Below are 115,343 nucleotides of genomic sequence, written 5' to 3' on the forward strand. Positions count from 1 at the left end.
ATTGGTAACATCAGGGACAGCGCCAATAGGTATCTGGGTTAAGGAATATAGTCCAAAACCTATAATAAATAATGTGAGCAAAAGAACAATAAGTTTGTTCTTTATACTGAAATGTATAATATTGGATAACATAATTCATAGATAATAAGATGGCAAGCTATTGTAAAACAACTTGTTAAATAATGATATTAATCAGTAATGAATTATGCAGTCTTGGGGGGTTGAAAAATATCGGATTTTTCTATTTGGCAATAAGACTCTTGATAAAAAAAGTTTGAACTAGTATCCGCCACTTGAGGCGTTTTAGGTAGCATAAAATCCGCTCCGTTCAGTACAAACGCGGAGGAATAATGGGAGCAGGTTTGATGATTGAAGGGCAGTTCTTCGTGATCCTTCTTTTCTTCCCTATGTTCCAAATCGTGCTGGGCCTTCAGTTCCCCGTAATGTTTGGATATAAAAACGAGGAGGTTGTCCCCGTATTTCTGTTTATGGAATTCGGCATGGGTCAAAAAATCATCCAACTGGGCAACATCTACCATATCCAAGTTAAAACTTTGGAAAAGTAATAAAATTGATAGTGTTATGGAAAATAATTTGCTCATCTATCGAGCAAATATATTAAAAAAAAAACTCGGCAATATTGTCTACTACCCAACTTTTTGGCAAATCCTATTCAATTATCACCAAAGCCTGGATCAGGGCCTCTTTTTTATGCCTACTTAAAGGAATTGTCTGTTCGTTTATTTCTACCGTGGAACCGTTAAAATTTTCAATTTTTTCCAGATTAACAGTAAAGGATTTATGGATCCTAAGAAATTTATCCTTGGGCAATTGTTTGGCAAATGCCTTCATTGTAGACAGGATTAAGGTCTTTTTTTCATATGAAACTACTTTTACATAATCCCCATAAGCTTCTACCCATAAAATCTCGTTCAGGAATAATTTGGTTTTCTTAAGGTTACTATTAACATATATGTATTCCAACTCGACCTTTTCAGAATTTTGAATTTCAAATTTGTTGATTGCCTTTCTAATGGAAACATCAAATCTCCTTTTGTCCAATGGCTTCTGCAAATAATCGGTTACATCATAATCAAAGGCTTTCATGGCATAATTGGGACTACCGGAAACAAGTATGACCTGGGGCTTGTACTCCATAGAATCCAAAAATTCGAATCCGTTAAAGCCTGGCATTTCAATGTCCAGAAAAATTAAATCAACAGTATTGCCAACAAGGCCGTTTTTGGCATCTAAACCATTGTCGTATTCATTTATTAGATCAAGCTTGGAATGTTCCTTTATAATTTTGGCCACTGCACGGCGTTGTACGGTAGAATCGTCTATTAAAATACATTTTAATTTAATGTTCCTCATGGTCGAAATTTAAACTAACTACCATAATGTATTAAAGTCGACCTACACCCTTGGTAAAGGAATAGCATAAATTACCCTAACACCGTTGGCGATAGGGACAGCAACAACTTTAATGCCCAGGGTTAGTGTTTGGCATCTTATAAAAAACAAATATACGGCATGTTAAATTAATAATAATTCCAAACCGATATAAATTGTCCAATACGAAAATAATAAGACCCAACCTAATGATAAGTTTAAAAATATTGGTCTAAAAATTACATTTTGAAATAGTTCAAAAGAAATATCAATCCAAAAACCGTCATTTTTATTGGCCAAAAGGCCAATCAATAGTATCTTGCTTAACTATGAAAAAGAGGAATCCGAACTTGATATTTATTTACATGGTTTGGAGTTCCAAACACACCATTTATACTGAAACACACAAGTAACTGTAAATCAAAATAATAATGAAGTTATATTAATCTTTTACCTCACTAAGTGAGATTCAAAATGCTCAGAAGCTTGCCCGTATCCGTTCAGGCGGCCGTCAAAATGTTTTTCAGGTTTTCCTCCCTGATGCCTCGTGGGCCTGCCTTTGTCGGCAGACAGGCTTGCCTCGAGGTTGTTCACTAAATAAAATACAATATGCCAAATATTAATTTTAATGGTCCAGATAAAGATGTTACTGAATACATTGCCAATTGCCCGGTAATGGTACAGAAAGTTTTAGAAAAATTGCGAAATACCATTCGAGAAGCAGCTCCAGAGGCAGAAGAAATGATCAGCTACAAGATGCCAGCCTACAAATACCACGGAATGTTGGTGTACTTCGCTGCGTACAAAAATCATATTGGATTCTACGCTACGCCCACTGGTCATAAAGAATTTGAAAAAGAATTGGCCTCTTATAAACAGGGGAAAGGCTCAGTTCAATTTCCATTAAACCAACCCTTGCCCTTACCGTTAATAGCCAAAATTGTAAAATATAGGGTACAAGAAAATCTGGCCAACTTTAGAAATAAGAAGAACGGTAAAAAGTAAATTTATAAGTATAGGATGAATACCATAAATGTAAGAATCCATAAAAAATGGAATTTAAAATGTAAGAAAAGGGTTAACCCCAAAATTTCAACCCACCTCAATTTTTATTAAATTATACACTTTTCCAACCTTTACAGTCTCCCAATAACCAAGTTTAAATGTGGAATCCAAAATTATAGAAAGGAACATATTAGGGCATAGCCCAATGCCACGGATTTGTTATTTTCCATTTTGTTTTTATTATGACTTTTTAAGACTAATTTTGGCATATGATAAAAAACTACCCCATACATTTTCTTTTAAGTATTTCCCTTATCCTGGGCGTTGCCTTCCCCATGGAGCTGTCTTGCCAAGAAATAAAGGTGTTTTCAGTGGAAGATTTTGATTTGAGCGGACCGGTAAAATCTTGCATGGTGGCGACCGATTATGGCAAGGAAGAATATACCTTTAATGAGGAAGGACTACTTACAAAGGCTGTTACACGTTATAACGATACCGATTATGACATAACAACCTACAAATTGGACGGAGCGGTTTTATTGGAGAAAAGGCTGGAAAATTATAGGGACGGTATTTTCGTCAAGAGTACCTCCATTGCCAACTTTTATGAATTGGATACCACAGATGGTAAAAAAATTACCGAGAAAATAATCTCTTACAATAAGGAGTTTTTGGACCAATATGAATACAATTATGGAGAAGATGGCAAGCTATCTACCATAAAACGGACCAATGATAGTGGTATTGATGAAACTTCCCTTAAATATGAAGAGTACAAGGGTGAGCTTACCAAAACCTATTATTTGAACGATATTTTATTCAAATCCATAAGAACCTCCAAAGTAAAGGGGAAAGACAATACGGTCCACAAGTTAATCCTGACCAAGGAATTTTTGGATGGACTGCCACAAAAAGCGTTGGAGGAGACTTATAATGGCCATAATAAACTGATATCCGAAAAAAAATTTGTTTACGACGATGTACAAAAAACATTTATTCCCACTGAAAGTTTCCTGTATTCCTACAACGACAAGGGAATACTTGCTTCATTAAAAACCGTAAAAGGCAAGTCGACAACCATCCAAGAATATATTTACCAATACGATAGCCATGAATCCGGCAACTGGATAAAACAGATCGTTACCCCGGACAACACCTATAAGACCAGAAAGATTAAATATTATGAAAAACAACCGATAAAGGAAGTGAAACCATAGATTTTCTTATAAAACTCATTTAAACTTTTCTCAATTGACTAAAAAATCAGCACCATTCCTCCTTTAAAATGCCATAGCAGCATGTATTTCTTTTATACCCATCCAACAGGTAAATGTTTTTACGCAATATACCTTCCAGTTTGGCTCCCAATTTTTCAACAGCCTTACGGGATCGAACATTGCGTTCGTCAATTCTGAATTCAACTTTTTCGAACATCATTCCATTAAACGCGTACTGGAGCATAAGCCCTTTTACCTGGCCATTAAGGCCTGTGCCCTGAAATTCCCTTCCTATCCATGTGGAACCTATTTCAAGAACCTTATTTTTTTTGTCGATATTCATAAATTGGGTACTTCCTGCATACTTTTTACTATTTTTATCATAGATAATAAAGGGCATGCCCAAACAAACACTTTCCTTTTCAAGAGCTTGTTCCACATACTTTCTTAGAGCTTCTGCAGTCGCAATGTCGGATGGGGAATACTGGACAAGTTTTTCCTCAACGGCAATATGCAGCAGGAAATGGTAGTTGCTTAAGGTCAATGGAGCCAGTTTTACATAATTATTTTCCAGAATAGGGGTATAGTTATTCATTCCATTAGATTTATTAAAACATCCTTTTTTATTTCATGTCCGCCATCAAATTTAATCCATTGGGCAATTCCGTTAAACAGGGAGTCCATCCTTTCCTTCTCTTTTTCCAAACGGGCCCCGGTTATAAATTCATCCTTATTGCCCAACACCATTTTCACCTTGGCATTTCTTGCAACTAAAAATTTAAAATCCTCAGAAGTTAGTTCCTCGGGAATACCCCCAGCATATAGAATCAGCTGATCCAAGTTTATTTTACTCTTCGCGGTCCAACGTGTTGCGATGGATACCCCTTGGGAAAATCCCAATACGATCAACTGGCAATGGGCGGGTATTTTTTCCGATACAAACAGCTTATCCATATAATTTAGAACGTTTATCGTATCCAAAACCGTGTTTTCCTTTGTAAGCCAACTGGCCCCCACATGTCTAAAATCTTTTTTTAAGTAATACTTTGAAGGTGCTTGGGGAGCAATAATATAATTTTCATCTTTGGGCAATCCCTCAAAATACCTAATGAAATACCTGCTCAAAAATCCAATCCCATGAAATATGATCCAAACATTCTTGGTCCTTTCATTCAGCCTATTCATAGTACTATAGGTGTTGGAGCTGGTATATGAAATTTGTTTTTCCTTGGGTTCCATAAATTTTGGGATAAGATATAAAGTAATTTAATTGTTGAATTTCTAATGCTTAATTTTACAAAAAAATAATTCATGAACGAATACAAAGAAAAAATTCTAAAAATTTGTAATGAGTCCAATAAGGCTACCTTGATGGAAACCTTGAATATAGAATATATTGATGTAGGAGAGAATTATTTGTTGGCCAAAATGCCTGTTTCCCAAGAAGTGCACCAGCCAGATGGAGTCCTACATGGTGGGGCAACGGTTGCATTGGCCGAAAGTGTAGGAAGTATGGCTTCCCACATTTTTTTGGATACCAAAAAATTTTTTGTTCGTGGATTGGAAATTTCGGCCAATCATGTCAAGAGTATCAGGGAAGGGGATGTTTACGCTAGGGCAGAGGTGGTACATAAAGGCCGAACAACGCAAATCTGGGATATAAAAGTAACGGACAAGGACGGGAACCTAATTTCAATTTGCAAACTTACCACCATTGCCCTATTAAAAAAATAATATGTCCCAAGATTTTTTGGATCAAATTAAGGTACAGTTTAGTAAGGGTCTGCCATTTGTAGCCTACAGGAAACCCAATGAGGCCGAGGTAAAGGTGATTTTTCAAAATGATCAGGAATTATATAAGGTAACCGACTATACCGAGAGCGGCTTCGTTTTTGCTCCCTTTGATGGGGAAGCAGCTTCGGTATTGATCAAAAAGGATAGAACTATTGCCGAAGCCGTAACATTGGGAGCCGAATCTATTGGAAACCCAATTTATCCTTCCTTGAACCTGGACTCCGATAAAAGTTTTTACCTCAAGTTAATCCAACGGGCAATCAACACCATTGATTCGGGAGAATTAAAAAAGGTAGTTCTTTCCAGAAGTATAGAGGTAGCGGTCTCCAAGACAACTTTTGTAATGTTCAGTGACCTTCTGATACACTACCCTAAGGCTTTTTGTTATATCTGGTTCCACCCAAAAATCGGCATGTGGTTGGGAGCCACTCCAGAAATATTTTTAGAAACAGAAAATAATAAGTTTAGGACTATGTCCTTGGCAGGCACCCAATTGTACAGGGCCGGTGAGATGCCAATTTGGAAGGAAAAAGAAAAGGAGGAGCAGGCGATGGTGACCCAATTTATCCATAACTCCCTAAAAAACAAGGTATCTTCCCTCGTAGTATCAGAGCCCATGTCATTTAAGGCCGGGAATCTATGGCATATAAAAACATCCGTAACCGGGAGTATGGATAATACCTGCCTAAAAGAAATTATAGATGCCCTGCACCCAACCCCGGCCGTATGTGGGTTGCCCAAAAATACTGCTAAAGAGTTCATTCTGCAAAATGAGGGTTACGAACGGCAATTCTATACCGGGTTCTTAGGGGAACTAAATTTAAAGGAAGATATAAGAAGACCTTCAACAAGAAAGAATCAGGAAAACAAGGCCTATAGGACCATAAAGAACAAAACCTCACTATTTGTGAACCTTAGATGTATGCAGCAATTGGAAAATACGGTAAAAGTGTATGTTGGTGGAGGTATAACCAATAGGTCCGTTCCTGAAAAGGAATGGCAGGAGACCCTGGATAAAAGTAGTACTATGTTAAATATTATTCTAAAGTAAACCAAAATTGAATGGGTTTAAGAAATACCATAGCTGTAACTTTGCAAATATGAAATATTCCAATATTCCCACCGCACAGTCCCTTGTTCTACATTGCAAGGCAAGGGACATCAAAAATATAATTATTTCCCCGGGATCAAGAAATGCCCCCTTGACCATAAGTTTTTCGGAAGATCCATTTTTTAAGTGTTACAGTATCGTTGACGAGCGCTGCGCTGCATTTTTTGCCCTGGGCATGGCACAGCAACTAAAACAACCTACGGTAATTTTATGCACCTCGGGCAGTGCATTGTTAAATTATTACCCCGCCATTGCGGAAGCCTTTTACAGCGATGTTCCCATTATTGTCATATCTGCGGATAGGCCATCTTATAAAGTGGATATCGGGGACGGACAAACCATAAGGCAGGAAAATGTTTTTGAGAGGCATATTGGTTATTCCGCAAACCTGAAACAGGATGTAAGTCACGCCACCCAAAAAGTTTGGAAATACAGTCCCGATCAATTTGCCAACAGCACGGTAGACCAATCCCAATCCATGGTGCAAAAGTATAATGACAAAGTGCTTAACGAGGCCCTAAATATTGCCTTTGCCGACAATGCACCCGTGCATATCAATATTCCGTTCGAAGAGCCCTTGTACGAAACCGTGGAGAAACTTTCAGTTTTGCCTCAAATAAAACCCTTGAACAACCACAGCGAAAAAGATCCTGAAGAATGGAAGGACTATGTTCATAAATGGCAAAAAGCTTGTCGAAAATTGGTATTGGTAGGTGTAAATTCTCCAGATACCATAGATCGGAGGTATTTGGAAATCCTGGCCAAGGACCCCACGGTTTTGGTAATGACGGAATGCACCTCCAATTTATTCCATTCCAACTTCTTCCCCAGTATAGATAGTATTATAGCCCCCATAGAGAAATCTGCCGACAGGGATGAATTGTTTAAAATGCTACGTCCTGAAATTGTGCTAACCATAGGTGGACTCATAGTTTCCAAAAAAATAAAAGCCTTTTTAAGGGAATACGCCCCATTGATGCATTGGCATGTAAATACCAAAAAGGCATACAATACTTTTTTTTGCTTGACCAAACACTTTAAAACGAATCCCAACGAACTATTCAAACACCTTTTGGCCAACACCCCCGTCCAAGAAGGCAATTACTACGGTTTTTGGGCAATAAGAAAAAATCATTACAGGTCGAGAAGGGAAAAATACTTGCAGGAAATACCATTTTCGGACATGTGGGTCTTCCATAAGGCCCTGGAGAACATTCCAAGTAATTATCAACTACAACTGTCCAATAGTTCTACGGTGAGATATGCCCAATTATTCGATCTGGAGCCCTCCATCCGTGTTTTCTGCAATAGGGGCACCAGTGGTATAGACGGAAGCACTTCTACGGCCATAGGGGCTTCTATCCAAGATTCCAATCCAACACTACTGCTTACGGGCGATTTAAGTTTTCTCTATGACAGCAATGGTCTCTGGAATAATTACATTAAGCCCAATTTTAGGATAATAGTAATCAATAACGATGGGGGCGGTATTTTCAGGATTTTGCCGGGGAAAGAGGATACCGACAATTTTAATACCTTCTTTGAGACAACACATGAGCTTCAGATCCAATCCCTTGCAGAATTGTATAGCTTTGAATTTGAATCAGTTTCAAATAAAACCGACTTAAACAAGGCCTTGGGCAATTTTTATAACGAATCCAAAAAACCAAAAATTCTGGAAATAAAAACCCCAAGAATATTGAATAACAATATTTTGCTCAGTTATTTTGATTTCATATCTTAGAAGGGTATTAAATATTAACCTAATCATTAAGAATAACAACTATGAGCAAAAGAGATGAATTGATCGAAAAATATGCTGCCGACATCAAGGATAAATTTGGTGAAACCCCAAATATGGATTTATTAAAGAAAGTCACCATAGGATTAGGGCCTTCCATATATAATATGGATGCCTCTAAAGTTTCCGGAACGGATGATAAAGAATTGCAAACGGTTAAAAATAACTTCCTGATTAAAAAACTTGGATTAAAGGATAGCCCCCAATTAGAGGAGGCCATTAAAAGCGTAACGGATAAATACGGTAGTTCCGTGAAGAGTAAGCACAGGGCGGTAGTATATTATATGTTGGCCAAACACTTTAAAAAGGAGTCCGTCTATAAATAATAATAAATAGCAATTATAGTATATACATATGAGCCGCCTTTAAAAAGAGCGGCTTTTTTTTATCGGGATTCTTTTTAAATGTATTTTTGCCCAATGATAGCACTTGGAAAATATAATAATTTAGAAATACTGAGGGACACCACAGTGGGTCTCTTTTTGGGCGATGATGAAGGCAATGATGTACTATTGCCCAATAAGTATGTCCCAGAGGAATTTGGGATAGGGGAACATTTGGAAGTATTTTGTTATCTGGATCACGAAGAGCGCATTGTGGCCACTACCTTGGTTCCTTTTGTCACTGTAGATCAGTTTCAATTGCTCCAAGTTGCAGAAGTAAACGAATTTGGTGCGTTTATGGACTGGGGATTGGAGAAGCATTTGTTAGTTCCTTTTAGGGAACAACGCAATAAAATGCAGGAAGGGCAATGGTATGTGGTATATTGCTATTTGGATGAAAAAACAGATAGATTGGTCGCTTCCAACAAGTTGGATAAGTTTTTGTCCAATGACAACTTAAGCGTGCAAGCGCTGGACCAAGTAGACCTTGTGGTTACCAGACAGACAGATTTGGGCTGGGAGGTGATTATCAACAATAAGCACAAAGGACTGGTATACGCCAATGAAATCTTCAAAAAAGTGGCCGTCGGGGATAAGTTGAAAGGATACATTAAAAATATTAGGCCCGATAACAAGATAGATGTTAGCTTACAACCAATTGGATACGAAAGTTTGGAGCCTGCAGCAAATCTTATTTATGAAAAACTTGTTTCCAATGGTGGAGTCTTGAATTTACATGACAGATCCGATCCAGAGGATATAAAAAGAATGCTGCAGATGAGCAAGAAGACCTTTAAAAAGGGAATCGGAGCTTTGTACAAAGAAAGAAAAATAGAAATTGGACCGGAAAGTATAAAATTGTTATAAGCTTTAAATAACAGACTTCAAGTTGATGATGTCCAATTATTTAAGGTTTTTAGATTTAATTATTTGCCGTTTTGCAACAAAATCCATTACTTTTGCAACAAGCATGTTCAAAAACATAAATAGTCGGTTTATTTTCACTAATTTTAGAACCCATCCCCTAAACAATTTAAGACTATGCCATTTATAGAGGAAAGCGATTTATTGGAATTGCATAAAGATATAGACAAGGCCCAAATTATAAATGAGCGTCTACTGGATCAAATAAAATACAAGAACAAGGAATTAAAGCGCAGTAAGATACAGCGTAATCTATTTGGAAGTATTACCGTGCTTTTTTTAATCGGAACTCTGGCCATTTTCTCCTACAATGCAGGATTTATAAGATCGTCCAACTATGAAAATAGGAACAACTTGAACAATAACCTCTTGGTGTCCATAGATAGTTTGGAGGTCATAAAGGCAAGAATAGATAATCTTAAGGAGCAGAACGAAGAACTTAGCTTGGTGAAAGAGTTCTATTTGGCCAAAAAGTTTCTGGATAAAGAAAAAATTTATTCCGTACAGGTTAAATCGTTTATAGACAACAATATAACCCTTACATCGGAATCCCTTAACAATACCATTTTTGTAAAAACCAATCCCTTTTATTCCTACTCCTTGGGAAATTTTGAAACCTTGGAGGAAGCCAGATCTTTTAGGTTCCAATTGGTAAAAATGGGATTTGAGGATGCATTTGTTGCTTCTTACAAAGAAGGAAAGCGTTTAGAAATAGAAGATCCCTATTAAATTGCTGAAAGTTAAAGCGTGGATCAATGCAGCCCGTTTGAGGACACTTCCTCTTTCATTGTCCGGAATAGTCGTGGGTACTGCACTTGGAAGCTTGTACGGCCAATTTCGTTTGGATATTTTTGTATTTGCCCTTTTAACCACGATCGGATACCAGATCACTTCAAATTTTGCCAATGATTATGGCGATGGGGTTAAAGGCACCGATAACGAAAATAGGGTAGGGCCCAAGCGTGCCCTGCAAAGCGGGAAATTGTCCCGGTACGAACTTAAAATTGGTATTTTATTTTCAATTTTTTTATGCACCCTTTTAACTGTCGCCCTTTTACTAGTCTCCTTTGGAACTAGGAACCTGCTTTTTACCCTAATTTTTGGAATACTTGGAATACTAAGTATATGGGCGGCCATAAAATATACTATTGGTTCTTCGGCCTACGGATATAAAGGTCTGGGAGATTTATTCGTATTTCTCTTTTTTGGTCTGCTAGGCGTAATGGGATCCATGTTCCTTTATACCAAAACACTTTATACAATGGCCATCTTGCCGGCAATGGCAATAGGCCTTTTGAGTACTGGGGTACTAAATCTTAATAATTTAAGGGACTATGAGTCGGACAAGGCTTCCAATAAAAACACCCTGATAGTAAAGATGGGAATCAAAAATGGGAAAATATACCATGCCCTCCTAATCACAATCAGTTTTATATGTATGTTGGTCTTTACCGGTATGCAATACCATCATTGGAAAAATACCATTCATTTAGTGGCATATGTACCTATATTTATGCATTTAAACAAAATGTGGAAACTGAAGAATACGGTACAGCTGGATCCTGAATTGAAAAAGTTGGCGCTAAGCACTTTTTTATTGTCGATTCTGTTTTATTTTAGTTTTAATAATTTTTCGTAATTTTGAGACAATAACCAATCAAACAAAACAGCTTTGGAACAACCGATTAGAATTCTTATTGTAGAGGACAATGTGATTATTGCAGATGATATGCAATCCATGTTGGAAGAGATTGGATACGAAATCGTAGATAATGTTATTGTTTACGAACAGGCCGTTGAGGTCTTAAAAAACAAAGAAGTTGATCTGGTATTGATCGACATTATATTGGCCTCCGATAAAACAGGGATAGATTTGGGCAAGCATATTAGGGAAAACTATAATATCCCCTTTATATTCGTAACCTCCAATTCCGATCGGGCCACGGTTGAAAATGCCAAGACGGTTAAGCCCAATGGCTATTTGGTAAAACCATTTGAACAACAGGATCTATATACCTCTATTGAAATTGCCCTATCCAATTTTACTTCTGTTAAAAATACTGGAGCATCCTCGGAAAGTCAGGAAGAGGAAGATGACAGACTAATGTCCAACAAAGTATTAAAGGATTCCATTTTCGTTAAAAAGCAACATTTGTATTACAGAATCCAATTTGGGGATATCCAGTTTATTAAAGCGGATAACGTTTATTTGGAAGTAAATACAGTAGATAAAAAGTTTTTGGTCAGATCTCCCCTTAAAGATTATTTGGAGAAACTGCCCCAACATAAGTTTTACAGGGCACATAAATCCTATATTGTTAATGTGGACCATATCGATGCCATCAACTCCAAAGATATATTGATCAATAATACCCTGATTCCTATTTCAAAGGAATTCAAGGAATTTATAATTTCGGCAATGAATTCTTAACTTTCTTGAGATTAAATTAATTGGGCAGCATATTCCATTTCCCTCAATTTGCTCAGAGCCTCCGATTTTGAGTTTACATTTAACTTTAGATAAATATTCTGAATATGGAAATTTACCGTACTTGGGGTAACAAATAAATTTTCTGCAATTGTCTTATAGGTAGCTCCCTGACATAGATGCTCTATGATCTGATTTTCCCTTTCCGAAAAAGAAGCAAGGGGTTTTCTTTGGAACATAGAAATTATTTTCTTGGCTATATCATTGCTTATCGTAGCTCCTTCGTACCTGATCTCATTTAGGGCATGATGCATACTCTCAAGGCCAATAGGCTTCGAAAGATAACCGTTCGCCATATTTTTAAAGGCCCTTTTTATAATATCAAAATCAATTTGACCACTAATCATAATAATATTAACTTCAGGATCTTTCTTACGAAATAGTCCAATACCTTCAATACCGCAACTATCCGGCATGGTTACTTCAGACACTATAATATTGGGCAATACCTTGTCGTAATCCAACAGTGCTTCATGTACGGAAACATATATTCCCTCAAGTGAATATTCTTTATAAGTTTCAAAATAATGGTGGTAGGCTTGGTGTAAAGACAGCTCATGGTCTATTACGATAACTTTTAAAACGTTGGATTTCATAAAATTTGGGGTTTGGGGGATTCCTTTAAGCTTATACATCAATAATAACAATCAAGGGCAATACTTGGTACTGGCAATTATCCTTGATCCAAATGATGTACTATTGCCCGAAGAAGCGGAAAAGAAATATTTTGCTGGCTGAAATGCAGTTAAACGTCTTTTGTTTTCTTAATTGGTAGGGGTAGGTTTTCATGATTTGGGGATTTGGAGATTGGGGATCAATTATTTACACTATTTCTGTTTTACTCTTATGTTAAATAATAAGGAAAATACTGCTTTCATAATAAGACCGTAGGTAAATCTTAAACGATATGCGCTGTCTTCCTATAATTATTCTTAAACCTTAAAATTATGTTAATAAAATTTAAAGGTAGGAATTATATTTAGAATTACCATAAAAAATAGATGTATTTTCTTACAAAATAAAATTATAAGGACAATTATGAATTATTATTAAAAATTATTCTATTTTCCTGAATTATTTCCATTCGACAATTGTGTATTATGAACCTTGGCCCCCCTGCCAACTGCCACTGCCAACTGAAGGCCATTCAATCTCAATACTATGTACTGAATACCAAGCCGAAACTTGAACCGGAACACTAGATAAAAGTATTTAGAGCTATTCAAAACCGTCAATTGGCGCATCCCCGTCTTCATATAAATTCTCTACGGTAGCAGGGTTGTTATTTACCTTCATAATCCATTTTTCATTTAGATATTTACCTTCCAAATCCGTGGTATACGCCATTTCGGCCTCATCCCTCTTTTTATAATCTGCCAAATACACATAATACAGGCCTTTTTCCTTATTATAAAAATGTTTGGCACTAATTCCCTTGTGTTTAAGATCGCTTATAAAGGAGTCCACATTTTCCTTATTCTTATAAACGTTGGCTATCAAATAATAACCTGTCTTTAACCCGGCAATACCCGCTTGTTGCTCCATCCTAATCGGTAATTTGGGGTAATCCTTATTCTCCGCGTTATTTATTCGGTAAATGGTCTTTTCCTGAATATCGGCAACAGCAGTTTCGTATTGTTCATTATCCAATTTCTGAAGATCGGTTTTCATGTACTGCTTTATTTCGTTCTTTAGGATTCGTACCAGCATATCGAACCTTTTGTCGATCTCCTTTTTGTTTGCAGATTCCAACGAATCCTGTCTTAGGATAAGTCCATCCAAAATCAACCGATTTTCATAGGCAAGGGTATTTTGACAATCATCATTTTTGTTGACCTTGTCTGCATTGGCAGTATTAATGGTAAGGTTTATTATATGGTCTTTGGAATCGTCATTTTTGGCGTATTGATTTTTAAGTAACTCCTTTAAAATCAAATGATTTTCGTACGCCAATGTATTTTGGCATTCGCAATTACTGTCATTGCCGGAACCCAACCTTAACATTTGATTCGCGGAACCATCGTTAACGGTATAATCCTCAATTTTCTCTGTGGAATTTTGATCGCCCGATGGTATGACCTGATCCCTTCGTTGTATTTCGGCCTTCAGTTTTTTAATCTCCTTTTCGTAATTTTTTACAAGGGGGTCCGATTTTTTTTTCTTGGACGGAGTAGGCTTTCTATAGGTTGAATTTACAATTGGTTTCCTGGTATTGGGGAAGTCATTTTTAAATGTGTAAGCCAGGGATAGTTCATGGTTCCAACCAAGGCTGGCTCCGTATTTTAGAAAATTCTTTTCAAATACATATCCCAAGGTCATTTTTTTCCCTAGATTAAATCCTAGCCCCACTGATAAACCATATCTATCATCCAGGGTAGACTGTAGCCATCCATAATCCGGCAAGTCCAACAATACCGATCCGGCTATGGAAAAATTATCTTCCTCATCCCTATGGACCTGTAGCAACGGCATCACCCTACCATTGGTGAACAACCCCCTCCTAGCGTTGAGTTCATGCGTATATTGAACAGAGGCCTTTAGGGATTTGTCGCTAAAATTGGTGATAACACTATTGGTCGTTTGATTATAACTGATAAGATCTTGGGCATATAGACCAAAATCTAATGCACCTACGGAGTATACCATACCGGGTTGAAGGGCCAATCTGGTTTCTTTTCTGGCATCCAAGATTTCCGGGTCGTTTTCCGAAGCTATAATCCTGTTTTTATCGATTCCAGAATTAAGATAAGTAACATTGGTTCCGAAGCTTAGACTACTTTTCCTACCCAATTGTACGGAAGTGGCATAGTTGGCGTTTAATCCAAATTCCTGTACAACGCCCGCCCGATGGGAATAGATACCCAATCCCATGGCAGTGTTATCATTTAGTTTATTGCCAAATCCCAGAAAATAATTCTGGTTGTTATCGTTAAAAGTGGCATATTGATTTTGATGAAGAATATTTACATAGGATTTGTTTTCCCTTACCAAGGAAAACGCAGGGTGAACTAAGAACCTATTATAAACCAATTGGTTGTGATAGGAGGTAGAGGAATTAAAATTGGAATTGGCTTCTTGAGAAAATACGGCACCATTGCAGAGTACAATGCAAAATAACACTAGGAGCAATACCTTCTTAAATATGGCATCTCTGCAGTTCATCCAAGGGGGAAAATTTATTTATTCAGATCATAATTTGTTCTTTATAATCATATATGCGTGTCTCTCGCCTAACTTGGATCATTCATTTTAAGTTGACCATCAACCTGGTCGGGGCTTTAGGAAAATTGAATTGAAATGGTCCAAAAAAATAGAGGACCAAATTACAAAATAGTAAGTAAATTCTTACTGTTAATTTATCATAGTATTTATATTCTACTTTACCCAATACCGATCAATATATAGGTAAGCCTTACTCCTCAAAAACAGTATTGGAAAAATTAATTTGCGCCTTGTCATCCATACTTTCCAAGATATTGAATTTCTTTTTCTCCAATAATATGTCCCTTTTCTCTTTGGAATAGGTAAATGCCACCCTTTGGGGATTACTTTCCCTTTCACCCCTATTGGACATTACGTACCCCATTCCATTATTACCGGTCAGCAAAATTGAAAATTCATCTTCCGTACTATTGATGTCGGTTCCAAGGTTAACGGAAGTCCCCACTTTCCTTTGATCTACCTGAACCATAAAGACGTCCAATCCGCCAAAACCTTTTCTACCTTCCGAAGCAAAGACCAAGGAAGATCCACCTATAATTTTCGGATAAAGATCGTTATCGTCCGTGTTTACTTTCAGACCTAAATTTTTAGCAACACTAAAGGAACCATCGTTGTCGATATCTGCTACGTAGATATCATATTTCCCAAAAGTACCGGGCATATTGGAGGCGAAGAACAATCGCTTTCCGTCTGGCGAAACGGTAGGGTGAATGGCCGAATAATGTTTTGGGACCAAGGTCACTTCTTTTATGTCCTGCCATTCCCCATTAATTTTAATGGCCTTGAATATCCTGTGTACCAATTCTTTTTTAGATAAGAGCCCGACCAAGGGCTTAGTATATACGGCCTTGCTAAAATAGGCGGTACGGCCATCTTCGGTAATCGCAATGGGGGCATTATAGGCAAATTTATACTTTTCCTTGTTCCCAAGATCCGATATCCCCTCATTTTCCAAACCCAGATCTTCCAGGGTCAATTCCCTGGACACCACTGGTTCTTGTGGCTGTTGAAAGTTAAAATCCTTGTATTTGCCTACTTTTTCAGGATGAGTATTATTTTCTTCCGGGCCGGTATTTACTTGATAGTCCCCTTTAATTTGGGCCAGCCAATCCTTATCTTTCGCAGTAGTTTCCACTACGGTAGATCCCATTTTATCTAAAGCGAAAAGATAGCGCTCATAATAACTTGCTTTGGGCGTAGAACCGATATTCGTATCCATTAATTTTTTATACCAAAATATGGCTTCCCCATAATTCCCTGCCAAAAAGTGGGCATTGCCCAGATCCTCGAATATTTCGTTTTCCTTAAACCCCAGTCTTAGAAGTTCATGATATTTGTGGGCTCTTTTGCTGTTTTCATAACCATCGGACTTACTTAAGCCGGCCATCTTGGATTCCTGGGCGGAAATAGAACAAAAGAATAACGTAATAATGCATCCTAGTATCCCTTTTAAAGTATTGGATAGGTTCATATTATTAGATATTGGGGTGTTAAACTAGACAAAGGTCCAATAATTTGTAGGAATAGTTATTAGTAAAATTTCATAGTTTTTTGTTCTATTTTGAAATCCTTCCATGTCAAAAACAGATATGTATGGATAGGGTTGTACTATAACCTTCCACCATACATCCTAATTATATATTACCTTAGGAATCATTAATTAAAGTGATTTAAGTTTTTTGGATTGAAGCGAAAATTAGCAATTATGTACCCAATTGAATACTTTTTTAAGTTGCGTGGCAGGGCTACGGAATGAAAACCTGCCTACTGGCAGGAAAGTCAAAAAAAGTGGGTTCAAAAGGGCAATTCCTGCCCGTACCGGATCGGGCAGGTTTTAGCCAATTGAAAAAGTTTAAATCACTTCATAGCTAAGATGTGGCCACCCCTAAAGTATAGAGCTGTTCCAAATTAGGGGATTCACTACCCCCGGCAGGTTCCAAGGTAATGCCGAATGCTTCGGATTCATTGGGATTGGCCAAGGCAAATACTTTATTGTCATCATCAACAAAATCCTCCAACAGTCCCATACTGGTTGGTGTCAACGGATTTAATGTCAGGGACCATACTTGGTAAACAAATCCATTTGGAGGGTCGGGCAGGCCTTGCGCATCAATAAAAACTTTCTTTTCCCCCTTGTTCCAATAGGCTTTTGCATAGGAAGTAGGGGAGACGGTCTGTCCGTTCAGTACCACTACCGTAATATTCTTATCACGAATGGTTTTCAATAAATCCTCGGTTTTGGCCAAGGAATTGTTGGAATCGGCAATCTGCTGTTCCATGGCATCCTTTTCCCTGGAAACTATTTCCAGGTCTAATTTCAATTGATCGTTCTGTTGATAAAGCCAAAGTAAACCTACCATAAATACTAAGGATGCGGCCCAGCCCAAATAGGCCGTCCAACTTACTTTATTCCCAATTGTCCCGGTTTTAGCGATATTTGCCCCATCCATTCTATTCAATAGATCACCATATCCCTTTATTCCCGGGGAAACGGATTTGGTAATTGACAAAACGGAAGCCTCAATCTCTTCGATTTCCTTCTTTATCTCTGGGTATTTTTCCGAATTTAGATACACCTCCAAATTTTCCAGTTCGGAAAGGGTCCCTGCAACATAAAGTTCCAATATACCGGATGCTATGTATTCCTTTGTATCCATATTATAATGTAATGTTCGTCCTTATCTGGGAAATACAGCTTCTATTTCTTGTCTTTACCGTTCCCAATGGAATATCCAATTCTTCTGATACTTCTTTTTGTGTAAGTCCCTTAAAGTAAAGTAATTCTATGATCTTGATACACTTTTCCTTTAAATCTACCAATAGTTTTTTTAACCCAATTATATCTTCCTTGCCATCTTCATTATCTGTTACACTTTCCAAAATACCTACGAAGTAATCGGCGGAAAGGTTCTTTTTATTGTTTTTATACGACTTACTGCGTATTTCATCGATAGCGGCATTCCTAGCAATGTTGAGTATCCATGTAAAGAACCTTCCTTTGGAGGCATTATAGCTTTCCGCATTGTTCCATGCCTTCATAAAAACATCTTGACAAATCTCTTCGGCAACTTCCGTATTCTTTACAATAGTATTTATTACGCCACAAATATTTTCGGAATACATATTATAAAGCTTTTGAAAAGCGATAGCATCCTTTTTTTGAAATTGTTCAACAATTATTTCTAATTCCATTCAAGAATTTTTTCTTAAAGATAAAAAAAGCTGCCCAAAAAGCAGCTTAATATTTTTTTCCAAATTGGTGTTTATTCTATGATACCGGCACAACTTATTCTTCCCCCCGCATCACCAGTGGGCTGGGTAACATAATCATCCACTCCTTGATGGACTATTACTCCTTTTCCTATTAAATTTTTGGTATCGTCCGCACATCCCAAACACCATTCGTCAGTAGAAAATTCCACAGTGGCATTGCCCTGTGAATCTGCCACAAAATTCCCAATATCTCCTCGGTGATAACCTTCTGTAGAACCCCATTTGCCATGTGTGGCAAAGGTCGGATTCCAATGTCCTCCGGTAGATTTTCCGTCGGCCGAAGAGCAGTCCGCTTTTTCATGGATATGAATCGCATGCTCACCCGGCGTCAATCCGGTCAAGCTGGCTTTCATGCTAACGGTTCCATTTTCTTCCGTAAAGCTTACCTCTCCTTCAACATTACTATCACTTTTTGGTTCCATGGAAAACTTTAGGGTTTTAACTTCAGTCCCGTTGTTTGTTTCCTCTATCGTTGCTTCAACATTTTCCATAATGCCTTTGGTTTCTTTCTTGGCCTGCTTACAACTGTAGGTACCCAGAAAAAGTACCGTTAAGAATAATAATTTAATATTTTTCATCTCTTCTCATTTTTTAAGGTGTTTCTAAAATTACCAATTTTGGCAAAGGATGTCAAGCCAATAGGGGATATGGGTTATTTTATAACTTAATGGAGTTAAAAATTGGTTATTTTAAATTATAATCCCCTTATTACAAGATCGAATAAGGGGATTATAACCACAGTCCTTATAATTAAAAGAAAAATGAATTGGTACAATGCACTTTCCCAATTACTTAAGCACTATTTTTTTTGCAAAAGAACATCGGCATGAACGGCAACTTCGCTCCAAGTCATACTAACGCCGTCCTTACCAGTATGTAACACTTCACAGGCCTTATTTATGGATTCCACCGCATTCAATGCGTCCCAATTCTCCAAATTCATAATACCCTTAAAGGAATGCCCATTATCGCCAAACATTTCATGTTCAAGGGGAATATTCGCCGTTTTTCCGTTCAATGTAACGTCTATAGAACATTTATCCCCGCCTGAAACTTTAAATACCCCTGAAATAAGTTCTGTATTATCCATTACCCCGAAAAAGAATTCCAAAATTTTTGGATCCCTGGTTCCTGTGGCGTCATTGGTAAACAAACTGCTTACGGGAATACTAAAAGTGGTACCGCTAAGGGCTTCCATGGCCGTACTGCCTTCCTTGGAATTTGTAATATTTATTTTGGTAAACTTGCCACCGACCGGCAATTTTTCGGTAGTTTTATAAGCGGTAAAACTTACTTTGGTAGAATCCTTGACCAAGCTAAATTTTTCCGAAGGGGCGGCCTCCAATTCTACGGTTCCACCATCCTGTCCTTTTTTGGCATCCTTACAGTTTATCCCGGTTATTAAGAGGACACTTAAGCATGCAAAAGCAATTTTTTTCATGATATTTTATTTGAAATATTAGGCATAAAGTTAAGCATAAAAAATATTGTCGACCAATTCTTTAAAATGAAATGATCATAGTTTCTCCATTCCCATTATTAAAACTTACTTTTTGATGGTTCATAATCCTATTTTTTCTTCTTCAGTACACCCCTTAAATCGGGGTTATAAGTAACAGCTACCTGCAGACGATCATAATGGGCCTCCGAAAAATGATTTTTCAGGTATCCCAATTGGAGGTTCAAATTTTCTGTTACGTTTATTCCCAAAGCGGCGTAAAGTCGGTTTTGACCAAAAATATCCTCTTGAAGATTGATAAAGATCTCATCGTAGAAATTAAGAAAAAAGGTATTGGTCAAAGGAACTGTCATTTGTAAACGATACCGCATCCTATGTTGTACATCGGTCCTATCCCTAAAATCCAAAAAGCGTTGTTCCAAGGTATATCTGTGTTCAAAGTTAAACTCCCATACCTTATTTTTTAAGAAAAACCGTTCAAAAATGCGGTGTTCAATAGAATTCGTTTCCTCTGGAAATTCCTCGAAGCTGCCGTCGGTAACAATATAGCCATATCCAAAAGTGGTCCATGCATTGGCGTCGATATGATAGTTTAAACCCGCTCTTAACAGCAATTGGTTAAAATTTTTGGCCTGTTCATAATAGCGGAGCTGTGCTTCGGAATGGATACTGAATTTGTTGCTGATCCTATTGGTGCCAAAATACATATGCCATGATCCCAACCTGTCTTCCCCATTTACCTGTGCCTCAACTGTAATCGCTGAAATAAGCATCAGCACGCCTAAAACTTTCCTCATAATGTTAATTCGTTTATTTTTTCAAAATTCCATGTTCCTCTCCGCACAAAAATATACTTTTTACGGAAATCCCTATTTTAAGGGAAATTCGATCAATTAAATCCAATAAAGTCGTTCTCCCTGATCCGATGCGAGCATTCAAATCATAGATCCGTCCCAAAACTCCAAGTAATGGTCAGTGGATAAATTATCGAAGATTAATTATTTTTGGCATTATTGGCTATCTGCCCCAACTTCTCTGCTATGGCCTCCTTGGATAACCATTTGCCCCGGACCACAACGCCGGAAATATCTTTTAGCGCCGTAATATCCGACAAGGGATTGGCATTTAATAATACTAAATCTGCATCAAGACCTTCTTTTATGTTTCCGAACGTATCTTCCATTTCAAAGAAAATGGCCGGATTAATGGTACCGGACTGCAAAATCTCCAAAGGGGTGAGTCCCGCGTCTAGAAGCCCTTCTATCTCATGATGTATGGAAAAGCCGGGTACGTTGAACAATTGGGGCGCATCCGAACCCAATAACATACCATGTCCGTTCTCCTGTAGTTTTTGGATCAACTGTCTTCTTATGTCCGTAAACTTATTCCATTGCTCTGCGTTAAATCCAGTTTCAGGTCCTGTGGACTCATCCTTTCTTCTCTTCCAATCCTCCAAGGTAGAAACGGGCATATACTTCATTTCCGGTTGTTTCAACAATTCATCGGAGCTAACAGGGGCAAACCACCTCTCGAACAAACTTTGGGTAGGTACGATCCATACTTGGTTCTTTTTGGACAATGTCACCAATTCATCAATTTTGGAAGTATCCGCCATATTGGTAAAGGAGTAGCCAAAAAATCCATTCGCGGAAGGATCAACATCTTCAGATTCCGGCACTAATCCTTCCAAATAGCCATCTACATGGTCTATGGAAGCATATTTGCTTTCCAAGGCGTGACGTATACCTACCATTACCGGCACATGGCCTGCAAATGGTATATTCAACTCATTGGCGGTTGCTACCATTTGATCAAAAACTTCCAACTGCATCCCTGGATGTATTTTTAAAAAATCGTACCCCTCATTTTTATATGCGGTAACTTTCTCTACGGCCTCTTCCTTGGTAGTAACGGAATTGCCATTAAAGGAAGGGCTGGAGGTGAAAATCCGGGGGCTCAGCACTTCCCCTTTCAACGCCTTTTCCCTTAAAACCAGATGGGTTGGATGGCCCAACATTCCCCTAATGGTGGTAATGCCATTAGAAAGGTATAAAAACAAGGTTTCCTCTATACGGGTGTCACTGGTTGGGGGCTGGGGAATATGGGCATGCATTTCCGCCAGTCCTGGAATAAGGTATTTGTCCTTACCGTCAATTTTGTTGGGGTAATCATCGGCGTTCCCGACAGACCCAACTATTTTTTTTATTTTTCCGGAGTCGATTACTACCTGCCTATTTTTTAGGATATTCCCATTGCCCACATCAACAATATTGACATCAGTTATCAATATGGCGGTTGAACCAATACTTTCCTTTTTAGGGGAACAGCAAAGAAAAGTTACAAAACAAATGAGTATACTAATTTTTTTCATTTCGATATAGGTTTAAAGTTAATACACCTTGTCCTTGGTTGGCAGTGGGGGGGAATCTACCAATTGGGACATGCCTTTTTCAAATGACCTCACCTAAAAATCAGGGATTTACCTGTTTCTAACATAAATTAATTTAAACCGTCCCTTGACATTTTCGCGTTGGTCTATTTCAAAATTTTTAATGGATTTTATCAATGGGGTCAATTTTTGAAAACCATAATTACGTGAATCAAAATTGGGCTGCTTCTTTTGAAGGAGGCTACCCACATCTCCCAAGAATGCCCATCCATCCTCATCGGCAAGATCCGAAATAGTGGAGGCTATAAGCTTAATCTCCTTTTGGGTGATCTTATCCACATTGTCCTTCTTACCCTTCTTATTGTCCTGGGTTTCAGAGGAACTTTCCTCTAATTGATTTTTAAGAATTTCAATATAGATAAACTTATCACAGGCCACGATAAAGGGGTTTGGGGTTTTCTTTTCCCCAATACCGATTACATTCATACCTGCCTCCCTTAACCTTGTGGCCAAACGGGTAAAATCGCTGTCACTGGAAACAATACAAAAACCGCTAACCTTATTGGAATACAGGATATCCATGGCATCGATGATCATAGCGGAGTCGGTAGCATTTTTACCAGTGGTATACGCATATTGCTGAATAGGTGTAATGGCGTTTTCCAACAACAAATTCTTCCATTTGGACAATTTGGGATTGGTCCAATCGCCATATATTCTTTTTATGGTAGGGTTGCCGTATTTGGCAATTTCCTCCATCATCTCCTTTACATAGGCAGAGGGAATATTGTCGCCATCTATCAATACTGCTAGGTTTATGTCCATTTTAATTTATTGTTTGGATTTAGATTGTACGAAGCTAACCATTTTTAAAGGTCCCGCGCCTTTTTATTTTCTTTGCAAAGCCATATTATCTCCTTTATCCGCTTCTGCCTTGTTTCCTCCCGTTTGGCCTGATTAAGCCAATAAAGATAGCTTTTTCGATAACTAACTGCAAAACCTTGATAGTTTGCATATGCCTTTGGCTCCGAGTTGAAAGCCAGTTGCAAATCCTCAGGGACAATACCCTTTTCAACCTCGTCCAGGGCATTCCAGGAACCATTCATTTTGGCTTCCTTGATTTTCTCCAAACCCCTAGGATGCATTTCCCCCCTGATCTTAAGTTCCTTTACATAGGCCTTGTTCAATTTGCTCCAAGCACTTTTAGGCTTTCTAGGACAAAAATATTGTTGTCGTTTGCCCTCCCCAAGACTTTTAACGGTACTGTCTATCCAACCAAAGCACAAAGCCACCTTTACGGCATCTTCCCATCGCATGCTATCCTTTTCGTGGGTTACCTTATAAAAAATAAGATGTACCCCGGTACTGCTGGCGTGATTGTCCTCTAACCAGACGCGCCATTCCATGTTGGTTCTAAAATAATATTGTTTGATTGCTTTCAATTATTAAATTTTCCTTTGTCCAACATAAAAGTTATTATCCACTTTTACCGATAGTATTTCCTTTTTAAAAGATTTCGATTTCCAACTGGCGTTGGGATAAAACCAATCTACGGTACCGTTTACATTAATTTTTAGGGGCATATCAAAGCCATCTACAATGTTGGTGTACCTATAGTGCAGTTGTTTGTCTTTTACCTCGTATTCCAGGATAGGTATTTTAACGGTTCGCAGATATTGGTCAAAAAATTGGGCAAGGTCTTTTCCCGAAGAGTAACCAATAAAATCTTCTATTTGGTTTGTGGTAACGGTCTGGTGGTAGAACTCTTTATTGAGTCCCCGTAAAATAGACCGCCATTTTTCATCATCATCCACCAATTGCCTTAGGGTATGCAGCATATTGGCCCCCTTGTAGTACATGTCCCCCGAACCTTTTTGGTTAACGTCATAGATACCAATGATAGGTTTATCGTTTTGTATATTGTTCCTGGTACCTATTACATATTCCGATGCTGCTTTTTTGCCAAAGTGGTAGTCCAAATACAAATTTTCGGAATAGGCCGTAAAGCTTTCATGGATCCACATATCGGCTATATCCCTGTAAGTTATATTATTGGCAAACCATTCATGGCCCGATTCGTGGATAAGGATAAAATCGAATTTTAGTCCCCAACCGGTTTTTGAAAGATCATTGCCCAAATAGCCGTTGCCAAATTGATTCCCGTAAGTAACCGAACTCTGGTGTTCCATCCCTAGGTAAGGTACTTCCACCAATTTATAACCATCTTTGTAAAAAGGGTAGGGGCCAAACCAATGTTCAAAGGCTTCCATCATCATGGGCGCCTGCCTAAATTGTTCCTTTGCCTTTTCCTCGTTATCGCGAAGTACATAATAGTCCAGGGTCAATTCTCCTTTTTCCCCATTATAGGTTTCTCCAAAATAAACATAATCGCCCAAATTGATATTTACCCCATAATTGTTTATAGGATTGGCCACATACCAATGATAGGTTTTACTATCCTTATTTTCCTCAACTTTTAAAAGTCTACCATTGGAGACATCCATCAAGTCTTTAGGGGTTGTAATACTTATGGCCATGCTATCTACTTCGTCGTACATATGATCCTTATTTGGCCACCAGACACTGGCACCCAAACCCTGACAGGAAGTCGCTACAAAATGTTTTCCACTGTTGTCTTTTTTCCAGGAAAAACCTCCGTCCCATGGGGCTTGGACCGCCTCCTTTGGATGGCCGGAGTAATACACTTTTATCTCATTTACATCCCCTTTTCGTTGAGGCTTCCTTAGGCTCACAAAATGGGCGTTTCCCTTTGATTCCCATTGCAAGGTTATCCCGTCCTGGGTGACCTTTTCAATAATTAAGGGGGGTTGAAGATCTACTTGAAGCAGCTGCCGTTCTTGCAAAACGGTATAACGAATTATATTGCTGCCGGAGATGAATTTCTCCCCGGGTTTTACCTCAACGTTCAAATTATAGAAATTAAGGTCCCACCAAGAGCGTTCCGGGGTTATACTGCCCCGGAGGGAATCCTGTTCTGTAAAATGCTTTTGTTGCGAATAGGAGGTAAGTCCAATGGCAAACATCAATGCTATTGTAATTTTTTTCACATGTTTACATTTTAATAATTCACGGTAAAGCAATTGGCCACAATCAAGCTTCTAATTTCAATACCCCTTACTTTTTGCCTAGTGCCTATAGCTTATGGCTTATTGCCCATTAAAAGCGCTATTAATTTTTTCCATGACTTTTCGTAGGCCATGGTATTGGGCCCATAGGCCTCTTGGACGCCCCTACTCATAAAAGCATGTCCCGCACCTTCATAAATATCAAAAGTATATAGGATATCGTATTCCTTCATTGTACTTTCCGTATCCGGAATCGTCCCGTTTACCCTAGTGTCTGCGGCACCATAAAAACCGTATACCGGACACTTAATATTTTTTAAAATAGTTAAATCCTTGGGGGGTGTGCCGTAATACACCATTAGATTTTCCAGATCCTGATTTTGGGCCGCAAAGATAAAACCTTGTGATCCGCCCCAACCGAATCCGACCACTGAAATTTTCCCATTGACCATTGGCCCATTTTTTACATAATTATAGATTAGGTTCAAATCTTTGGTTATCTGTTCCTGGTCCAGGGCTATAATAGCTTGCCTTGCTTTATCCGTATTTTCAAAATCGGATGTTTTTTCAATACCCCCAATGCTGTTGGATATCAGATCCGGGGCTATTGTTAAAAACCCTTGGGTTGCCAATTTCTCCGAGAAGGCCACAATCCATTCATTCAACCCAAAATTTTCGTGAATAATAAGGACCGCTTTGGCAACCGCCCTACTTTCAGGGTAAGTTACCAATGCCTTTAATACGCTACCGTTATCCCTTTCCAAGTCTACCCATTCGTTATGAACGGGAGTTTCTGAAAATTGCTTTGATTCCTGGGCCCTTAAAATCCCTATAAAACCCAATGCGAGGACAAATAATTGCCAATATAATTTCATATGTTTTTTTCTAATCCTGTCCTACCTTAAAACTGCATTGGGAAACACTATTACACTTTCAAAACCGTACTTGCCAACAGCGGACACCCCAAAGAAAAAATTGTCCAATACCACGCCTTCCAAGGTAAATTCCGAAACGTCACCAACAAATCTACTATGGTCCCAAGTTGGGGAGGTGGTATCCCTCCAATATATTTTATATCCGAGGGCACCTGTAACCTTGCTCCACTGTAATTTTGCCGACGGCTCCACAATTCCTCCAATACTTACCTCTTTGGGGGCAGGGGGCGCCCAGGCCAACGAAGCCAGATTGATAGCGTTCACCGAAGTTAGCTTTTTGGCATAGTCGAAATTTACATGTTCCAAAACATCACCATAGGCTATTCCATTTTCTACCCGAACATCCTGATGCTGTTGGGTGTAATTTTCATGGGCCTCCATTATCCTTATTCCGGCATAGCCGGCATCATTAAAAGGGCGGTGGTGGCCACCACGTCCAAACCTATCCAACCTATAGATCATCAAGGGGTTCATCTCCGGCATATAGGTTTTCACGTTTGCGTAAACATATCGGGCCAATTGTCTGGAAATGCCGTCAACTTCCCCTCCATAAAACCTGCGCATATTTCTTTCCCTTTCCGTCTCGGTCGGGGGAACAGGTTCGGAAAAAATCCTAAAATCCGTATTACTTATTATTCCGTCGCCCCCTTTAATATTACCGATCATATCGTTATTGAATATGCCAATGATATCCCATCCCTTATCCTTTGCCATTTTTACTAGGCCCTGGCCCCCAAAAAGACCTTGTTCCTCACCTGAAAGCCCTAGGTATACTATGCTGTTTTCAAATTTGTAATTGGAGAGGACCCTTGCCGCCTCTATAGTCCCCGCCATACCGCTGGCATTATCATTGGCGCCGGGAGAATCCAAAGTATAATTATTGGCATCACTGACTCGTGAATCAATATCCCCGCTCATAATGATATAGCGATTCGGATTTGTCGTACCCCTTTGGATCGCCATAACATTGACCACCCAAACATCATTGGGAATCCGATTGTTTTCTTCCTTTTTAACAAGATCCCTTTGATAGCTTACTTCCAGACAATTATTACAACTACCGGAAATTCTGTCGAACTCACTTTTTATCCATCGTCTTGCCGCTCCTATTCCCCTGGTATCGGAAATGGTATCGCTCAAGGTGTGCCGCGTACCAAAGTTCGCCAAAGTGGTGATATCCCTTTTAATTCTTTCGGCAGAAACCTCTTTGATTATATCGTAAATACGTTGGTCCGTTTGCCCCATTAGGCAGAAAGAAAATAGAAAGATACAGGCAGTGGTAAATTTGTGCATTCGTCCTGGGTTTTAGTTTGGTAATTTACGCCTATCCGTAAAATTAGTTTCTTAATTATTTGTTAAGTCCATAATCCCAGTGAAAGAACAAATGCGATCTAAAATAAGTGTAAAAACCTACCATATAATATGAAGGACCCTTCTATTTTAATCTATAAAATGTTCCAATAATCCACGGACATTTTTAATACTGTCCACATAATAGCGGGCCTGGGTTTTTTGTCTGCCCACCTTTACAGTAAAAGCGCTTTCCGGTAATTCTTGGAACATAAACTCATCTGTCCAATCATCCCCTATGGCAAATACAAAATCATATTCCTTTTGCGAAAATACACGCATAGCCGCCCTACCTTTATTAACGTTGCTGCTCTTGATCTCTATGACCTTATTTCCGTTCAGGATACTCAAATCGTCATTGGCTATTAGACTTGTTAGCACGGTTTGGAGTTCAGTGGCCCGTTTTTGCCCAAAATCCGGATCGGTCTTTCGGTAATGCCAAGCCAGGGAATAGTTCTTCTCCTCAATAAAGCTTCCAGGCGTTCTATCTACAAAGGATTCCAGCACTGGATGAATTTTTTCCATCCAGTCCTTTTTTACGTTCTCCAGCATTCTAAAAGCCTCCCCGTTTTCGGAAATCCATACCCCATGTTCCACAATCATATTATACTTCTTTGGCAAAAACCATTTGGTAAAGGTATCCTTATCGCGACCACTAATTAAATAGACATCCGTGTTTTCCAATGCCGAAATACGGTCCAACAAATCAAATAAGGCTTCATCCGGATTCGCCTTTTGGGGATCGCCGTGAAATACTGCCAGGGTTCCGTCATAGTCCAGGAACATCAATCTTTTTTTCGCCCTAACATAATCCTTTTTAATATCGCCCAAAATCTCGTTGGACAATCTGCGCGATTTATAGCTATGGTCTATTCGTTTTTGGTTTTTCAAAGAGGTCATAAAATCATTGGCCCATTTTTCAACGTTATACCTTTCCAATCTCTTTTGCAAAATTGCATTTCTCGATTGCTGCTCCTTAGCGGGCATATTGATGGCTTCATATAGCGTATCTGCGATTTCTTCAAAATTATTTGGATTTATGAGCAGGGCTTCATTCATTTCGTTGGCGGAACCGGCCATTTCACTTAGGATAAGAACACCGGTCTTATCGGTTCTGGTGGCAATATATTCTTTGGCTACAAGGTTCATTCCATCCCTGATTGGGGTCAGCCAAGCAATGTCGCTGGAGGTATAAAGATCAATTAGGCTCTCGAAGGGCATGGAGCGGTAAAAATACCATATTGGCGTCCAGCTTACCGTGGAGAATTCACCATTGATCCTCCCCACCAATTCGTCTATTTCTTTTTTCAGTAATTGATATTGCGGTACATTGGATCGTGATGGCACCGCCAGTACAATGAGTCTTACCTTTTCCTTATATTGTGGGTATTTGTTCAAAAAATATTCGAACGCATTAAGTCGCTTGGCTATACCCTTGGAGTAATCCAATCTATCTATAGATAAAAAGAACTTGGCATCCGGATCCAATTCTTTGTGCAGATCCAACCTGCGCTGCAATTCCGATCTTTGGCCGGTCTTGTTTTTATCATGCTTTTTTGCGGCATCGCTAAATTTCCTGTAATCGATTCCCATAGGAAAAGAATCCACTTTAATTACCCGATCCTCCAAATAGATATCGTTAAAACTAACCTCCAGCCCCAATAATCGGCGCACAGAACTTAGAAAATGCCGTTCGTAATCATAGGTATGGAAACCTATCAAATCCGATCCCAGCAACCCCATTAAAATTTCCTTACGCCAAGGCAAGGTCCGAAATATCTCATAGGACGGAAATGGGATGTGCAAAAAGAAGCCAATGGAAATATTGGGGCGCTTTTCCCTTACCATTTGTGGTACCAGCATTAGTTGATAGTCATGTACCCATATAGTATCGTTGTCCCCGGCCATTTCCAAGATGGCATCCGCAAATTTTTGATTAACGGCTTTATAGATATCCCAGCTTTCAAGCTCAAATTCGGAATATTCCAAAAAATAATGAAAAAGTGGCCAAATGGTACGGTTGCTAAATCCATAATAAAAACCATCTACTTCCTGCGAAGTTAGATTTACTTTGGACGACCCGTGCTTTGCCAATGCCTTGTCTATCTCGGGAGCTAGTCCGTCCGGAATCTCTTCCTCCGTTAATCCACTCCAGCCGATCCATAAACTATCCCCTCCTGTATGAACAGATTTCATCCCCGTTGCCAAACCGCCCACACTTGGAATGGCCGTGATGGCTCCATTATCAATTTGTAATTGTACGGGTAGTCTATTTGAGATTATGATAGTTTTATCCATAATTTGCTTTTTTTAAAGGTTATTCGCATTAAATTTCCTTAAATTTCGGTAAAATGATGTGTAAAACCTACTAATTAGGGTTATTTAAAGAATAAAATAATATATGGATAATTTAGATTACGGTATAATAGGAAATTGTAGAAGTGCAGCTTTGATTTCTAAGAAAGGCTCATTGGATTGGTGTTGTTTACCTGAGTTTGATTCTTCTTCCATATTTGCAAAAATCCTTGATGATGAAATAGGTGGCAGCTTTGAAATACTTGTGGATGATACCTACACCATAGAACAAAGATACATCCCCCTCACCGCAATCCTGGTCACAAAATTCACCGATGGGGCAAATAGTTTTGAGTTACAGGATTTTATGCCCCGCTACCACAAGCAAAATGGTGGCCATAATGCACCCCCGGAAATTATCCGGTACATAAAACACAATTCAGGCAAACCCGTTTTCCGGGTATTGTACAATCCCAAATTGGAATACGCCATGGGGAAAACAAATACCTATATCAAAGAAAATTTTATTGCCAGTTTGACCCATGAAATAAAATTCGACACCTTTTTTCTTTACACCTCCTTCAACAAGGAAAATATAATTGCCCAAAGTGAGATAGTTTTGGAGAGCGACGGCTATTTTCTGCTGGGATACAATGAAAAGATATTCGAACCCACTTTGGAGAGGGTGTATCTGGAACTGGAGCGCACCAAGGTCTATTGGTTAAATTGGTCGAGCAAGACACCTACCTACAAGAAATATGATGCCGAGATCAAGAGAAGTGCCCTGACCTTAAAAATGTTGAGTTATGACAAGTCCGGGGCGGTTCTCGCCGCTGCAACAACCTCACTACCGGAAACTATTGGGGAGGTTAGAAATTGGGATTATCGCTTTTGTTGGATTAGGGATGCCTCCATGGTAATAAAGGTAGTAGGTAAACTAGGGCATAAGAATATAGCTAAACGCTATCTGCAATTCATCATTGACCTTATTCCCGATAAGGATGAGAAATTGCAGATTATGTACGGTATCAACAAAGAAAAAATGTTGACGGAAGAAACTTTGGACCATTTGCAAGGGTACAAGGGTTCAAAACCCGTAAGAATAGGGAATGCGGCCTACAAACAGCGTCAGAACGATATTTATGGGATCCTGATGGACGTTATACATACCCAATTGGAAAAATTTGATACGGAAATAGAGAACGGGGAAGAGCTATGGGGAATTACCAAGGGTATCGTTTGGATCGTAAATAAGCATTGGCAAGAAGCCGATAAGGGGATATGGGAATTCCGTACGGAAGATAGACATTTTACGTTTTCAAAAATCCTTTGCTGGACGGCTATCGACAGGGCCATTAAAGTGGCCGAACTTTTTGGAAAGCAACGAAAATTGGATAAATGGCGTACTCTGGAAAAACAGATCAGGGAAGATATCCATAATCACGCATGGAACGAAGAAAAACAGGCCTTTACACAATCCTATGGGTCACCACATTTGGATGCCTCCGTCCTACTCATGGAATCCTACGGCTTTATTGATCCCAAAGACCCTAAATACGTAAGCACGGTATTGGCCATTGAAAGGGAATTGTGCAATGACGGATTGTTATACCGGTATAAAAATGAGGATGACTTTGGATTGCCCTCCTCATCGTTTACCATTTGTACCTTTTGGTTTATAAATAGTCTATTCAAGATAGGCCACGAAAAAAAGGCTATGGAACACTTTGATCAATTGTTGGGCTACAGCAACCATTTGGGGCTGTTCAGCGAGGATATCGACTTTAAGACCAAGAGGTTACTGGGGAACTTCCCTCAGGCCTATTCCCATTTGGCTTTGATAGAATGTGCCATGAACTTCTCCAAAAAACACAGTGAAATGGAAATTTTGGAGTCCCTGCAGGACCAGGACAAGTGATGCCTTGCTCCATAGAAGGGCAAAAGGCAATTTCTAGGGATCGGTTAAATGATGATCAAGAGTTGAATGGAGATAATTAACAATCAAGATATCCACCTTTGTAAATGATATTGCTTAAGTATGGTTAGACCTTACTTTACTTATTGCAATAAGAATAATAGAAATTGAAAAAATAATTAGACAGTAGTTTAGATTATCAAAAAGAGGCTATTATAGCCTTATGAACATATAAGGGTAAAAAATTAGAATCCTTCAAAAACACCCAGACCAAATAAGGCAAAATCGTACTTTACCGGGTCTGAAGGATCCAATTTTCTAAGATTGGCATCCAATTCCGCCAAGGCCTTAGCGTCATTCTGTCTGCGCTGGATCAGGCCAAGTTTACGGGCCACATTGCCCGAGTGGACATCCAAGGGACATGACAGTTGTGAAGGCAAAACCCGATCCCAGATTCCAAAATCTACCCCGTTACCATCATTTCTTACCATCCAGCGCAAGAACATATTGATCCGTTTGGCCGCAGAACCCTTCTGTGGGTCGGAAACATGCTTAGTGGTTCTTGGTTGGTGGTCCAGTTCAAAGAATATCCTCTTAAAGTTGGAGATGGACATTGGCATGGAATTTATATCCCCTCTTAAAGCAAATGTATTCTCCAATCCCCCATGCCGGTTGTAGATATTGTTCAAACTGCGTATAAAATATGTAAGGTCCGCCCCGTTAAAAGTTCTATGTACAAATTCCTGCAGTATTTCCAGGTCATTTGCCCCATGGTTCATTACAAAGTCGAAAGGGGAATTCTCCAAGAGTTCCATCATTCGTCCAGCATTGTTGATGATACTTTTTCTATTGCCCCATGCAATGGTAGCGGTCAAGAACCCACTGATCTCAATATCTTCCTTTTTGGTAAATCCATGTGGTATTTGAAGGGGGTCTGTAGACAAAAAATCCGGCCGATTGTATTGTGCTACCTTGGCATCCAAAAATTCTTTCAGTTCTTCCTGCGTCATTCAAAAGTAAAATCAAAAAAATATAATCATCGAGTAATGGAGCCATCCACCATGGTCAGTTTTCTATCGGCCATATCGGCAAGTTCCCCGTTATGGGTTACAATGACAAAAGTTTGTCCAAAGGTATCCCGAAGATCGAAGAACAATTTATGGAGGTTATCGGCGCTCTCGGAATCCAAATTACCACTGGGTTCGTCCGCAAAAATAACGGAAGGCTTGTTCACCAAGGCCCTTGCGACCGCCACCCGTTGTTGCTCGCCTCCGGAAAGTTCATTGGGCTTGTGCTGCAACCTATGGGAAAGCCCCAGAAACTCCAGAAGTTCCGTGGCCCTTAATTCTGCCTTCTCCTTTTTTGTCCCCTTAATAAATGCCGGGATACAAACGTTTTCCAAGGCCGTAAACTCTGGTAGCAACTGATGGAATTGAAAAATGAAACCAATATGGCTATTTCTAAATTTGGCCATGGCCCTGTCCGATAATTTGGTTACGTCCACATCATTGATAAACAAGGTACTGTCATTCTTATTGCTTAGGGTATCCAAAGTACCCAGGATTTGTAGGAGCGTGGTTTTACCAGCTCCGGAAGGGCCAACGATACTTACCACTTCTCCTTTTTTAATATGCAGATCAACCGCCTTTAGTACTTGGAGATTGCCGTAAAACTTATTGATATTTGTAGCCTTGATCATCATTTTAAATTATGGGTTGAAAGTAAACATTACCAAGAAGAATACAAAATAGTTATTTGCCATACGGCCATTTATTACCCAACTTAAAGGTAACATTTAAACCCTGTTCCTATTGAAATAAATCTTATTGGATATTCTTTTTAAAGTAATAGGGTAATGATTATATTGTGAGGGCGACAAAATGATACATAAATTGGAATAGGCTTTTATGACACAATATAGAAATTTGGAAGAATACAATCTGGAAATTACCGATGAGGTCAAATCCAGATACTCATCTATTATCAATGAAATAGGGGAGGACCTCAATAGGGACGGACTCTTAAAGACTCCGGAAAGAGCGGCGAAGGCCATGCTTTTTTTAACCCAAGGATACAAACAGGATGCCGTAGAAATTCTGAAAGGAGCTATGTTTAAGGAGTCCTACAATGAAATGGTAATTATTAAGGACATTGAAGTGTATTCCTTATGCGAGCACCATATGCTACCTTTTTTCGGCAAGGCCCACATAGCCTATATTCCGAACGGCCATATTGTTGGTCTGAGCAAAATACCCCGGGTGGTAGATGTTTTTGCAAGACGGTTACAGGTTCAGGAGCGACTTACCAATGATATTCTGGAGTGCATTAACAGTACTTTAAAACCTCAAGGTGTGGCTGTGGTCATAGAAGCCTCACATATGTGTATGATGATGAGGGGAGTACAAAAACAAAATTCGGTAACCACTACTTCGGGCTTTAGAGGTCAGTTTGAGAAAATAGAAACAAGGAACGAGTTTTTGAAATTGATAAGTTCAAAATTATCTTAGGCCCCTATGCGATGAATGGGGCAATACTTAGGCATCTTATTTGATTTAAAAACAGTTGTAAATTATTTTGAAGATATGTCCACCTTGAAAGAACATAAATTAAGAAATCTATTTTTAGGATTGCTTTTTGACGGAATAGGAATGCTCTCTTTTGTTATTCCCGGGATCGGCGAATTTTCCGATGTGATCTGGGCTCCCGTTGCAGGTTGGTTAATGACGAGAATGTACAAGGGCAAGATTGGGCGGGCCGCTGGGGTAATTACCTTTATAGAGGAAATGGTACCTGGCCTGGACATTGTTCCAACCTTTACCATAATGTGGTTTTATACCTATCTTTTTAAGTCCGCCAAAAATGAACAGGTAATATCGGCCAAGTAAATTGATAGTCCTGTTTTCATAGATACTGCAGATCCTTTAAAATCTATTAAGCAACCAATGTTACTTAAGTTTTCGGATATCTTTCTTAGATTTATCCAGTGTAATAATTTTAAGTAAATGAGAAGAAGAAATTTTGTCAAAAAAACCAGCTTGGGTTCTTTGGCAGGAATACTTGGTTTGGATATCGTATTTGGTGCTAAAATCCCGGAAAACTATACGCTGTTGGGACTTCAGGATCCGGATCCATTCACTATGTTCCACAAGGATAAGGAAATGGTAGTCTTAAATAGCAAACCATGGAATATGGAGGCGGTGGCCCATGTGTTGGACGATAGGATTACGCCAAATAAATATATGTTTATCCGAAACAATGGACTGGTTCCTGAAAATATTGATGCCAAAACATGGTCCATAACTTTTGATGGGGAATCCGTTAAGGAAAGTAAAACGTTCACCTTGGAAGAACTAAAATCTAAATTCCCCCATCACACCTATCAACTTACTTTAGAATGTGGGGGCAATGGGAGGAGCGAATTTGACCCACCTGCCAAGGGAAACCAATGGACAATAGGAGCCGTGGGCTGTGCCAATTGGACAGGGGTCCGTTTAAAAGATGTACTTAAAGATGTTGGCATTAAGGACGATGCCGTATATATAGGCTATCATGCGGCAGACCTGCACTTGAGCAGGGATCCCAACAAAGAGCCTATATCCAGGGGAGTGCCCATATCCAAGGCCCTACAGGACGAAACCTTATTGGCCTTTAAAATGAACGGCGAAGATATTCCTATGGTACACGGGCATCCCTTGCGCCTGGTCTGTGGCGGATGGCCTGCTTCAACTTCGGGGAAATGGATCAATAGGATCAGTGTGCGAAATATTGTCCATGATGGAGAAAAGATGACAGGTTCCTCCTATAAAGTTCCCTGTAATCCAGTTGCTCCAGGGGAAAAAGTGAAGGAGGAGGACATGTGTATTATAGAATCCATGCCCGTTAAATCCCTAATTACCTACCCCAAATCCGGGGCCATGATTCCCAAGGGAAAAAGTTTAAATATCAGGGGACATGCCTGGGCCGGGGAATTGGAAATTTCCAAGGTGTCCTATTCCATCGACTTCGGAGCTACCTGGTCCGAATGTGCCTTGGAAAAACCTGTGAACCGCCTTGCATGGCAGCATTTTAAAACAAGTATAAATTTTCCAAAATCCGGATATTACGAGGTTTGGGCCCGGGCTACAGATGCCAATGGGGTAAGCCAACCCATGCTCTTGCCGGGATGGAACCCAAAGGGATACCTAAACAACGCATGCCACAGGATTGCCATAAAAGTAAGTTAAATGAGCAAGCAGGATAATTTCAGAAAACAGGTCAAATCTATCTATAGCATTTTGGTAGTATCATTTATTATGGTTCTCCTAATAGGGGCGTTGGGGGTTATGTATATGATAGACCCGTCCGTATTTTCATATAAAAAGGATACTCCAGATTCAAAAGTCGTTAATGTAAGTCCCGAAAATGATGACCGGGACAAAATAGAAAATGGTATCCACCTAAGGACAGGGCTTAAGGATGGAGAGGGTTTAATGACGGTGGTCAACAATTGCACCAATTGTCATTCCGCCCAATTGGTCATACAAAATAGAATGAACCAAGAGCGATGGGTAGAGACCATTCGCTGGATGCAAAAAACGCAGAATTTGTGGGATTTGGGTCCCAATGAAAAAGTCATAGTCAATTATTTGGTCACCAATTATCCTCCCAAGAGCAAGGGAAGGAGGGAAGCATTGACCAATATAGAGTGGTATCCTTTAAACGAGTAATAAATAAGGGTATAACCAAAAGGAAATAGGTCTTGGAAAAATATTTTGAAGGTTTTGTAAATGCCCTTATCGGCACAGCGAATTGGACATGGAAATCCATAATGTTCGAGGTGCCTTGGTATACCAATTATTTTTGGGGACTTATACTAATTTCCCTAATGGTGTGGATGCTGGAAATTTTGTTTCCTTGGCGCAGGGATCAATCCATTTTTAGACGGGATTTTTGGTTGGACGGCTTTTATATGTTCTTTAACTTTTTCCTTTTTGCCATTGCTATAAGCGGCTTTTACAAGTTATTGGGCCTTCTTTTTAAGGATTTGGGAATAAGGCAAGATACCCTTGCCCTTATGGATATGTCCCTATTTCCCGGTTGGGTTCAATTATTGGTCTTTTTCCTTGTTTTGGATTTTGTACAGTGGTTCACCCATATTTTGCTCCATAAATATCCGTTTTTATGGAGGTTCCATCAAATCCACCACAGTGTCAAGGAAATGGGATTTGCGGCACATCTCAGGTACCATTGGATGGAAAATGTATTCTATAAACCCTTGAAAACCTTTGGGGTACTGATCTTGGGCGGGTTTGAACCCGAACAGGCCTATATTGTCCATTTCTTTGCCATAGCCATAGGCCACTTCAACCACGCCAATATTAAAATTACCTGGGGGCCACTAAAATACCTCTTAAACAACCCTGTAATGCATTTATATCATCATGCCCATGATCTGCCGGCAGGGAAGTTTGGGGTGAATTTTGGAATAAGCCTCAGTCTATGGGATTATATTTTTAGGACCAATTATATCCCCGAAGATAGTGGCACCATAGAACTTGGCTTTGAAGGGGATGAAAAAATTCCAAATTCCTTTTGGAAACAAATAACCTACGGCCTAAAAAAAATCTAGGCCATAGGTATTTGACTAAGTAATAAATGTTACTCCCTATTTGAAATTAAGCCTATCCTATAATAGAATGTTCAGCCCTACAACAACCGATCTTCCCATATTTGGAATATTGTCACTTTTTAAACGGGATAGATGGGCAATGTATCTTTTGTTCAAGAGGTTATTGGCACTGAATGTAATATTCATCGCCTTTTTTAGGAATTTAATGTCCCCCCCGAATCCTGCATTTAAAAGGGAATAACCAGGGGATATGGTTTCAAAAGTACCTACTTTCCCTTGCTTAAAGGTGCTGTTTAAGGTAACAAAGGCATTGGACCTTGGCCACCATCCCCTTACATTGTTAAATTCTACCCTAAAGGTATTGGTCAACTTATTGGCAGGTATAAGGGGTAAGGGATCACCGGTCCGTAATTCCCCGAACACCGTTTGATAACTACTTTCTATATGTAACCAATCGTACGGATGGGGGTGCAAATGAAATCCAATTTCCCCTCCGTATAGTGTAGCATCCTGTTGTAGGTAGTTGTATACAGGGGTTTCATCCATAAAGGTTCCAGTGGGTGCAATAAAGATATAATCCCTAATACTGTTATGAAAACCATTTAGAAAAAACTCATAGTGCTCATTCTGAAATTCCATGGCCAGATCTATCTGAAGATTTTGTTCGTTCTTGAGGTTTGCATTTCCAACTTCAAACCTATTGGTCCCCTCATGGCTCCCATAGGAGGTCAGTTCTGCCAAATTGGGGGCCCGAAACCCAGTAGCCAAATTGATTCTAGCTGTAAACTGCTCTGAAATATTGTTCTTATATCCCAAGGCGCCATTAAAACTATTAAAATTTCGTTTTAATGTGGCAATATATCCTTCTTCCCCGCTAATACCATAGGCCTGTCCGTCTATTTGCCTATGGTCATAGCGCAATCCCACTTGAAAATCGTTATTTTGATCAAGGTGAAAATGTGTGGTTCCCAAAAACCCTATATCCTGGGTGGTTGCATCCGGTATTAAAATCTCTTCCCCGAAATTTTTGTTGGTTTGATGGATTCCCTGCACTCCTATTACGGTTTCAAACCTATTCCATTCAGGTAAGTGGTATTGTAGGTTGTAATTATAGGTGTTGAGTTCCATATCCAAGGCGGCTCCCTCATGTTCCCCAAGTTCTTCCCCATGTTCTTCTTCACCTTCCCCATGGTCATGGTGGTGCTCTTCAAATTCTTTGCGATTATTTGCAATATACCCTAAGGTGATGTCCAAATTTGAATTGTTAAAGAATATTTTGGTATTGGAACTCAAAATATGATTGTCCAGTTTTTGATAGGGCAAATCAGGTATCCTAGTGGTGGTCTGCAATCCTACCTCTTCCGGAATCCCTAAATTGGATTGGTTATAATTATACCTGATCTCACTCTTAAAGGAGGTTGCCTGATACCCTAAACCTGCTTTTAAATCTTTTTCGTTGAATCTGGAATTGGTCGCCCTGTTGCCATCCCCACCTAAATAATCTACATGATTGTTAGTGGCCAATCTTAAAAGATATTTAAATCTTTCCCCTGAAGTCCTAATGCCAACTCCACTATTTATGCCCTGTGTATTGGTATTGTAATTAAGGTTTATATCTCCTTCGGTTCTTTTAGGGGCCGCAAATTTTTCAGGGTTTAAATAAAGTACTCCCCCCATAGCGTCAGATCCGTACAATAGGGAGGCTGGACCCTTGATTACCTCTACACTTTCTATTCCCGCTTCGTTTACACCTAGTCCGTGTTCTGCCCCAAACTGCTGGTTTTCCAACCGGATACCCTGGGTGTATACCAATACACGGTTGGAAGTGAGCCCCCTGATTACAGGTTTCCCTATTCCTACCCCGGTGGAGACTACATCCACCCCGGGAATGGCCACTATACCTTCCGCAAGGGTAGGGGCTCCCTGGCTCTTAAGATCGGAAAGCTTTGCAAACTCCACCTTCATAACGTTTTCGCGTTGTAGTTTATGAAAGGGTGTGGAAACAATAACTTCCTCCATTTCAATAGCACTTGGAGACAATGAAATATCCAAGGTATTGTTGCCGTTTCGTATGTTGATATTGCCTGAAAATGACTGAAAGCCGATGTAGGAGGCCACTACCTTATAGGTCCCGGTCGGTAAAGCTTCAATAAGGTACTCCCCATTACTATTGGTTATACCTCCCTTTTCCATTTGTGGAAAATATATCGTGACCTGTTCCAAGCCTTCCCGATCCTCTTTATTCACTATTTTCCCGGATAGTGTATTTTGTGAATTTACGGTTATATACGTCAATACGCAGAGCATTGACAGAATTACATTTCTCATTATTTTTTTATGGTAAAGAAGGGATTACTACCTAATGGCAATTTACCTCCAAAGTTGTTTTAACAATTGTTCGGCTCTTGTACAGTGAGCCTTAAAACCTATAGAAGGCATAAATAAATTACTGAATATTAAGGGACACGGCCAATCTACAGCATCATATGTCTTGGCCACATGTTTGGAAGTATGGTGTTCATTAGTACACCGTTGTCGTATCCATGATAAAGTTCAGTGAAAAGCATTAGGCAGCGGTCGGAGGACCCCTTCTGGAGAAATGAAGTTTTTGATGTTTACTTAAAAAACTATAAAAATCTATAATTTTTGCTGATCTTGTAATGACCGTAAAAGTGGCGATTTCCTGTTGAAAATGCGTGTAATAGTGCGTAAGGTTGAATTTATGGTAATCACAATCCAATTCAACCTCATGTATGTGCAACTTGCCTTTTTCTTTACAAACAAAGGTATGGTGCTCAAAAATGGCATGTTTTAGTTTTAAAACGGATGGAAGGGTTATTAAACCGACCAGGAGGACGGCAATAAAAGAAAAAATTATATTTCTAAAATAAATCTTCACCCTTCAAATCTAGCAGTATCCCAACACAATAATAGTTAATAAAAATATAAATTATGCATTTGCCACTAGTATCGTGTCAATGCTAATGTTTCGTTTATGTCGACGTTATTTTTTATGGGGCCAAGGCAAAAAAATGTTATATAGCTATAGCTATGGAACTATTATTTAAGAATGAACCCCAAGCCCATACGGCCCAACATCTTTTTTTCGAATTCCCAAAAAAATCTGAACTGTCCGAACAACCAGCCGTAAATGACCAGGAGGAATTGATAAATGGGAAAAATCAGCAATATTCTAAAGGTCAAATAAATTAAGCCTCCCCAGAGAAAATCAGGAGAAAAATTTTCCCTGTGCAGCCCGATCCAATTTAGAAATGGTTTTGCCGCATAAACCGAAGATGAACCTGTAATGGAGAATACAATAAAAATAATGAAAAGTTGTAGATTGGAGTTTACCCCCCAACGTTGTTTTAATTTCTTCATACCTTAAAAAATCCTTACAAAGATAACTTTTTATACGCGGGGAACAAATGGTCCCAATCTTTGATTGTATTTGCGTTGAAAATAAATAAAATAATTGTACAATTTATAATTTACCTCATAACCATAATCTATATTAGGATTGTAATCGATTTGGAGCTCATAAAGATTGGGATTATATCTAAAGGGCTGCATTACCCTTTGGTTCCATTCCATCACCATAATTCTGTTCCTATTCTCCAGATATGATTGGGAATAAAATCCTTCAGGCCTGGCAATACTTACAAGCCACATATTAAAGCCCGGTTCTATGATTATAATTTCATATTCCGTTTTTTCATCCTTGATACTAATGGTGTCTCCCTCCGTTTGTGAAAAAGCGGCCTTCTCTTCGTCCGTAACCGAAATGGCTTCCTTGGAACTGCCGCAATTGGCCAGGGATAAAACAAACATGGCTGCAAGGCCTATGGCATAAATTATCTTTTTCATTGCTCTTCTTATTAGAATAGATCCAAAAATTAAATATATAATATTGATCAATAATTATACCAACCAAAACATTACCTAATCTTTGGATTTTTTCTTTAAGTTACAAAAAAAGCCATTTGCATAACAAATGGCTTTCCTTAATTTATGTTAAAACTGTTATTTTCCAAAAAGCCCGCCAAGCAAGCCTCCCAATCCACTTTTCTTTTTGCTGGTTCCCATAACCATCCCTGCAACATCGTCCAATACACTGCCATCCCCATCGGCATCCAACAAAGTGGTAATCAAACTCTGGTTCTGTTGTGGCTGTCCTCCCAGCATACTTCCCAATAAACTATTTAATCCGTTGGCATCATTTACATTGCTCTGTGCTTTTTGTTTACCTAAGTAGGCCATTACCAAAGGCGCGGCAATCTTTAGGATTTCAGCAACCGTTCCTGCGTCCAATCCTGATTTCTGACTTAAGGCATTCTCAACATTGGCCTGCTTTCCTCCAAATACATGTCCTAAAATACCAGCTCCGTCGTTAATAACGGATTGATCTACCCCTCCACCGAACAAACCGCCAAGATCATCCAACAACCCACCATCGTGTCTAGAGGATAGGGCGCCCATTAGACCTTCGGCCCCTTGTGGAGAGGATACGTTCTTCTTCATGGCACCTAATAAAAGTGGCATGGCCATGCTCAAAACTTCTGATGTTTTGCTTTCCGGTTGTCCGGTTTGACCGGCAACCCCGCTAATTAATTGTTTGCCCGTTGGGCTACTTAAAAGATCCAATAATCCTGACATTTTTATAGGTGTTATGATTAGTAATTAATGCGTTTTAAGATACAAAAAAAGAGAACAGTACATGACAAAAACCGATTAGAGCATAAAAAATGCGTCATTGCGGAAGAGGAACGGGGAAGCAACCTGTTCATTTGAACGGATAGACTGCCACGCTGCGCTCGCAGTGACAGGCCGTCATTGCGAACAAAGTGAAGCAATCTGCCCAATGAGCGGCAGATCGCTTTGTACCTCGCGATGACGAAAACTATTTTTTGTCATGTACTAAAAAAGAGTTTAAATAAATTTATTTTATCCACGCATCCTTCATTTGTACAATTCAATAATCTGTGAGGCCAGTTCCATTCCGATCCGGTCCTGGGCCTCCTCTGTAGCAGCACCAATATGTGGACTAAGTGAAATATCGGGGTGCATTAGAATCCTTAGTTCCGGGATGGGTTCGGACTCGTACACATCCAGTCCTGCAAAGGCAACTTTTCCGCTTTCCAAGGCTTCAACTAGGGCCACCTCGTCCAAAATTCCACCACGGGCAGCATTTACTATGCCAACGCCGTCTTTCATCAAAGCAAATTCCCTTTTCCCAATAATATAGGATTTTTGGGCAGGTACGTGCAGGCTTATGAAATCAGCGGTCTTCAACAAGTTTTCCAAAGGTGTGCCCGTAAGTTCAAAAGCAATGGAACGGTTATCAAAAAAAGGAACGGTCACCGTGGCCACATCCAATAATGGATCGGTAAAAATAACTTTCATTCCAATACCCAAGGCAATTCTGGCGGTGGCTACCCCAATTCTCCCAAATCCTATAATCCCTAATGTCTTGCCCCTTAACTCTACACCTTTGGCATAGGCATTTTTAAGTTTCTTAAAATTACTGTCGCCTTCCAACGGCATATTCCTATTGGCGTCGTGCAGAAATCGTACCCCACTGAACAAATGGGCAAAAACCAGCTCGGCCACCGAGGAGGATGAGGCTTCGGGGGTATTGATAACATGAATGCCCTTGGATTTTGCATGTTCCACATCTATGTTGTCCATTCCCACACCTCCACGGCCTATGATCTTCAAGTCCGGACAAGCGTCAATTACGTCCTTAAAAACTTTGGTTGCGCTTCTGACCAACAACACCGAAACCTTATTTTGGTTAATGTAGGATACAAGCTGCTCCTGTGCCACATTCACAGCCAGAACTTCAAAACCGGCATTTTCCAAGGTCTGTTTACCACTTTTTGATATTCCGTCGTTAGCTAAAACTTTCATGCTATATATTGGGTATTATACTTTTAAATTAATACTGGCACCAAACCGATCCATTTAGGGCCAATACAACCATTTTTATAGAATTGCCATCGCTTTCCACCAAGACATGATACCTTGCCATTAAAGGTTGTAGAAGTCCTTGAGTCCCTTGTTTAGGCTTTTCGCTCCAATTCGCTCATGACATCCACCAAGGTGCCCACGCTCCCCAAAGGAAGGGCGTTGTACATGGAAGCCCTATATCCTCCAACGGAACGATGTCCGTTTATACCATTTATTCCAGCTTCCCGGCACATACCATCAAAAACATCCTTCAACTTTTCCTCCGCTAGGGTAAAGGTGGCGTTCATAGTGGAACGGTCCTCTTTGTGGGCATAACCGTTGAAAAGGGGATTCAGATCTATCTCCGAATATAACAACTGGGCCTTCTTTTCATTTATCGCTTCAATAGCGGCAATTCCACCCAACTTTTGAAGCCATTCCAACGTAAGCATGGAAACATAAACCGGAAATACGGCAGGAGTATTGAACATACTTTCCTTCTCTATATGAACCTTGTAATCTAACATAGATGGAATTTTTCTGCTTACCCTTCCCAGAATTTCCTCTTTCACCACCACCAAAGTAGTCCCGGCAGGACCCATGTTCTTTTGGGCACCGGCGTAAATAAGATCAAATTGCGTAAAATCCAATTGTCTGGAAAATATATCGGAACTCATATCACATACCAAAGTAGCTTCCGTTTTTGGAAATTTCTTTATCTGGGTTCCAAATATGGTATTATTTGAGGTCAGGTGCAGGTAATCCAGATCGTTGGGAATACTATACCCCTTTGGAATATAACTAAAATTCTCATCTTTGGATGATCCCACCTCAATGACCTCTCCAAATAGTTTGGCCTCCTTTAGCGCTTTATCGGCCCAAGTGCCTGTATTAAGATACCCTGCCTTCTTTTCCAATAGGTTGTATGCTACCATTAAAAACTCCAAGCTGGCACCTCCTTGCAGGAATAAAGCCTGATAACCCTTACCTTCCAGATCCAATAGCTCCAAGGCCAAAGATCTGGCCTTGTCCATTACTGCGACAAAATCCTTACTTCTATGTGAAATTTCAATCAGGGAAAGTCCTGATCCATTAAAATCCAACACGGCCTCGGAAGCTTTGATTATTACTTCCTGCGGTAGGATACAAGGGCCGGCACTAAAATTATGTTTTTTCATGTGTTTATATTTATTGTTTTTCAAATGTCACATGTAACATCCAAATAATCATTTCATTTCGCCATGTGACAAAATCTTTACTCATGGATGTTTCATTTATTACTTATTAGGGTTATTCCAAGTTTTTATTCCATTTCTGAAATGGAAACCGCTGATAAGAACAAGGAAATTGATTTTTTTACCCCTTGTCTTTAGTACCGCAGTTATTTATTTTCAAATCCGGACATACTTTTTCTCAAAGGTCAAAGGTCATAAATATTTTAGGAAGTAGGGTAGGGTAGTTATAAATTATTACATTATATTTTCAACAAAAATTGAACGGTATCAATATTATCCGCATAATCCGTTAAGGATGGATTTTGGGTCTGTCCGAACGGCACCTCCCCATCCATAAATCCTTTGCCTACCAAGCATTGAATCCTATTCTTTTCATTGGACAGTCTAATTTCCAATTCCTCAGGGGAATTGTAAAACTCATAAAAAACAGTGGCAATGGGAGAGGCATAATTTTCATCCTCCTTTAACATGAGGAAACCATTTTCCAATATTTTATATAGGCTCATTAGATATACCGCCTTGTTATAGTCATAATTATTGGCGTACTTGTTATGCTCAATAATAGTGTTGAAAGGGTAGAGCGCCTTGAACAGGGCATCAAAATTATAATCTTTTGGCACAAACAATTTGGAAACACTTCTACAGCCCAATCCGTAATACCTAAAAATATCTTCGCCCAAAGCGGTCAACTCATCAGGGGTTTCACTTCCGCTAAGAACGGCTACCGAATTCCTGTTTCTCCTAATGATATGGTGTTTTTTTCCAAAATAATGCTCAAAATAGCGAGATGTATTGTCGCTTCCCGTGGCAATAACGGCATCAAAATTTTCCAGTTTGCCGTCTGAAAAAGAAATGTAATCTATTAGGGCGGGCTCCACTTCAGTTAAATATTGGGCAATAAAGGGCAGTAAAACTTTGTCGTTGGAAGAGAGTTTTATCAAGGCCCTGTTTCCAGTTATCAAAGTACTTAAAAAGTCATGAAACCCCACCAAAGGGATGTTCCCCGCCATGATCAAAGCCACTGTCTTTGTCCTGTTTCCTTTCATATCATAAGCGGAAAGCCAACTTTCCAGTTGTGCCGGCCTTAGTAACTGCGCCCAACTTTCCAGACCAAATAAAATATTATCAGGGGTAAACCAGCCGTTATGGTGTCCGGCCAATACCAGTATTTCATCGAGTTTTATAAACCATGCGTACCGATTATCATCTATTTGGGTTCTGTTTTTCGCATATTTGCAATATTCTTTAAAAAAACCACCAAGTTTAACAAAAGCATTAAGTCTAAGTCTAAGGTCAGTCATTATATTTGTAAAAGATTTTATTAGGCTTTACCTTTGTACAAAAGTATTGATACTGAAATTAAATCAGCATAAAAGAAATATAAAATATGGCAATTATAATAACAGATGAGTGCATAAATTGTGGAGCTTGTGAGCCGGAATGCCCGAATACTGCAATTTATGAAGGTGCGGACGATTGGCGCTACAGTGACGGAACCCTTTTAAAGGGCGATGTTATACTGCCCAACGGGAAAGCCGTCAATGCGGATGAGTCCCAGGAGCCGGTAAGTGACGAAGTGTATTTTATTGTCCCTGATAAGTGTACGGAATGTAAAGGATTCCACGATGAGCCCCAGTGTGCGGCAGTATGCCCTGTAGATTGCTGTGTTCCTGATGAAAATCACGTAGAGTCCGAAGAAGTACTTTTGGGCAAGCAACGTTTTATGCATCCTGAATAGGTCTTGGATCAGGATAGGTAAACATATACCCATAAAAATCAATTGAAGATTATTTAGATTTATCAACTATTTCATAGCTATCCCGTGGTTCTTGACATTAGGACCTGGCTAATTGCGCTGCCGTCTTTTTCCGTATCCAATCGGTGTGCATCCTCGTGGAACCTGCCTTATAGGACAATAATCCATTTACTTCAAGGCCAGCTGTTTCCAATGACCATTTGAGTGTTTTATTTTTAAATAATTAAGATAACAATTTACCTTCTTAAATGTACATAAATAGTATCTTTGCAGCTGTTTAAAAAAAGTCGGGAAATAGCCTTGATATATGTTTCCCATTTAATATAGATCTCGACCATGAAAGCAGGTATTGTAGGATTGCCAAATGTAGGAAAGTCCACCCTTTTTAATTGTTTGTCCAACGCAAAGGCACAGAGTGCCAATTTCCCTTTTTGTACCATAGAACCGAATATCGGGGTGGTAAACGTACCGGACATTCGTTTGCAAAAATTGGAGGAACTGGTAAATCCCGAAAGAATACAACCTGCTACTGTAGAGATCGTGGATATAGCGGGATTGGTAAAGGGAGCCAGTAAGGGAGAAGGCCTCGGCAACCAGTTTTTGGGCAATATTCGCGAGACAGACGCAATTTTACATGTGCTACGTTGTTTTGACAATGAAAACATTGTGCATGTAGATGGTTCCGTAAATCCGATTAGGGATAAGGAGACTATAGACATTGAACTTCAGTTAAAGGACTTGGAGACCGTGGACAAAAAGCTCGAAAAAGTAAAGCGGGCCGCCAAGACCGGAAACAAGGAAGCCCAAAAAGAGGAAGCCGTTCTCTTGAAGATCAAACAAGGTCTTGAAACGGGAACCTCCGTTCGTGCATTGGATATCGGTAGGGAAGATCGCGTAGAATTTGTCAGGCCTTTACAATTCATAACGGACAAGCCCGTAATGTATGTCTGCAATGTGGATGAGGATGCCGCAGCCACCGGCAATGCATATGTGGAACAGGTCAGGGCGGCAGTTGCCAACGAAAATGCAGAGGTAATCTTTTTGGCCGTAGGTACCGAAGCTGATATTACCGAATTGGAGAGTTATGAAGAGCGACAAATGTTTTTGGAGGATTTAGGGCTGACCGAACCAGGTTCCGCCAAATTGATAAGGGGAGCCTATAAGCTCTTGGAACTAGAAACCTATTTCACCGCCGGGGTAAAGGAGGTACGGGCCTGGACCATTCCCGTGGGCGCAACTGCACCGCAAGCCGCAGGAGTAATACACACCGATTTTGAAAAAGGCTTTATTCGTGCCGAAGTTATTGCCTACAATGATTTTGTTTCTTTTGGAAGTGAGGCCAAGGTTAAGGAAGCCGGGAAAATGCGGGTAGAAGGAAAAGAATACATTGTAAAAGATGGGGATGTAATGCATTTTAGGTTCAACGTGTAGTACAGGTCCAGAATGGACATGACCCAATAAATTTAAGAAGGCAACACAATTAAACGGAAGCAGGACACTAATAGGGCAGCTGTCTTGCCCCCAATAAAAGTAGTGGTTGGGACATGATCTTGCCCCGCCACCAAGAATCAATATAATTTTATATTTTTGCCATTGCCATGCTCCTTCCGGTTAGGAATTGAGCATATTACAAACCCCTTACTATCAACAAATCGTTGATTTCCTTTGTTAATTACTTTAACGCCCAGGGGTTTCATCTTTTTATAACACTTGCTATATTAGCAACACTTTGGATAAAGCCCTGTACCATGTTAGATAACGCCCAATACACAGAAGACAACATTCGCTCATTAGACTGGAAAGAACATATCCGGATGCGTCCAGGAATGTATATCGGTAAATTGGGAGATGGATCCTCTGCCGATGACGGTATCTATATCCTTCTAAAAGAGGTTATCGACAACTGTATAGATGAGTTTGTAATGGGTGCCGGCAAGACCATAGATATCGTTATAAAGGATAATGTGGTTCATGTAAGGGATTACGGCCGGGGAATACCTTTGGGAAAGGTGGTGGACGTAGTATCCAAAATGAATACCGGTGGCAAGTACGATTCCAGGGCCTTTAAAAAATCGGTCGGCCTTAACGGAGTCGGTACCAAGGCGGTAAATGCACTTTCCAGTTTCTTTAAAGTGGAGTCTTCTAGGGATAATATGCTCAAAACAGCGGAATTTGAGCAAGGAAACCTGGTAGCGGAAGTGGGCCCGGAAGATACCTCAAAGCGAAAAGGAACCAAAGTCTCCTTTACTCCAGATGAAATTATCTTTAAAAAATACAAATACAGGAACGAGTATGTGGAACGCATGCTCAAAAACTATGTATATCTCAATCCAGGGCTCACCATTATTTATAACGGCGAGAAATTCCATTCCGAAAACGGCCTAAAGGATCTATTGGAGGACAACAATAATATGGAGGACATGACTTACCCTATAATACACCTAAAGGGTAACGATATCGAAATTGCCCTTACCCATAGCAAAACACAATACAGCGAAGAGTACCATTCGTTTGTCAATGGTCAAAACACCACCCAGGGAGGAACACATCAAACAGCATTTAGGGAGGCCATTGTAAAGACCATTAGGGATTTCTACGGTAAAAATTATGAGCCATCCGATGTAAGGAAATCCATTATTTCCGCCATAGCCATCAAGGTAATGGAACCTGTTTTTGAGAGTCAGACCAAGACCAAATTGGGGTCTACGGATATGGGAGGGGACCTGCCAACGGTGCGGACCTATATAAACGATTTTGTGGGCACCCAGCTCAACAATTACCTGCACAAGAATCCGGATACCGCCGAAAAACTTCAGCGTAAAATTATGCAGGCAGAGCGGGAGCGAAAGGAACTTTCCGGGATTAGGAAATTGGCAAAGGACAGGGCAAAGAAAGCCAGCCTCCACAACAAAAAGCTTAGGGACTGCAGGGTACATTTAGCAGACTCCAAAAACGATCGATGCCTGGAAAGTACCTTGTTCATAACGGAAGGGGATTCCGCCTCGGGTTCTATAACAAAATCAAGGGATGTAAATACCCAGGCCGTATTTAGCTTAAGGGGAAAACCTTTAAACTCCTACGGCATGTCCAAAAAAATAGTCTATGAAAATGAGGAGTTCAACCTTCTGCAGGCGGCATTGAACATTGAGGAATCCATGGAAGATCTAAGGTACAATAAAATAGTGATCGCAACCGATGCAGATGTTGATGGGATGCACATCCGACTTTTATTGATCACTTTTTTCCTGCAATTTTTTCCTGAACTAATTAAGGAAAATCACCTATATATACTCCAGACACCACTGTTCAGGGTCCGTAACAAAAAGGAAACCTTTTACTGTTACAGCCATGAGGAAAAATTACAGGCCATTGAAAAATTGACCGGAAAACCGGAAATAACCCGTTTTAAAGGATTAGGGGAAATCTCTCCGGACGAGTTTCAACATTTTATAGGGGAGGACATTAGATTGGAACCGGTAATGCTGGATAAGGCAATGTCCATAGAAAACTTATTGGAATTTTATATGGGCAAGAACACCCCTGACCGTCAGGAATTCATCATAAGCAACCTTAAAGTAGAGGTAGACCTAATAGAGGAAAACCAAATATAAACCAGCCTGCCGGCAAGCAGGCCAAACTAATACGAATCTTTCTTTATGGAAGAGAATGAAGAACTGAACGAAGTACCAAAAGAAAATCAAGAAGAAGCCCAGGACACCCTTACCAAGGTTACGGGGATGTACAAAGACTGGTTTTTGGATTACGCCTCCTATGTTATTCTGGAGCGTGCAGTACCCGCCATAGAGGACGGATTCAAACCTGTTCAACGACGGATAATGCACGCTTTAAAGGAATTGGACGACGGCCGATACAACAAAGTGGCCAATGTTGTGGGCCATACCATGCAGTACCACCCTCACGGTGATGCGAGTATAGCGGACGCCATGGTGCAAATTGGCCAAAAAGACCTGTTAATAGACACCCAGGGCAACTGGGGGAACATCTTAACAGGCGATAGTGCAGCAGCATCCCGTTATATTGAAGCCCGATTAACAAAGTTTGCACTTGAAGTTGTCTTTAGCCCTAAAATTACAGAATGGCAACTCTCTTATGACGGACGAAAAAAAGAACCGGTAAATCTTCCGGTCAAATTTCCACTTTTACTGGCGCAAGGTGCGGAAGGCATCGCGGTGGGACTCTCGACCAAGGTACTACCACACAATTTTATTGAACTCATAGAGGCCTCCATAAAGCATCTTAAAGGGCAAAAATTCACTATTTACCCAGACTTCCCAACTTCCGGCATCATAGATGTGAGCAATTACAACGATGGCTTCAGAGGAGGAAGAATCCGTGTAAGGGCCAAGATACACCAGTTAGATAAAAATACATTGGTAATCAATGAAATACCATACGGAACAAATACTTCTTCTTTAATAGATTCCATCTTAAAAGCCAACGAAAAGGGAAAGATAAAAATCAAAAAAATAGAGGACAATACCGCTGCCGAAGTGGAAATTTTGGTGCATCTGCCACCTGGACTGTCCCCGGACAAAACTATTGATGCCCTTTACGCCTTTACCTCCTGCGAATCTTCCATATCCCCATTGGGCTGTATTATTGAGGACAACAAACCACTTTTTATAGGGGTTACAGAAATGTTGCAACGCTCTACGGATTATACCGTAGAACTGCTAAAGGCCGAACTGGAAATACAATTGGGCGAACTGGAGGAACAATGGCATTTTGCTTCCCTTGAGCGGATTTTCATAGAAAACAGAATTTATCGGGACATTGAAGAAGAGGAAACCTGGGAAGGCGTTATTGCGGCGATCGACAAAGGTCTCGCGCCACATACGACCCATTTAAGAAGAAAGGTTACCGAAGACGATATTGTTAGGCTGACCGAAATCAGGATCAAAAGAATCTCCAGGTTCGATTTGGACAAGGCCCAGCAATACTTGGATGGCCTTGAAGAAAAGATTGCAGAGATAAAACACCATTTGGCCCATCTGATCGATTTCGCCATCAACTATTTCAAGTCCTTAAAGGAAAAATACGGAAAGGGACGGGAACGAAAATCAGAAATCCGAATTTTTGACGATATCGAAGCTACCAAGGTAGTCATAAGAAACACAAAGTTATTTGTGAACCGTGAGGAAGGTTTTGTTGGCACCTCTTTGAAAAAGGATGAATACGTAACCGATTGTAGCGATATAGATGATATCATTATTTTTACCAAGGAAGGAAAAATGATGATTGCCAAAGTGGACTCCAAAATCTTCGTTGGCAAGAATATTATTCATGTTGCCGTATTCAAGAAAAAAGATAAACGGACCATTTACAACATGATCTACAAAGACGGCAAGGGCGGACCCAGTTACATTAAACGCTTTAACGTAACAGGGGTTACCCGAGACAAACCTTACGACCTTACCGCGGGAAGGCAACAATCCGAAGTCCTCTATTTTTCCGCCAATCCCAATGGGGAAGCCGAGGTAATCTCCGTGCTTTTAAGGCAGGTAGGCAGCATCAAAAAACTGAAATGGGATATAGATTTTGCGGATGTACTAATAAAGGGAAGGGCTTCCAAAGGAAATATAGTAACCAAATACTCCGTTAAGCGCATTGAACTTAAAGAAAAAGGGGTCTCTACCCTTAAGCCCAGAAAAATTTGGTTCGACGACATAGTCAGAAGGTTAAATGTGGATGGCCGCGGAGAACTACTTGGAGAATTTAAGGGGGACGATATGCTGTTGGTCGTTACCCAAAAAGGCGTGGCAAAAACCTTTATTCCCAACCTTTCCACCCATTTCGATGACGATATGGTGGTTTTGGAAAAATGGAACCCCAACAAGCCTTTGTCCGCCATATACTATGAAGGTGAAAAAGATCGCTACTATGTAAAACGCTTCGTCATAGAGAATGAAAATAAGGAGGAATTATTTATTTCTGAACACCCAAAATCGTTCCTGGAACTTGTTTCTACCGATTGGCGCCCAGTAGTTGAGATCGAATATATTAAACCAAGAGGCAAAGATGCCAAACCTAATCAGATTATTGATATAGAAGATTTTATAACAGTTAAAGGAATTAAAGCTTTAGGAAACCAACTGACTGCTGACAAGGTAAAAAACATTAACGCCCTAGATCCACTGCCTTTTGAGGAGCCCACAGAAAATGATACCAATGAAATCGAAGTAATAGACGAAGAGAACATTGAGATCAAGGGAGAACAAAGGACGGGTTCTCCAAAAACAGGGGCAACCAACCAAGAATCCGGGAAAGAAAACAAACCTGAAAAAGAAGATGACGAAGGACAGACAACACTTTTTTGAGACTATACTATGGATCATAAAAATGCCATTGCCCTTTAAATTAATGGTTAATTGGGACAATTCGCTGCGAATTCCTCCGAGAATAGCATATATTTACACAAATTAAATTTTTTATGGATTTTACCAACCCCCTGGTATATGGAGTTCCTTGTTTTATAGCTTTTATTTTATTGGAACTCACTTATAGCAAGACACATGGCGACGATCATTTGTACGATTGGAAAGATTTGGCCGCAAGCGGATTTATGGGTATTGGATCGGCCATAATTGCACCCTTGATAAAGGTCATTTCTGCAATTGTGATATTCGAATTCACCTATGAATTTTTCAACCCGATTACCAATGGGGTAAGGACCAACGTTCTAGGCTACGAATCTTTCGGATATGCCTGGTATGTTTGGCTTCTTTGTCAGCTAGCGGACGATTTTACCTATTATTGGTTTCACAGGGCCAATCACGAGGTACGTATTTTATGGGCCGCACATATTGTACACCATTCCTCGGACAACTTCAATTTAGGGACGGCGGTTCGTAACGGGTGGTTCACCATTTTATATAAACCCCTCTTTTACATGTGGCTTCCCGCTATTGGCTTCCCACCGGAAATGGTAGTGGTATGTCTGGGAATCGAAGCCTTATGGCAATTTCAATTACATTCCGTCTACATCCCAAAGATGGGATTCATTGAAAAAATATTCAATACCCACACCATGCACCAAGTACACCACGCCCAAAATGTAGAATATTTGGACAAAAATCATGGTGGTTTCCTGAATATTTTCGATAAAATGTTTGGTACCTGGAAAGAATTGGATGATGATATAGATGTAAAGTATGGCGTAATTCACGCTCCCAACTCGCATAATCCTATAGTTATCCTCACCCATGAGTTCAAGGATATTTACAATGATGTTAAGAAATCGAAAAAATTATCACATGCCCTAATGTATATTTTTGGTCCTCCAGGATGGAGTCCTGACGGAAGCACCCTTACCGTGAAACAGCAACAGCGATTATTTAAAGATCAGAAAACCTCCAATCCCGAGGTAGCTTTTAGTCGGCCCAATTAACCAAATTGCGCGCGGATTTACCACACAATATACCTCAAATTAATAATCAGAAATTATTGTTTTTAAGCTAAGTAAATACTAACACCTAAACAATAACTTTAAATAAAATCACCGCTAGGACAAGCCGAATACCTCTCTTTACTTATTAATTCCCGAGGGCTTCCCCTTGTTCTTTTGCATTCTAATATTTAGAAATTCCACGAACAGGGAGAAGGCAATGGCAAAATATAGGTAACCTTTGGGAATGGCACCGACTTCATTACCGAAAAATTTAGCGTGACTAAGATGTGCCGCTTCCATTATCAACATAAACCCGATAAGTATCAAAAAGGAAAGTGCCAAAATCTGCATGGACGGATGGGCGCTAATGAACTGTCTTATTGGGTTGGCAAAGACCATCATGATAACAATGGAAACAACAACGGCAATGATCATGAGCAATAAAGCATCTCCCGGCTTGTTACCTATACCATTGGTCATCCCCACTGCGGTTAGAATGGAATCTATGGAGAAAATAAAGTCGATCAGAACAATCTGCACAATGGCACTGGACAAGCTTGTGATCCCCTTGGCACTGACTTCTTGCTCGTCATGCTGCGGCATTTCTATTTTTTCATGAATTTCAGAGGTACTTTTGTAGAGCAGGAACAATCCCCCAAAAAACAAGATCAAAGCCTGACCGCTAATCCCCATATAGACCCATGAGCTCTCTATGTAGAAAAACGGATTCTTAAGTCCAATTAGGAAGGATACCGCAAACAACAATACAATTCTTTGTACCATAGCCATTAGAAGCCCTATATTGGTTGCTTTGGCCTGCAGTTTCTGGGGCAGTTTGTTAGCAATTATGGAGATAAATATAATATTGTCTATTCCTAGGACAATCTCCAAAAAGGTTAGCGTAAGCAAAGCCACCCACGCATCCGGATTCGATAAGATTTCAAACATCGTTATTGTATTTTAATTGCGGTTCCCACAGATTTTTTGGCACTGCCAACAACATTGTATTCAAATGTATACGAATTATTGTCGGTGGACAAAATCTTCATATGAATTGATTTCTCTTCGGCCATATTTTTAGGGTGTAGTTTCTTTACGATATATTCGCAATCATTTATCCATCTAATTGAAGAGCTATCCACCTTCCCTTGAAAATAATCCAATTCAATACTATCGTTTCTAACAAATGTTGTTGTAAGCTTTTCACCACCTATCTCTGCAGTAAAAGAGAATTTTCCGTTCTTAAAATCAGCGCAATTGCGTTCGGGCCCATAACAAGAGTATGCCGATAGCATGAGCAACACCACCCCGAAAATCATATTTCTAGTCATGCTACAAAATAAAGTAATTTGATGCTGTAATCACGCAAAAAAAAGCAAATAATTCAACTCCCCAATTCCGAATAGGACTTAAAGCTTCCATCGGAATAAAAAATAACAATTTTATCTATGACCTGGGGTTTTGGAATAGCCTCATCGGCCATTTCGTTCTTTACTGCCATTTTTGCCTCAGCTTCCATAGGATGGGTTGCCCTTGCTTTCTTAGGAAAAGAGCCTTCACCGAACAACAGCCAATACAAATCTACATCGGAAAAAGAGGAGACAACCTTAAGAACAAATTCCAGACTGGGTTTGTTTCTTCCCGCTAGAAGATGGGAGATGCTGGACCGCTGAACACCCATTGTATCAGCAAACGCGGAAGCGGATAAATCATGGAACTTCAAAATTTGATCTATTCTATTTATAAAATCAGCAGCGTTCACAATTGTAAATTTATATTTTTAAAGGTAATCATTTTAAAGCATGTTGTGTGCATGGACTCCTGTTCATACGCTTCATATACTTAATTTAACACTTTATATAAAGCTATTAATTTAATTGATTCAAAAATATATAAATAGCAATTATAAATAAAACAAATTATACGATAAACGGCCCTGACCCACGCCCATAAACGAAACGGTCGACAATTCAATGTGTGTTTACAAATGTAACTTTTATGATTTACAAATGTAATTTAATTTGACGCTACCTTTGCAGGGTCAGAACAAAACCAGAGTCTTGCACATGCCGCTAAACTATAATGATATTAAGGAAGTAACGATAAATGGCCGATACGTTACCGATAAGCATCTTGACGCATTTCTAGATGCTGTTTCCAAATACTTTAAGATCCAAACCGAGGGCTTATCCGTGGAAGGACGCGCTATAAAAAGTATTGCCTTGGGCAAGGGGGATTTAAAAATATTGATGTGGTCCCAAATGCACGGAAACGAGTCCACTACAACAAAAGCTGTTTTGGATTTAATAAATTTTCTAAAATCGGATTCGGAACTGTCTAGGTACATTTTAAAGAACTGTACCCTTAAAATTGTTCCGATCCTAAATCCGGACGGAGCCATGGCCTACACCAGGGCAAATGCAAATGGGGTAGATTTAAACCGGGACGCCCAGGAAAAGACCCAGCCCGAAAGCCTAGTGTTACGAAAAATATACGAGGATTTTAAACCCGATTACTGTTTCAACCTACATGACCAACGCACCCTATTCAATGTAGGGAATACCCCCAGACCCGCAACGGTTTCCTTTTTGGCACCTGCGCATGACCCAGAAAGAAGTATATCCGAAACCAGGGGGATCAGTATGCAATTAATTGTGGCCATGAACGAAGAATTGCAAAAGTTCATTCCGGGCCAGGTGGGAAGATATGATGACGGATTTAACAGCAACTGTGTTGGCGACACCTTTCAAATGCTGCATACACCTACCGTCTTGTTCGAGTCGGGCCATTTTCCCGGAGATTACGACAGGGAAGAAACCAGAAAATATATTTTTATGGCCATGCTCAGGGCCATCGAGGTAATTTCACAGGGAACCATCCACCAGTATAAAAGGGATTCATATTTTGATATTCCGGACAATAACAAATTGTTTTATGATGTCATCATAGAGAATATCCCTATCCCTGAGCCCAAATACGGATCAAACGGCAGTGCTGCCATCCAATATGTAGAAACTTTGGTAAATGGAAAGATTCAATTCAAAGGGAAATTGGAAGAAATAGGAAATTTACAAGGTAAATTTGGCCATAAAACATATAACTGCTTGTTTTATAAAGACTTAATGAAAATAAAAAACAAACCCGAACTAATGGACCTACTTAACTCCAATGGAATATTTTTTTAAAAAATCTAAAAATGTTACGGTTTTCATAAAAAAATAATGGATTCATTACATTTAATTTGATATTTTATTATTTTTGCATAAAATAAACACTAATGGGTAAAGTAAAATTAGACGAAATAGACCACCAAATTCTGGATATGTTAATTGACAATACCAGAACACCGTTTACCGATATAGCAAAAAAGCTTCTGATTTCTGCGGGGACCGTTCATGTTCGCGTTAAGAAAATGGAGGAAGCCGGGATTATCAAGGGATCATCGTTAACATTGGATTATGTTAAACTTGGATATGCCTTTATTGCCTACGTTGGTATATTTTTGGAAAAAACACATCAGACCAAGTTTGTATTGGAGCGATTAAATCAAATTCCAAATGTGACGGTGGCCCATATTACTACAGGGAAATTCAATATCTTTTGCAAGATACGCGCAAAGGACACCAATCATGCCAAAAACATTATTTTTAAGATAGATGATATTGATGGTATCGATAGGACGGAGACCATGATTTCCTTGGAAGAAAGTATCAATGACAAAAAACGTCTGATGCACACGATCTTCAACGAAATGTAATTGATCATTATAAACGCAAAAGGTATAAAATCCCGAGCAGTTTTTGTTTGGGATTTTTTATTTAATATCCCCCGGAACTGCCCGAAATGATAGTTCTGACCCCCACGGAATTCACGGGGCGGACTCCCCAAAGGAGAGATGAACCCGTCCAAACGGATACGAGCGGGCTTCGGGGAATTATTTAAATTAAAACAGGGGAGGTTTTATTATCCCAGAGAAAACCATTATTATTCACAAAATGAAAAAATCCAATTTATCCAAAGAGGTCTACGATACCTTTTATGGAACTTACTTATCCGTATTGGACGATAGCGAATTAATGGCCGAATTGGCCAATGGCAAAACTGAATTTGCAAAATTTATCAGGAACATTCCAGAAGAAAAATTGCATAGTTCATATGCCCTGGGCAAATGGACCATTGCGGAAGTGATTTTACATATTATTGATGCAGAACGTGTTTTTCAATATAGGGCCCTGCGATTCCTGAGAAACGACAAAACACCTTTGCCCGGTTTTGACCAGGATCTATTCGTAACACATTCCAATGCCAATACCAGGGACAAGGATGGCCTTATTAACGAGTTTAATGCCGTAAGGGAAGCTTCCATATCCCTTTTCCTTAATTTGGACAATGAGGATCTTGTCCGTTCCGGAATTGCCAGTAATATTGAATGGACCGTGGGGACGCTGGGATTTGTTATCTGCGGCCATCTAAAACACCATCAACGGATTATAGTCTCCAAATACCTGCAGGCCTAATCCAAATTGGATTCATCTTCTTCCTGGTTTAATTCGAGTTCCATTTCATCTGAAGGCAATTCATATGTTTCGGATTCTGGCCGATCTTCCAGTTCCTTTTCCATATTCTCCTCAAAATTTGAAATAAAACTGGCTAAACTCTTACTGATCTTAACGAGATAAATGGTATCCTCCGTTTTTACTTCCACAGCTTCAATAATTTCACCATGGATGCCTTTGAACATAATAATATCCTCATCGCCATAACCATGTGGATACATTTCTATTAATAGCGCGGCCACTTCATGGCCCAATTTTTTGTAATCTACAAGTTTACGTAGCATAGCAGTTGGGTTTTCCCAAAAAATAAGGGCGGTTATTTATACTACCTAAACTATGTAATTTTACAAGACAACTATATTAAGAGTTGCAAAAGCAACAATATTAGTATATGTAGCCTTTATTCTGCGTAGTAAGCAAAGGCTTCTTCCAATAGATCCGGTGCTACTTTTATATCTATAACCGGTTCGCCTATTTTTTTCAACAGAACAAAATTGATATTGCCATGGGAGTTTTTCTTGTCAAACTTCAACAAGCTAAGAATGGTATCGATATCCTTTTTTTCAAAATCCACTTTTTTGTACCTCCCTAGAAAGGTGGCCTTGATATCTTTCAGGGCATCCCTGTTCAATCCCGTCAATTTATGGGAAAGATATCCTTCCAGTATCATCCCTATGGCAATGGCCTCGCCATGTAAAAGCAGTTCGTGCTCCTTACTTTCCAAAAAATAGGATTCCACGGCATGCCCCAAGGTATGTCCGTAATTTAGGATTTTTCTTAGATGCTGTTCGGTGGGATCCCGTTGTACCACCTCATTTTTTATGGCCACCGACCTAAGGATGTATTCGTCCAAATTGTCAAAACCTGTAATGGCCTTTAAGGTCTCCCAGTAGGCAGCGTCCACAATAAGGCCGTGTTTTAGCATTTCGGCATAGCCACTGTTCAATTGCCTTTGGTTCAGCGTATTCAGGAAATCGGTATCCACCACCACTATTTGGGGTTGATTGATAACCCCTATCTGGTTCTTTAAGGGACCAAGATCAACTCCGGTCTTTCCCCCAACGGAAGCATCCACCATAGACAAGAGGGTAGTGGGTACATTGATAAAATCGATCCCCCTTTTAAAACAGGAAGCTACAAAACCTCCAAGATCTGTAACCACGCCACCGCCAAGGTTTATCATTGCACTTTTTCTGTCCGCATCCAACTCGGACAAAACTTCCCAAACCTGCGTACAGGTTCCTATATTTTTATTGATTTCGCCTTCTTCTATTTCTACAATTTCGAAATCGTATTCCCCTTCAATTTTGGACATAAAAATAGGCAGACAGCAATTATGGGTATTTTCATCTACCAGAATGAATATTTTGGAGTAATTGGATTTTGCCAAGTGGCCATTGAGGGCCACATAGGCCTTTTCATTAAAATGAACAGCGTAGGAGGGTGTCGTAATAGAATTCATTATTGATTTATTTACGGCAAAATAAACATTATTTTATCTGATAGGAATATAAAATCTGTACTTATATTTGAATCCTTAACAAAATCATAGGAATGAAGGAAATTTTTGAGGATACGGCAACGGCGTTTACACTTAAAACCGACTCAGAATTGGAAAGGGCATATTTTTTATTCAAACTCATTGCAAACGAACCCCTGGTCAAAATAGGCACTGCAGTTACCAACTTTGCCCTAAAGGCACACTTGCCCGTGGAAAAGCTTATCAGGGCCAGTGTTTTTGACCATTTCTGCGGCGGGGTAAACGAGGAAGAGTGTTTAGTGGTTGCCGATAAAATGTATGAAAAGGGGGTAAGTACTATTTTGGATTATTCCGTGGAAGGGCAGGAGGTGGAAAATCAGCTGGATTCCTGTTATGAAAAAGCATTGAAAACCATTGATTTTGTTAGAGAGAATGCGGCCATACCCTTTATAGTATTCAAGCCCACCGGTTTTGGACGGTTTAAACTTTACCAAAAGATAACGGAGGGGGATCGACTCACCAAAGAGGAGAAGGAAGAATGGCAACGGGTGGTGAACAGGTACGACAAGGTGTGCAAAAAAGCGCATGACTTGGAGGTTTCCATATTGATAGATAGTGAGGAAAGCTGGATGCAGGGGGCAGCGGATGGGCTAGCCGAAACCATGATGCGTAAATACAACCAAAAAAAAGCCATTGTCTTCAACACCCTGCAAACCTACAGATGGGACCGGTTGGATTATCTAAAAAGACTGCATAAGGACGCTTTAAAAAACAATTATTACATTGGAATGAAAGTAGTCCGTGGGGCCTATATGGAAAAAGAAAACGATAGGGCCGGGGAAAAAGGGTATCCATCCCCGATCTGTGCCTCCAAACAGCTTACCGACGAAAATTTTGATAATGTAGTGGCCTATATGGTAGACCATTTGGATACCATGTCCCTCTTCGCAGGAACCCACAATGAAACAAGCAGCTACCGTTTGATGGAACTTATGGCTGCCAGAAATATTGATCGCAACGACCCCAGAATTTGGTTTGGACAACTTTATGGCATGAGCGACCATATTTCCTTTAATCTGGCAAAAGAAGGGTATAATGTAGCCAAATACCTGCCTTTTGGACCGGTAAAGGACGTTATGCCCTATCTCATAAGACGGGCAGAGGAGAATACCTCCGTAGCCGGTCAGACCAGTCGGGAACTCACCTTATTGAAAAAGGAACGGAAGCGAAGAAAAATTTAAAAGATTACACGTTCTATGACGGCCTTTTCGGAACAATTATTTACTTTCAAGATGGCCGCCCTATCTTTCACAAAACCCTCTATATAATAGGTTTTGCAAGGACTGGTCTTGGTTTCGCTCTTGCCGAAGTCCACATCCCCACTATGTAAAAAACTATTTATATCGGTACTGTCCAATTCCTTTGCGCGGATCATTTGCCCTATGGCGTCCGAATAGGAAATTTGCTTGGTCCTGATATCCTTTAACGTCCTGCAATTGGGAAAATAGCAGAATTCGGTACCTGTTTCCTCCGATTTTTTCTTTAGGAAAATCGTTAAAAAAACCAGGCCGATGGATAAACCAAAAAGAAAGAAGCCCAAACGCTTTAAAAAAGCCATAAATTAAAAAATAAGAAAATTAATATCGCTGTAGGAGAGGTCGAACCACTCTCCAACAGATTTATTGGTCAGAATACCGTGATATAGATAAAGGCCGTTGCGCAGCCCCTTATCAAATCGCAGGGCATTTTCAAAACCACCATCTTCCCCGATTTTCAGTAAATAGGGGGTGAAGATATTACTTATGGATATGGAGGCCGTTTTTGGATATCTTGAAGGAATATTGGGTACTCCATAATGCAATACCCCATTTTTCACCTTTATTGGTTGGTCGTGCGTAGTGACCTCACTGGACTCGAAACACCCGCCCATATCGATACTCACATCTATAATTACCGCCCCTTTCTTCATCTGCTCCATCATGGTGGTGGTTACCACCACAGGGGACCTATCCTTGCCACGGGTGGCGCCAATGGCCACATCACAACGCTTTAAGGCCTTCAACAGGTTTTTAGGCTGAATGGTAGAAGTGTAAACGGTCTGCCTTAGATTGGTCTGGATACTTCGTAATTTGGTAATGGAATTGTCAAATACCTTTACATTGGCACCGAGGCCTATGGCCGATCTAGCGGCAAATTCCCCCACAGTGCCCGCGCCAATAATCACCACCTCCACTGGTGGAACCCCACTTATGTTCCCAAACATAAGCCCATTGCCCTTGTTGGTGGCTGCCATTATTTCGGAGGCGATCAATACCGAAGATATCCCCGCTATTTCACTAAGGGAGCGTACCGCCGGATATTTTCCGTCATCGTCCCTAATATATTCGAAAGCAATGGCAGTTATCCTCTTTTTGGCCAGTTCCTCAAAATACTTCTTACGCTGGGTCTTGATCTGAAGGGCCGAAATGATGGTGGATTGCGGGTTGATCAACTGGATCTCCTGCAAGGTAGCAGGCTCTACCTTTAGAATTATAGGGCAGGCAAAAACTTTCTTGGTATCCCTTGTTATTTCGCCCCCGGCATTGGTATATTCCACATCGGAATAATTGGCTCCATCACCGGCTCCTGATTCAATTAAAATCCTGTGTCCATTGGCCGTGATCGCATTTACGGCGTCTGGGGTAAGGCAAATTCTCTTTTCCTGGTATTGGTTTTCCTTTGGAATCCCTATAAAAAGCTCTCCTTTTTGTCTTAGGATTTCCAAAGTTTCTTCTTGGGGCAGCAATTGCTGCTTACTAAACGGTGAGGAATGTTGGCTCATATGCTGTAGATCTGTCAGATATATACCGATACGATCGATGCTATCCAAAAATCAAAATTACAACAATTTTTCTTTTGCCTTTCCGTCTTTTTCAAGACGTTCCCCTTCTTTAAGTTCCTTTTCCTTGTACGCCTTTAATTCCCTGTCCATTGCCTCCAGATCAATACCAAGAACATGCTTGTCGAACAACTTTAAACGAATAAAATAAACAAAGGGAATTACCACTGTCATTATGGGCAGCAACCAAAATATTTCCACCTCATCTATAAACCGATCCTCATATATTAGGGAAACAACCTGAAAGGTATACATGGCTATTGGAATCAACAATACGTGGTACCACCAATGTTTACAGGTAAAGAACCAGAGTATCAAGAGCAATAGGGGTACAAATTTGGCCATAAACAGCCACATCACGGTAATGATACTCAACTGATATTTACTTTCATAGGTAAAAAAGTAAAGGTCCAATGTACTACCGGAAGGGAAAAATTTATACGAATAAAATAGTAAGGGGGTCAAAGCGATCATAACCGCTACAATACTTCCAAATAGTAGACTTCTCGACTTTTTGGTTTTATTGCTTTGGTCCTGATTGCGGAACGGTTTGAACATTTTTAACAATTGGGCAATTATTTTACCCTATTATAACAAAAAAAATGGGCTTCTAGTATATAAAAGCCCATCTAATTAGGTAAAGTAGGTCTTAACCGTTCTTCGGTACTTTAACCTTTAAAATGTCAATACCGTTCGCCGGTACCTTGATTTTTAATATATCGATATTCTGTTCATATAATGAATCATCTTCAGCGGTGTTGCTAGTGGTACAGGAGAAGCTCATTAATGAAATACATGCCGCAAGAGCAAAACCTAGGGATTTTTTTTTAATGTTCATGGTTTTAAATTTTAAGTTCGATAAAGGGTTCAACACAAAAACAAAAATATTAAAAAAAACCACATGGTCTGTATTACATCGATAAAAATGCATATTACATCGATTAAACCACACATTTCATCGAAATTAATACGCCTTGCCCCCAAATCTTCAATTTTAAGGTAGCCTCATGAAATTCAGGAAACGGTGTTGGGTTTAATTGGATTTGAAAGATTGAACAAAAAAGTAGCAACTATATAATTGAAAGTTGCCTGGTTTTTTCATCCAGTACTTCAATTCTAATTTCGGTTCTTGTAGGAGGAAGCAGCCCTTCAATTTTTTCCGGCCACTCCATAAAAATCCATGTATCCCTGCCGAGGTATTCTTCCAGCCCAAGGTCCCAGGCCTCGGATTCATCGTTCAAACGGTAAAAATCAAAATGATACCCCAACAGCTCCCCATTATCCTTATGGTATTCGTTTACAATACCAAAAGTGGGACTGCTTGTGCTGCTGCCACCTCCCAATTCCTTCACCAAGGCTTTTATCAGGGTGGTCTTCCCGGCCCCCATCTCCCCATAAAAACAGAGCGATTTTGAGGAAACCTTGGCAATCAATTGTTGGGCCACATCGGATATTTGGGAAATATTATAGGAAATAGTCATTTTATTGCTTTAAAATATGCGCAATTTAAATCCTATTCCCCATTTATTAAAATTCAAGTTTATTTTGGCCTTGGAAAATATCTCACCTAGGTTCCAAAACTACAAATGGAATTATCATTTCCTCCATGGAAACCCCGCCATGCTGATACGTATTCCTGTAATAGCCCACATAGTGGTTGTAATTGTTGGGATAGGCAAAAAACAGGTCATTTTTGGCAAATATGTACGAACTGCTGACATTTATATTGGGCAGGAATATTTTTTTCGGATCTTTTGCCTCCAATACGTCCTTTTCCTCATAAGTAAGGCTACGTCCCGTTTTGTAGCGGAGGTTAAGGCTCGTTTCCTTATCACCGATTACCTTGGATGGTTGTTTCACATTAATGGTGCCGTGATCCGTAGTAATGATCAGTTTTAATCCCAGTCCCTGTGCCTGCTGTATAATCTCCAACAAAGGGGAGTTTTTAAACCAACTCTGGGTCAGGGAACGGTAAGCCTTGTCATTGGCGGCCAATTCCTTCACCACATCCATTTCCGTTTTGGAATGCGAGAGCATATCCACAAAGTTGTACACTATCACGGTAAGATCATTGTCTTTCTGGGATCTAAAATTTTGGGAAAGCTGCTTGCCTTGTTTTAAGCTGCTGATTTTATGGTATTCCCACTTTAATTCCAGTCCCAAACGCTTTAGCTGTGCCTCTAAAAACTCGGCTTCAAACAGATTCTTGCCCCCCTCCTCTGTATCGTTTCTCCACCACTGTGGATATTTTTTCTCCATATCCAATGGCGTAAGCCCAGAGAAAATAGCATTCCTTGCATATTGGGTGGCCGTTGGCAAAATACTGAAATAGGGTACTTCCTTTCGTTTTCTATAAAAAGAATTTAAAGTGTCCTCAAAAGCCAACCACTGGTCATAGCGCAAATTATCTATGACCACCAAAAGTGTTTTATGGTCCTTCAACTCTGGTTGCACCAACTGTCCAAAGAGGGTGTGCGACATGATGGGACCGTCTTTATCGGTAAACCAATTGGGATAATTTTTTTCTACAAATTTTCCAAACTGTTGGTTCGCTTCCGTTTTTTGGGACTCCAATATTTCGAACATTCCGGAATCTTCTATTTCCTCCAATCGCAATTCCCAGGAAATCAATTTTCTATATAGTTCCGCCCATTCTTCAAAACAATTTACCATTGCCAATTCCATGGCAATCTTCCGGAATTCCTGCTGATAGTTGGCGGTAGTCTTTTCCGAGACCAGGCGTGAATGGTCCAGATTCTTTTTTAGGGACAATAAAATTTGATTGGGATTTACCGGCTTAATTAAATAATCCGCTATTTTGGAACCGATTGCCTCCTCCATAATCAATTCCTCCTCACTTTTGGTTATCATTACCACTGGAAGGGAATTATTGATCACCTTTATTTCGTTCAACGTTTCCAAGCCGGAAATACCGGGCATGTTTTCGTCCAAAAAAACTATATCTACATGTGTCTCCTTTAATTCATCCAATGCCTCCCTACCGCTGAGACAGGTAATAACCTTATAATTTTTGCCCTCTAAAAATAAGATGTGCGGTTTTAATAAATCTATCTCATCATCTACCCAAAGTATTGTTATCTTGTTCATTTAGTCCTTATATTTGTATGCGTAAAGAATTCTGGTTTTGATAAAATCAAATAAGCTCAAAATTTTCAATGATCCAATTTACGGATTTATCGGAATACCCAATGCACTAATCTTTAATCTAATTGCTGAACCTTATTTTCAGCGCTTAAGGAGAATCTCCCAAATGGGCCTATCCTACCTGGTATACCCAGGTGCCCACCATACCCGTTTCCATCATGCCCTCGGAAGCATGTACCTGATGCAACAGGCCATTCAGGTCCTCCGCTTTAAGTCGGTCGAAATCACAAAGGAGGAGGAAGACGGACTCCTATGCGCCATTTTGTTGCATGATATTGGTCACGGCCCTTTTTCGCATGCCATGGAGCACAGTATTGTGGAAGGGGTGAACCATGAACATATATCCTTATTGTTCATGGAGGCCCTCAATCAAAAATATAAGGGAAAACTGAACACGGCCATTGCCATTTTTAAAGGGCTATATCCCAAAAAATTTTTAAACCAATTGGTCTCCAGTCAACTCGATATGGATAGAATGGATTATTTAAAAAGGGATAGTTTCTACACTGGGGTGGCGGAAGGCAATATAAATTCCGAAAGGCTCCTTACCATGTTGAATGTTCTAAATGGCGAATTGGTAATAGAGGAGAAGGGGATATACTCGGTTGAAAAATTTTTGATGGCAAGGCGTTTTATGTATTGGCAGGTTTATTTGCACAAAACCGGGTTGGTAGCAGAACAGCTTTTGATAAAAATTTTACAAAGGGCCAAGGAATTGTTGGCCAAAGGAGGGAAGGTCCAATTTAGCGGTGCCCTTAAGTTCTTCATGGAGAACAAAATTTCAAAAGAGGAATTTTCCAGGAATAAGTTGGATCTGTTTGCCCAATTGGATGATGTAGATATCTTATGGGCGGTTAAAAGCTGGCAGGACCATGAAGATTTTGTATTATCAAAACTCTGTAAAATGATCCTTGACCGTAGGTTGTTACATATAAAATTGAAAAACAGGCCCATTAACGAAGCCAAACTGAACAGGCATTTTTTAAGCTTTAAAAACGAACATCGATTAACAGATGATGAAACGGCCTATTTTGTGTTTACCGGGGAGATCAAAAACCAGGCGTACAACTCCAAATGTCAGAATATAAACATTCTACATAGCAATGGTAGGGTAACGGATGTATCCAAGGCCTCCGATCAACAATATTTGAAAACGCTTTCCAAGACCGTTACCAAATATTATATGTGTTATCCTAAAGTTTCCGTTTAACTATTTTTCTTACTTTTGTCCCCATGATATTTACAGCAAGCCAAATCGCGGGTATATTGGAAGGGGATGTTGAGGGCAATCCAGAAATAGCTGTACACAAATTGGCGAAGATAGAAGAAGGTGAAAAAGGGGCACTTACATTTCTGGCCAACCCAAAATACACTTCGTTCATTTACACTACAAAAGCATCTGTAACCATTGTAAATAGGGACTTTGTTCCAGATCATCACTTAGAAACCACCTTGATAAAAGTGGATGACGCATACAAATCCTTTTCCAAGCTTTTGGAATATTACAATCAGGTAAAAAACAACAAAACAGGTATAGAGGAACCCGTTTTTAGGGCGGATACCGCTACATACGGCAAAGATTTTTATTTAGGGGCCTTTTCCTACCTGGGCAACAATGTAAAGATTGGTGACAATGTAAAAATATATCCCAATGTCTATATAGGGGACAATGTTTCCATAGGTAATAATGTGGTTATCTTTGCAGGGGCCAAAATTTATTCGGAAACCCTTATTGGCAACCATTGTGTGGTCCACAGCGGCGTTGTTTTGGGTGCCGATGGCTTTGGATTTGCCCCTAGCGATAATGGAGAATACATAACGGTACCCCAGACAGGAAATGTTGTTCTTGAGGACAATGTTGATATTGGGGCCGGTACTACTATAGATAGGGCCACCTTGGGCTCTACCATTCTCAGGAAGGGGGTAAAATTGGATAACCAAATCCAGATAGCCCACAATGTGGAAATCGGGGAGCATACCGTAATTGCCGCGCAAACGGGAATTGCCGGATCCACTAAAATTGGAAAGTACTGCAAGATAGGGGGTCAGGTAGGTATTGTAGGTCATATTATAATAGGGGACAGGGTAAAAATACAGGCACAGTCCGGTATTGGAAGAAATGTCAAGGATGATGAGGTATTGCAGGGTTCTCCAGCCTTTAATTACGGGGATTACAATAAATCATATGTACATTTTAAAAACTTTCCCAAATTAATAAATAGATTGGAACACTTAGAAAAAAAGATTGACGGTGAGTAATACAGCTACAAAACAACGGACAATTGCGAAGGAAATTACACTTAAGGGTGTAGGATTGCACACAGGGGAAAATGTGACATTAAAGTTTGTTCCAGCTCCTGAAAATTTTGGTTATGCCTTTAAGCGTGTGGATCTCGAAGGGGAGCCCGTCATAGAGGCCGACGCCAATTTTGTAGTAAATACCCAAAGGGGTACCAATCTGGAAAAACGAGGAGTAAAGATTCAAACTTCAGAGCATGTCCTGGCCGCCTTGGTAGGCTTGGAAATAGACAATGTCCTAATAGAGCTGAATGCCCCGGAACCCCCTATAATGGACGGATCATCCAAGTATTTTGTACAAGCACTTGAAGATGCGGGTATTGTAGAGCAGAATGCTTTTCGGGATGAGTTTGTAGTAAAGGACGTCATATCGTACAAAGATGAGGAAACCGGTAGCGAGATCACTATTATCCCTTCGGATAGCTATCAGATAACGACCATGGTAGATTTTGGCACCAAAGTGCTGGGCACCCAAAATGCCACTTTAGAAAATCTAAGCGAGTTTAAATCGGAAATAGCGGATGCCAGAACCTTTAGTTTCCTGCACGAACTTGAGATGTTGTTGGAAAATGGCCTGATAAAAGGTGGAGATTTAAATAATGCTATTGTTTATGTGGATAAGGAGATTTCCGATTCCACCATGAAAAAGCTGGAAAAGGCCTTTAACAAGAAAAAATTATCGGTAAAGCCCAATGGCATATTGGACAACTTAACGTTGCACCAGCCCAATGAAGCCGCCAGACATAAGTTATTGGATGTAATTGGCGACCTTGCCCTTACAGGAACAAGGATAAGGGGGAAAGTTATCGCCAATAAACCGGGACATTTTGTGAATACACAGTTCGCAAAAAAATTGTCCAAAATCATTAAAATGGAAAAGAGGAACCATGTACCGCAATACGATCTGAACAAGCCTCCTTTGATGGATATCCACCAGATTATGGATATGTTGCCACATAGACCTCCGTTCCTGCTCATAGACAGGATTTTGGAACTGTCCGAACAACATGTAGTAGGCATGAAGAATGTAACCATGAACGAACCTTTTTTTGTTGGCCACTTCCCAGGGGCACCTGTAATGCCGGGGGTCCTTCAAGTGGAGGCGATGGCACAAACCGGGGGCATCTTGGTGCTGAGCACCGTTCCCGATCCCGAAAATTACCTTACGCTTTTCATGAAGATCGATAATGTAAAATTTAAACAGAAGGTGCTTCCCGGAGATACCCTAATTTTCCACTGTAGTTTAATTACACCTATAAGGAGAGGTATATGCCATATGCAGGCCTACGCCTATGCCAATAGTAAATTGGTATGCGAGGCTGAAATGATGGCCCAAATAGTTAAAAAGAAATAAGAAGGATGAATCAACCACTGGCCTATATTCACCCTGGGGCTAAAATTTCCAAAAATGTTGTAGTAGAACCATTTACAACTATCCACAATAACGTAATAATTGGAGATGGTACATGGATAGGTTCCAATGTGACCATAATGGAAGGTGCCCGTATTGGAAAAAATTGCAATATTTTCCCCGGCGCCGTTATATCCGCACCCCCACAGGATTTAAAATATGAAGGTGAAGAAACCACCGTTATAATCGGCAACAATACCACTATAAGGGAATGCGCTACCATACATAAGGGCACATCGGATAGAATGAAAACGGTTATTGGGGACAATTGCCTAATAATGGCCTATTGCCATGTTGCGCATGATTGCCTGGTGGGCAACAATTGTATTTTCTCCAACAATTCCACCCTGGCCGGACACGTAACCATTGGCGACAATGTAATATTGGCCGGCTTGGTAGCCGTACATCAATTTGTGTCCATTGGTCGCCACGCCTTTGTAACGGGTGGGTCCTTGGTAAGAAAGGATGTACCGCCATTTGTAAAAGCGGCCCGCGAACCTTTATCCTATGTAGGTATCAATTCCGTAGGCTTGAGAAGAAGAAACTTCGATTCTGATAAAATCCGGGAGATACAGAATATTTACCGAATACTATATCAAAAGAATTATAATAATTCCCAAGCTGTTCAAATTATTGAAGCGGAAATGGAGGCCACTCCGGAAAGGGATGAAATTTTACAATTTATAAGGGATTCACAAAGAGGAATCATGAAAGGTTATTTTAGTACTAATTAGAATTTTATGGCATCAACATCGGATATTAGAAAAGGATTGTGCATCAGGTACAACAACGACATTTACAAAATAATTGAATTTCTTCATGTTAAACCGGGAAAGGGCCCCGCTTTTGTCAGGACGAAATTGAAAAGTATAAGTACCGGCAAAGTATTGGACAATACGTTTTCCGGAGGGGCGAAAATTGAGGATGTACGGGTAGAGACCCGCTCCTATCAATTTTTATATGCCGAGGGGGAGAACTACCACTTCATGAACACGGGCGACTACAACCAAATTACCCTACAAGAGAGCTCTTTGGATGCACCCGATTTGTTGAAAGAGGGCGAAGTGGTGACCATACTTTTCAACACTGAGGACAGTATGCCACTTTCGGTAGATATGCCGGCAAGTGTTATCTTGGAGGTTACTTATGCAGAACCCGGAGTTAAAGGCAATACGGCCACCAATGCCACCAAACCTGCCAAGGTTGAAACAGGGGCCACCGTAAATGTGCCTTTGTTTATCAATGAAGGCGATAAAATAAAAATTGATACCGAAAAAGGCGCTTATATGGAGCGTGTAAAGGAATAATTAAGTTACACCATGCTTTTTGCCGTTAATGGCGTAGAACCCCTATTATGAAGTTTCCAATTCCCTATACGCTTAACCAGATTGCTACTATAATAAAGGCCGAATATGTTGGCCATGACGATTTTCCTGTATTGGGCATGAACGAAATCCATGTTGTGGAGAAGGGCGACATCGTTTTTGTGGACCATCCCAAATACTATGACAAGGCACTTAACTGTGCGGCATCTATTGTTCTGATCAATAAAGAGGTTGCCTGCCCGGAAGGGAAGGCATTATTGATTTCAGACGATCCATTTAGGGATTTTAACCTCCTTACCCTTTTTTTCAAACCTTTTGTCCAAGCCCAAAAAAACATTTCCAGCTCGGCCAAAATTGGCAGAGATACCATTATTCAACCCAATTGTTTTATAGGGAACAATGTAGTTATTGGCGATAACTGCCTTATTCACTCCAACGTATCCATTTATGACAATTGTATAATAGGAAACAACGTTACCATTCATTCGGGTTCGGTATTGGGTTCCGATGCCTTTTATTACAAAAAAAGACCGGAAGGATATGATAAATTGATCTCTGGGGGAAAGGTAGTTATTGAGGACAATGTGGACATTGGTGCCCTTTGCACCATAGACAAAGGGGTTACGGGCAATACGACGATCAAGAAAGGAACAAAATTGGACAATCAGGTTCAAGTTGGCCATGATACGGTAATAGGGGAAAAATGCCTAATTGCCTCCCAAACCGGTATTGCCGGCTGCGTAATCATCGAAGATGAGGTTACCCTATGGGGACAGGTGGGTATTACGAGTGCCGTCACCATTGGAAAAAAAGCGGTAGTCCTTGCACAAACCGGAGTTTCGAAATCCTTGGAAGGCGGGGGAAATTATTTTGGGACTCCGGCAGAGGAATCAAGGGAAAAATTAAAACAGTTGGCCTATGTTAAGCAAATCCCCTATATATTAAAAAAAATAGAAGAATAAATATGCAGGAGAATAGTTTAGAATTCCTTTTCAAAACTTTATTTTTGCAAGAATCAATTAAACCAAATATATAATGAGCGTTTTAGTAAACAAGGATTCCAAAATTATTGTTCAAGGTTTTACAGGTAGCGAAGGTACTTTCCATGCTGAACAGATGATCGAATACGGCACCAATGTAGTTGGAGGGGTAACCCCGGGGAAAGGTGGACAAGAGCATTTGGGAAAACCTGTATTCAATACAGTTGAAGAAGCCGTTCAAAAAGTTGGGGCCGATACTACCATTATCTTTGTGCCACCTGCATTTGCCGCAGATGCAATTATGGAAGCTGCTAGCGCCGGAATTAAAGTAATCATTACCATCACGGAAGGTATACCCGTAGCCGATATGGTAAAGGTATATGACTATATAAAACATATGGACTGTAGATTGGTGGGGCCAAACTGTCCTGGAGTAATTACCCCTGGCGAGGCCAAAGTAGGCATAATGCCAGGCTTCGTCTTTAAAAAGGGTAATGTAGGGATTGTTTCCAAATCAGGGACTTTAACCTATGAGGCCGCGGACCAGGTAGTACGCCAAGGTCTCGGTATTACAACTGCCATTGGAATAGGCGGCGATCCTATAATCGGTACTACTACAAAAGAAGCGGTTGAGTTGTTGATCAATGATCCGGAAACGACATGTGTGGTCATGATCGGTGAAATAGGCGGACAATTGGAAGCCGATGCCGCACAGTGGTACAGGGCCAGTGGAAGCAAGAAACCAATCGTTGGTTTTATTGCCGGTGAAACAGCTCCTGCTGGAAGAACTATGGGGCATGCAGGTGCTATAGTGGGCGGTAGTGACGATACGGCACAGGCGAAAAAAAGAATTATGAGGGAATGTGGTATCCATGTTGTTGATTCCCCTGCCGAAATCGGTTTAAAAGTAAAACAAGTATTGGGATAGTCCCGTTCAATAAATTTTATTCCGTTTATACTGTACCGATTAACTCGGAATTTTTCAGGATAAGCGGATTTTTTTTTGCCTATGGATTTGTCGATACGTTAAAATTTTCAATTCGTATTTAGATTGAAAATTTTCAAACAGTTAAAACATAACCTATATTTGATTATCAACTTAGAAACTAAAGACAGATGAAGTTACTAGAAGGAAAAAATGCAATAATCACCGGAGCAAGCAGGGGAATCGGAACTGGGATAGCCCAAGTTTTCGCAAAGCACGGCGCCAATGTTGCCTTTACATATAGTTCCAGTGAAGCCCCCGCTCTGGCCCTGGAAAAAGAGTTGTCCAACTACGGTGTAAAAGCCAAGGCCTATAAGAGCAATGCTGCAAGTTTTGAAGATTCGGAAAAATTGGTGGCCCAAGTATTGGAAGATTTTGGAGGTACAATCGATATTCTGATCAACAATGCAGGAATTACCAAGGACAACTTATTAATGAGGATGGGCGAAGATGATTTTGATACCGTCATAGAAATAAATTTAAAATCGGTCTTCAACATGACCAAGGCCGTTCAGCGGACCATGCTGAAACAAAGAAGTGGCTCCATAATAAACATGAGCAGTGTGGTAGGGGTAAAAGGCAATGCGGGCCAGGCAAATTATGCCGCTTCCAAAGCCGGAATGATAGGGTTTACCAAATCCATAGCCCTGGAACTCGGTTCTAGAAATATAAGATGTAACGCCATAGCACCAGGCTTTATTGAAACGGAAATGACCGATAAACTGGATGCAAAGGTAGTACAGGGATGGCGGGATGGAATTCCGTTAAAAAGGGGAGGACAGCCCGAGGATGTGGCCAATGCCTGCCTGTTTTTGGCTTCGGACCTCTCTTCCTATATCACAGGACAGGTATTGAACGTGGATGGGGGAATGTTGACATAAGTATTATTTTTTGGCACAATGGAGCTTTAATTAGCTGCAGTTATATTTTTCCCGATAAACGGATCGGCAGCGTTCCGAACAAGCTAGATGCTGTACAACAAATTCAGCCTATAGCTACCGCATAGCAATAATTGCAACTATTATTTATGATGCAAATACAAACAGTACTATTTATATTGCTCGCGCTTATTATGGCCTTGGTAGTTGTACTGTTTCAATATTATTACAAAAACAAAAGGAAGGGAAAACTTTGGCTGATCCTTTCCTTTTTGCGATTTTTGGCCATATTCGGAATTATATTACTGCTGGTAAATCCAAAATTTACCAAGTACGAGTACACACTGGAAAAGACCAATTTGGTGATACTTGCAGATAATTCATCCTCCATAACGGCAAGGGATAGGGCCCAGGTAATCTCCTCACTTTCTTCAATTAGGAATAACACCAAAGGATTATCACAGAGTTTCAACATACTAAATTACAGTTTTGGAGTGGATTTGACCCATTCGGACAGCCTTGGTCCCGTGGAGAAAAGCACCAATATTTCTAAGGCCTTGTCCAGGATCAACGAAATATTCACCGGTACCAAAACTGCTGTGGTACTATTTTCGGACGGCAATCAGACCATAGGGCAAGATTATGAATTTTATGGGAAACAACAAAAATTCCCTATTTACCCAGTAGTCTTGGGCGATACAACGAGATATGACGATATTACAATAAGCCAAATAAATGCCAATAAATACGCTTTTTTAAAGAACAAATTTCCATTGGAAGTTTTTATTGCATACGAAGGTAAAGAAGAGGTGTCTTCCGAATTACAGGTTCTTGTGGACGGCAAGTTGGCATACAGGGAAATGGTGGCTTTGTCCAATATATCCAACACCAAGATTATAAGTACACATATAGAGGCCAGTACGGGAGGCATGAAAAATATTAAGGTGATAATAGCCCCATTGCCGAATGAAAAAAATACGGTGAACAATGAAAAATTATTGGCTGTGGAAGTTTTGGACGAAAAGACAAATGTGGCCATTATCTCCACTATCCAACACCCGGACATAGGTGCGCTTAAGAAATCCATTGAGAGCAACGAACAAAGATTGGTGACCATTTATAGGCCCGACACCGATTTAATTAAATTACAGGAGGTGGATGTTTATATACTTTACCAGCCCGATGCCTCATTTAATAAGGTTTACGAACAAATTAATGTCCGAAACTCCAATTCCTTTACCGTACTGGGGACTTATACAGATCTGAATTTTTTGAACAAAATTCAAAACAATTTTCTAATAGAAACTACTTATCCGAAGCAAGAAATATTCGCAAGCCCGAATGCCGTATTTTCAAAATTCGATATTTCGCAATTTTCCCTAAAAGATTTTCCGCCCCTTTTGTCCGATGCCGGGCCCGTAAATATTCTGGGCAGTGGAGAACCCCTACTGAAGGTACGTATCAAAGGAGTGGACTTGGACCAACCTCTATTGGCCGTTATGGAAAAAAAAACGGAAAAACACGCCATATTGGCTGGGGAAAATATATGGAAATGGAGACTTCAAAGTTATAGGAACGATCAAACTTTTGAAAATTTCGATGGCTTTCTCGGAAAATTGATCTTTTATCTTTCGACCTCAAAAGGTAAAAATAGGTTGATATTGGATTACAGCTCCACATATAACAACAGCAGCGAAACCCAAATAAAGGCTACTTATTTTGATGAGGCTTTTGTTTTTGATGCCAATGCATCCATCAACATAAAGCTAAGAAACACCACCACCAATACTTCCATAGAGGTTCCAATGTTATTAAAAGACGGATATTACGAGGCGGATCTCAGCAATTTATCCCCGGGGAAATATGATTTCACTGTTACTCTAACCAAAGAAAACCTTAATAGATCGGGAAGTTTTACCATTTTGGATTTTGATGCCGAAAAACAATTCACTTCCAGTAATTATGATAAACTGAATCGCCTGGCCAAAAATACGGATGGAAAATTGTATTTCCCAGATCAATTGGATTCCTTGGCAATGGCATTGCAAAACGACCCTAAGTTTATACCTGTCCAAAAAAGCAAACAAATTGTTGTACCTTTAATCGATTTTAAATTCCTTTTGGGTATTATCATTGCAGCACTATCGCTGGAATGGTTTATCAGAAAGTTTAACGGATTAACTTAATAAAAAAATAAATGGATAAATTACCAAAATTTGCATTACCGGCCATCTTCGCTTTAATAGTTCTTGTAATATTAATTTCTAAATCGGCCGTTACCATTGCTTCAGGTCAAGCGGGAGTGTTATACAAGACTTTTTCAGGTGGGGTGGTCACCGATGAGGCACCTTTGGGAGAAGGATTCCACTTGGTTGCACCATGGAACAAGGTCTTTATCTACGAAGTAAGACAACAGGAAGTTTTGGAAAAAATGCAGGTATTGTCATCCAACGGCCTTGAAATTAAGCTGGAAGCTTCGGCCTGGTTTGAGCCAAAAAGGGAATTTTTAGGAAAATTACATCAAGAAAAAGGCACCGAGTATATACAAAGAGTATTATTGCCTACCATAAGATCGGCAGCAAGAAGTGTAGTGGGAAGGTATACCCCGGAACAGCTCTATTCCAGTAAAAGGGATGCCATTCAACAGGAAATTTATGAAGAAACCCAGAAAATTGTTGATGGCCAATACATTCAGCTCAATGAAATTTTGGTTAGGGATGTAACCCTGCCACCTACCATTAAGGAGGCGATTGAGCGTAAACTTAAACAGGAACAGGAATCCCTGGAGTACGAATTTAGGCTGGTAACAGCACAAAAAGAAGCGGAAAAGGTACGGATAGAAGCACAGGGGAAAGCTGATGCCAATAGTATATTGAGTGCCTCTTTGACCGACAAAATATTACAGGACAAAGGTATAGATGCCACCATTAAATTATCGGAATCCCCAAATGCAAAAGTCATCGTAATAGGTAGTGGAGAATCCGGAATGCCGATCATACTAGGGAATCAATAATAATTTAACAATTTTAAAATAAATTATTCCGTATAAATTTTCCAAGATTGAAAAATAGTTTTAATTTTGTCGCATCATGAAAAACAACAGGACACATCATCATCATTTCTTCACTTGCAATCAAGCGAGCTAGGAATGTATTGTTGTATCTAAACTATATTCTAACCCGTTTGAGCAATCAAACGGGTTTTGTATTTAACAACCTGTTGGATCTGTTCAGGCCAAAAACAAAATACAAGAAATGAAAAAAATTAGAATTGCGATCCAAAAAAGTGGCCGTTTAAACGAAGACTCCCTTCAAATATTAAAGGATTGTGGTATTTCCATAGATAATGGAAAGGACCAACTCAAGGCTTCTTCCAGAAATTTTCCTTTAGAGGTCTTCTATCTTAGGAATGGGGATATCCCCCAATATCTTAGGGATGGGGTAGTGGATATTGCCATTATTGGGGAAAATGTTCTGATAGAAAAAGGAGAGGACATCGCCATTGCCGAGAAGTTAGGTTTCTCCAAATGTAAAGTGTCCCTGGCAGTTCCCAAATCGGTCAAGTATAGATCGGTGGCCGATTTTGAGGGAAAAAGGATTGCCACCTCCTATCCCAATACCGTGAAAAATTATTTGGACAGTAAAGGGGTAAAAGCAGATCTTCACATCATAAACGGTTCTGTAGAAATTGCCCCGAATATAGGTCTGGCAGATGCCATTTGCGATATTGTTTCAAGTGGCAGTACCTTGTTCAAGAACAATTTAAAAGAAGTTGAGGTCATGCTGACCAGTGAGGCCGTATTGGCCGTTTCTCCACAAATTTCTGAAGAGGGAACAGTATTGTTGGAAAAATTAAGATTTAGAATCCAGTCCGTATTACTTGCCAGACAATCCAAATATGTGTTATTGAACGCACCAAACAATAAGTTAAATGAGATCATTGCCCTATTGCCGGGTATGAGAAGTCCCACCGTACTTCCTTTGGCCGAGGAGGGATGGAGTTCCGTACATACCGTAATCAATAAGGATAAGTTCTGGGAAGTAATCCAAGAGCTTAAAAAGGCAGGGGCAGAGGGAATTTTGGTGTGCCCTATAGAAAAAATGGTATTGTAATAGTGCTATGGTTACCGAATTTCGAATAGAGTTCATTCCGAAGGAGAAAATATATCAAATATTGCCTTTGGTACAAATGCTGAACAACGATAAAATTCCAGCAGAAATTCTTAAAAAAAGATTACAGGACATGCTCATGGACGGATATCAATGTATGGGAGCCTATGACAGGGAACTATTAATTGGCATTTGTGGGGTATGGCTTCTAAATAAATTATACATAGGCAAACATGTTGAACTGGACAATGTCTTTGTATTGCAGGAATATAGAAGTTCCGGGGTGGGGAAGTTAATGTTGGACAAGGTTTTTGAGTACGCTTTGGAAATAGGGTGCGAGGCCTCGGAAATAAACTGCTATATAAGGAATGAAAGGGGAATTCAGTTTTGGAACAACCAAGGATATAAGGCGATTGGTTACCACATGCAAAAAGTATTAAAGTAATGAACAAAATATACAATCCGGAAAGAGCTCAATGGAAGACCATCCTAAAACGGCCTACACCATCCGTATCCGATATAGAGGAAATGGTCAATGCCGTTTTTATGGAAATAAGGGCCAGTGGGGATACTGCAGTAAGGAGCTACACCAAAAAATTTGATGGGGTGGATTTACAGGAAATCTTGGTACCCCCTAAGGAATTAGAGGAATCCGAACTATTGATTTCCGATGATTTAAAGGCGGCCATCCTACAGGCGAAAAACAATATTGAAAAATTTCATAGGGCCCAAAAAACCGAAAGAATTACAGTAGAGACTACGGAAGGCGTACACTGCTGGCAGGAAAAAAGACCCATACAAAAAGTAGGGTTATATATTCCAGGGGGTACCGCTCCATTGTTTTCCACCATCTTAATGTTGGCCATTCCGGCCAACATAGCTGGCTGTAAAGAAATTGTCCTGTGTACCCCTCCCAACAGGGAAGGGAAGGTACACCCTGCCATTTTATATGCCGCCAACCTATGCGGGGTTACCAAAATATTCAAAGTGGGCGGCATCCAAGCCATTGCCGGCATGACCTTTGGAACGAAAACCATCCCTTCCGTGTACAAGATATTCGGGCCGGGCAACCAATTTGTAACCGTGGCCAAACAGATTGCCACCAAATATGGAATAGCTATAGATATGCCAGCCGGTCCCAGTGAACTTTTGGTCATGGCCGATGATACCGCCAATGCCGCATTTGTGGCCTCAGATCTATTAAGCCAGGCCGAACACGGTGTAGATAGTCAGGTCATTCTGGTATCCACTTCCAAAAAATTTATGGATGCCGTTGAAGAGGAAGTAACCAAGCAAATTAAAGCCCTACCGAGAATGGAAATTGCCCAAAAGGCGATAGCCAATAGTAAACTAATCTATATGGAAAATCAACGGACGGCAGTAGATTTAATAAATGAATACGGTCCCGAACACTACATTCTTTGTGTTGAAGATGAAGTGTTCTTTTTAAATCACATCTATAATGCCGGTTCCGTTTTTATAGGAAATTACACTCCTGAAAGTGCAGGGGATTATGCCTCGGGAACAAATCATACTTTGCCTACAAACGGATACGCCAAGCAGTATAGCGGGGTAAACCTGGATAGTTTTATGAAGAGCATGACCTTTCAAAAAATTTCCAAAAAAGGAATTCGGAATATTGGCAAGACTATAGAGTTAATGGCCGAAGCCGAAGGGCTACAGGCCCATAAAAATGCGGTAACCCTGAGGTTGGATAGTTTATAACGATCGAACTTTATAAATTGGGATTGAACAATTTAAATTCAGCAGCGCCAATCGGCCAAAAGCAGAAATAGCATGAAAACAAAAATATTCAACATTAATACTATAGTTCGTGAGAACGTAAAAGGATTGAGTCCGTATTCCTCGGCCAGGGACGAATATGTTTCAGATGGTTCGGAGATGGTATTTTTGGATGCCAATGAAAATCCTTTTGAAACCGGTATAAATAGATATCCCGACCCTCATCAAAGACGACTAAAGGAAGTTCTTGCGGAAAGAAAGGGCGTTTCTTCCCAACAACTTCTTCTGGGCAACGGAAGCGATGAAGTGTTGGATCTACTATTCAGGGCTTTTTGCGAACCAAAGGAGGACAATATTATTAGCTTGCCCCCAACCTATGGCATGTACAAGGTACTGGCAGGTATCAATAACCTGGAGAATAGGGAGGTTCTTTTGACAGGGGATTTTGAACCCAATGTGCCCCAAATACTTAAGGAGGCGGACGACAAGAGTAAATTGCTGTTTTTGTGCTCTCCGAACAATCCAACGGGAAATAGTTTTTCAAATAGTGCCATTAGGGAGCTATTGGACAATTTTAACGGCTTGGTAGTGATCGATGAGGCCTATATCGACTTTTCAAGTGAGAAAAGCTGGGTTACGGAATTATCCAACTACCCCAATCTGGTGGTGACCCAAACCCTATCCAAGGCTTATGGTATGGCCGGAATACGATTGGGAATCTGTTATGCTTCTGAAGAAATTATTTCTGTACTGAACAAAATTAAACCGCCGTACAACGTAAATGAATTGACACAGCAAAGAGCTTTGGAACGGGTTTTGGATATAAATGCGGTCAACCTTGAAGTCATTGATATTTTAACGGAAAGGGAGGCGCTCCTTAATGTACTGCGCCAAATAGCATTTGTGAAGAAGGTATACGCAACGGATGCCAATTTTATTTTGGCAAAGGTGGATGATGCCACCAAAAGATATAATCAACTATTAAAAATGGGTATCGTTGTCCGTAACAGAACTACCCAACCACTTTGCGAAAACACCCTAAGGTTCACTGTGGGGACCAAGGAGGAAAATGGGAAATTAATAAAAGCATTGCAGCATATAACGACCAAATAATATGATGAACCCTGATACGAATACAAATTCCGACCAAGGAAACAAAAAAGGCAAAAAGGTACTGTTTATAGATAGGGACGGCACCATCATTAAAGAAACAATTGATGAGCAGATAGACGCCTTTGAAAAGATGGTGTTCTATCCCAAAGCCTTTACCTTTCTGGGAAAGATTGCCAAGGAGCTGGACTATGAATTGGTAATGATCACCAACCAGGACGGATTGGGGACCGATATTTTTCCTGAGCACACTTTCTGGCCCGTACATAATTTTATATTGAAATCCTTCGAAAACGAAGGGGTGGTTTTTGATAAGGTATTTTTGGACCGGACCTTCCCCCACCAAAATGCCAATACCCGAAAGCCGGGGACGGGATTGCTTACAGAATACTTTTCCGAAGCGTATGACCTGGCCAATTCCTTTGTAATAGGGGACCGTTTGACCGATGTGGAACTGGCCAAGAATTTGGGGGCCAAAGGTATCTTTATCAATGACAATACCAATTTGGGCACTGGGGAAATATCCGTTAAAAGGGAGGAATTGGATAATTACATAGCCTTGGAAAGCAATGATTGGGAGAAAATTTATGAGTTTTTAAAGCTGAAGGATCGGGTATCGGAAATAATACGCAAAACCAATGAAACCGATATTTTTATAAAGCTCAATCTGGACGGGACGGGCAAAAGTGAAATCAGTACCGGATTGGACTTCTTTGATCATATGCTGGATCAGCTGGCGAGACATGGGCAAATGGATCTGGAAATCAAGGTAAAGGGAGATCTGGAAGTGGATGAGCACCATACCATTGAGGATACTGCCATAGCATTGGGAGAAGCATTCCATAAAGCCTTGGGCCATAAATTGGGAATTGAAAGATACGGCTTCTGTTTGCCCATGGATGACTGTTTGGCTCAGGCAGCCATTGATTTTGGCGGACGAAACTGGTTGGTATGGGAAACAGAGTTTAATAGGGAAATGATAGGCAAAATGCCAACTGAAATGTTTTATCATTTCTTTAAATCGTTCACAGATGGGGCAAAGGCCAATCTCAACATCAAGGCCGAAGGCCAAAACGAACATCATAAGATAGAGGCCATTTTCAAGGCGTTTGCCAAGGCCATTAAGATGGCCGTAAAACGCGATGTGGAAAAAATGGTCCTGCCAAGTACCAAAGGGGTATTGTAGAAGTAATAAATATGTCCATAGGACAACGAAAATGAAAATAGTAATTATAGATTACGGAGCCGGAAATATACAGAGCATTAAATTTGCCTTTCAACGCTTGGGATACGAAGCTATTCTGAGCAAGGATGCAGAAGAGATCATGGCGGCGGATAAGGTTATATTTCCTGGGGTGGGAGAAGCCAGCAGTGCCATGAAAAAATTGCGTGAAAGTAAATTGGATGGGGTTATACCCAAGCTAAACCAACCGGTATTGGGAATTTGTCTGGGGATGCAGTTAATGTGCAATTCTTCGGAAGAGGGAAGTACCCAGGGCCTAGGTATTTTTGATGTAGAAGTGGTTAAATTTTCGAAGGAAGTAAAAGTTCCGCAAATTGGATGGAACCAGATCACCAATTTAAAATCCGGTCTGTTCAAGAACGTCAAAGAAAAAGAGCATGTTTATTTGGTCCACAGTTTTTATGCCCCCTTGTGCGGGGAAACCATTGCCGAAGCAGAATATGGTTTGGGATATAGCGCCGCTTTAAAAAAGGATAATTTTTATGGAACCCAATTTCACCCGGAAAAAAGCAGTGAGGTAGGGGAGCGGATCTTAGAAAATTTCCTTGAAATCGGAAATTAAAACGATTACAATTATGGGTATAGAATCAAAAATTAGAACCCATCCTGACTTTTTACAAAATCAATTTCCCAATTCCAATTTTTAATTTATAATTTCGATTATGAGAATAATACCTGCAATAGACATCATTGAAGGAAAATGTGTTAGACTGTCCAAGGGAGACTATGATACCAAGAAAATTTATAATGAGAACCCCTTGGAGGTGGCAAAGGAGTTTGAAGCCCATGGTGTAGAATACCTTCATTTGGTAGATCTGGACGGGGCCAAATCCAAGCACATCGTAAATCATAAAGTGTTGGAAAAAATAGCCGCCAATACCAACTTGAAAATTGATTTCGGTGGCGGACTCAAAACAGATGAGGATCTACGGATAGCTTTTGAAAGTGGGGCTAATCAAGTTACAGGAGGAAGTATTGCCGTCAAGGACAGGGAAACCTTTATCTCCTGGATCAACCAATACGGTCCTGAGAAGATTATTCTGGGAGCCGACGCGAAAGATGAAATGGTTGCCGTATCCGGATGGACGGAAAAGTCACAAGAGGAATTGGTTCCCTTTATCCAAGGGTACCAAAAAGAGGGCATCAGAGGGGTTATCTGTACCGATATCAGTAAGGATGGTATGTTGGAAGGACCTTCTTTTCATTTGTACCGTAAAATCCTAGAGGAATGTGGGCCTAAATTATTGCTGATTGCCAGTGGAGGTATTTCCACCTTTGATGAGCTCCCTAAATTGGCAGAGCTGGGCTGTGAGGGAACTATAATTGGAAAGGCCATTTATGAAAATAGAATCAGTTTAAAACAATTGGAAAAATTTATTCTCGATATTTAACCGGATTTGCATCCAAAAACCAAATTACCCTATGTTAACAAAAAGAATAATCCCCTGTTTGGATATTAAGAACGGTAGAACGGTAAAGGGTATAAACTTTGTAGATCTGCGGGATGCGGGAGATCCTGTGGAACTGGCGGAAATCTATGCCAGAACCGGTGCGGACGAGCTTGTTTTTTTAGATATTTCCGCTACGGAGGAAAGAAGGAGAACCTTGGCCGATCTTGTACTGCGCGTTGCCGAAAAAGTCAATATTCCCTTTACCGTGGGCGGGGGTATATCTTCGGTGGAAGATGTAGATATTCTACTGCATAACGGGGCGGACAAAGTATCCATAAACTCATCGGCCGTAAAGAATCCGCAATTGATCAACGAGCTCGTTGCCAAATTTGGTTCCCAATGTATAGTAGTTGCCATAGATGCCAAACAAATGGATGGGGAATGGATGGTTCACTTGGTAGGAGGAAAGATACCTACAGCGCTAAACCTCTTTACCTGGGCCAAGGAAGTGGAAGACCGTGGGGCGGGGGAAATCCTATTTACTTCCATGGACCACGATGGCACTAAGGACGGATTTGCCAATGAGGCCTTGTCCAAATTATCCACCGAACTGAACATACCTATAATAGCATCGGGCGGCGCCGGAAATATGCAGCATTTCACAGATACTTTTATTAAAGGCAAGGCGGATGCGGCTTTGGCCGCAAGTGTTTTTCACTTTAAGGAAATTGAAATTAAAGACTTAAAAGAAGAATTAAAAAAAAATAATATACCGGTTAGATTATAAAACCAATATGGAATCCAATATCATGAATATAGACTTCAAAAAAAATAACGATGGCCTGGTCCCTGCCATCGTACAAGATGCAATTACCAAAAATGTACTTATGCTCGGCTATATGAACCAAGAGGCCTACCAGAAAACCATGGAAAGCCGTAAGGTAACCTTCTTTAGTCGCACTAAAAAAAGATTATGGACCAAAGGAGAGGAAAGTGGAAACTTTTTGAACCTGGTAGATATAAAACTGGATTGCGACAATGATACCCTTCTGCTCATGGTAGATCCTGTTGGACCAACCTGTCACCAAGGAACCGATACCTGCTGGGGCGAAAAAAACAGTACTTCCTTTGGTTTTTTATCAGCATTGGAAAATATTATTGAAGACAGAAAAAATCAAGCTGAGGGAAAGGTGGCGGCCCCTGAAGGAGCCAAGCCCAGTTATGTATCCTCCCTGTTTAAGAGTGGTATCAATAAGATTGCTCAAAAAGTAGGCGAAGAGGCCGTAGAGGTCGTCATTGAAGCCAAAGACGAAAACGACCGGCTGTTTAAGGATGAAAGTGCTGATCTTTTGTTCCATTACCTTATATTGCTGCAGGCCAAGGGCTTTAAATTGCAGGATATCGTTAATGTTTTAAAATTGCGCCATTAGTATTCGGATTTTTCATTTAAAATGAAATTTGTTTAATTTACAACTTGACTTTTTTTTGTAAATAAAATTGACCTATCTTCAAAAATTCTTAAGATAATTAGTAACATTAACAAGTGTTTAGACTATGAATTCAAATAGGAGAGATTTCCTTCGAAAAACATCCATGGCCGGTATGGGTCTGGCAATGACCCCGGCATGGTCCCATTCAATTACCGGCAACGACCCGTTTAATGCCCCGGCACCTTTATTTGGCGCTACCTATATGGGCGGATTTTCTGCTCCTAAATTAGAAACGGTCAAATGTGCCTTCATTGGGGTAGGTGCCAGAGGATCCGGGCATGCCCAACAAATTGCGGCCATTGAAGGAACAGAGGTGGTGGCCATTAGTGATCTGTACCAGGATCTTGCCGAGAGATCGGCGAAGGTTTGTAAGGAAAACGGTGGCGGTACAAGGCACAATAAAATAAACTTGTATACCGATGGGGAAGACGATTGGAAAAAAATGCTGAAAAAAGAAAAACCGGATGCCGTTTTTGTTTGTACCCCATGGAAATTGCACGCCCCTATGGCCATTGAAGCTATGAAAAGCGGGGCCCATGTTTTTGTTGAAGTTCCACTTGCCCTTACCATTCAGGAGATGTGGGATATAGTGGACACCTCGGAAAAAACCCAAAGGCACTGTATGATGATGGAAAACGTCAACTACGGCAGGGAAGAACTACTCTACCTAAATATGTGCCGAAAAGGGGTTATTGGGGAACTGCTGCACGGGGAAGCTGCATATATCCATGAATTAAGGGGACAAATGAATGAAGTAGAGCGTGGCACCGGATCCTGGAGAACCTATCATTATGCAAATCGCGATGGCAATCTTTACCCTACACATGGATTGGGACCCGTTGCCCAATATATGAATTTGGCCAGGGGAGAGGATAATTTCAAATTTATCAACTCCTTCTCTTCCCCCGGCAAAGGACGTAATCTGTATGCTGCCAAGAATTTTCCGGCAGACCACAAATGGAACAAGTTGGACTTTAAAGGAGGGGATATAAATACATCCATCGTTAAAACCAACATGGGCAGGACAATTATGGTACAATGGGACGAAACAAGCCCCAGACCCTATACAAGACACAATCTGATTCAGGGAACTAAAGGAACCTTGACCGGCTTCCCTACTAGAATTGCCTTGGAAGACGGGGTAGAAGGTGGTCCCGACAACCACCATGAGTGGGCAGAAGGCGAACAGTTGCAAAAGATTTTTGAAAAGTACGAACATCCATTGTATGTACGCCTTGGGGAATTGGCTACCAAAATGGGCGGACATGGGGGAATGGACTTTATAATGAGGTATAGGATCATCGAGTGCCTTCGCAACGGCCTACCTTTGGACCAAAATGTATACGAAGGGTGCTATTGGAGTGCAGTGGGAACTTTGAGCGAGATATCCGTGGCCCAAAACGGTGCACCCCAGGAATTTCCTGATTTTACCAGGGGCAATTGGAAAACCACTGCACCCTTGGACATTGTTGGCTAAAGCAAAAGCACAATAACAAAAAGTCATTGTTTACATGAACCAAATTATAGTTGGTTAAACCGGTAGACAATGACTTTTTCGTTAATATGAAGAAGGCTAAAACATTGGCCCTAAGAAATTAATCCGTAGTGTCCACTCCTACAACCTCCGTCCTACCATCCATATAGCTGATAAGATCTTGGGTAGCTGTGAATACCTTTTTACTGTAATAACGTCCTCTATCCCAATCCGCAGGGTCTGCAGCCTTTATGGCATCCGCTATAATATCCTGAACCTTTTCCGACAGCCCTTCACACTGACTCTCCTCCAATAGCTTGGAAAGTTTTTCATAAGACTCCAAAGCTTTTCCTGAATAATATTTCTGATGCTCATAGTTGTTCGCCTTTAAAGCGCTTTTTGCATGATTGAGGGCATAGGAAGCGGTAGAATAAATCAATTCACAATCGTCCTTTGCCTGGGCCATGGAAAAAACAAACAGTGAAAAGAACAACAAATAAATTTTCTTCATAGGTGCGGGGTTTTAAGATTAGCCCTTAGAAAACGAAACTTTAAACCCTATATTGCCGACCCCTCCCATTTCTATTATTTTTACATAGGTTTCATACCCCCGGCATTACCAACATATTTTTATAGGTTTTACCACCAGACAATAAAAAGTTTTTCCATAGAAATATCTGATAATTTCATCCAGATTAATGGCGAATTTTTATTTTCCAAGCCCGAAGAAATCATATCCAATATATCATTATGGCTTACCCAATCCACTCCATTGTGCGGATCCAGGAGCCATTCTAGCTTGGACGGTAAATAATACCGATGTCCAAAAAAATATCTGGATCTAAATTCTTGGAAAGGAATCCACCTGCCACTTATGCAGTTGGAATTAAAGGGGGCCAAATCCAAATTAGGCCCCGTAAAGGGAATAAATAATTGCGATTTAAAACATACCTGATGTACCAGTTCGGAAGTCTTTATATTAAAGCGTTCCAGCACCGATATAGCTTCAGATGTCTTTAAAAGTGGAATTTGATGATTTTTGATCCGCTCCTTCTTGGCATGAAAGGAATCGCGAAGGTTCGGTCCTAGCAATTGACGCCCAATAGGTTTTGCATTCCCATATATAACGTAAAACTTATAGGTTAACTCAATATGTACATACTTTTGATTGTCAATATCCTGTAATATAAAATCTATTTCCCCTAAACTCACTTTTTCCTTGGTGATGGGAATGTTATGGGCAATAACTTGGTATTGCCGTGAATGTTGGATCAGCATTAGAAAAATATGTTCTATTTTATGCCCAAACCTTACTTGGGAAGGTATCGTCCCCATTTCCAAATTATCAAAACTTATTTTTGGAAACACAAATTGCAGAAGTCCGTCCAACTCGCCACTCCAAAGGGAAGGAGTGTAAAAAAATGCTTTGTAATATGAAATATTATTATGATCCAAGCGGTATTGTTATGGGTAAACCGTTAAGTTTTCTTTAAAATGGAAATGGTCTAGACCAAATTAAGTAATTTTATAGTATGGCAATTAATAAAAGAAAAGGGTTTCGATTTTCCCATTATGAGGCCCCCGAACAAACTCCTTTCGAAAAGCTTTTTGATATTTTCAAGGAATTGATTACACATACTTCGGGAGATGTGGATGAGGCCTTGGATTGGTTAAGGGAGTTGGACAAGGAATACGAACTGACCAATAGTAATTATACTATAGATGATTTCATAGAGGACCTTAAAGCCAAAGGATTTCTTAAAGAGGAACCCAAGGAAGGTGATGGCGATGGTTCCGGAGAACAAAAGGCCGATCTCTCCATAACCGCCAAAATGGAACGGATTATTAGGCAGGCGGCCTTGAATCAAATTTTTGGCAAGATCAAACGCAGTGGTTCGGGGGACCATAAAACCGGCCTATCGGGCAGGGGGGACGAACATATGGGAGAATTTAGGGAATATAGGTTTGGCGACAGTTTGGAACGGATTTCCATGACGGAAAGTTTAAAAAATGCCCAGATAAACCATGGGATGGGCAATTTCCATTTAAGCGAAGGGGATCTAGTAGTGGAGGATACCCAATTCAAGGCACAGATGAGCACCGTGCTCATGATCGATATCAGCCATAGTATGACCCTCTATGGCGAAGACCGCATTACCCCTGCCAAAAAGGTCGCCATGGCCTTGGCAGAACTCATTACTACCCGTTATCCCAAGGACACCCTGGAAATTTTGGTTTTTGGCAACGATGCCTGGCCCATTCCAATAAAGGACCTGCCTTATCTAAAAGTCGGGCCCTATCATACCAATACCGTTGCCGGATTGCAATTAGCCATGGACATGCTCCGCAGAAAGCGAAATACGAACAAACAGATCTTTATGATTACCGATGGCAAGCCCAGTTGTATCCGATTGGCCGATGGTACCTATTATAAAAACAGCGTGGGCCTGGATGATTATATTGTGGAAAAATGCTATAATATGGCCAGGCAGGCAAAAAAACTACATATACCCATAACCACCTTTATGATTGCCAAGGATCCTTATTTAACCCAATTTGTGCGGTATTTTACTGAAGCCAATAAGGGGAAGGCCTTCTTTACCGGTTTAAAGGGACTGGGTGAAATGATATTTGAGGATTACGAACAAAATAGGAGAAAGAGATTAAAGGGATAAACCACGAAAATCAATAATTGCCAAAAGCTCGTAGACACCACACCCTCTCTCGTCTATACTATAAACAGGGAGATATAAATACAAATATTTACAAATGAAATTGAACCATAATGAAATTACCAATCTAGGAGAACTTAGAAAGGCAGGTTATAAATCAAAAAAAATAAAGGACGAGCTAAGGGCAAACCTCATCGGGAAAATAAAGTTGGATGAAAATACCTTTCCCGGAGTCTGGGGCTACGAAAATTCCGTAGTACCGGAATTGGAAAGGGCTATATTGTCCAGGCATAACATTAATCTATTGGGTCTAAGGGGCCAAGCCAAAACACGTTTGGCCAGGTTAATGGTAAATTTATTGGACGAATATATTCCAATAGTCGCGGGTTCCGAAATAAATGATGACCCCTTAAACCCGATTTCACGTTTTGCTATTGATACTATTGCCGAACACGGGGACTTAACACCCATTTCCTGGCTGCACAGAAGTGAACGGTTTTATGAAAAATTAGCTACCCCGGATGTTACGGTGGCCGATTTGATTGGCGATGTGGACCCCATCAAAGCCGCCAACCTAAAGTTGTCCTACGCAGATGACAGGGTTATTCATTTTGGAATGATCCCACGTGCCAACCGATGTATTTTTGTTATCAATGAATTACCGGACCTACAGGCAAGGATACAGGTCTCCCTTTTTAATATCCTACAGGAGGGCGACATTCAGATCAGGGGCTTTAAACTTCGACTTCCCTTGGATCTGCAGTTTGTATTTACCGCAAACCCTGAAGATTATACCAATAGGGGCAGTATAGTTACCCCATTAAAGGACAGGATCGGATCCCAGATATTGACGCACTATCCAGAGGACATCGAAACCGCACGTAAAATTACCGAACAGGAATCCAAATTGGACAAACGCCAAAGCGAGGCCATTTATGTTCCTGATCTGGCCAAAGATCTCTTGGAACAAATAAGTAGGGAAGCCAGAAAAAGTGAATATGTAGATGCCAAAAGTGGTATCAGCGCCAGGATGAGCATCACCTCCTTCGAAAATTTAATGAGCACCGCTGAACGAAGGTTGTTGAAGAATGGCCAAGAAAGCACCATGGTCCGGCTGAGCGATTTTATGGGGGTCATTCCTTCCATAATCGGAAAAATAGAATTGGTCTATGAAGGCGAACAGGAAGGTTCGGGCAGTGTTGCGGAAATATTGATCGAAGAAGCCGTAAAATCCCTCTTCCTAAATAATTTTCCGAAGATAGATAAATTGGAACGAAAGGATGCCGAAGGCCCTTATGATGAATTGGTAGCCTGGTTCTTTGACGGGGAAGGTTTTGACCTGTTGGATGATGCCACCGATAAGGAATACAAGGAGAAACTTGATAGTATTGCCCCCCTTCAACAATTAATGGCCAAATACCAAGCTGAGATTAAAAAAGAAAATACCTATTTCCTAAAGGAATTGCTGCTGTGGGGACTTGTTGCCCATAATAAATTAAGTAAGCAGCGGTATACTTTAGGGTATCAGATAAAAGATGTTTACGGCAGTTTTATACGGGGATTGTAAAAGGCAACTTTATATTACTCCCAGGCATCGATATGATTATTTAAGTAGTCAAAATCATATTTGCCCACCCTCTGCCTTCTAATTATAAACGACCAAACGGTAAGTAGCACCAAAAGGGCCTGTAAGGTAATAATTAAGATGCCCATGGGAACAAAAGTGCTTGGAATAACATGGTCCTGAAATTCGTTTTGGGAACCAAGCATTAAAAAGGACCCATAAATACTATATCCATAGAACAAAACCATTCCGTACAGGACATACTCAATATTTTTCATGATCATATCTGGATATTCCTTTTCGGTAATCTTAAACCAAAGTACATATAAATAAAGAAAGTGAATTATTGTCAAAAAAGGGAAAATATAACTCTCTAACCTGTTAAAAACAAAGGTATTTCCATACATACTGTAAAAACCAAGGATTATTAAGGCTACCAGTGCAACTATGGTCAGAATAATATTAATTTGGGGAGCGGTTCGTTTAACGGAATTTTCCATAATCAAGGGTTAAGAATTTTGATAATTTTCAACATAATTACAATTTAATTCTTTGTCATTATGAAAAATTTCGTTGAATATATAGAAATTTAAGGTGGAAAAAAGAGGGTTCGGACGAAGTGCCGAAAAGTACGATGAATTTCAGGCCACAAACTTGAAGATCCAAACAAAAATCCTGCCTTCACAACCCTCTTTAAAAAGGGTCTGTACGAATTTAATTTCGCAATAGATAAGCCAAATGCAAACAGCTCGTTTTTATTATTTGATCCATGTTCAATTTTTGGGTTTCCGTTATAGTGGCTGGCAAAAGCAACCCGATCAAAAAACGGTGGAAGGTATGCTGGTCAAGACCCTAAAATTTGTTCTGCCCAATTCCAAATTCAAGATTCTGGGAGCCGGACGAACAGATGCCAAGGTATCTGCACTGAATACGGCATTCGAATTATTTTTGGATAAGGAACCCTTGGAAGACCTTCAGGAATTTATGCATTATTTTAATGTGAACCTACCGCCGGATATTCGTATCATAAGCATAGAAGAAGTAAATGAAAAGTTTAATGTCATCCAAGAAAGCAAGTTAAAGGAATATGTATACCTGTTTTCGTTCGGACAAAAAAACCACCCCTTTTGCGCACCTTTTTTGGCCAACATCCTGGACGAACTGGATGTGGATGCCATGTCGGATTGCGCCCGATATTTTATTGGTACCCACGATTTTTCCTCCTATACCGCCCGACTCCAGCCCAATACAAAAGTACTAAGGACTATAGCGACCTGTGAAATAAAACGAAACGAAATTTTAACGGCCAATTTTTTTCCGGAACTGAGTTATGCCCTGCATATTAGCGGGGAAGGGTTTATGAGATATCAGATCAGGATGATTATGGGGGCGCTGATCCAACTGGGCAAGGGAGAACTTACGGCAATGGATATTAAAGAGTCCTTAAAAAAGGATAACAATAGGGTATTGACTTATGTGGCTCCCGGCTCCGGCCTATTACTGAATCATCTACAGTTCCAGAAATTGGGCAATAAGCGGTAGGTAAAAATTAATAAAACGGATTATACTGCTTATTACCTCTTCCTACTTTGGACAACCATCTGGAGCCATGAAATTATAGGCCTGCAAAACCTTTAACCGGATTATAAATTGATTTATTTTATACAATTTACGACAAGGACGCTCTGGAATGTATAAATTAGTGCAGAGAACATAAATATAGACCAGAAGATACATCAATATCACTACCTATGGCCAAAAAAAAATCGACCCACAGAAGACATTCAAAAAGAATAGCCAAAACGGGAAAGGCACCTGGAACGGTAACTTATTTGGGGAGTAGGGAAGGGGCTAAAAGTATCGTCAATGTTATTGAGTATGATGGGAACGGCATAATAGAGTCCGGTTTTGATGTGTACACGTCCGATAATTTTGCTAAGATTGTCGCCTTCCAATCCTCTCCCTCAATCTCTTGGATCAATATAATTGGAATAAGTGATGAACAATTTATAGAAAATCTTGGTCATGCCTTTTCCCTCAATCCATTGACGATCGAAGATGCCGTAAATACGCATCAACGCCCCAAGGTGGACGAATACGATAATTATATTTTTGGGGCATTCAAAATGCTGTATTTGGATAGTGGGAATGAAATGGTTACGGAACACGTAGCCATTGTTTTGATGGAAAATTCGGTGCTTGTTTTTCAGGAAATGGAAGATGATGTTTTCAATAGCATTCGGGAAAGGATACGTGCCAAAACCGGACGAATACGAAGCAAATCTGCGGACTACTTGTTTTTCACCCTCTTGGATGCCATAATAGACAACTATTTTATGGTACTTGAAAATATAAACCTCAAAATAGAGGTTTTGGAGGAAGAGGTATATGACGATCCCAGTCCCAAAACGGCCCACGCCATACAGGATCTAAAAAAGGAAGTGCTAAGATTAAGGAGATATGTTTACCCAATGAAGGAGTTGGTTGGCAAATTAATAGATACCGAACACCTTTTTATAACCAAGGATACCAAATTATTTTTAAGGGATGCCTTGGATCATTGCACCGAAATAAATGAAAGTCTCAATATATTAAGGGAGATGTCGATGAGCCTCATGGAAATGTATATGAGCAACATGAGCAATAAAATGAACGAGGTAATGAAGGTCCTGACCATTATGGCCTCCATTTTTATTCCCCTTACCTTCATTGTTGGTGTATACGGAATGAATTTTGAGTATATCCCGGAATTGCAATTTCGCAATGGATACTTCTATGTTTGGGGGGTAATGATCGCCATCTTTATAGGCCTTCTATTTTATTTCAAAAAGAAGGGGTGGCTTTAACTTAAGTACGATATACCAGTTGCGAAGTACTTTACCGCTTCTTAATCAAAAAGATCCGAGGAAAGATAACGGTCGCCGCGGTCGCATACAATAGATACAATGATGCCCTCTTCCAGGCTTAGGGCCAGTTTTAATGCGGCAGCGGTAGCACCTCCACTGCTCATTCCTGCAAAAATACCTTCTTCCTTTGCTAATCGTTTGGCCATATCCCGAGCTTCCTCCTCGGTAACTTCCATAACGGAATCCACTTTCTTGGGATCAAAAATTTTTGGGAGATATTCTAATGGCCATTTACGAATACCGGGGATTTTGGCCTCATCGGCGGGTTGCACTCCTACAATTTGAATCTTGGAATTTTTTTCCTTTAAAAAAGTGGATGTTCCCATTATGGTTCCGGTAGTGCCCATAGATGACACAAAATGGGTGATTTTCCCTTGAGTATCCCTCCATATTTCAGGTCCGGTACTGTTATAATGTGCCATCCAGTTATCATCATTGGAAAACTGGTTGATCATGATATATCCCTCCTCCTTCACCTTTAGTTCCGCATAATCCCTTGCACCTTCAATGCCCACATCGGCAGGGGTAAGGGTCACCTTGGCTCCATACGCCCTCATAGTCTGTACTCTTTCCTTGGTGGAATTTTCGGGCATTACCAGTTCAATATCCAATCCGTAAATACCGGCTATCATGGCCAGGGCAATACCAGTATTTCCACTGGTAGCTTCTATCAACTTGGAATTTACGTCAAAATCGCCCCTTTCCAAACCTCCCTTTATCATATTAAGTGCCGCACGATCCTTTACACTTCCCCCTGGATTATTGCCCTCCAACTTAAAAAAAAGTTTAACCTTGGGATTGGTATTGATTACTTTTGATATTACCAGGGGAGTGTTCCCTATAATATCCAGAATATTATGAGACATGCGGTAGGGTTTTAATTTTAATTACCGGAGAATGATAAACCGTGGAATTGGCGGGCACGGATTCTGTTAGCCATGCATTTCCTCCAATAATGGAATTTTCCCCGATTACCGTATCCCCTCCAAGGATAGTGGCATTGGCATATATGGTGACATTGTTTTCAATGGTGGGATGACGCTTTGTCTTTTGCAATTTTTTAGCAACATATAAGGCTCCTAAGGTTACTCCTTGGTAGATTTTTACATTATTTTTTATTATCGCCGTTTCCCCTATGACCACACCAGTGGCATGATCAATGAAAAATGAATTTCCTATTTCCGCACCCGGATTGATATCCACACCTGTCTGTCTATGTGCATATTCCGTCATCAACCTGGGCACCAGGGGAAAGCCATCTATATAAAGTTCATGGGCAAGCCTGTAGATGGCAATGGCATAAAAACCTGGATAGGCCATATATACCTCTTCAATGGATAGGGAAGCAGGATCGCAATTTACAATGGCCTCGGCATCCAAATTCAATTTTTCCAAAACTTTGGGAAGGCGTACCACAAAATTTTCCCAAACCCTTTGGCAAGGTTTGTCTACCTGCCAGCAGGCCAAATTTACCAAGGCATCAAATTCCTTTTCCAACAGATCCAGGTTTTCGTCTACCGGTGTATCTATATCGAACAAGGTATAAAACAAGCGATTGGTGAATAATTCCGTCCTTTCCTTGAGCTCGAACCTCAGGTTGGGCTGATTTTTATGTTCCTTTATATTCTTTATTATAGATGCTTTATCCATTTGCACTTTTAATTATTCATTCAAAATTAACCATTATTTCAAAATCGGCTTATGCTAAATTGGTTAACTTTAGCACAAAGATAATGTGTTATGAGTCGTATACAACAGCAGCTGATTACGAAAGATGTATTTCTATTTTTGGAAAACCTAAAAAACAACAACTCCAGGGAATGGTTCCAGGAGTACAAAACCGAATTCAAGGAGATGGAAACGGAGGTCAAGAATTTTTATTCCGCATTAATGAATAGATTGAAAGCCCATGATGATATTGAAAAATTAAAAATGTTCCGCATCTATAGGGATGTACGGTTCTCTAAAGACAAAACCCCCTATAAGACCCATTTTGCAGGATCCTTTTCCAGGTCTGGAAAGCGGTTGCGGGGCGGATACTATTTACGGGTAAAACCCAATGAAACCTTTATTGCAGCCGGATTTTGGGAACCCAACAAAGAAGATCTATTAAGGATTAGAAAAGAATTTGAAACCGATGCATCTGAAATACGCGCCATAATGGGCAAAAAAAGCTTTATGGAAGTTTGGGGCGAAATGCAGGGCGATGAATTAAAAACAGCTCCCTCCGGCTTTAACAAAGATCACCCCAACATTGATTTGATAAAAAGAAAACAATTCATTTTCATGAAAAAATTTTCCGATCAGGAGGTGCTATCACCCAATTTTATAGAGAATATAGACCTTGCTTTTCAAGCGATCCGCCCTTATTTCAACCTAATGAGCGATATACTCACCACCAACCTTAACGGGGAATCACTTTTGGATTAAGAAATGATGGAATCTATATGGGCTGAAGTAAGGCTTTTTCAAAAAACTGGACCTGATCTTTAATACGTTCGATCACCATCTGCATCATGCGCTTGTTTAAAGATGAAGAATTGCGTATGTATAGCGCATACTCCTCTGTGGTAAACTGGCCTATGATGATTCCCTTTAACGAATTCCTAAACTTAATGTCCTTTTGTATCGCATTTTCTATAAAAATCAGACGTTTATGCATCCCAAGTTCATAAAAACTATTTTTGTGCTTGAAGATGTAATTCTGAAAGACCAAGAGCAGTAAGGGGTTTTGCATTTTTATTACAGGGCGTAAGGTTTGGTTTTGAAACCTCTCATCACTGCCCATATTTTCCGTTACTTTGGCCGAAGGGATTATAGGACGAATTTCCAAAAGACTATGGGACCTGTCGCTCATATCAATGGTGTTTTTATAAAGGTAGCCATTCCTTATTTTAAGGATTTGGAATTTGGATTTAGTTTTTAACGAGGTTATGAACATGTTCCGTAACTTGTGATCGGAATGTCCGTGCCTAAAAAATAAACATGATCATTATATGAAATTCGGAAAAGTAGAGAAACCGGAAATAGTGGATTTCCTAATGCCTAAGGACCATCCGGACACCAAAAAGGTGTTGGAAAAATTGATTGGTCAAAACGCTCCAAGTATATATGTGGGCTGTGCCAAATGGAACCGACAGGACTTGAAAAGCTTTTATCCAAAGGGAACAAAAGATGAACTGGCCTATTATTCCTCCCAATTCAATAGCATAGAACTTAATGCCACCTTTTATCGGATTTTTCCGGTGGAGCAGTATGATAAATGGTATGAAAAGACCCCCTCATCCTTTAAGTTTTTTCCTAAAATAGTGCAAAACGTTAGTCATTTATATAGGTTGAACGATCAGGCTTACCCCATTGTGGAGGCATTTTTAAACGCTATTGCAAACCTTAAAGACAAACTGGGTACTATTTTTTTACAGATGCACAACAATTTTGGACCTGCAAACTGGGACAAAGTGGTCCGGTTTGTTGCGTATTGGCCAAAAGAATTTCCCCTGGCCATCGAATTTAGGCATACCGATTGGTTTAATGATGATAAAGTCGCCCAAGAATTACATAGTTTGCTATATGAAAATAATATTGCGAATATCCTTGTGGATACCGCGGGCAGAAGAGACTTAATGCATATGAGAATGACGAACGATGAGGCTTTTATACGTTTTGTTGGCAGTAATCATAAAAGTGATTATCAACGTTTGGACGATTGGGTAATGCGGCTGTACGATTGGAAAGAGATGGGATTGAGAAACATCCACTTTTTTGTCCATCAAAATATGGAATTGGAGTCTCCATTATTATCGACCTATTTTATTTCCAAATTGAATGAAAAAATCGAATGTAATTTACATATACCTAAATCGGGTGATAATTTTTCCCCAACACTGTTTTAACGAAATAATCTTCAGTAATTTTAACTTAAAATTACTGAACTATGAGATTTCATACAAGAAAATGGGTGAAACCAGAAGATTTAAATGCCAATGGCACCCTGTTCGGGGGCAAGCTACTTGCCTGGATAGACGAGGAAGCCGCACTGTATAGCATTATACAATTGGAAAACAAGAGGGTGGTTACCAAATATATGTCCGAAATAAACTTTATGAGCACGGCCTTAAAAGGCGACATTGTTGAAATAGGTATAGACGTGGTAAAATTTGGAAAGACCTCCCTGACCCTTAATTGTGAGGTTAGGAACAAAATGACCAGGGAAACCATTGTGACCGTAGACAATATCATAATGGTAAATCTGGGTGCAGATGGAAAACCCAAACCCCATGGAAAAACTAAAATTGAATTCGTAAGGGACCGTTTGGCCTCGGACAATTAGGGCATAAGTTTTCATCGCTTCCCATACCTGATTCAAAGCCCCCTAGGGTCGTGCAATTTTGTCTTCCAAATCAATAATTCTGCCGCACTCATAGCTCATGGTACAACTTGCCTTTTACATGCCTTGTCTCTATAGTGAGAACATCGGTTAAATATACAGGCTAGTTTTTCTTCGACCTCCTCCTTCATTTTTTATTGTTTCTCGTTTTAGGACATTATCGATAAAAGGCATATAAATTCGATAAAATGCTTCATGCCGATAGGGTTTGATACATACAAATAATGTCATTTGACAACATAAAATGACCTTTAGATAACATTTAATTGTAAACCGCACTTTAAAAGGGGAGTTTTAGACTTTCAGAACCCAAACTATTTAAAATTGAAACCCAACAGCCTACTATCCCAACTTACAAATCTTGAAGGTCAACTAAATCATTTTTCGTTCGAGGAATTAACCTCGGAGGAAGCTTCTTCATTAAAAAAATCCTTTATGTCCTTTAAATATCGCCTAGAGGAAAAAGTATTGGGGCCAAACCCCAATGTTTGCAGCTTCCAAAAAAACAGCAAGGATTTTGAATTGGCCATTGGGAGCAAAGAATGGGCCAACCCGGTAAATTGTAAGCCCAACTGGGAGGAAGGTAGGCTATTGGCCAAGTTGGGTGATGAAATTAGAAACCCGATCAACGGAATAATGGAGACTGTAGATCTTTTAAAAGAAGGCAAATTAACCGAGGAACAACTTGTCAAGATCAATTCCATAACCTCCAGTTCCCACCATCTTTTGGGCTTAATCAATGAGCTATTGGAATATACCAAACTTACTTCGGGAAGGGAAAAATTTGAAAATATCGATTTTAATTTTTACGGTATAATAAGGGATACCATATATCTGTGCAACACCCTGATAACCAATAATAATGTTGCCCTAGAGGTATATTTGGATACGGAAATACCAGAAATCCTTATAGGAGATCCATCCAAGTTGTCCCAAATTCTACTTACCCTTTTAGGAAACTCCATCAATCTGGTCGATGAAGGAAGTATCCTTCTCAAAATTAAACTAAGAAGGCAAAACAGTAATAGCCTCGTACTCGATTTCGAAATAAGGGATTTGTGCAAAGAAGCTTTTACAAAAGACTTAAAGTCCAATGCAAACGATTTGGGAATTGGTTTTGCCATGGTGAAGGGCATACTTGAAATATTAAATGGGTCCTTGACAACAATGGATACCTTAAACAACGGTTGTGTACATAAGTTCACCATCCCCTATAAAAAGAGCAAACAGATAAGAGGCCTTGGCAACCAATTGGATTCCAACCGTATAATAGAAAGCAATAAGATATTGGAAGGCCTTCATATAGTGGTTTTTGAGGCCAATATACTCATTCAAAAATTAATGGAACAGCGCTTAAACAATTGGGGATGTACCGTGCACATAACGGATAATGCCTATGCTGGACTGAATTATTTGTTAAGGAATAGGGTAGACCTGGTATTAATAGACCTTGGAATGCCTGCCATGAACGGTTTTCAAATTGCGCAAATAATTAGGCAATCGGGCAATAATCATGTCCAAAATCTTCCCGTTATAGCCTTGACCGGCGATTTTAACTTGAATGTTAAAAACAAATGTAATGCCCTGGGAATAGACAATTATATCCTAAAGCCATATAGCCATGAGGAGTTACTGGCCTCCTTATATAAATACAAAAGGAAGGAAGGATGGAAACCTTTATTTGATGCTGGCGAAAGCCTTCTTCCATTTTCAACAAAAAAGAAAGTGTGGGAAGTTTGCCTAACCAATATCTTGGAAGAGTGTATGGGGGAAATAGACCTTTTGGAAGAGCTGATAGGCCTATTTAAACAAAATATGCTGGATTTCATAGGAAGGGCCAATGTCTATATCCCGGAAGGTAATCTTAATGGTTTGGGATTTGCTGCTCACAAAGTTAAAACGGGACTTTCCATGATGAAAGCAGATTACCTTTTTTCCCTAGTGGAAAAAATTACGGTTGGCTGTAGGACCCATAGGAATCTACCAGAAATAGGACGGTTATACGATCTATTACTATTGGCATATCCTATGGTAGAGAAAGCCATTGACAAAGAATTGATGATCTTAAAAGGAAAGAGAAACTAAACACTTATTAAAAAAGTGATTACCGTTACATGAACATACCCAAAATACATAGCAACCTGATATGGGATTTAATAGCCTTGGTCCTGCTTTTGACCATTGGGTATTGGACCATCCTATACATTTTTAAAAACTACCCACTGCTGGGAGGTAATTTGAGGGAGAATAAAAGGAAACAACTAGTCGGAATAATAGGTAGGCTAATACGTTATGACCAAGGTAAGCTGAAAATGTCCGAAAAGGAGCACATAGAATTAAAGGTGGAATTGTGGAAACTTCTAAGGAAGTCGAGCAACAAACGTATTGCCTCCAGCATATTAGGGGAAATGGACTCCTATCTTGATAAGGGCGGGATACAAATAATACACAGACTTTCCAAAGAATTTGGTCTGCAACTGGATGCTTTGGATAGTACGGACGTGCATGGTAAGGCCCAGGTTTATAAAACCAATAGTTTTGATACAAAACCCGATTTATTAAATGGGGAGGAGCTAGATTTTAACTTCGTTCCAATAGTAACGAATTATGGAGATACCGATAATGGTAGCGGGGAGGATATACGGGAAGAACCAATGTTTGGCAGCGATATGGAATGCCCAACGGAAAGCCTTGACTGGGAAAGCTTTGAAAGAAATCCCTATGAGGCGATACATGAGGAAATTTACGGGGATAACAAAATGCATCCATCCAACAGATCACCTAAGCCGGAAACTTCTTTTTTAAACATCGATTTCTTGCCCTTGATATTGGAAATTGAGGAAGGGAAAGAAACACCGTCTACCGACCTCAACGATCTTGACGTGGAATATGAGGTGGTCCTGGATCCGCACTTTAAAAAGCAGATCAGTGATATACTAATGTCGCACCTAGAGGAAGAAAACAGAAAAGCCGTCCCACAGGAAGACAATAATTTGTTGGATCTAGGAGAAATGAACCTTCCTGCTGCCAAATTCTATACCGATTCGGAATTTAAAAAAGTAAAATTATTACATTCCATTGCAGAAATGGGGGATATGAGGGAGGTACCCCTATTAAATGAAATGTTGGATGGGGAAGAGAACGAATCCATTGGCAATCTCATAAAGGAAATCATTTTCAAGTTCCTATACCATTACCCAATGGATATAGATGAACAGGATAATGACAACAGCATCGTAGATTTCGGGGAACACTATGTATTCAACCATTTATTCGGCTCCTTGGATATAGAGTCCCAACTGCTCTTACTTCAGGAGATTCAACAAATAGGAGACATAAGTGATCTCTATTTTTTGAAAACCCTTCACAATCATTCGAATAAAACTATAGGGGAAAAGGCTAAATTGGTTTCAAGATGTATAGAAGCAAAATTTCATTCCATTCTAACCGGAGACACTCAAATCCTTTCTAGCCATAACATGGATCCAAATAAAGAAATTAGCGGACCTTCAAATTTGCCCAGAGACCCGTGGATCACTTTTGAAGTGGCAAAATCCGGCTTTATCTCCACAATATCATCCGAACGGGAAAATATGAAAGCCGACAGGATAACCCCTTTCAACTATTATGAAACTCCTCCCGATAATGAGGAGGAAAATATGGGCAACAATGATGACCTGTTCAACATCGATTTTGATATTACATCCTTAGGGAATATTAAGCAGAACAACAGTAACAGCCATAAAAAGGAGGAAAGTGCGGCGGATTGGGAGGAAATGAAGTTTCTGGACCAATTAAAGGCCCTGACCGATAAAATTTTCAAGAAGTAAATTGACCAGGGGGCTATAAGCCATCTTTCCTTAACGAATCCGACAAAGGCACCCAACAGGGCGTCATTGGCTCCCTTTAGCCATTAAAAAAAGGACTTCTCCAATAAATCCACAGAAATAATCCCGGCGGAATAATCGGCTTATTTATCAAAAAAATGATTAAACTTTATGTACTGCCCATTTTACAACTAAAAAACACTTGTACACAACATTTAGTTGGAAGGGAAAGGGATAGTGAATATGTTTACCATATAATTATTGACCCAAACAATAATAATTTAAACCAAGTCTTACTATGTTATACGATACCTACGGAGAGGAATACCTTGTATTTCTACAGGATTTAAATGAAATTTTGAGTTTAAACGAATTGACCGAGTTGGACTATATGTAGTTGCGCCCGGAATTCAGAACCTAAAAACCCTTATTAAAATGGCAAAACAAAATTCAGAAAACGCAGCTTATTTGAGCTTCATTGAAGATCTAAATGAAATTTTAAACCATTTCAATATCGCTAAATTAAGTTATTCTTAAACCCAATGCTTTAGAAACAAAGGGGCCGGATAGAAAATTGTTCTATCCGGCCCCTTTGTTTTGGGCTTCTATCCCAAATAAGTTTTGAGCAATTTGCTCCTGGAGTTGTGGCGAAGCTTTCTAATGGCTTTTTCCCTTATCTGCCTCACGCGTTCCCTTGTAAGATCAAAAGTAAGTCCTATCTCTGCCAAGGTCATGGATTGCTGATCACCAATGCCGTAATACAATTTAACTACATCGGCCTCCCTTTGGGAGAGCGTATCCAAAGCCCTGTTGATTTCTGTATTTAAGGACTGCTGTAAAAGAAACATATCCGGTCTTGGGGACTCTCCTGACCTAACCACATCGTATAGATTGGAATTCTCTCCCTCCTTTAAAGGCGCATCCATGGATACGTGCCTGCCCGAATTTTTCAAGGATTGTTTTACCTCGTTGACGGACATTTCCAATTCATTGGCTATCTCCTCGGGTGATGGCGGCCTTTGATGGGCCTGCTCCAAATAAGAAAACGTTTTTTTAATTTTATTGATGGATCCGATCTTGTTCAGTGGTAAGCGCACCACCCTGGATTGTTCGGCCAGTGCCTGTAGAATGGCCTGACGTATCCACCAAACCGCATAGGATATAAATTTAAATCCCCTTGTTTCATCAAAACGCTTGGCCGCTTTTACCAATCCAACATTTCCTTCATTGATTAAATCCGGAAGCTTTAAACCTTGGTTTTGATATTGTTTGGCAACAGAAACCACAAATCTTAAATTTGCCGTTGTGAGTTTTTCCAAGGCAATTTGATCCCCATCCCTAATTTTTTGGGCCAATTCTACCTCTTCATTGGCCGTGATCAACTCAATTTTACTGATATCCTGCAGATATTTGTCCAGTGATTTTGACTCCCTATTGGTAACCTGCTTGATAATCTTTAGTTGCCTCATATATATTTTATTTGGATTTTTAACGTGAATCTCTCATTATACCTTTTTTTTACGTCTTTTCCAAGGGAACCTGCATTACTTATACATAATTTATGAGAAGTTTATGATATTCCCTGTACCATCCAATTATTAAAATACTATTTTACTCCCTTGTGCTGTTTTTTGATTTTTAAATAGGAAATTGCAGTTCTTAAGTTCAAATCTATTTAATTGAAAGTATGGGCAAACGGGCATTGGTCAACTATTTATCGGAATTAAAAAAAAAGGAACTGGAAGAGCAATTGCTGGATCTGTACCTCAGATTCCCGGTGGTAAAGGAATATTACGATTTTGTTTTCAACCCTAAGGAGGACAAACTGGTGCAGGATGCCAAAATAAAGATCTCCAACGAATACTTTCCCTTAAAAAGAAAAAGGCCAAAGGCCAGGAGGTCCGTTGCCCAAAAATACATAAAACACTTCCTTAAATTGGGGGTAGACCCGAATATAACGGCAGATCTTATGTTGTACAACCTGGAGGTGGCACAATCCTTTTCGCTGGAGAAAAATGTCCCTGAGGCCTTCTACAAAAGCATGGAAAATTCTTTTAACGAACTGGTCCGGTTTATTTCAGTAAATGCCCTTTTAATCGATTTTAAGAACAGAATTGTAGCCTGCTACCTATTTGCCCAAGATCACCATTGGCCCAACATGGAGGACTTCTCAAAGTCGCTGGATATCATAGACTGACCACAATCCGCTCCGTTCCCACCCTTGTAAAAGTATTTGTTTTCGCTTGCCCTAGGGAGTTCCCCCTCAAATTTGGCCAATGGACAATTCCAATTTCATGTTTTTATCCTGTAAATTTGAAACCGGCACAAAAAACCCTTAATTTTGTAAGGTTTGATTTTTCTTAATTTTAAAAAATTTCATTTCCCGTTTGGAGCTATCTAAAGAAAGTACAGAAAAAACGCTTTACGATTATCAAGAGGAAGACCTGAATACTATATTCAAGTGTTTGGAGGAATCCCCGGACGATATGAACCTTTTGTACCAACTGCCCACCGGTGGTGGTAAAACCGTTGTATTTTCGGAAATTGCCAAAAGATATATCCATAAAACCAATAAAAAGGTAGTAGTCCTGACCCATAGAATTGAATTGAGCAACCAAACCTCCAAAATGTTAAAGGGTTTTGGGGTCAAGAATAAAATAATCAATAGCGAGGTAAAGGAGTTACAGGACCAAGACCAATATATGTGCTTCGTGGCCATGGTGGAAACCCTTAATAACAGACTTCAGGATGAGAAGGTAAAGATCAATGATATTGGACTAGTAATTATAGATGAGGCACATTACAATTCCTTTAGAAAATTATTCAAATATTTTAAAAAATCCATCATTCTTGGGGTTACCGCAACACCCTTAAGCTCCAATATTAAACTCCCGATGAAGGACCACTATCAGAAGTTGATCGTGGGGGAATCCATTTCATCGCTCATTGAAAAGAATTTTTTGGCCAAGGCCAATATGTACAATTACGATGTTAGCCTTAAAAGCTTAAAATTGGGTATAAGTGGCGACTATACGGTAAAATCTTCGGACGAGCTTTACGGCAACCAGAACATGCTTACCAAGCTGGTAAATGCCTATGAAGAGATTGCAAAAGGCACCAAAACCCTAATTTTCAACAATGGTATCAATACCTCTTTATATGTTTTGGACACCTTTAAAAAAGCTGGCTACAACATTCGGCATTTGGATAATAAGAACAGTGCTTCGGAACGCAAGGAAATTTTAAAATGGTTTTCAAAAACCCCGGATGCCGTACTTACCTCTGTAAGTATATTGACCACCGGATTTGACGAACCCACTGTAGAGACCATCATATTAAATAGGGCGACCAAATCCTTGACGCTTTATTTTCAGATGATAGGACGGGGATCCAGGATACTGCCGAATAAAAATGAATTTACGGTGGTGGACCTGGGGAACAATGTGGCCAGATTTGGTCTATGGAACGCTCCCATAGATTGGCAGGAAATTTTTCATTTCCCGGATTTTTATTTGGAAAGCATAAAAAACGATGAAGAAATAGAACGGGATTTTGTGTATGAGATGCCGGCCGACCTCAAAGCGTTGTTCAGCAAGTCCAAAAATATCGAATTCGACATCAAAGCGGAATATAAAAGGGTTTTTGCCCAGGGACTTAAGTCCAAAACCGTACTGGAGAACAGTATTGAACAGCACGCCACCATCTGTGTAGAAAATAGTGAGGATGTATTTGACGCCCGTATCCTGGCCAAAAAATTAAAGGAAGAGATCGCTTATCGCGTTCGCCAATATTCCTATTGTATCATGAACAATACCAAAAACTACAAGGAATGGCTGGAAGAGGATTATGAGCGAAAACTACGCTCCAAAATATCCCAGAAATTCGCCAAGCGATTATAGAACATATGATCCCGGAAAAGGATAAAAAAATATTGATTATTGGCTATGTATGGCCGGAGCCGGCTACTACGGCCGCAGGGGAAAGAATGCTGCAATTGATACATTTCTTTTTAAATGAAAATTATTGGATAACCTTTGCCTGTACTGCAGCAGAAAGCCAATTCTCCGCCGACCTGGATAGCCTTGGGGTACGCAAAGAGACCATTTTGCTCAATCATTCCAGTTTTGATGGGCTTATAAGGGATCTAGATCCGGATATCGTTCTTTTTGATCGTTTTATGACAGAAGAGCAATTTGGATGGCGCGTTGTTGAATGTGCCCCGAATGCAATACGTATTTTGGATACCGAAGACCTACACTCCCTTAGATGGGCCAGACAATTGGCGTATAAAAAAAGGATTTCCTTTACCGAAAAATTTTGGTTGGACCAAGAACGGACAAAAAGGGAAGTGGCCAGCATTTATAGATGCGATCTTAGTTTGATCATTTCCCTATATGAAATGGAACTTCTAGTCAAAACAGTAAAAATAGATAAAGGCCTATTACTTTATTTACCGATGATGTACGAAGCCATAGACGATGAAAAACAGGACAACTGGCTCCAATTTGATCAAAAAAAGAATTTTATATGTATCGGCAATGGGAAACACGCACCCAATATAAATGCATTACAAACCCTTAAAATGGATATCTGGCCCTTGATCCGCAAAGAATTGCCCCATGTAAATTTGTTTATTTACGGCCCTTATATGCCGGAAAGCATCAAGCAATTGAACTGTCCAACACAAGGGTTCTGTATTATGGGCCATACCCAAGATGCGGCAGAGGTCATTTCCCAGGCCAGGCTCAATCTTGCTCCCCTAAATTTTGGGGCGGGAATAAAAGGCAAATTGCTGAACGGAATGCTGAACGGCACCCCCAGTATTACGACGGAAATTGGTGCGGAAGGCATCTGTGAAAACCTGCCATGGAACGGAATTATTGCCAATGGTACAGAGGCTTTTGCCAAGGCGGCCGTTTTCCTTTACCAAACTGAGGATAAATGGTACCTTGCCAGGCAGAATGGAACTGCCATTATAAACAGCTTTTACAACAAAGTTGTTTTACAAAAGCAACTTAGGGATCGGATTGAACTACTTGCAAAGAATTTAAAAGAGCATAGATCCGGTAATTTTATGGGTGCCATGCTCTTGCACCATACCATGGCAAGCACCAAATTTATGTCCAAATGGATCTCGGAAAAAAACAACAAATCCTAATCGGAAAAAAGAGTATTATCTTTGATAACCGTTAAACCATTTTTGAAATGCAAAAAAAAATTGATTGGAAAGTAGTTAAGGAATTTGAGGATATCACCTATAAAAAATGTGGAGGTGTTGCCAGAATTGCCTTTAACAGGCCCAATGTTAGAAATGCCTTTAGGCCCAAGACCACCAGTGAACTATATGAGGCTTTCTATGATGCCCAAGAGGATACAAGTATAGGTGTTGTGCTACTTTCTGCCGAGGGCCCGTCTACCAAGGACGGAGTGTATTCCTTTTGTAGCGGGGGGGACCAAAAGGCTAGGGGACATAAGGGCTATGTTGGGGAAGACGGCATGCACCGCTTAAATATTCTGGAAGTACAACGTCTTATTAGGTTCATGCCCAAAGTGGTCATTGCCGTAGTACCGGGTTGGGCCGTTGGAGGCGGCCACAGCTTGCACGTGGTCTGCGATCTCACCCTTGCCAGTAAGGAGCATGCCATCTTTAAACAGACCGATGCGGATGTAACCAGTTTTGATGGTGGCTACGGATCGGCCTACCTGGCAAAGATGGTGGGACAAAAAAGGGCCAGGGAAATATTTTTCCTGGGCAGGAACTATTCGGCCCAGGATGCCTTTGAAATGGGAATGGTAAATGCGGTTGTTCCCCATGGGGAATTGGAAGATACGGCTTACAATTGGGCCCAGGAAATCCTTGAAAAATCGCCCACTTCCATTAAGATGCTAAAATTTGCAATGAACCTCACCGATGACGGAATGGTAGGGCAGCAGGTATTTGCAGGGGAAGCTACAAGATTGGCCTATATGACGGAGGAGGCAAAAGAAGGAAGGAATGCCTTTTTGGAAAAACGCAAACCTAATTTTGGTAAGAACAATTGGATTCCTTGACTATTCAGGCCTTATAGTTTCCAAAACCCTGGAAACTAAAAAGAGCCTTGTCTTTTAGATCAAGGCCCTTTTACGAGAACACTATATGAAAATGAAAAATCTTGTATTTCTTTATAACACAGCTAATGTAGTAGAGAAATCCTGGATGCCGAAACTATTGTTGTGAAGTGGTTATAAGTTGTGGTTGAACAAGGGAAACTTGTTAGCTATACCATAAATAAGTTGGAAGTAGCAGTAAGAAGTTGGCAAAAAACGGAGTAGTTAAAATTGAAATATGTCATTCAAAAAAATACAGGAGCAACTAAAAAAGGCATTGGAACAACAGGGAATTAAAGAACTGTTTCCATTTCAAAAAGCAGTGGTCCCTAAATTAAAGGGAGGGGCCAGTATTTTTGGCATAGCGCCCCACGGAGCAGGTAAAACCACTTCCATCGTAATCGGTACGCTGCAAAAATTGAATTGTGAGGCCTTTGAAGAGGCTCCCAGGGCCTTGATCTTCGTTAAGGACAAGGAAGCTGCATTGGCCATGCAAAGGGAGTTTGAACGCTTCACAAGAAGAATGGACCTTCGTATTTACAGCGTGTATGAGGAACACAATATAGAGGCACAGCGAAATGAAATTTTTGAGGGAGTGGATATTGTTATTGCCACCCCCAAAAGATTGAGCAAGATCTTTTACCTCAACGGCATCAATCTGGGAAAACTAAAGTTGTTTATTGTAGACGATGCGGAGTTTCTATCCAAACCAGGCCCTTTTTCAGATGTTATCCGAATCCCTGAAAGTTTGGACAGGTGCCAGTATGCCATTTTTTCCACCAAGTTCGATGGCCGCATGGAGCGGATGCAGGAATTGTTTATGGCCAATGCACAGGTGATTGAGGTAGGGGAGTGATTCAATGTACCAATTATATAATGAAACAATTATTCATGCTGTGCCAACACAAAAACAACCAAAAAAGTACAAAACTAAAAAGAGCCTTATCTTTTTGGGACAAGACTCTTTTACGAGAACACTATATGAAAATGAAAAAATTATTTATTTATTTTTACACTACTAAAGTATAATGGTTGTGCGATTGAAAGAAATTAATGTTGCGAAATTGGCCAATTCTGTTGTGAAATGGACAATTAATGGTATTTTGAATATTTTCATGTCCCAAATTCAGAATTTTCTCCCTTATGAGCCAATAAATCGAAACAAAGCACTAATTTTAAATCGATATCATTCCCGAATAACGCTTTAAAAATTTACGCCCTTCTTGTATTGGGTAAAGAGAAATCCTTTTCAGGTATATAATCAAAATTGCAACATTTTAATGGATCAACGGAATAAATGGGTGGGACACTTTTAAAAAATAGTCTAAGGAAGAAGGTCGGCCAAGCTTCAAAATATTTGATTTTGCCAGCCATCATATTATCCTTTGCCAGCTGTAAGGAAAAAGATGTTGATGATGGTTATATCTGGAAAGAACTCAAGGTAACGGCCACGGCCTACAATTCGTTTCCTTCACAAACCTCTTCTATCCACCCTGGTATTACGGCCTGGGGCGATTCGCTATATCCGGGGATGAAGATTATTGCCGTTTCCAAAGATTTGATTCCCTTGGGACTGGATTACAATACCGCTGTAAAAATAAAGGGGGATACCAGTATTTATCTCGTGAAGGACAAGATGCACTCCAAATGGAAAAATAGAATCGACATCTATATGGGGGAGGACAAGGAGAAAGCTATGCAATGGGGCCGAAAAAAAATTACCCTCCTCTATAGGGTAAAAAAGGATTCCTTAGAAATAAAATGATATTGTACCTTTATTACTTAAGTTTACAATGAAAAAGTTAGTTGTTCTGTGTTCCCTTTCCATTACCCTTTCATGTTCCGTAAACCGTGAAATAACAGACAAGCCCATTATTTTTAACGAAGAGCGAAAAGAGCTCACTTTGAAATATATGTCGGACCGTTACGACCTTGACCAAGAGGAACCGAATATAGTACCCAAAATGATAGTTTTGCACTGGACGGTAATCCCTACCCTGGAAAAATCGTACCAAGCCTTTAATCTGCCCACCCTGCCCGATTGGAGGCCGGAGATAAGTTCGGCCAGTGGTTTAAATGTATCTTCCCAATTTCTTGTAGATCAAGACGGTACCATTTATAGGCTAATGCCCGAAACCACTATGGCCAGACACGTAATAGGTCTAAATCATTGTGCCATAGGGATTGAAAACGTGGGAGGAACAGGGGACAGCAAACTCACCAGGGCACAATTAAGGTCCAACAAATGGTTGGTAAAATATTTAAAATCCAAATACAACATAGACTATTTGATAGGCCATTATGAATACACCCTATTTGAAGATCATGAGCTATGGTTGGAAAAAGATGAGGGGTATAGGACCATAAAGACAGACCCTGGCAAAAAGTTTTTAAAAAGGGTAAAAAGAGCTACCAAAAAACTTAATTTTAAACCTACACCAATTGCTAAATAACGATATGACATCTCATAAATTGGCCCTTATCCTTTGTTTGCTCATCGCGTTTTCGGGTATTGGGCAGGAAAAGGATTTTACTTCCAACCTGTACTCGACCTACGAAAAATACAAGGAACGATCTTTGGACAAAAGAAGGATAAAGCACAATGACATACAACCCCTGATCGCCAAATTATCTACCCACCCCCAATTTGAGCTGAAGGTGGTTGGTAAATCCATAGAAGGGCGCAACCTTTCCCTAATAAGTATCGGAACAGGTGCTACCGATGTTTTCCTTTGGTCGCAAATGCACGGGGACGAACCTACCGCCACCCAGGCCATCTTCGATATTTTCAATTTTTTGACCAGTGGAGATTTCAAAAGTGAAAAGGAAAACATTTTAAAGAATTTAAAGTTACACTTTTTGCCCATGCTCAATCCTGATGGGGCGGAGGTATACCAAAGAAGAAATACCTTGGGAATAGATATCAATAGGGATGCTCTATCCTTACAATCCCCAGAGGGAAGGACCTTAAAGAGGGTAAGGGATAGTTTGGACGCCGATTTCGGTTTCAACCTTCACGACCAGAGCACTTATTACAATGCGGAAAGGACGGATAAGCCCGCTACCATCTCCTATTTGGCACCGGCCTTTAATTATGAAAAGGACATCAACGAGGTGCGTGCCAATGCCATGAAGGTTATTGTCTATATGAACCAAATAATTCAGAAATATGCTCCGGGACAGGTGGGGCGCTATAATGACGATTTTGAGCCCAGGGCCTTTGGGGACAATATTCAAAAATGGGGCACAAGTGCTATTTTAATAGAATCTGGCGGTTATAAAAATGATCCGGAAAAACAGGAGATCAGAAAATTGAACTATGTTTCCATCCTATCCGCCATCTACAGCATCGCCAATGGCAACTATAAAAACATTCCCATTTCGGAATATGATAAAATCCCCGAAAACGACAGAAAACTGTTCGATCTAAAACTCAATAACCTCACCTACCATTTGTTGGGCAAAAATTATACCTTGGATGTAGGCATACACCAATTGGAAATTGATAAGGTATCACATAGTACCTATTATAACAGTAGCAGGGTTGTAGACCAGGGAGATCTCTCCACCTTTTATGGATATGAAACCTTAGAAGGAAAAGGCTACTCTATGGTGGGGGGCAAGGTATACCCAAAAACGCTACCTTCCATAAAGGAAGTGTCCCAATTAAAAGCCTTGGACCTTCTAAAATTGGGCTTTACCTATGTGCGGGTAGAGAACATTCCCAAGGGGGTAAACCATGTAACCTTCCCCATAAACATTATTGGAAAGGACTATAAAGTTCCAGAATTTAAAATGAGGGTAGGCGTTATTCCAAACTTTATATTGGAACAACAGGGCCAGCCCCGGTATGCCGTTATCAATGGATTTCTTATCGACTTAAAGTCGGGGGAAGGAAATTTTAAGAATGCATTGATCTTACGGTAGTGTCGTGTCAATGCTACTGTGTCGTTTAAGTCGCCGTTATTTTTTATCTGGCCAAGGCAAAAAAATGTTGCATAGCCGTAGCTACGGAACTGTTTTTTTAACGAAGGCCGGGTGAAAAAGAACAAGGCTTGGGATGGCTAAAGTAGGGTTGACACGACACTCGGTCTAATCTAAAAGCCAAAAGAAACCCGGATATTGTCCCCATAGGCAAATATCCAGTAGAGCATTAGGAGAAGAAGGCTTACGATACAGGCAAAAACAGAAATGGCCAAGCCCTTTAAGCCATCGGACAGCTCACTGATAGCACTATACTTTAAAATGTCGTTGATTACAACCATGATATTCGTTTTTAAGTGTTAAAAATTTAGCTTTTAGCATTCAGTAGGAACATAGGTTGATAAGGGGTTGTCATTAATATAACAATTATTTGGCCAAAAACCCTTCCTTCCGTATTATTTTTTTCTGTTTTGGTTCTTTGAGGGCTTTAATAGGTTCCTTTTATCCGGAAACCAAATTATCTTACTTAACTTAAGCTTCTTAGTACATGACAAAAATCATTTCCGCTAGATTTTCCTCGATTTTTGACCCCGACCCTAAAGCCCGCCTGAACGAAGTAGTCGGGCAGGGGAGGAATCAAGGAAAATCAGACTCCCTTTAGGGCTTGGGGTAAAACAGATTTTCCGAGAAACCTTGTTAAGACGATTTGTTGTCATGTACTAAACTTAAAGCTTATATAACAATTTTTGCTGAAGAAATTATTCAGTTTTGTTTAATTTGGTCCAGTCCATTTTATGAACCCATCTCAAAATTTTAATATCGATAATCACATAAATCAATGTCAATGCTTAGATCCAGTCGCTTTTATTTATTGCTCTTTTTACTTTCCCTTCAGATCGTATCGGGACAGAAAACAAATTCCTTTAAGATTCATTCCCATAATGATTATTTGCAGAATGCCCCGTTTTGGGATGCGTATGCCCATGGGGCCAACTCTATTGAAGTAGATGTATTCCTTAAGAATGACAATTTATATGCAACCCATGCCGAAGAAGATATAATAATAGGCCATACCATGGAAAGCCTGTATTTGGATCCTATAAAAAAGGTGATGGAACTGCAATTGGGAAAACAGCAGGAGTTGCAGCTGCTCATTGATATAAAATCGGAAACCTACGCCACCCTGGATAAGATAGTGGCCGTGCTGGAAAAGTATCCCAACATCATCAATAATCCCAATATTTCCATGGCCATTTCCGGAAATAGGCCAAAGCCGGAAGAATACAAAAATTACCCATCTTTCATTAAGTTCGATTATCAAACTCTGGAGGATATGCCCAACAAGGAGGCTTGGGATAAAGTAGCTTTAATAAGCCTGCCATTTCATAAGTTTTCCCATTGGAACGGAAAAGGAAGATTAACGACCGAAGACTTACAAAAGGTTAAGTCTACCATAGACAAGGCCCACTCATACCATAAGCCCTTCCGTTTTTGGGCCACTCCAGACTCCAAGACCGCATGGAAAGCCATGCACGATCTGGGGGTGGACTATATAAATACGGATATGACGGACAAGGCCTCGGTCTATTTGCAAACCTTGGGGAATAGGGTATACTACAACAAGGCTACTTCCCCTGTATACACCCCTACCTACAAATCCGACCAAACTGAAAAGTCGGTCAAAAATGTCATATTGCTCATCGGCGATGGCAATGGACTTACCCAAATTTCTTCATCGGTGCTAGCCAATGGAGGCAACCTTACCCTGACACAGTTAAAGAGTATAGGATTTATAAAGACCCAATCCTCGGACGATTTTACAACAGATTCGGCAGCTGCAGGTACTGCCCTGGCCACTGGAACAAAAACGTACAACAGATCTATTGGAATGGCCTCAGACGGACAACCCCTTGTAAATATAACAGAATTGCTGAATCAACATCAATATATAACAGGCTGTATCACTACCGATAAAATTGTAGGGGCAACCCCTAGTTCATTCTATGCCCATCAAAAAGACAGGGATGATACCGATGGTATAGTCCAAGATCTATTGAAGAGCAAACTCTCCCTTTTCGTTGGGGGAGGGGAATCTAATTTTGACAAGGCCGAATTACAGCGGAATGGTTTTTCCATTTTGACCGATGTAAAGGAATTGGGAACCAGTAAAAAAGATAAAATAGGATTGTTCATTGCGGAAAACGACGTTCCCAGCTTTTTAAAGGGCAGGGGACACATATTGGCAGAGGCCACTAAAAACGGACTTCAGTTCTTAAATGCTAAAAATAGACCGTTCTTTTTAATGGTGGAAGCGGCACAAATAGATTCTTATGGACATAGGAACGAGGTTTCCGGAATCGTTACCGAGGGGATCGATTTTGACGTAGCCATAACGGAGGCCATAAAATTTGCCGACAAAACCGGAAACACTTTGGTGGTCATAACCGCAGATCATGAAACCTCCGGATTTACCTTGCCACAGGGGAATATGGAAATGGGCATGATAGAGGGCGACTTCACTACCGATGACCATACTGCCACCATGGTTCCTATTTTTGCTTACGGACCCCGTTCACAGGAATTCCAAGGTGTTTATGGGAACAATGAGGTTTTTCACAAGATTTTAAAGGTACTTGATAAAAAGAGTAGTGGGAATTGAGTATTAGGAATTGAGATTTTAATTACCTTAACTTAACAATATAAAAAAACCCGATGCATGCATCGGGTCCTCAAGCTAAAACAATAATTATAGTAATGGTAGTGTTTATAATGTCTCAGCATCCAAAAGGGCAAAAAACTTATCCAAATTTGGAATAATTACAATTTTGGTACGTCTGTTTTTGGCCATGTTTTCCTTACTGTTGTTATCTACCAAAGGCAAATAGCTACTTCTTCCCGCAGCGATCAAATTGGCAGGATCAACATTGTACTTGTTCTGTAAAAGCCTAACGATGGATGTGGCCCTTTTAACACTCAGGTCCCAGTTATCCTGAAACATTTCGGTGTTGATGGTCCTGGAATCGGTATGTCCTTCCACCATCACTTCCATACTGGGTTCGGAATTGATCACTTCGGCCAATTTGGCCAATATAGTATTCGCTTTGTTACTTACCTTATAACTCCCGGAATTGAACAATAGTTTATCGGAAATATTGATCATAACCACCGTTTTGTTGATATCAACAATAACATCATCGTCCTCATCAGAAATGGATTTCTTCAAATTGTAGGAAATGGCCAGGTTCATGGAATCTTCCAAAGTTTGGGCCTTGGCCAATTCACTCGGATCTACTTTTGCCAAGGTAGCCCTCATTTTTTCCTTTGTGTTATTGCTCATTACGGCAACATCATCAATAGAAGTATATTGTGAATCATTAATTTCCTGTAAGGAATTTATTTTATCGTTGTATTCGGCAACCCTTGCCTCTATTTTGGATACTTTGGATTCCAATTCCTCTTTTTCGA

At 40.1% G+C, this 115,343-nt stretch carries 113 protein-coding genes (2 of these 113 running past the window's edge); 63 read left to right on the plus strand and 50 right to left on the minus strand.

The window, feature by feature from the left end; translation table 11 throughout:
• The 3 genes from D0S24_RS05565 to D0S24_RS05575 all read right to left on the minus strand — a co-directional run.
• Positions 1 to 132 carry the 5' portion of a CusA/CzcA family heavy metal efflux RND transporter gene (locus D0S24_RS05565; RefSeq protein ID WP_117018871.1) on the minus strand. Its footprint begins 4,206 nt before the window's first position, so 132 of the gene's 4,338 nt are visible here — the first part of the coding sequence; its start codon is at positions 130 to 132; the stop codon falls past the left edge of the window.
• 71 nt (positions 133 to 203) lie between these two features.
• Entirely contained in the window at positions 204 to 602 is a 399-nt protein-coding gene (locus tag D0S24_RS05570) for a hypothetical protein (RefSeq protein ID WP_117018872.1), read from the minus strand.
• Between the two features lie 67 nt (positions 603 to 669).
• Entirely contained in the window at positions 670 to 1,365 is a 696-nt protein-coding gene (locus D0S24_RS05575; protein WP_117019322.1) for a LytTR family DNA-binding domain-containing protein, read from the minus strand.
• 636 nt (positions 1,366 to 2,001) lie between these two features.
• Here D0S24_RS05575 and D0S24_RS05580 point away from each other — a divergent pair.
• Entirely contained in the window at positions 2,002 to 2,397 is a 396-nt protein-coding gene (locus tag D0S24_RS05580; protein WP_117018873.1) for an iron chaperone, read from the plus strand.
• Positions 2,398 to 2,666: 269 nt separating this feature from the next.
• Positions 2,667 to 3,614: a hypothetical protein gene (locus D0S24_RS05585; RefSeq protein WP_117018874.1), complete on the plus strand. Its 948-nt coding sequence runs from the start codon at positions 2,667 to 2,669 to the stop codon at positions 3,612 to 3,614.
• 46 nt (positions 3,615 to 3,660) lie between these two features.
• Here the strand turns inward: D0S24_RS05585 and D0S24_RS05590 are convergent, their stop codons facing one another.
• Both D0S24_RS05590 and D0S24_RS05595 read right to left on the minus strand, forming a co-directional pair.
• Positions 3,661 to 4,209: a GNAT family N-acetyltransferase gene (locus D0S24_RS05590; RefSeq protein WP_117018875.1), complete on the minus strand. Its 549-nt coding sequence runs from the start codon at positions 4,207 to 4,209 to the stop codon at positions 3,661 to 3,663.
• The gene (locus D0S24_RS05595; RefSeq protein ID WP_117018876.1) at positions 4,206 to 4,853 is read right to left on the minus strand and encodes an alpha/beta hydrolase; all 648 of its coding nucleotides are present in this window, start codon (positions 4,851 to 4,853) and stop codon (positions 4,206 to 4,208) included. Before D0S24_RS05595 ends, D0S24_RS05590 begins: the two co-directional genes overlap by 4 nt.
• A 72-nt stretch (positions 4,854 to 4,925) precedes the next feature.
• Here D0S24_RS05595 and D0S24_RS05600 point away from each other — a divergent pair, with 72 nt between their 5' ends.
• The 8 genes from D0S24_RS05600 to D0S24_RS05635 all read left to right on the plus strand — a co-directional run bounded on the left by D0S24_RS05600 (position 4,926) and on the right by D0S24_RS05635 (position 12,058).
• Positions 4,926 to 5,348, plus strand: coding sequence for a PaaI family thioesterase (locus tag D0S24_RS05600; RefSeq protein ID WP_117018877.1), 423 nt, complete (start codon positions 4,926 to 4,928; stop codon positions 5,346 to 5,348).
• A gap of 1 nt (position 5,349) precedes the next feature.
• Positions 5,350 to 6,459: a chorismate-binding protein gene (locus tag D0S24_RS05605; RefSeq protein WP_117018878.1), complete on the plus strand. Its 1,110-nt coding sequence runs from the start codon at positions 5,350 to 5,352 to the stop codon at positions 6,457 to 6,459.
• Positions 6,460 to 6,508: 49 nt separating this feature from the next.
• Positions 6,509 to 8,263: a 2-succinyl-5-enolpyruvyl-6-hydroxy-3-cyclohexene-1-carboxylic-acid synthase gene (gene menD, locus D0S24_RS05610; RefSeq protein WP_117018879.1), complete on the plus strand. Its 1,755-nt coding sequence runs from the start codon at positions 6,509 to 6,511 to the stop codon at positions 8,261 to 8,263.
• 41 nt (positions 8,264 to 8,304) lie between these two features.
• A complete protein-coding gene (locus tag D0S24_RS05615; protein WP_117018880.1) occupies positions 8,305 to 8,646 on the plus strand; it encodes a DUF2853 family protein in 342 nt (113 codons plus the stop codon).
• A gap of 93 nt (positions 8,647 to 8,739) precedes the next feature.
• Positions 8,740 to 9,570 carry a S1 RNA-binding domain-containing protein gene (locus D0S24_RS05620; RefSeq protein ID WP_117018881.1) on the plus strand — a complete coding sequence of 277 codons (831 nt, stop codon included), beginning with the start codon at positions 8,740 to 8,742 and terminating at the stop codon, positions 9,568 to 9,570.
• Between the two features lie 174 nt (positions 9,571 to 9,744).
• Positions 9,745 to 10,356 (plus strand): SPOR domain-containing protein, encoded by a 612-nt coding sequence (locus tag D0S24_RS05625; protein ID WP_117018882.1) that lies wholly within the window; start codon positions 9,745 to 9,747, stop codon positions 10,354 to 10,356.
• Position 10,357: 1 nt separating this feature from the next.
• Positions 10,358 to 11,266 (plus strand): 1,4-dihydroxy-2-naphthoate octaprenyltransferase, encoded by a 909-nt coding sequence (gene menA, locus D0S24_RS05630; RefSeq protein WP_117018883.1) that lies wholly within the window; start codon positions 10,358 to 10,360, stop codon positions 11,264 to 11,266.
• A 33-nt stretch (positions 11,267 to 11,299) separates the two neighbouring features.
• Positions 11,300 to 12,058 (plus strand): LytTR family DNA-binding domain-containing protein, encoded by a 759-nt coding sequence (locus D0S24_RS05635; RefSeq protein ID WP_117018884.1) that lies wholly within the window; start codon positions 11,300 to 11,302, stop codon positions 12,056 to 12,058.
• Between the two features lie 11 nt (positions 12,059 to 12,069).
• On the opposite strand, the gene D0S24_RS05640 is transcribed toward D0S24_RS05635, so the two are convergent.
• The 15 genes from D0S24_RS05640 to D0S24_RS05710 all read right to left on the minus strand — a co-directional run bounded on the left by D0S24_RS05640 (position 12,070) and on the right by D0S24_RS05710 (position 30,127).
• On the minus strand, positions 12,070 to 12,711 hold the full coding sequence (locus D0S24_RS05640; RefSeq protein WP_117018885.1) for a response regulator transcription factor: 642 nt from the start codon (positions 12,709 to 12,711) through the stop codon (positions 12,070 to 12,072).
• A 622-nt stretch (positions 12,712 to 13,333) separates the two neighbouring features.
• A complete protein-coding gene (locus D0S24_RS05645) occupies positions 13,334 to 15,277 on the minus strand; it encodes a PorP/SprF family type IX secretion system membrane protein (RefSeq protein WP_117018886.1) in 1,944 nt (647 codons plus the stop codon).
• Positions 15,278 to 15,527: 250 nt separating this feature from the next.
• Positions 15,528 to 16,808: a PD40 domain-containing protein gene (locus tag D0S24_RS05650; RefSeq protein ID WP_117018887.1), complete on the minus strand. Its 1,281-nt coding sequence runs from the start codon at positions 16,806 to 16,808 to the stop codon at positions 15,528 to 15,530.
• 397 nt (positions 16,809 to 17,205) lie between these two features.
• Entirely contained in the window at positions 17,206 to 17,994 is a 789-nt protein-coding gene (locus D0S24_RS05655; protein WP_117018888.1) for an anti-sigma factor domain-containing protein, read from the minus strand.
• A gap of 1 nt (position 17,995) precedes the next feature.
• Positions 17,996 to 18,529 (minus strand): RNA polymerase sigma factor, encoded by a 534-nt coding sequence (locus D0S24_RS05660; protein ID WP_117018889.1) that lies wholly within the window; start codon positions 18,527 to 18,529, stop codon positions 17,996 to 17,998.
• A 71-nt stretch (positions 18,530 to 18,600) separates the two neighbouring features.
• Positions 18,601 to 19,188, minus strand: a complete 588-nt coding sequence (locus tag D0S24_RS05665) for a superoxide dismutase family protein (RefSeq protein ID WP_117018890.1) — start codon at positions 19,186 to 19,188, stop codon at positions 18,601 to 18,603.
• Positions 19,189 to 19,409: 221 nt separating this feature from the next.
• Positions 19,410 to 20,051, minus strand: coding sequence for a hypothetical protein (locus D0S24_RS05670; RefSeq protein ID WP_117018891.1), 642 nt, complete (start codon positions 20,049 to 20,051; stop codon positions 19,410 to 19,412).
• Between the two features lie 128 nt (positions 20,052 to 20,179).
• Positions 20,180 to 20,866, minus strand: a complete 687-nt coding sequence (locus D0S24_RS05675; RefSeq protein ID WP_117018892.1) for a DUF2490 domain-containing protein — start codon at positions 20,864 to 20,866, stop codon at positions 20,180 to 20,182.
• Positions 20,867 to 21,063: 197 nt separating this feature from the next.
• Positions 21,064 to 22,440, minus strand: a complete 1,377-nt coding sequence (locus tag D0S24_RS05680; RefSeq protein ID WP_117018893.1) for an amidohydrolase family protein — start codon at positions 22,438 to 22,440, stop codon at positions 21,064 to 21,066.
• Positions 22,441 to 22,548: 108 nt separating this feature from the next.
• Positions 22,549 to 23,283: an NYN domain-containing protein gene (locus D0S24_RS05685; RefSeq protein WP_117018894.1), complete on the minus strand. Its 735-nt coding sequence runs from the start codon at positions 23,281 to 23,283 to the stop codon at positions 22,549 to 22,551.
• Between the two features lie 44 nt (positions 23,284 to 23,327).
• Positions 23,328 to 23,900 (minus strand): YdeI family protein, encoded by a 573-nt coding sequence (locus tag D0S24_RS05690; protein ID WP_251795722.1) that lies wholly within the window; start codon positions 23,898 to 23,900, stop codon positions 23,328 to 23,330.
• 3 nt (positions 23,901 to 23,903) lie between these two features.
• On the minus strand, positions 23,904 to 25,502 hold the full coding sequence (locus tag D0S24_RS05695) for a M1 family metallopeptidase (protein ID WP_117018895.1): 1,599 nt from the start codon (positions 25,500 to 25,502) through the stop codon (positions 23,904 to 23,906).
• A gap of 116 nt (positions 25,503 to 25,618) precedes the next feature.
• Positions 25,619 to 26,419, minus strand: a complete 801-nt coding sequence (locus tag D0S24_RS05700; RefSeq protein WP_117018896.1) for a dienelactone hydrolase family protein — start codon at positions 26,417 to 26,419, stop codon at positions 25,619 to 25,621.
• A 21-nt stretch (positions 26,420 to 26,440) separates the two neighbouring features.
• Complete coding sequence (locus D0S24_RS05705; RefSeq protein WP_117018897.1) at positions 26,441 to 27,772, minus strand: M28 family peptidase; 1,332 nt, start codon at positions 27,770 to 27,772, stop codon at positions 26,441 to 26,443.
• A 147-nt stretch (positions 27,773 to 27,919) separates the two neighbouring features.
• Positions 27,920 to 30,127 (minus strand): bifunctional alpha,alpha-trehalose-phosphate synthase (UDP-forming)/trehalose-phosphatase, encoded by a 2,208-nt coding sequence (locus tag D0S24_RS05710; protein ID WP_117018898.1) that lies wholly within the window; start codon positions 30,125 to 30,127, stop codon positions 27,920 to 27,922.
• Between the two features lie 103 nt (positions 30,128 to 30,230).
• Here D0S24_RS05710 and D0S24_RS05715 point away from each other — a divergent pair, with 103 nt between their 5' ends.
• Entirely contained in the window at positions 30,231 to 32,042 is a 1,812-nt protein-coding gene (locus D0S24_RS05715) for a glycoside hydrolase family 15 protein (protein WP_117018899.1), read from the plus strand.
• A 242-nt stretch (positions 32,043 to 32,284) separates the two neighbouring features.
• Here the strand turns inward: D0S24_RS05715 and D0S24_RS05720 are convergent, their stop codons facing one another.
• Positions 32,285 to 33,049 carry a TIGR02757 family protein gene (locus D0S24_RS05720; protein WP_117018900.1) on the minus strand — a complete coding sequence of 255 codons (765 nt, stop codon included), beginning with the start codon at positions 33,047 to 33,049 and terminating at the stop codon, positions 32,285 to 32,287.
• Positions 33,050 to 33,075: 26 nt separating this feature from the next.
• Positions 33,076 to 33,738 (minus strand): ABC transporter ATP-binding protein, encoded by a 663-nt coding sequence (locus D0S24_RS05725; RefSeq protein WP_117018901.1) that lies wholly within the window; start codon positions 33,736 to 33,738, stop codon positions 33,076 to 33,078.
• 208 nt (positions 33,739 to 33,946) lie between these two features.
• Between D0S24_RS05725 and folE the strand changes: the two genes are divergently transcribed.
• The 5 genes from folE (at position 33,947) to D0S24_RS05750 (ending at position 37,647) form a co-directional block, all read left to right on the plus strand.
• Positions 33,947 to 34,546, plus strand: coding sequence for a GTP cyclohydrolase I FolE (gene folE, locus D0S24_RS05730; RefSeq protein WP_117018902.1), 600 nt, complete (start codon positions 33,947 to 33,949; stop codon positions 34,544 to 34,546).
• Positions 34,547 to 34,621: 75 nt separating this feature from the next.
• Entirely contained in the window at positions 34,622 to 34,924 is a 303-nt protein-coding gene (locus D0S24_RS05735; protein ID WP_117019324.1) for a hypothetical protein, read from the plus strand.
• A gap of 117 nt (positions 34,925 to 35,041) precedes the next feature.
• Positions 35,042 to 36,262 carry a sulfite oxidase gene (locus tag D0S24_RS05740; RefSeq protein WP_117018903.1) on the plus strand — a complete coding sequence of 407 codons (1,221 nt, stop codon included), beginning with the start codon at positions 35,042 to 35,044 and terminating at the stop codon, positions 36,260 to 36,262.
• The gene (locus tag D0S24_RS05745; RefSeq protein WP_117018904.1) at positions 36,263 to 36,745 is read left to right on the plus strand and encodes a monoheme cytochrome C; all 483 of its coding nucleotides are present in this window, start codon (positions 36,263 to 36,265) and stop codon (positions 36,743 to 36,745) included.
• 32 nt (positions 36,746 to 36,777) lie between these two features.
• Positions 36,778 to 37,647, plus strand: coding sequence for a sterol desaturase family protein (locus D0S24_RS05750; protein WP_117018905.1), 870 nt, complete (start codon positions 36,778 to 36,780; stop codon positions 37,645 to 37,647).
• 57 nt (positions 37,648 to 37,704) lie between these two features.
• Here D0S24_RS05750 and D0S24_RS05755 read toward each other — a convergent pair whose 3' ends face one another.
• From D0S24_RS05755 to D0S24_RS05790, 8 genes are all read right to left on the minus strand, one after another.
• A complete protein-coding gene (locus D0S24_RS05755; RefSeq protein WP_117018906.1) occupies positions 37,705 to 39,975 on the minus strand; it encodes a TonB-dependent receptor in 2,271 nt (756 codons plus the stop codon).
• Between the two features lie 238 nt (positions 39,976 to 40,213).
• Positions 40,214 to 40,546 (minus strand): hypothetical protein, encoded by a 333-nt coding sequence (locus tag D0S24_RS05760; RefSeq protein WP_117018907.1) that lies wholly within the window; start codon positions 40,544 to 40,546, stop codon positions 40,214 to 40,216.
• 161 nt (positions 40,547 to 40,707) lie between these two features.
• Positions 40,708 to 41,028, minus strand: coding sequence for a DUF6787 family protein (locus tag D0S24_RS05765; protein ID WP_117018908.1), 321 nt, complete (start codon positions 41,026 to 41,028; stop codon positions 40,708 to 40,710).
• 30 nt (positions 41,029 to 41,058) lie between these two features.
• The gene (locus D0S24_RS05770; protein ID WP_117018909.1) at positions 41,059 to 41,514 is read right to left on the minus strand and encodes a DUF6146 family protein; all 456 of its coding nucleotides are present in this window, start codon (positions 41,512 to 41,514) and stop codon (positions 41,059 to 41,061) included.
• Between the two features lie 156 nt (positions 41,515 to 41,670).
• Positions 41,671 to 42,303, minus strand: coding sequence for a DUF937 domain-containing protein (locus D0S24_RS05775; protein ID WP_117018910.1), 633 nt, complete (start codon positions 42,301 to 42,303; stop codon positions 41,671 to 41,673).
• A gap of 303 nt (positions 42,304 to 42,606) precedes the next feature.
• Positions 42,607 to 43,557: a D-2-hydroxyacid dehydrogenase gene (locus D0S24_RS05780; RefSeq protein ID WP_117018911.1), complete on the minus strand. Its 951-nt coding sequence runs from the start codon at positions 43,555 to 43,557 to the stop codon at positions 42,607 to 42,609.
• Positions 43,558 to 43,709: 152 nt separating this feature from the next.
• The gene (gene serC / locus D0S24_RS05785) at positions 43,710 to 44,774 is read right to left on the minus strand and encodes a 3-phosphoserine/phosphohydroxythreonine transaminase (protein WP_117018912.1); all 1,065 of its coding nucleotides are present in this window, start codon (positions 44,772 to 44,774) and stop codon (positions 43,710 to 43,712) included.
• 296 nt (positions 44,775 to 45,070) lie between these two features.
• Entirely contained in the window at positions 45,071 to 46,132 is a 1,062-nt protein-coding gene (locus D0S24_RS05790) for an acyl-CoA reductase (protein ID WP_117018913.1), read from the minus strand.
• Between the two features lie 86 nt (positions 46,133 to 46,218).
• On the opposite strand from D0S24_RS05790, the gene D0S24_RS05795 reads away from it, so the two are divergent.
• The 5 genes from D0S24_RS05795 to D0S24_RS05815 all read left to right on the plus strand — a co-directional run bounded on the left by D0S24_RS05795 (position 46,219) and on the right by D0S24_RS05815 (position 53,995).
• A complete protein-coding gene (locus D0S24_RS05795; RefSeq protein WP_117018914.1) occupies positions 46,219 to 46,569 on the plus strand; it encodes a 4Fe-4S dicluster domain-containing protein in 351 nt (116 codons plus the stop codon).
• 354 nt (positions 46,570 to 46,923) lie between these two features.
• Complete coding sequence (gene ychF, locus D0S24_RS05800; RefSeq protein ID WP_117018915.1) at positions 46,924 to 48,018, plus strand: redox-regulated ATPase YchF; 1,095 nt, start codon at positions 46,924 to 46,926, stop codon at positions 48,016 to 48,018.
• A 317-nt stretch (positions 48,019 to 48,335) separates the two neighbouring features.
• The gene (locus D0S24_RS05805) at positions 48,336 to 50,198 is read left to right on the plus strand and encodes a DNA topoisomerase IV subunit B (RefSeq protein ID WP_117018916.1); all 1,863 of its coding nucleotides are present in this window, start codon (positions 48,336 to 48,338) and stop codon (positions 50,196 to 50,198) included.
• A 45-nt stretch (positions 50,199 to 50,243) separates the two neighbouring features.
• Positions 50,244 to 52,925: a DNA gyrase/topoisomerase IV subunit A gene (locus D0S24_RS05810; RefSeq protein ID WP_117018917.1), complete on the plus strand. Its 2,682-nt coding sequence runs from the start codon at positions 50,244 to 50,246 to the stop codon at positions 52,923 to 52,925.
• 113 nt (positions 52,926 to 53,038) lie between these two features.
• Positions 53,039 to 53,995, plus strand: coding sequence for a sterol desaturase family protein (locus D0S24_RS05815; RefSeq protein WP_117018918.1), 957 nt, complete (start codon positions 53,039 to 53,041; stop codon positions 53,993 to 53,995).
• A gap of 138 nt (positions 53,996 to 54,133) precedes the next feature.
• Here D0S24_RS05815 and D0S24_RS05820 read toward each other — a convergent pair whose 3' ends face one another.
• Genes D0S24_RS05820 through D0S24_RS05830 form a run of 3 tightly spaced genes read right to left on the minus strand, consistent with a single transcriptional unit; the run spans position 54,134 to position 55,757 of the window.
• A complete protein-coding gene (locus D0S24_RS05820) occupies positions 54,134 to 54,943 on the minus strand; it encodes a TerC family protein (RefSeq protein WP_117018919.1) in 810 nt (269 codons plus the stop codon).
• A 2-nt stretch (positions 54,944 to 54,945) separates the two neighbouring features.
• The gene (locus tag D0S24_RS05825) at positions 54,946 to 55,326 is read right to left on the minus strand and encodes a DNA topoisomerase IV (protein ID WP_181938036.1); all 381 of its coding nucleotides are present in this window, start codon (positions 55,324 to 55,326) and stop codon (positions 54,946 to 54,948) included.
• Positions 55,327 to 55,379: 53 nt separating this feature from the next.
• Positions 55,380 to 55,757: a helix-turn-helix transcriptional regulator gene (locus D0S24_RS05830; protein ID WP_309545091.1), complete on the minus strand. Its 378-nt coding sequence runs from the start codon at positions 55,755 to 55,757 to the stop codon at positions 55,380 to 55,382.
• Positions 55,758 to 56,061: 304 nt separating this feature from the next.
• Here D0S24_RS05830 and D0S24_RS05835 point away from each other — a divergent pair, with 304 nt between their 5' ends.
• The 3 genes from D0S24_RS05835 to D0S24_RS05845 all read left to right on the plus strand — a co-directional run bounded on the left by D0S24_RS05835 (position 56,062) and on the right by D0S24_RS05845 (position 58,512).
• The gene (locus tag D0S24_RS05835; RefSeq protein WP_117018922.1) at positions 56,062 to 57,180 is read left to right on the plus strand and encodes a M14 metallopeptidase family protein; all 1,119 of its coding nucleotides are present in this window, start codon (positions 56,062 to 56,064) and stop codon (positions 57,178 to 57,180) included.
• 92 nt (positions 57,181 to 57,272) lie between these two features.
• The gene (locus tag D0S24_RS05840; protein WP_031444145.1) at positions 57,273 to 57,752 is read left to right on the plus strand and encodes an Lrp/AsnC family transcriptional regulator; all 480 of its coding nucleotides are present in this window, start codon (positions 57,273 to 57,275) and stop codon (positions 57,750 to 57,752) included.
• Between the two features lie 238 nt (positions 57,753 to 57,990).
• Positions 57,991 to 58,512, plus strand: a complete 522-nt coding sequence (locus D0S24_RS05845) for a DinB family protein (protein ID WP_117018923.1) — start codon at positions 57,991 to 57,993, stop codon at positions 58,510 to 58,512.
• Here D0S24_RS05845 and D0S24_RS05850 read toward each other — a convergent pair.
• Positions 58,509 to 58,835, minus strand: coding sequence for a hypothetical protein (locus D0S24_RS05850; protein WP_117018924.1), 327 nt, complete (start codon positions 58,833 to 58,835; stop codon positions 58,509 to 58,511). The two genes, D0S24_RS05845 and D0S24_RS05850, sit on opposite strands and share 4 nt — an antisense overlap.
• A gap of 116 nt (positions 58,836 to 58,951) precedes the next feature.
• Positions 58,952 to 60,013 carry a 3-dehydroquinate synthase gene (gene aroB, locus D0S24_RS05855; protein WP_117018925.1) on the minus strand — a complete coding sequence of 354 codons (1,062 nt, stop codon included), beginning with the start codon at positions 60,011 to 60,013 and terminating at the stop codon, positions 58,952 to 58,954.
• 92 nt (positions 60,014 to 60,105) lie between these two features.
• Here aroB and D0S24_RS05860 point away from each other — a divergent pair, with 92 nt between their 5' ends.
• Positions 60,106 to 61,272 carry a proline dehydrogenase family protein gene (locus D0S24_RS05860; protein ID WP_117018926.1) on the plus strand — a complete coding sequence of 389 codons (1,167 nt, stop codon included), beginning with the start codon at positions 60,106 to 60,108 and terminating at the stop codon, positions 61,270 to 61,272.
• On the opposite strand, the gene D0S24_RS05865 is transcribed toward D0S24_RS05860, so the two are convergent.
• The 6 genes from D0S24_RS05865 to D0S24_RS05890 form a co-directional block, all read right to left on the minus strand.
• A complete protein-coding gene (locus D0S24_RS05865; RefSeq protein WP_117018927.1) occupies positions 61,269 to 61,649 on the minus strand; it encodes a DUF4258 domain-containing protein in 381 nt (126 codons plus the stop codon). The two genes, D0S24_RS05860 and D0S24_RS05865, sit on opposite strands and share 4 nt — an antisense overlap.
• A gap of 3 nt (positions 61,650 to 61,652) precedes the next feature.
• Positions 61,653 to 62,852 carry an alanine dehydrogenase gene (locus tag D0S24_RS05870; protein WP_117018928.1) on the minus strand — a complete coding sequence of 400 codons (1,200 nt, stop codon included), beginning with the start codon at positions 62,850 to 62,852 and terminating at the stop codon, positions 61,653 to 61,655.
• Between the two features lie 57 nt (positions 62,853 to 62,909).
• On the minus strand, positions 62,910 to 63,467 hold the full coding sequence (locus tag D0S24_RS05875) for a hypothetical protein (protein WP_251795723.1): 558 nt from the start codon (positions 63,465 to 63,467) through the stop codon (positions 62,910 to 62,912).
• A gap of 91 nt (positions 63,468 to 63,558) precedes the next feature.
• Complete coding sequence (locus D0S24_RS05880) at positions 63,559 to 63,747, minus strand: peptidase m28 (RefSeq protein ID WP_117018929.1); 189 nt, start codon at positions 63,745 to 63,747, stop codon at positions 63,559 to 63,561.
• Between the two features lie 232 nt (positions 63,748 to 63,979).
• Positions 63,980 to 64,390: a tRNA (adenosine(37)-N6)-threonylcarbamoyltransferase complex ATPase subunit type 1 TsaE gene (tsaE, locus tag D0S24_RS05885; protein WP_117018930.1), complete on the minus strand. Its 411-nt coding sequence runs from the start codon at positions 64,388 to 64,390 to the stop codon at positions 63,980 to 63,982.
• Between the two features lie 82 nt (positions 64,391 to 64,472).
• Positions 64,473 to 66,017: a PglZ domain-containing protein gene (locus D0S24_RS05890; RefSeq protein ID WP_117018931.1), complete on the minus strand. Its 1,545-nt coding sequence runs from the start codon at positions 66,015 to 66,017 to the stop codon at positions 64,473 to 64,475.
• Positions 66,018 to 66,054: 37 nt separating this feature from the next.
• Between D0S24_RS05890 and D0S24_RS05895 the strand changes: the two genes are divergently transcribed.
• The 20 genes from D0S24_RS05895 (at position 66,055) to D0S24_RS05990 (ending at position 86,514) form a co-directional block, all read left to right on the plus strand.
• A complete protein-coding gene (locus tag D0S24_RS05895) occupies positions 66,055 to 67,284 on the plus strand; it encodes an HD domain-containing protein (protein ID WP_117018932.1) in 1,230 nt (409 codons plus the stop codon).
• A 23-nt stretch (positions 67,285 to 67,307) separates the two neighbouring features.
• Positions 67,308 to 68,333: a UDP-3-O-(3-hydroxymyristoyl)glucosamine N-acyltransferase gene (gene lpxD / locus D0S24_RS05900; protein WP_117018933.1), complete on the plus strand. Its 1,026-nt coding sequence runs from the start codon at positions 67,308 to 67,310 to the stop codon at positions 68,331 to 68,333.
• Positions 68,326 to 69,726, plus strand: coding sequence for a bifunctional UDP-3-O-[3-hydroxymyristoyl] N-acetylglucosamine deacetylase/3-hydroxyacyl-ACP dehydratase (locus D0S24_RS05905; RefSeq protein WP_117018934.1), 1,401 nt, complete (start codon positions 68,326 to 68,328; stop codon positions 69,724 to 69,726). The genes lpxD and D0S24_RS05905 overlap by 8 nt, the downstream gene beginning before the upstream one ends.
• Before the next feature lie 5 nt (positions 69,727 to 69,731).
• Entirely contained in the window at positions 69,732 to 70,517 is a 786-nt protein-coding gene (gene lpxA / locus D0S24_RS05910; RefSeq protein WP_117018935.1) for an acyl-ACP--UDP-N-acetylglucosamine O-acyltransferase, read from the plus strand.
• Positions 70,518 to 70,523: 6 nt separating this feature from the next.
• The gene (gene efp, locus D0S24_RS05915) at positions 70,524 to 71,090 is read left to right on the plus strand and encodes an elongation factor P (protein ID WP_117018936.1); all 567 of its coding nucleotides are present in this window, start codon (positions 70,524 to 70,526) and stop codon (positions 71,088 to 71,090) included.
• Between the two features lie 47 nt (positions 71,091 to 71,137).
• Positions 71,138 to 72,070, plus strand: a complete 933-nt coding sequence (locus D0S24_RS05920; protein ID WP_117018937.1) for a UDP-3-O-(3-hydroxymyristoyl)glucosamine N-acyltransferase — start codon at positions 71,138 to 71,140, stop codon at positions 72,068 to 72,070.
• A 73-nt stretch (positions 72,071 to 72,143) separates the two neighbouring features.
• Complete coding sequence (sucD, locus tag D0S24_RS05925; RefSeq protein WP_117018938.1) at positions 72,144 to 73,016, plus strand: succinate--CoA ligase subunit alpha; 873 nt, start codon at positions 72,144 to 72,146, stop codon at positions 73,014 to 73,016.
• A 188-nt stretch (positions 73,017 to 73,204) separates the two neighbouring features.
• Positions 73,205 to 73,954 (plus strand): 3-oxoacyl-[acyl-carrier-protein] reductase, encoded by a 750-nt coding sequence (gene fabG / locus D0S24_RS05930; protein ID WP_117018939.1) that lies wholly within the window; start codon positions 73,205 to 73,207, stop codon positions 73,952 to 73,954.
• Between the two features lie 146 nt (positions 73,955 to 74,100).
• Entirely contained in the window at positions 74,101 to 76,137 is a 2,037-nt protein-coding gene (locus tag D0S24_RS05935; protein WP_251795724.1) for a VWA domain-containing protein, read from the plus strand.
• Between the two features lie 11 nt (positions 76,138 to 76,148).
• Positions 76,149 to 76,964 (plus strand): prohibitin family protein, encoded by an 816-nt coding sequence (locus tag D0S24_RS05940; RefSeq protein ID WP_117018940.1) that lies wholly within the window; start codon positions 76,149 to 76,151, stop codon positions 76,962 to 76,964.
• A gap of 241 nt (positions 76,965 to 77,205) precedes the next feature.
• The gene (gene hisG / locus D0S24_RS05945) at positions 77,206 to 78,063 is read left to right on the plus strand and encodes an ATP phosphoribosyltransferase (protein WP_117018941.1); all 858 of its coding nucleotides are present in this window, start codon (positions 77,206 to 77,208) and stop codon (positions 78,061 to 78,063) included.
• 7 nt (positions 78,064 to 78,070) lie between these two features.
• On the plus strand, positions 78,071 to 78,505 hold the full coding sequence (locus tag D0S24_RS05950) for a GNAT family N-acetyltransferase (protein WP_117018942.1): 435 nt from the start codon (positions 78,071 to 78,073) through the stop codon (positions 78,503 to 78,505).
• On the plus strand, positions 78,505 to 79,785 hold the full coding sequence (hisD, locus tag D0S24_RS05955) for a histidinol dehydrogenase (RefSeq protein ID WP_117018943.1): 1,281 nt from the start codon (positions 78,505 to 78,507) through the stop codon (positions 79,783 to 79,785). Before D0S24_RS05950 ends, hisD begins: the two co-directional genes overlap by 1 nt.
• Before the next feature lie 72 nt (positions 79,786 to 79,857).
• Positions 79,858 to 80,916, plus strand: coding sequence for a histidinol-phosphate transaminase (gene hisC, locus D0S24_RS05960; RefSeq protein ID WP_117018944.1), 1,059 nt, complete (start codon positions 79,858 to 79,860; stop codon positions 80,914 to 80,916).
• A gap of 1 nt (position 80,917) precedes the next feature.
• Positions 80,918 to 82,099 carry a bifunctional histidinol-phosphatase/imidazoleglycerol-phosphate dehydratase HisB gene (gene hisB, locus D0S24_RS05965; protein WP_251795725.1) on the plus strand — a complete coding sequence of 394 codons (1,182 nt, stop codon included), beginning with the start codon at positions 80,918 to 80,920 and terminating at the stop codon, positions 82,097 to 82,099.
• A 31-nt stretch (positions 82,100 to 82,130) separates the two neighbouring features.
• Entirely contained in the window at positions 82,131 to 82,718 is a 588-nt protein-coding gene (gene hisH, locus D0S24_RS05970; RefSeq protein ID WP_117018945.1) for an imidazole glycerol phosphate synthase subunit HisH, read from the plus strand.
• 100 nt (positions 82,719 to 82,818) lie between these two features.
• Positions 82,819 to 83,547 (plus strand): 1-(5-phosphoribosyl)-5-[(5-phosphoribosylamino)methylideneamino]imidazole-4-carboxamide isomerase, encoded by a 729-nt coding sequence (hisA, locus tag D0S24_RS05975; protein WP_117018946.1) that lies wholly within the window; start codon positions 82,819 to 82,821, stop codon positions 83,545 to 83,547.
• A 31-nt stretch (positions 83,548 to 83,578) separates the two neighbouring features.
• Positions 83,579 to 84,334: an imidazole glycerol phosphate synthase subunit HisF gene (gene hisF / locus D0S24_RS05980; RefSeq protein ID WP_117018947.1), complete on the plus strand. Its 756-nt coding sequence runs from the start codon at positions 83,579 to 83,581 to the stop codon at positions 84,332 to 84,334.
• A 7-nt stretch (positions 84,335 to 84,341) separates the two neighbouring features.
• Positions 84,342 to 84,977: a bifunctional phosphoribosyl-AMP cyclohydrolase/phosphoribosyl-ATP diphosphatase HisIE gene (hisIE, locus tag D0S24_RS05985; protein ID WP_258922820.1), complete on the plus strand. Its 636-nt coding sequence runs from the start codon at positions 84,342 to 84,344 to the stop codon at positions 84,975 to 84,977.
• A gap of 124 nt (positions 84,978 to 85,101) precedes the next feature.
• Positions 85,102 to 86,514, plus strand: a complete 1,413-nt coding sequence (locus D0S24_RS05990) for a Gfo/Idh/MocA family protein (RefSeq protein WP_117018948.1) — start codon at positions 85,102 to 85,104, stop codon at positions 86,512 to 86,514.
• Between the two features lie 118 nt (positions 86,515 to 86,632).
• Here the strand turns inward: D0S24_RS05990 and D0S24_RS05995 are convergent, their stop codons facing one another.
• Positions 86,633 to 87,022, minus strand: a complete 390-nt coding sequence (locus D0S24_RS05995) for a hypothetical protein (RefSeq protein ID WP_117018949.1) — start codon at positions 87,020 to 87,022, stop codon at positions 86,633 to 86,635.
• 128 nt (positions 87,023 to 87,150) lie between these two features.
• Positions 87,151 to 87,966, minus strand: a complete 816-nt coding sequence (locus tag D0S24_RS06000) for a DUF1853 family protein (RefSeq protein WP_117018950.1) — start codon at positions 87,964 to 87,966, stop codon at positions 87,151 to 87,153.
• Between the two features lie 77 nt (positions 87,967 to 88,043).
• Here D0S24_RS06000 and D0S24_RS06005 point away from each other — a divergent pair, with 77 nt between their 5' ends.
• Complete coding sequence (locus D0S24_RS06005; RefSeq protein ID WP_117018951.1) at positions 88,044 to 89,186, plus strand: VWA domain-containing protein; 1,143 nt, start codon at positions 88,044 to 88,046, stop codon at positions 89,184 to 89,186.
• Between the two features lie 94 nt (positions 89,187 to 89,280).
• Positions 89,281 to 90,750 carry a magnesium chelatase gene (locus tag D0S24_RS06010; RefSeq protein ID WP_117018952.1) on the plus strand — a complete coding sequence of 490 codons (1,470 nt, stop codon included), beginning with the start codon at positions 89,281 to 89,283 and terminating at the stop codon, positions 90,748 to 90,750.
• A gap of 14 nt (positions 90,751 to 90,764) precedes the next feature.
• Here D0S24_RS06010 and D0S24_RS06015 read toward each other — a convergent pair whose 3' ends face one another.
• Entirely contained in the window at positions 90,765 to 91,247 is a 483-nt protein-coding gene (locus D0S24_RS06015) for a hypothetical protein (RefSeq protein WP_117018953.1), read from the minus strand.
• Positions 91,248 to 91,485: 238 nt separating this feature from the next.
• Between D0S24_RS06015 and truA the strand changes: the two genes are divergently transcribed.
• Together truA and corA are read left to right on the plus strand one after the other, a co-directional pair.
• Entirely contained in the window at positions 91,486 to 92,289 is an 804-nt protein-coding gene (gene truA, locus D0S24_RS06020) for a tRNA pseudouridine(38-40) synthase TruA (protein WP_117018954.1), read from the plus strand.
• A gap of 209 nt (positions 92,290 to 92,498) precedes the next feature.
• The gene (gene corA / locus D0S24_RS06025; RefSeq protein ID WP_117018955.1) at positions 92,499 to 93,593 is read left to right on the plus strand and encodes a magnesium/cobalt transporter CorA; all 1,095 of its coding nucleotides are present in this window, start codon (positions 92,499 to 92,501) and stop codon (positions 93,591 to 93,593) included.
• Positions 93,594 to 93,634: 41 nt separating this feature from the next.
• Here the strand turns inward: corA and cysM are convergent, their stop codons facing one another.
• Both cysM and epsC read right to left on the minus strand, forming a co-directional pair.
• On the minus strand, positions 93,635 to 94,519 hold the full coding sequence (gene cysM, locus D0S24_RS06030) for a cysteine synthase CysM (RefSeq protein WP_117018956.1): 885 nt from the start codon (positions 94,517 to 94,519) through the stop codon (positions 93,635 to 93,637).
• On the minus strand, positions 94,509 to 95,303 hold the full coding sequence (epsC, locus tag D0S24_RS06035) for a serine O-acetyltransferase EpsC (RefSeq protein ID WP_117018957.1): 795 nt from the start codon (positions 95,301 to 95,303) through the stop codon (positions 94,509 to 94,511). Before epsC ends, cysM begins: the two co-directional genes overlap by 11 nt.
• A 90-nt stretch (positions 95,304 to 95,393) precedes the next feature.
• On the opposite strand from epsC, the gene D0S24_RS06040 reads away from it, so the two are divergent.
• Positions 95,394 to 96,083 (plus strand): DUF2461 domain-containing protein, encoded by a 690-nt coding sequence (locus D0S24_RS06040; RefSeq protein WP_251795726.1) that lies wholly within the window; start codon positions 95,394 to 95,396, stop codon positions 96,081 to 96,083.
• Between the two features lie 13 nt (positions 96,084 to 96,096).
• Here the strand turns inward: D0S24_RS06040 and D0S24_RS06045 are convergent, their stop codons facing one another.
• The gene (locus D0S24_RS06045; protein WP_117019330.1) at positions 96,097 to 96,510 is read right to left on the minus strand and encodes a glyoxalase; all 414 of its coding nucleotides are present in this window, start codon (positions 96,508 to 96,510) and stop codon (positions 96,097 to 96,099) included.
• A gap of 139 nt (positions 96,511 to 96,649) precedes the next feature.
• Between D0S24_RS06045 and D0S24_RS06050 the strand changes: the two genes are divergently transcribed.
• The 4 genes from D0S24_RS06050 (at position 96,650) to D0S24_RS06065 (ending at position 101,870) form a co-directional block, all read left to right on the plus strand.
• The gene (locus D0S24_RS06050; protein ID WP_117018958.1) at positions 96,650 to 97,546 is read left to right on the plus strand and encodes a DUF72 domain-containing protein; all 897 of its coding nucleotides are present in this window, start codon (positions 96,650 to 96,652) and stop codon (positions 97,544 to 97,546) included.
• Between the two features lie 41 nt (positions 97,547 to 97,587).
• Positions 97,588 to 97,983 carry an acyl-CoA thioesterase gene (locus D0S24_RS06055; protein WP_117018959.1) on the plus strand — a complete coding sequence of 132 codons (396 nt, stop codon included), beginning with the start codon at positions 97,588 to 97,590 and terminating at the stop codon, positions 97,981 to 97,983.
• Positions 97,984 to 98,364: 381 nt separating this feature from the next.
• Positions 98,365 to 100,125 (plus strand): hybrid sensor histidine kinase/response regulator, encoded by a 1,761-nt coding sequence (locus D0S24_RS06060; RefSeq protein WP_117018960.1) that lies wholly within the window; start codon positions 98,365 to 98,367, stop codon positions 100,123 to 100,125.
• A gap of 29 nt (positions 100,126 to 100,154) precedes the next feature.
• Entirely contained in the window at positions 100,155 to 101,870 is a 1,716-nt protein-coding gene (locus D0S24_RS06065) for a hypothetical protein (RefSeq protein WP_117018961.1), read from the plus strand.
• Between the two features lie 602 nt (positions 101,871 to 102,472).
• Here the strand turns inward: D0S24_RS06065 and D0S24_RS06070 are convergent.
• Complete coding sequence (locus D0S24_RS06070) at positions 102,473 to 103,336, minus strand: RNA polymerase sigma factor RpoD/SigA (RefSeq protein WP_117018962.1); 864 nt, start codon at positions 103,334 to 103,336, stop codon at positions 102,473 to 102,475.
• Between the two features lie 218 nt (positions 103,337 to 103,554).
• Here D0S24_RS06070 and D0S24_RS06075 point away from each other — a divergent pair, with 218 nt between their 5' ends.
• The 8 genes from D0S24_RS06075 to D0S24_RS06115 all read left to right on the plus strand — a co-directional run bounded on the left by D0S24_RS06075 (position 103,555) and on the right by D0S24_RS06115 (position 111,881).
• A complete protein-coding gene (locus D0S24_RS06075) occupies positions 103,555 to 104,064 on the plus strand; it encodes a DUF6155 family protein (RefSeq protein ID WP_117018963.1) in 510 nt (169 codons plus the stop codon).
• Between the two features lie 190 nt (positions 104,065 to 104,254).
• Positions 104,255 to 105,766, plus strand: a complete 1,512-nt coding sequence (locus D0S24_RS06080) for a DEAD/DEAH box helicase (protein ID WP_117018964.1) — start codon at positions 104,255 to 104,257, stop codon at positions 105,764 to 105,766.
• 5 nt (positions 105,767 to 105,771) lie between these two features.
• Positions 105,772 to 107,025, plus strand: coding sequence for a glycosyltransferase family 4 protein (locus D0S24_RS06085; RefSeq protein WP_117018965.1), 1,254 nt, complete (start codon positions 105,772 to 105,774; stop codon positions 107,023 to 107,025).
• A 47-nt stretch (positions 107,026 to 107,072) separates the two neighbouring features.
• On the plus strand, positions 107,073 to 107,918 hold the full coding sequence (locus tag D0S24_RS06090; RefSeq protein ID WP_251795727.1) for a 1,4-dihydroxy-2-naphthoyl-CoA synthase: 846 nt from the start codon (positions 107,073 to 107,075) through the stop codon (positions 107,916 to 107,918).
• A gap of 274 nt (positions 107,919 to 108,192) precedes the next feature.
• Positions 108,193 to 108,810: a DEAD/DEAH box helicase gene (locus D0S24_RS06095; protein ID WP_117018966.1), complete on the plus strand. Its 618-nt coding sequence runs from the start codon at positions 108,193 to 108,195 to the stop codon at positions 108,808 to 108,810.
• 507 nt (positions 108,811 to 109,317) lie between these two features.
• Complete coding sequence (locus D0S24_RS06105) at positions 109,318 to 109,719, plus strand: 3D domain-containing protein (RefSeq protein ID WP_262921909.1); 402 nt, start codon at positions 109,318 to 109,320, stop codon at positions 109,717 to 109,719.
• Positions 109,720 to 109,747: 28 nt separating this feature from the next.
• Positions 109,748 to 110,407 (plus strand): peptidoglycan recognition family protein, encoded by a 660-nt coding sequence (locus D0S24_RS06110; RefSeq protein ID WP_117018968.1) that lies wholly within the window; start codon positions 109,748 to 109,750, stop codon positions 110,405 to 110,407.
• A 4-nt stretch (positions 110,408 to 110,411) separates the two neighbouring features.
• Positions 110,412 to 111,881 carry a M14 metallopeptidase family protein gene (locus D0S24_RS06115; RefSeq protein ID WP_117018969.1) on the plus strand — a complete coding sequence of 490 codons (1,470 nt, stop codon included), beginning with the start codon at positions 110,412 to 110,414 and terminating at the stop codon, positions 111,879 to 111,881.
• A 170-nt stretch (positions 111,882 to 112,051) separates the two neighbouring features.
• Here D0S24_RS06115 and D0S24_RS21030 read toward each other — a convergent pair whose 3' ends face one another.
• A complete protein-coding gene (locus tag D0S24_RS21030; RefSeq protein WP_181938037.1) occupies positions 112,052 to 112,219 on the minus strand; it encodes a hypothetical protein in 168 nt (55 codons plus the stop codon).
• A 503-nt stretch (positions 112,220 to 112,722) separates the two neighbouring features.
• Between D0S24_RS21030 and D0S24_RS06120 the strand changes: the two genes are divergently transcribed.
• Positions 112,723 to 114,537, plus strand: coding sequence for an alkaline phosphatase (locus D0S24_RS06120; RefSeq protein ID WP_220377731.1), 1,815 nt, complete (start codon positions 112,723 to 112,725; stop codon positions 114,535 to 114,537).
• A 105-nt stretch (positions 114,538 to 114,642) separates the two neighbouring features.
• Here D0S24_RS06120 and D0S24_RS06125 read toward each other — a convergent pair whose 3' ends face one another.
• Positions 114,643 to 115,343 carry the 3' portion of an OmpA family protein gene (locus D0S24_RS06125; RefSeq protein WP_117018971.1) on the minus strand. The gene runs 127 nt beyond the window's last position, so only the last 701 of its 828 coding nucleotides appear in the window; its start codon lies off the right edge, out of view; it ends in the stop codon at positions 114,643 to 114,645.

Source organism: Arenibacter sp. P308M17, assembly GCF_003426735.1.
In the GTDB taxonomy this organism is placed as follows: Bacteria; Bacteroidota; Bacteroidia; order Flavobacteriales; family Flavobacteriaceae; genus Arenibacter.

Excerpts from the sequence above, each read along its gene's own strand:
- D0S24_RS05570 (WP_117018872.1), bottom strand. The coding sequence starts at position 602 with ATGAGCAAATTATTTTCCATAACACTATCAATTTTATTACTTTTCCAA.
- D0S24_RS05580 (WP_117018873.1), top strand. The coding sequence starts at position 2,002 with ATGCCAAATATTAATTTTAATGGTCCAGATAAAGATGTTACTGAATAC.
- D0S24_RS05585 (WP_117018874.1), top strand. The coding sequence starts at position 2,667 with ATGATAAAAAACTACCCCATACATTTTCTTTTAAGTATTTCCCTTATC.
- D0S24_RS05590 (WP_117018875.1), bottom strand. The coding sequence starts at position 4,209 with ATGAATAACTATACCCCTATTCTGGAAAATAATTATGTAAAACTGGCT.
- D0S24_RS05595 (WP_117018876.1), bottom strand. The coding sequence starts at position 4,853 with ATGGAACCCAAGGAAAAACAAATTTCATATACCAGCTCCAACACCTAT.
- D0S24_RS05600 (WP_117018877.1), top strand. The coding sequence starts at position 4,926 with ATGAACGAATACAAAGAAAAAATTCTAAAAATTTGTAATGAGTCCAAT.
- D0S24_RS05605 (WP_117018878.1), top strand. The coding sequence starts at position 5,350 with ATGTCCCAAGATTTTTTGGATCAAATTAAGGTACAGTTTAGTAAGGGT.
- menD (WP_117018879.1), top strand. The coding sequence starts at position 6,509 with ATGAAATATTCCAATATTCCCACCGCACAGTCCCTTGTTCTACATTGC.
- D0S24_RS05615 (WP_117018880.1), top strand. The coding sequence starts at position 8,305 with ATGAGCAAAAGAGATGAATTGATCGAAAAATATGCTGCCGACATCAAG.
- D0S24_RS05620 (WP_117018881.1), top strand. The coding sequence starts at position 8,740 with ATGATAGCACTTGGAAAATATAATAATTTAGAAATACTGAGGGACACC.
- D0S24_RS05625 (WP_117018882.1), top strand. The coding sequence starts at position 9,745 with ATGCCATTTATAGAGGAAAGCGATTTATTGGAATTGCATAAAGATATA.
- D0S24_RS05640 (WP_117018885.1), bottom strand. The coding sequence starts at position 12,711 with ATGAAATCCAACGTTTTAAAAGTTATCGTAATAGACCATGAGCTGTCT.
- D0S24_RS05645 (WP_117018886.1), bottom strand. The coding sequence starts at position 15,277 with ATGAACTGCAGAGATGCCATATTTAAGAAGGTATTGCTCCTAGTGTTA.
- D0S24_RS05650 (WP_117018887.1), bottom strand. The coding sequence starts at position 16,808 with ATGAACCTATCCAATACTTTAAAAGGGATACTAGGATGCATTATTACG.
- D0S24_RS05655 (WP_117018888.1), bottom strand. The coding sequence starts at position 17,994 with ATGGATACAAAGGAATACATAGCATCCGGTATATTGGAACTTTATGTT.
- D0S24_RS05660 (WP_117018889.1), bottom strand. The coding sequence starts at position 18,529 with ATGGAATTAGAAATAATTGTTGAACAATTTCAAAAAAAGGATGCTATC.
- D0S24_RS05665 (WP_117018890.1), bottom strand. The coding sequence starts at position 19,188 with ATGAAAAATATTAAATTATTATTCTTAACGGTACTTTTTCTGGGTACC.
- D0S24_RS05670 (WP_117018891.1), bottom strand. The coding sequence starts at position 20,051 with ATGAAAAAAATTGCTTTTGCATGCTTAAGTGTCCTCTTAATAACCGGG.
- D0S24_RS05675 (WP_117018892.1), bottom strand. The coding sequence starts at position 20,866 with ATGAGGAAAGTTTTAGGCGTGCTGATGCTTATTTCAGCGATTACAGTT.
- D0S24_RS05680 (WP_117018893.1), bottom strand. The coding sequence starts at position 22,440 with ATGAAAAAAATTAGTATACTCATTTGTTTTGTAACTTTTCTTTGCTGT.
- D0S24_RS05685 (WP_117018894.1), bottom strand. The coding sequence starts at position 23,283 with ATGGACATAAACCTAGCAGTATTGATAGATGGCGACAATATTCCCTCT.
- D0S24_RS05695 (WP_117018895.1), bottom strand. The coding sequence starts at position 25,502 with ATGTTTGCCATTGGACTTACCTCCTATTCGCAACAAAAGCATTTTACA.
- D0S24_RS05700 (WP_117018896.1), bottom strand. The coding sequence starts at position 26,419 with ATGAAATTATATTGGCAATTATTTGTCCTCGCATTGGGTTTTATAGGG.
- D0S24_RS05705 (WP_117018897.1), bottom strand. The coding sequence starts at position 27,772 with ATGCACAAATTTACCACTGCCTGTATCTTTCTATTTTCTTTCTGCCTA.
- D0S24_RS05710 (WP_117018898.1), bottom strand. The coding sequence starts at position 30,127 with ATGGATAAAACTATCATAATCTCAAATAGACTACCCGTACAATTACAA.
- D0S24_RS05715 (WP_117018899.1), top strand. The coding sequence starts at position 30,231 with ATGGATAATTTAGATTACGGTATAATAGGAAATTGTAGAAGTGCAGCT.
- D0S24_RS05720 (WP_117018900.1), bottom strand. The coding sequence starts at position 33,049 with ATGACGCAGGAAGAACTGAAAGAATTTTTGGATGCCAAGGTAGCACAA.
- D0S24_RS05725 (WP_117018901.1), bottom strand. The coding sequence starts at position 33,738 with ATGATCAAGGCTACAAATATCAATAAGTTTTACGGCAATCTCCAAGTA.
- folE (WP_117018902.1), top strand. The coding sequence starts at position 33,947 with ATGACACAATATAGAAATTTGGAAGAATACAATCTGGAAATTACCGAT.
- D0S24_RS05735 (WP_117019324.1), top strand. The coding sequence starts at position 34,622 with ATGTCCACCTTGAAAGAACATAAATTAAGAAATCTATTTTTAGGATTG.
- D0S24_RS05740 (WP_117018903.1), top strand. The coding sequence starts at position 35,042 with ATGAGAAGAAGAAATTTTGTCAAAAAAACCAGCTTGGGTTCTTTGGCA.
- D0S24_RS05745 (WP_117018904.1), top strand. The coding sequence starts at position 36,263 with ATGAGCAAGCAGGATAATTTCAGAAAACAGGTCAAATCTATCTATAGC.
- D0S24_RS05755 (WP_117018906.1), bottom strand. The coding sequence starts at position 39,975 with ATGAGAAATGTAATTCTGTCAATGCTCTGCGTATTGACGTATATAACC.
- D0S24_RS05765 (WP_117018908.1), bottom strand. The coding sequence starts at position 41,028 with ATGAAGAAATTAAAACAACGTTGGGGGGTAAACTCCAATCTACAACTT.
- D0S24_RS05770 (WP_117018909.1), bottom strand. The coding sequence starts at position 41,514 with ATGAAAAAGATAATTTATGCCATAGGCCTTGCAGCCATGTTTGTTTTA.
- D0S24_RS05775 (WP_117018910.1), bottom strand. The coding sequence starts at position 42,303 with ATGTCAGGATTATTGGATCTTTTAAGTAGCCCAACGGGCAAACAATTA.
- D0S24_RS05780 (WP_117018911.1), bottom strand. The coding sequence starts at position 43,557 with ATGAAAGTTTTAGCTAACGACGGAATATCAAAAAGTGGTAAACAGACC.
- serC (WP_117018912.1), bottom strand. The coding sequence starts at position 44,774 with ATGAAAAAACATAATTTTAGTGCCGGCCCTTGTATCCTACCGCAGGAA.
- D0S24_RS05790 (WP_117018913.1), bottom strand. The coding sequence starts at position 46,132 with ATGACTGACCTTAGACTTAGACTTAATGCTTTTGTTAAACTTGGTGGT.
- D0S24_RS05795 (WP_117018914.1), top strand. The coding sequence starts at position 46,219 with ATGGCAATTATAATAACAGATGAGTGCATAAATTGTGGAGCTTGTGAG.
- ychF (WP_117018915.1), top strand. The coding sequence starts at position 46,924 with ATGAAAGCAGGTATTGTAGGATTGCCAAATGTAGGAAAGTCCACCCTT.
- D0S24_RS05805 (WP_117018916.1), top strand. The coding sequence starts at position 48,336 with ATGTTAGATAACGCCCAATACACAGAAGACAACATTCGCTCATTAGAC.
- D0S24_RS05810 (WP_117018917.1), top strand. The coding sequence starts at position 50,244 with ATGGAAGAGAATGAAGAACTGAACGAAGTACCAAAAGAAAATCAAGAA.
- D0S24_RS05815 (WP_117018918.1), top strand. The coding sequence starts at position 53,039 with ATGGATTTTACCAACCCCCTGGTATATGGAGTTCCTTGTTTTATAGCT.
- D0S24_RS05820 (WP_117018919.1), bottom strand. The coding sequence starts at position 54,943 with ATGTTTGAAATCTTATCGAATCCGGATGCGTGGGTGGCTTTGCTTACG.
- D0S24_RS05825 (WP_181938036.1), bottom strand. The coding sequence starts at position 55,326 with ATGACTAGAAATATGATTTTCGGGGTGGTGTTGCTCATGCTATCGGCA.
- D0S24_RS05835 (WP_117018922.1), top strand. The coding sequence starts at position 56,062 with ATGCCGCTAAACTATAATGATATTAAGGAAGTAACGATAAATGGCCGA.
- D0S24_RS05840 (WP_031444145.1), top strand. The coding sequence starts at position 57,273 with ATGGGTAAAGTAAAATTAGACGAAATAGACCACCAAATTCTGGATATG.
- D0S24_RS05845 (WP_117018923.1), top strand. The coding sequence starts at position 57,991 with ATGAAAAAATCCAATTTATCCAAAGAGGTCTACGATACCTTTTATGGA.
- D0S24_RS05850 (WP_117018924.1), bottom strand. The coding sequence starts at position 58,835 with ATGCTACGTAAACTTGTAGATTACAAAAAATTGGGCCATGAAGTGGCC.
- aroB (WP_117018925.1), bottom strand. The coding sequence starts at position 60,013 with ATGAATTCTATTACGACACCCTCCTACGCTGTTCATTTTAATGAAAAG.
- D0S24_RS05860 (WP_117018926.1), top strand. The coding sequence starts at position 60,106 with ATGAAGGAAATTTTTGAGGATACGGCAACGGCGTTTACACTTAAAACC.
- D0S24_RS05865 (WP_117018927.1), bottom strand. The coding sequence starts at position 61,649 with ATGGCTTTTTTAAAGCGTTTGGGCTTCTTTCTTTTTGGTTTATCCATC.
- D0S24_RS05870 (WP_117018928.1), bottom strand. The coding sequence starts at position 62,852 with ATGAGCCAACATTCCTCACCGTTTAGTAAGCAGCAATTGCTGCCCCAA.
- D0S24_RS05875 (WP_251795723.1), bottom strand. The coding sequence starts at position 63,467 with ATGTTCAAACCGTTCCGCAATCAGGACCAAAGCAATAAAACCAAAAAG.
- D0S24_RS05880 (WP_117018929.1), bottom strand. The coding sequence starts at position 63,747 with ATGAACATTAAAAAAAAATCCCTAGGTTTTGCTCTTGCGGCATGTATT.
- tsaE (WP_117018930.1), bottom strand. The coding sequence starts at position 64,390 with ATGACTATTTCCTATAATATTTCCCAAATATCCGATGTGGCCCAACAA.
- D0S24_RS05890 (WP_117018931.1), bottom strand. The coding sequence starts at position 66,017 with ATGAACAAGATAACAATACTTTGGGTAGATGATGAGATAGATTTATTA.
- lpxD (WP_117018933.1), top strand. The coding sequence starts at position 67,308 with ATGATATTTACAGCAAGCCAAATCGCGGGTATATTGGAAGGGGATGTT.
- lpxA (WP_117018935.1), top strand. The coding sequence starts at position 69,732 with ATGAATCAACCACTGGCCTATATTCACCCTGGGGCTAAAATTTCCAAA.
- efp (WP_117018936.1), top strand. The coding sequence starts at position 70,524 with ATGGCATCAACATCGGATATTAGAAAAGGATTGTGCATCAGGTACAAC.
- D0S24_RS05920 (WP_117018937.1), top strand. The coding sequence starts at position 71,138 with ATGAAGTTTCCAATTCCCTATACGCTTAACCAGATTGCTACTATAATA.
- sucD (WP_117018938.1), top strand. The coding sequence starts at position 72,144 with ATGAGCGTTTTAGTAAACAAGGATTCCAAAATTATTGTTCAAGGTTTT.
- fabG (WP_117018939.1), top strand. The coding sequence starts at position 73,205 with ATGAAGTTACTAGAAGGAAAAAATGCAATAATCACCGGAGCAAGCAGG.
- D0S24_RS05935 (WP_251795724.1), top strand. The coding sequence starts at position 74,101 with ATGATGCAAATACAAACAGTACTATTTATATTGCTCGCGCTTATTATG.
- D0S24_RS05940 (WP_117018940.1), top strand. The coding sequence starts at position 76,149 with ATGGATAAATTACCAAAATTTGCATTACCGGCCATCTTCGCTTTAATA.
- hisG (WP_117018941.1), top strand. The coding sequence starts at position 77,206 with ATGAAAAAAATTAGAATTGCGATCCAAAAAAGTGGCCGTTTAAACGAA.
- D0S24_RS05950 (WP_117018942.1), top strand. The coding sequence starts at position 78,071 with ATGGTTACCGAATTTCGAATAGAGTTCATTCCGAAGGAGAAAATATAT.
- hisD (WP_117018943.1), top strand. The coding sequence starts at position 78,505 with ATGAACAAAATATACAATCCGGAAAGAGCTCAATGGAAGACCATCCTA.
- hisC (WP_117018944.1), top strand. The coding sequence starts at position 79,858 with ATGAAAACAAAAATATTCAACATTAATACTATAGTTCGTGAGAACGTA.
- hisB (WP_251795725.1), top strand. The coding sequence starts at position 80,918 with ATGATGAACCCTGATACGAATACAAATTCCGACCAAGGAAACAAAAAA.
- hisH (WP_117018945.1), top strand. The coding sequence starts at position 82,131 with ATGAAAATAGTAATTATAGATTACGGAGCCGGAAATATACAGAGCATT.
- hisA (WP_117018946.1), top strand. The coding sequence starts at position 82,819 with ATGAGAATAATACCTGCAATAGACATCATTGAAGGAAAATGTGTTAGA.
- hisF (WP_117018947.1), top strand. The coding sequence starts at position 83,579 with ATGTTAACAAAAAGAATAATCCCCTGTTTGGATATTAAGAACGGTAGA.
- hisIE (WP_258922820.1), top strand. The coding sequence starts at position 84,342 with ATGGAATCCAATATCATGAATATAGACTTCAAAAAAAATAACGATGGC.
- D0S24_RS05990 (WP_117018948.1), top strand. The coding sequence starts at position 85,102 with ATGAATTCAAATAGGAGAGATTTCCTTCGAAAAACATCCATGGCCGGT.
- D0S24_RS05995 (WP_117018949.1), bottom strand. The coding sequence starts at position 87,022 with ATGAAGAAAATTTATTTGTTGTTCTTTTCACTGTTTGTTTTTTCCATG.
- D0S24_RS06005 (WP_117018951.1), top strand. The coding sequence starts at position 88,044 with ATGGCAATTAATAAAAGAAAAGGGTTTCGATTTTCCCATTATGAGGCC.
- D0S24_RS06010 (WP_117018952.1), top strand. The coding sequence starts at position 89,281 with ATGAAATTGAACCATAATGAAATTACCAATCTAGGAGAACTTAGAAAG.
- D0S24_RS06015 (WP_117018953.1), bottom strand. The coding sequence starts at position 91,247 with ATGGAAAATTCCGTTAAACGAACCGCTCCCCAAATTAATATTATTCTG.
- truA (WP_117018954.1), top strand. The coding sequence starts at position 91,486 with ATGCAAACAGCTCGTTTTTATTATTTGATCCATGTTCAATTTTTGGGT.
- corA (WP_117018955.1), top strand. The coding sequence starts at position 92,499 with ATGGCCAAAAAAAAATCGACCCACAGAAGACATTCAAAAAGAATAGCC.
- cysM (WP_117018956.1), bottom strand. The coding sequence starts at position 94,519 with ATGTCTCATAATATTCTGGATATTATAGGGAACACTCCCCTGGTAATA.
- epsC (WP_117018957.1), bottom strand. The coding sequence starts at position 95,303 with ATGGATAAAGCATCTATAATAAAGAATATAAAGGAACATAAAAATCAG.
- D0S24_RS06040 (WP_251795726.1), top strand. The coding sequence starts at position 95,394 with ATGAGTCGTATACAACAGCAGCTGATTACGAAAGATGTATTTCTATTT.
- D0S24_RS06045 (WP_117019330.1), bottom strand. The coding sequence starts at position 96,510 with ATGAGCGACAGGTCCCATAGTCTTTTGGAAATTCGTCCTATAATCCCT.
- D0S24_RS06050 (WP_117018958.1), top strand. The coding sequence starts at position 96,650 with ATGAAATTCGGAAAAGTAGAGAAACCGGAAATAGTGGATTTCCTAATG.
- D0S24_RS06055 (WP_117018959.1), top strand. The coding sequence starts at position 97,588 with ATGAGATTTCATACAAGAAAATGGGTGAAACCAGAAGATTTAAATGCC.
- D0S24_RS06065 (WP_117018961.1), top strand. The coding sequence starts at position 100,155 with ATGAACATACCCAAAATACATAGCAACCTGATATGGGATTTAATAGCC.
- D0S24_RS06070 (WP_117018962.1), bottom strand. The coding sequence starts at position 103,336 with ATGAGGCAACTAAAGATTATCAAGCAGGTTACCAATAGGGAGTCAAAA.
- D0S24_RS06075 (WP_117018963.1), top strand. The coding sequence starts at position 103,555 with ATGGGCAAACGGGCATTGGTCAACTATTTATCGGAATTAAAAAAAAAG.
- D0S24_RS06085 (WP_117018965.1), top strand. The coding sequence starts at position 105,772 with ATGATCCCGGAAAAGGATAAAAAAATATTGATTATTGGCTATGTATGG.
- D0S24_RS06090 (WP_251795727.1), top strand. The coding sequence starts at position 107,073 with ATGCAAAAAAAAATTGATTGGAAAGTAGTTAAGGAATTTGAGGATATC.
- D0S24_RS06095 (WP_117018966.1), top strand. The coding sequence starts at position 108,193 with ATGTCATTCAAAAAAATACAGGAGCAACTAAAAAAGGCATTGGAACAA.
- D0S24_RS06110 (WP_117018968.1), top strand. The coding sequence starts at position 109,748 with ATGAAAAAGTTAGTTGTTCTGTGTTCCCTTTCCATTACCCTTTCATGT.
- D0S24_RS06115 (WP_117018969.1), top strand. The coding sequence starts at position 110,412 with ATGACATCTCATAAATTGGCCCTTATCCTTTGTTTGCTCATCGCGTTT.
- D0S24_RS21030 (WP_181938037.1), bottom strand. The coding sequence starts at position 112,219 with ATGGTTGTAATCAACGACATTTTAAAGTATAGTGCTATCAGTGAGCTG.
- D0S24_RS06120 (WP_220377731.1), top strand. The coding sequence starts at position 112,723 with ATGCTTAGATCCAGTCGCTTTTATTTATTGCTCTTTTTACTTTCCCTT.